Here is a 96,677-nt window from a genome sequence, read left to right on the forward strand (position 1 = left end):
ATCTCATAAATTTAAGATATCTGGGCAACGGAAACTCGACGATTTCTGAGTTCCCAAAAAACCGGGCGGGCGGCCCGAAGCATACCCCATCCTTTAGGGTGGGGTGGCCGCCCGCAATTTGATTTTTGGTATTTGAGGTATTTGTGGTATTTGTGGTATTACTCTGATTGCTTGTTTTCCACCCCGAATCCTCCCACATGCTCTGCATCGTAGAGGATCCTGCCTTCCATGTTCCTTATTAAGACCCTGATGGTGTACGTGCTTCCGGGTTTTACGTCATCTACCCGGATTTCTATCGGTTTTTCCGGGGAGATGTTTTCGAAAAGCTCTTCGGCTGCCTCCCGGGTCCTGTTATCTTCCCTGATCTCATAGCGCACACGGTAGGTCTGAGCCGTCGCATTTCCGGGGATTTCGCGGATGACCATACCTTCTTCGTCCATCTTCACCACTTCACTGGTGAATATTTCGCCTTCCGAAATGTCCTCGGTCTGGACCAGTTTAGCGATGAGAACGGGTTCCTGGCTGTTTTCACTTCCGCTTCCATTTCCACTACCGCTTTCGCTTTCACTTCCGTTTTTCAGCTCTCCGGTTACGATTACCCAGTCCCCGTTTTCTATGCCCTTAATGCCAGCGGCAGGTTCTGCCATTTCCACCTGAAGCACGTCTCCTTCCCAGTTCAGTTTAAAAGAGACAGCCGGTACTCTTTCCAGTTCTGAAACGGTCCCGTATACGAAGATTTCCTTGTCATAAATCGGTTTTTGGAGCAGGGAATCTGCACCTATCGAACCTGTGGGGATCCCAAGCTTGTACCTGCTGCCCTGGGCGTATGTTGTCTCCTCCACTTTCCCTTCAATCACGGTGACCGTGACGGTGGCAGTATCGATCACATCCGGGTCTTTTTCGGAAACCAGGTCGAATTCGTAAACGAACTGCCAGGAATACGGCTCGCTCAGGTTCAGGGTTTCGAGAAGGACCGGTTCGCTCAGGTTGTACGTCCTGTAAGAGTCCAGGTTTTTGACGTAAGCTTCGGCGGCCTGCCGGCTTTCTTCTTCGGAAGTTGCGTTTAATTCACCATTTTGGTTGTCACCGCTTTCTGAGCAGCCTGAAATTGCAGTAACAATGCAGACAATTACAATAATGATATAAAGTTGGGGGAGGACCGGACGGCTTTTCACTGGAGTTATCTCCTTGTTTTTTACTTGCTTTGCATGAAAAGTATAAAAGGAAAGCTATTTAAGAATTGTTTAAAGTTTGGGCCAGCCTGAAGTTTTTGCGAGGATCTGGTTTAATGGGCCAGCCGCCAGAGGCATTGTTTTTGGCTATAATCCGGACGACGCGACGGTTATCAACTGTTCAGTTATCCACAGTAACCTTTTTTGATCTCTTCTCAGTACCGGTGCTCTCACCGGCCAACGAATGAGACCGGCCCTTTCGATCCGAGTTTCGATTCGGGATTTGGATAATTAAAAAATGCGTCCCAATGGATGTAAAAGTGCACTAAAATAACCAAAAAGGTCATCCTGACGACTGTATAAATATAGTGGAATAACCAAAAAGTGCATTCTTATGACTGTTTAATGCACAGGGGTAACAATCGTCTCACATTGTTTTTGTCCCAGTTTTTGTCCCAGTTTTTGTCCCAGTTTTTGTCTTCGGGCTTGTTCTGGGACTTGTTCATTGGTGTAAGTCAGGCATTTTCAGTTCAAAAAGAAAACAAAAACGGAAATTTCATTTCTTTTGGGGAGGCGCCGCCAGGCAAGCTGGCGGGGGATTCCTATATCGCCTGGACTGAAAAACGGTTTCCGTGATTCGGGAACTATTCTGGAACTTTTTGCAGACTTTTTTTCAATTCGGGCTTAAATTTTCAGGATCATTGTTGCCGAAAAGATGTAAAACGCATTCAGGACGGCTTCCCCAATGAAAACTCCAAGCAAGCATTTGAACACATTAATTTTCAGGCCCGACCCGACATACACAATCAGGTCTGTGGGGACAAGTGGAAAAAAGCTCCAGCCTACGATTATGGGCAGTTCTTTGTCTTCAAGCCCTTTCCTTATTTTATGGGTGTATTTCCCGTATTTGGTTTCGAAATATATGTCAAAGCCCAGGTATTTTGAGAAATAGTATACTATGGCGGAGGAGCTCAGTATTCCTGCCATGTTCACGGCAAAGAGTTCCGTGGGGTCGAAGAGAAGGATTCCTGCCAGGAGGAGGGGAGTTGAGGGGACCATTGTCAGGCCCCTGGCTGAGAGGATCAGGAAGTAGATTGTAAGGGCGGCAAAATGGTGTTCTCCGGAGAGCTCTCCGAGAAAGGAGAGGTTTATTTTTTCCGGGAAAAGGAGGTATGTTGCAATTCCTCCCATAATCAGGAGCAGCCAGAAGGTAAAAACGAATCTCTTGCGCTTCATTTTTTCATTCTCTACTTTTAGTTCCCTGCTACACTGCTGCCTTTCCCGGTGCCGACAACTTTCACTGCACTTCTATTGTTAGAGGTTTCATCCACTCTATGAAATGCTCGATCCTTTTTTTCATCGACCAGGTGTACCTTTCTGGTGCTTTTGTAAACCAGGTCGGTATATTTGTTTATTCCGTAAAGCGTATAGGTGGACCTGTTCTCAGGGTCCGGGATATCATAAATGACCAGTAACAGCCCGTCCTTTTTGTTGGCTGTGCCGTAATGGCTCTCAAAAAGTGCTATAAAGTCGTCTTCCTCGCTTAACGAGATATTGAAGTATTCGAGTGCAAATTCTTCCTTTGTGTAGGTCTGAAACTTAAATTCATGCGGGTCGGTCCCGCTGTGCTTAACAAGTAAATTGACGTGCTTGGTCAGGAAAAAGGGATGTGAAACGACTAAAATACCTGATACGAAAATGAGTAGAGAAAGGGTCACTAGAGTATAAATGGTGATTTTCAGGTATTTTTTCATTTTTTGTCCCATCAGTCTGAATTGGTTTTGCCGCATTTATAAATATATTCCTTTTAAGGGCTCCTTTTTACTTCCTGTATTTAAAGAAGTCGTTTTGTTCATAATGCGTAATTTTATTATTTAATCCGGTCTAATGTATAAAAAATCTTAGAGGGATAAATATGCACAGCTATTCAGGTTTTCTCAGGAGGTTCATAGCCTCATAATCGATTCTGTCTTAATTATCATTCTCGTGGTGTTCATCCAGTTCATCTCAGGGGCGGTGGAAGGAGGAATTATAGGGGGTTCTTTCTTTTACATCCTGGTGCTGCTGGTGGGCTGGAACTATTTTGCCTTGCAGGAGAGTTCGGCCCGGCAGGCAACCGTGGGCAAGCAGGCGATGAATATCATCGTAGCCGACCTTAAAGGAAACAGGATCTCCTTTGAACAGGCCACCAGGCGCTTTGTTGGAAAAATCCTGGCTGCAATTCCTTTTTTTGCGAGTTTCCTGCCGATCCTCTTTACTGAAAAAAAGGCAGGGTCTCCATGATATTCTTGCAAGGACCCTGGTGCTTGTCCGGGAGGATTGAAGTCCTGCGTGAACTTGTTTCGAATCATGTCCGGCTTTTTTCTTTTCCGGGCTTTGTCAAAATCCTTTCATGCCCGGAATCTTTAAACTTCCGCTCATAAGGCTTATACTCATCAGGTTTAATATGTGGAATTTTTGCCTCAAAATGTAAAGCAATAACCCAATATACTTCTATAAACCATACCTGTCCGGGTATATATGGCAGGGTCTGGAAAGCTTCTTCCTGAGCTTTCTTGGCATGAAAGTGTGGCATGTACTTTCATTTCTTTGTGCCTGTTATTCAGGGAATTTCATGTGCGTTTTTTCTTCTCATGGATGCTCATCTGTCATTACTCAGATTTTTTACAATGAGTATATTTTTTTATTATGGTTGCCATGCATGAATAAAACTTCATTTGCTTTAAGTAAAGATCAGGAACAGTCATTATGTCCATTGCTTTCGATCAGCGCAATTCAATCAGGCATCAGAGCACTCTTCCCGGCTATGCCGCCCCTCTGTCCGTTTCCCGGCCGGCGGCAGAAATGAATCTCTTCCTGGATATGGACGGGGTCCTTACGGATTTTACGGGGGCCTGCGAACAGCTCGGAGAGCATATGATGTCCTGGTATGTTTCCGACAAGGACCGTTTCTGGAAGAGGGTTACGGAGGCCGGGGTCGGGTTCTGGTCGGATATGCCCTGGATGGGCGGGGGCAGGGAACTTCACGGTTTCCTTAAATGCTGCGGCTTTTCCCCGACAATCCTTTCTGCACTCCCTTACCCTGACCGGAAGGCGGCTCTTGCCAATGCCAGGAAAGGAAAGATCGCATGGCTCAGGAATGAACTCGGGCCTGCCTATGCGGATGAGGCAATCCTCTGCTTCCGGCCTGAAAAAGCCCTCCATTCCGCGCCCGCAAGGGTCCTGATTGATGACAATTCAAAAAATATCTGCGAATGGGAGGAAGCCGGAGGAATAGGGATCCTTCACAAAAATACGACACGGACAATCAGGTGTTTGAGCAAAGTAATTGAAATTGAACAGAAGTTGTGATTCCGAAGAAGTTACGATTTCCGAAGAAGTTACGATTTCCGAAGAAGTTATGATTTCCGAAGGCTTCCAGGGATTTGCTTCCGCCTGGTAGAAAAGCGGCCTGTTCTGGAAACATCTGTTACTGGAAACGTAGCAGGCGGAAGCAACATAACTGAAAACACAATCAATCGATTTAAACTCCCTTATTCGGGTAATAATCCTTAGCCCCTGGAAATATAAGTTCTAAAAATTCCTGTTTCCTTTCTTAGCCCGACTGTTTATAATCATTACCCAAAACGTCCGGGTTAAATAATCCATTTGCATTTTCTGCATTGTTTCTGCTCCCGTCTGCTCTGACACACTAATGATCAAAGAAGAATCTTTTTTCATCCGGACGGGAGCCAATTCCTTTTCACTTTCTTGGAACAAGCTTTTTTTGAAGCTTATTTGTTTTTTAAAAAAGATATGGGAAAGGTTTTTATTCCCTTCCCTTTTTTCCCTGTAATTGGACTTTTACTGGATTTTTACTGGACTTTTTACCCCTGCCTTCTCTGCCGTAATACCGCGACCCCAAGCAGCCCGCCAAGGGATAGAATAATCCCGAATCCAGGGGTGCTTTCTTCCTCAACACCTTCGTATGCAGTGTCCTGTGCAGGTTTCGGCTGGCTGGCAAGCGGAGCAGACATCACTTCCTCCTCAACAACCTCTTCTTCCATTGCAGGCATTTCCATGGCCATCTCTCCCTCAACCTCTTCATTTACTGCATCAGCCGGCTCTGGAGTTTCAGTTTTGGGCAGCTCAACGAAAAGGGAGGTGTAGGGGGTCACGAACCCGAATTCCAGGGCAAGGTCTGTGATTTCTGCAGTAAGGTTTTCGCTTTCCCCTTCAACCTCTATCCTGTCCATCAGGTTTTCGATGGTGGTATAGGCCCAGAGCCTGGGGATGAAGGCGTTCGAATCGGCAGGATCCGCGTTGAAGTCCTTTGAGAAATCCCGGGTTCCTGTTCTGGTGCCGGCCGTGACCTCCGCCCTGATGCTGCCGGTCCCGGGGCTGTATTTTCCGAGGACTATTGTGTCTGAGCCTGCAAAGAGGTTCCTTTCTCCGGTGTTAACGGTTTCCGAGACCCCTCCGGTGTAGGAGAAGTCCATATCAGTGATCAGGGGGGTTGAAATCGTTTCATAGAAGCTGCCTATTTGCTCGGCTGCGTTGTCGTCCGGGGAGAACCATTCTGCCGTCCCGTAGTTTTCCAGGCTCATTGCCCGCAGGAAGTGGTAGTTGCTCTCGTCATTGATCCCGAAAGCAATGGAAAAGATTGAGACCCTGGCAGTGTTGGCATCTTTTACGTTCTGGCGGATTGCGTAAGGGGAGACTACTCCCTCAGTTGGCTCTCCGTCGGTCAGGAAAACGATTATAGGCACCCGTTCACTTTCGGGGCTGAACATCCCGAGGGCGGTTAGCAGGGCTTCGTTGATGTTCGTGCCCCCGTTTGCTTCAAGGCTGTTTACGAATTCCAGGGCTCCGGCTTTTTCTTCCGGGCCTGCCTGCATGAGGGTTTCGGAATAGCTCTGCACGCTTGCGTCAAAGAAGATTATGTTGAAGGAGTCCCCGGGGGGCAGGTCTTCAATGATGTCCCCGAACACTTCTTTTACCTGCTCTATCTTGTACCCTTCCATGGAACCCGATTTGTCGAGCACGAAGATTATTTCCTTGCTCAGGGCCGTGGTGCCCAGGTCTTCTTCGCTGGGGGAAAAGATGTGCATGAGGTATCCCTGGTCCCCGCTTTCGTAAAACAGCATGTTCCCGTTCAGGGGCGGGTTGGCCGTTTCAAACACGACCCTGAGTTCCGAAGAAGGAATGGAGTCCGCTTCATACCACACCTGCCCGCTGTTTGCGGAGAGGTACTTGACTTCGGTTTCCGGGAAGTCAGGGACTTCCAGGCGGGCGAGCTGGTTTGCAGCGTTTATGTTTACGGTTATGGAAAAGTCATTTGCAGCGTGGCTGCTTTCCAGGAACTGCACCAGTTCGTACTCTCCCAGGGTTTTCTTGAGTGCCTGTTCGTAGGTCAGCTTAACGGTAATGCTCTGCCCGGGCTCAAAGTTCAGGGCATAGGCAAAAAGGTTTTCATCTTCTGTCTCAAGAAGCCCGGCCGTCCGGCCTTCCGAAGCCGCAGTTTCGAATTTTTCGGAAGCTTTCCCTCTGGGCAGGACGCTGGCCCTGTATTCCTTTCCGTCAATGGTCAGGGAAAAGCCAGAAATGAACGCTTCTTCAGGGATCCTGAACTCAAACCTGTCCTGCACGGCTAGATCCGCAGGGTTGGAAAGCTTTTCTTCCACAGTGGAAATGGCATATCCGTTGTTTACATCCGATGTGATCTTCAGGTACTCTGCAACGGGGCTGGCTGCCCCTGGCTGGGCGGCTGCCAGCAAAATCAAACAGATCAGAAAAATTTTCTTGATACGAAGTCCCCCTATATCTTTTCCTGGGTCTTTTTTATCTGTTTATCTGTTTTAAGTCTTTTTTTCACTATTCAGTCCTTTTTCAACACTTAGAAGAAAATAGTTCACTGTTTTATTTATGTTTGACTTTGACTGCGGATTCCTTCGAAGTTATGCCTGAATATCCGGGTAAGGGATTCAGGAAAGGAATTCAAATCCTGAAAAATGTAAAGATGCCCCGCTTCCGGGCATTTTTGGACTTATACCGTGGCTTTCCGGAACTGGTATGTTCCTATCAGCAGCATAACAAGGGCAGCTGCTGCAAGGCCCAGGATGCCCTGGACAGGGATCCCTCCTTCAAAAAGTGCCCTTGTACTGTCGATTGCATAGCTGACCGGGTTGAGCCTGGCAAGGGTTCGTAGCCAGTCGGGCATAACCTCGTAGGGCATGAGGGCACTGCTGGCAAAAAAGAGCGGCATGCTGATCATGCTGTTTACGGAGGCGTAGCTGTCGTGGTCGCTTAACTGGAGCCCTATCATGGCGGAGAGAGCTGAAAAGAAAACTGCAAAGAGAAAGAGGGTAAGGTAAATAAGGACAATATTTATGGGGCTCTGGATGCGGACTCCGAGCACGGCTGCCATCAGCAGGAGGACCGTTGCCTGGATCAGGCCTCTTGTGCTGATAAATAGGATTTTCCCGAGCAGGAGGCTTTCCCTGGGGGCCGGAAGGGCCAGGAACTTGTTCATAAATCCCAGCATCTTATCAAAGATTATGAGTGTCCCTCCCTGCAGGGACGAAAACAGGACGGTCATAACAAGGATACTGGGGGTTATGAAAGCAAGGTAGTTATCCGTAAACTTCGCAGGGAAGGTCATCCCGACAAGCACAAGCCAGGCTGCAGGGCGAACAAGGGATGCAAAAACGTTAACCCTGCCCCGGGTCCATTTCCGGAAGTCCCGCTCAAAATAGTAAAATACCGCTTTCATTCAACGCCTCCCCAGTATGTTTCTAAAACCGTCTGCATCAAATCTTGTTTCTTCTTCTCTGCTCCGTACGTTTTTAAGGAAGACGTCGTTGAGGGAAGCCTCCTCTCCCAGTTCCCCTTTCAACCCTGCAGGGGACCCTATTGCCTTAATCTCCCCTTTATCAATAATTGCCACCCTGTCGCAGTACGTTTCGGCTTCTTCAAGGTAGTGCGTGGTCATGAAAATCGTCATCCCTTTTTCCTGCAGGCTTTTTATGTGCCCCCAGATTTTTTTCCGGGCTGCAACATCCAGGCCGAGGGTGGGCTCATCCAGAAAGAGGACTTCAGGCTCGTGTACAAGGGCCTGTGCCAGTTCAAGCCGCCGGCGCATCCCTCCCGAATAGGTTTTTACAAGCTCATCGGCGCGCTCGGCGAGGTCCAGCAGTTCGAGCACCTCTTCGATCCTTTCCTCCCTGTTTGGGGTCCGGTAGATTTTAGCATAGAGCCGTACGTTTTCCCTGCCCGTGAGTTTGCGGTCCAGGGCCATGTCCTGAGGTACATAGCTGATGCTTTCCCTGACCTTTTTTGACTCTCTCACAACGTCGTACCCGCAGACCCGTGCAGATCCCCGGCTTGGCTTAAGGAGGGTGGTCAGCATCATGACAGTTGTGCTCTTCCCTGCACCGTTTGGGCCGAGCAGCCCGAAAATTTCGTTTTCCACGTCCAGGTCCATTTCCCTGACTGCCCAAAGGTTTCCGAAGTTTTTTGATAAATTTCTTACCTCTATCACTGGCATCTCCTGCAGTTACGTGCTGGTCCTGTGTGCCTGTCCACTTTGCGGACAATTGTATATTTCATTCCGATATGATGAATAGATTTTACTTCCGATACAAAGAGAAAGGAAGTCCCCTCGGTTATACTTCTCAGAACTGTCAACTTCTAGCAAAAAGCAAGTAAGTGTGGCAAATATTGGCAAATCATCCTGTTTTTAAAATAACGATCAATTTCTCTTCTAAGAATGGAACTAAAAAAGGCAAAAAGCCTTTTTCAGTTAAAGCTCCTCCTTCTTATAAGCAGCCCCGAAATTGCCAGGCCTGCTCCTGCAAGGAGCGCATCAAAGCCGGGTAAAGTGCCGGAATTCCTGTCAGTGCTTTCACTTCCTATAGACGAGTTCAGGGCTTCTTCCCCGTGTCTCTTAACGGGAGTAATATCCGAATTCCCTGCAGTTTTCCCAATTTTCTCTCCTGTTATGGCAAAGGGTGAAAAACCCGGAGTTTCGGCTTCGAAGTAGATGTATTCGTCATCCTCGTTCACTTTCTTTGTGGGAAGCAGGTTCCACTGTTCATCATTGAAGTGCTGCAGGGCAATTGAGCTTACATCAATATTGTTATCAGTGAGCCATTCCCTGCTGACCCTGAATCCCACAACGGGACTGCCAATGTTTTCAGAGGTCGCAAAACCTTCGTTTCCTGCCCAGATATTCAGGTACTGAAAAACTTCTCCTTCGGGTCCTTCGGGGGTCAGCACTGACCTCCCCTTAAGTTCCTCGACAATGATAGTTATCTTTCCGGCAGTTTTTTTGGCGTCGAATTCCACATAACCGACTGAAGTTGCTTCCTGTTTGAACTCGAACCTAATGTGTTTTCCGTTTGTAACGAACTGCTGTGAGAGTTCTTTTGTTTCTACGTTATTTGCAGGTTCCGGGGACCCTCCTCCCCCTCCACCGGAAGAACTGCCGCCAGAAGAGCTTCCTCCCAATCCAGAAGGACTTTCTCCTGAGGCGGAAACATCGATGTGGACAGGAATTCTGGCTCCGGCCCCAACGATTCCTCCTGAAACGGAACATAGAATTTTTATCTTGCAGTCCGCATCTCCCTCTGCAGATGGCGGGACCCTGAGGGCCACCTTTACCATTTTATTTTCTTTCGCTTTCAGGTCAAAAGAGGAAGGAGAAAGGGTGAACCAGCTGGCATAAGTAGTGTCATCCAGATAAAGTTCGTAGGTTGCAGTTTCACTTCCTGTGTTTATTACGTATAATGACTGCTCAGCTGAGGCCCCGGGAGCAAGTTTGAAACTCAAGCTCCCGGGATTTGCCCCAACCCCTATGTCAGAAGCTGAAACCGCCCGGGCTGAAATCATAAGCACAATAAGAAGTAATAAGATTTTTATTTTCATTAGTATACCTCAATGTCTTATGGCCCTCTTTTTTTCATATCCTTGATTTTTTGTGGATCGTCGTTTTGAAGGTTTCTGCTTATAGAATCGTTGCTTTCCATTTTATTTTCCGTCCTTCTTTGTCTCCTTCCCGCTTTCTCTCTCACTTTCTCTCTCTCACTTTCTCTCTCTCACTTTCTCTCTCTCTTTCTCTCTCTCTCTCTCTCTTTCTCTCTCTCTCTTTCTCTCTTTCTCTCTCTCACTTTCTCTCTCTTTCTCTCTCTCACTTTCTCTCTCTTTCTCTCTCTCACTTTCTTTCTCTCACTTTCTTTCTCTCACTTTCTTTCTCTCTCTCACTTTCTCTCTTCCTCTTTATCTCCTGTATCAAAAGGCTCGAATTCGGGGAATTTTATCCCTTTTTGAACCCGAGCTTTTCCCGGATCGTTTCCATTTTTTCTTTCCAGTCCGGGACTTCTTCGAGGGCCATGAGATCTACGGTGCCGCCCTGAAACTCTCCTTCCCCTGCTCTTTCTTCCATCATGGCTTCGATTTCAAGATAGGAATTCTTAAGTTTCTCAAGGAGTTCAGGGGCAGGGTTCCAGAGCTTCCTGGCTTCGGCTTCAAGGAGGCGGCGGGAGATCTCTTCCAGAGCGTAGGGGTTGTGCTCTTCAAAAAAAGCCCTCATCTCCACATCGAGGACGAAGGTGTCTGTAATCTCATCAAATATCCAGTCGTCCACGGCCTTCGTGGAGGCTTCCCAGCCGTAGACCCTCCCGATCCGACCTGAAATTTCTCCGGCTCCCTGGTAGCCGTGGGCTTTCATGCCTTCGATCCAGCGCGGGTTCAAAAGCTTGCTCCTGACCACCCGCCTCAGTTCGTCGGCAAGAGCCCGAATTTCCGGGTGCCCTCCTTCCCTGGAATCCCCGAAGTATGCTTTAACCTCTTTTCCGGAGGCCTGCCTGGCCGCCGCTGTCATGCCTCCGTGGGTCCCGAAGTAGCAGCAGCAGCCCAGAAGGTCGTGTTCGTCGCTTACAACCTTGTTGTAAGTCAGGTCCACACTTTCCAGGTTCCGGGCAAGCCGCGTATGTGCTTCTTCGCCGTTTGTGTTTTTTCCGTAGGCGTATCCGTTCCAGTAGAGGAAAACATCGGCCAGATCCTTTTCGTCTTTCCAGGCGCTTGCATAAACCGCAAGCTGTACGCCTGAAGAATAGGTCCCCGGTTTGCTGGAAAAAATCCTGTAGGTGGCATCCCGAACTTCCATCCCCTCCTCCAGCATTCCCAGGGTATGTTTTCGGACATAGTTGCACTCAGGGTCTTCTTCTAAGGAGGCTACGGCCTGGACGGCTTCGTCCATCAGTTCCATCGAACCCGGAAAGTTGTCCCGCAGGATCCCGGAAGCCCGGATGGTCACGTCTATCCTGGGCCTTCCCAGTTCTTCTAAGGGGATTACGGCGAAACCTTTCAGCTGCCCGCTGCCTGTCCAGACAGGTTCGACCCCGAGGAGCTGCATTATCTGGGCCATGCACTCCCCGTCTGCCCACATGATGTCACTTGCCATCCAGTAAAATGCAATGTTTTCCGGGAGCCTGCCTTCCTCTTCCCGATATTTATCCAGCAGCATTTCTGCCAGTTGTTTTCCGACCCTCCAGGCCGCTCTTGTAGGGATCTTTTTCGGGTCCAGGGAATAGAAATTCCTGCCCGTGGGAAGTACGTCGGCTCTCCCGCGCATGATCAGCCCCGAAGGCCCGGGTTCGATATAGCCGCCTTCAAAGCCGTGCAGCAGGGCTTCGATTTCTTCCGAAGCCTCTATCCTTGCGTCGAGGTCCATAACACGGCTTTTGATTTCTCCAAAACGCAGGGCGTCTCTGGAGGAGAACCCGCGGGGCTTCGGAAGTTTTGGGTTCCGTTCTTTGAACAGTTCGGGGTCATGGAGAAGTTCGGAAAACTCAATTCCAGGTTGCTCCAGGACACCCGCTATGCAGGCCGTGGAGAGCAGGTCAAGCTCTTCAAGGAGCTGCCCGTTTGAAAGCCCGCATCCTGAGACCTCGCCCTGGGCTTCCAGGAGCCCGTCAAAATCAAGATCCAGTTGTTCCGCAAGTGCCCTCCTTAAGGAGCCCTTTTTTTCCCCATCGTCATAGCGCAGTACAGAGTTTATGAATTCGGCTTTTTGCCTGCCTTCGGGTCGGTTCCCGAAGATATGCATGCCGCCCTGGACCTGGGTATTCCTGAGTTTCGAGAGGGCCTCGTGGGCTTTTCTTACGAGCTCTTCAAAAGGCGTTTCCGGCCCGACTGAAAGTTCCGGGCCCAGGTTTATTTCTTCGATTTTGTCCCTTACCAGGTGCTTTAAGGCATGGCTACGGCCGGGGTCATGCCTGGCCTGTTCGTATTCCCCAAGCAGCCCGTCCAGTTCCTCAAGCCCGGCATAGAGTCCCCCTCCCTGCATGACTGTCTGCATGTGGTCGACAAGGCAGGCCAGGCTACGGCGTTTGGCGGCGCTGCCTTCGGGAGGGTTGTCCGAGTTGTAGATATAAAAATGCGGGACCGTACTTATTGCAAGGTCCGGGAAGCAGTTTTTCGAAAGCCCGACCCCTTTGCCCGGCAGGAATTCCAGGTTCCCGTGCGTACCTACGTGCACAACCGCATCAGCCCCGAAGCCCTCTTCCAGGTAGCGGTAGGTGGCAAGGTAGTGGTGGGTCGGGGGTACGTCGGGGTCGTGCAGGATTTTGCAGACCTGTCCGTTGCAGGCCGGGCCTGCACATCCCCGCTTGGGCTGCACGCAGACCACGGCGTTTCCGAACTTTACCCCGGTTATAACAAGTTTTCCTTCATGCAGCATTGCAGCCGGTGCCTCTCCCACGGGTTCCCCTGGGGGCTGGCCCCATGCACGGGTCATGCGAGCCTGTACTTCCGGAGAGAGGGTATTGAAGAAGTTTTCGTATTCTTCCTTTCCCACAAAGGCCAGGGCCCCTCCGTTTCGTACTATTTCTTCGATCCCTGTCCAGCGGAATTCCGAGTAAGCCTTTTTCTTGAGGATCAGGTCAATCAGCTCTTTCCCGTCAGCAGGAGGCCTGACCGCGTATCCTGCTTTTTCCATCCTCTGCAAAATCCGGGCAACACTTTCCAGGGAGTCAAGGTTGGCAGCGCAGCCTATTGTCCCTTCAACACTTGCACAGGGTTTGTTATGCAGGATGAAGGCGACCTTTTTTTCCGCGGGAGGCCTGTTCCTAAGTTCAAGGAGTTTGCAGACCCTTGCTGCAAGCCGGGCACAGCGCTCTACTATGGGCACATGTTCCACGTAGTTCTCAAGCTTCTTCCCGCCTCCTATGATAAGGGGCTCGATGGCACCTTCAAACTCGGGCATGGCGACGTACCAGGCAATATCGCTGCCAAGTCCCGGGGAAGCTTCCCAATCTTCAACGGTCATGTAGCTTGAAATTATGGGCTGGACCAGGGGCACGTCAAGTTTTTTGAGCAGGTATAGTCCCTCTCCTGCCCTGGCAGGATCGTTTTCCCTGCCCTGCCTGCTTTTAATCAAAAAAGGGGTAAGTTTTATCAGGCAATCTATAATCGGGGTGCCTTCTGGCATGAAGTACTCTTCCACGACCTCTCCCATTGCCCTTGTGCCGAGCTCGTCATCCTGAAGGGAGTAGGCAAACACAGGGATCACCCGCAGGCCCAGGCGTTCCAGGTCCCGGATAAGGGTATTTTCTACTTTAAGGTCTCCGTTAACCCAGGCCGTTCTTGACACAAGCAGGCCTGCGGTTTTTCCGGGAGCCGGTTTGTACCACTTAAGATAGTCTTCCAGCTTTGAAAACCAGGTTTCTGTGTCCGGATGAAAGAGCCCATCCCATGCTATCTTTTTTGGGGGTTCGGCAAGGGGGCCTTCCCCGAAGACCTCATGCCGGAGGTAATTCAATAAGTTTGTGAGGTTTTCTTCTCCATTGTAGGTGAAGTAGAGATAAGCCGTAGCTGCAATTTGCGGATTTACCGAAGACCTGGTCCAGAAATAGGCATCGTGCCCGGTGCAGACTACAGGAACTTTCTCTTTTATGGTTTCGATTTTTAAGCTGAGTTCATCCCAGAAAGTGCCGCTGGTGTAGTACAGAAGGACAAGGTCGGCAGTTTCACAGGCCTTCAGTGCTGTCTCTAGTTTATCAGGTTCTTCTTCGAGGGCTCTTGAGGAGTAGGCTTCCATTTCGAAGCCCAGTTTTTTCCCTGCTTTCAGGAGGGGAGGGATGTAGGAGTTCCATGTGATCGAAACGATTTTCATATCTTAGATCCGCTCCGGATTTCTATTCCTTTAGCACCGGTTTTTTTATTTTTTGATAAGTTTTGATTTTTTTATTCTGTTTTTTCCAACTTTTCTTTACTTTTCAATTGAGGATTTTCCTTTAATGTTTACGAAATACTTTTAAATATCATACATTGATAGGGTCATATATTAAAAACATTTCATTTTTGTCTTCTTGATTATAATAAATAGCTTTAAATCGTCAAATTTATTGTGTTTTTTGTGTTAAGTATCTTGATTTTATTAATAACTAATTTCTGAAAACAGCTGCAGGGTCATTCTTTATTTTTGCTTATATAAGAATCAGGAGTAAAATCTTACCAGTTTTATATTTTTCTTCGTAATTGTATAAAAAATAAAACAAAAATGTTATCTAGTATTATCGTATCTTTTTTACTTATGTCTAAAAAGCTATTTTCCTGCAAAAATCTTTTCCTTTTAAAGGGGCCAGCAGACTCATTTTTTTTTGAGAATGGCATTTTTGATTTCTGCACTTTTGATTTCTGTATTTTTGTGTTCTGCAAGGCTGGCAGGGTCTTCCCAGGGCTTCGCCGGCGGTGTTTCAGGGAGGAGGCCAAATCATGAATGTTCCCGAAGCTTCTATCTACCCGTTTACTGCAATAGTCGGACAGGAGCAGATGAAAAAGTCCCTTGTGCTCAATGTCATCAATCCGAAAATCGGAGGTGTCCTGATCCGGGGAGAGAAGGGCACTGCCAAATCTACAGCAGTCAGGGCTCTTGTCAGTCTGCTTCCTGAAATTGAGGTTGTTGAAGGCTGCAGTTTCGGGTGCAGCCCGCATAACAAAAATGAAATGTGTGAGGCCTGTCTGGAAAAAACCGGGCGTGGAGAGCTGAAAGGAGTTCTCCGGAATATGAGGGTCGTAAACCTTCCTGTAAGTGCAACGGAGGACCGGGTGGTAGGGACCCTTGACCTTGAGCATGCCATCCAGACCGGAAAAAAACGCTTTGAACCGGGTGTGCTGGCTTTAGCCCACCGGGGGATCCTTTATGTGGATGAGATCAACCTGCTTGATGACCATCTTGTGGATACCCTGCTTGATGCGGCTGCCATGGGCGTGAACACTGTTGAGCGGGAAGGGATTTCTTTTTCCCACCCTGCAGCTTTTGTGCTCGTGGGCACCATGAACCCGGAAGAAGGGGACCTCCGGCCCCAGCTGCTTGACCGCTTCGGGCTCTGTGCGGATGTGAAAGGCATAGAAGACCCTGAAGCCCGGGTTGAACTGCTCAGGCGCAGGCTCAGTTACGAACAGGACCCTGAAGCCTTCGCAATGGAATGGGCTATCTCCGAAGCCGACCTCTGTTCCCGGATCCTGCGTGCGAAAGCCCTGCTGTCGGAAACCAGGATTTCAGATCCTATGCTTGAACTGATCGCCGGGATCTGTGTTGACACGGGAGTGGACGGGCACAGGGCAGACATCTGCATGGTGAAAACCTCTCTTACCCTTGCCGCTTTCGGGGGCAGGACCGAAGTTTCAGAGGCTGACGTCCTCGAAGCTGCCGAGCTCGTGCTCTCCCACCGCAAGCGGAGAAAGCCCTTTGATGACTCCTCCGGAGAAGATAAACTCGAGGAAAGCCTGCAAAAACACAGGAAAAAACAGGAAGAGAAAAAGGCCGGAAACGAGGAAAAAGAGTCTGAGAGGCAGAACCCGGAACGGGGCCAAAAAGAGGGCCAAAAAAATGAGCCTGAACAGGGCCAGGGCCGTGAGCCGGAGGAGAGCCGGGAAGAAGAGAAAAATGAAAACTCCCATGCGGGACATGAACAGGTTTTCGGGATGGGGGACTGCTTCCGGGCAACAAACCTGTCGCCTGAATTCCGGAAGAAAAGCCGGAAAGGGGCAGGGAAACGCAGTGATACCCGGACAGAAGCAGGAAGGGGCCGTTATGTAAAAAGTGCTGTTCCGGAAGGGAGGGTTACTGACCTTGCATTTGATGCAACCCTGAGAGCTGCTGCACCCTACCAGCCCGAAAGAAAGTTGCTTTCGGAAAACGGGAATGCAGTGCTTCTCCGGGTCCCCGACCTCCGGAAGAAAGTCCGTGAAAAAAAAATAGGAAACATGATTCTTTTTGTTGTGGATGCCAGCGGTTCAATGGGGGCCAGGCAGCGCATGGTGGCTGCCAAAGGTGCGGTGCTTTCGCTCTTGCTGGATGCATACCAGAAAAGGGACCGTGTAGGGCTGATCGCTTTCAGGGGAGACAGTGCGGAACTGCTGCTCCCTCCCACCCGGAGTGTTGAGCGTGCCCGGAAGTGCCTGCAGGAGATGCCTACCGGTGGAAAGACCCCACTGTCCCTCGGGCTTGCCAGGAGCTATGAGGTAATCCGGGCCGAAATCTGCCGGGACGCCGATGTCTGTCCTTTCATGATCCTGATCTCGGATGGGAAAGCCAACGTGAGTGCAGGCGGAAAATCCCCTTTTCTGGAAACGGAAATAATCGCATCCCGGTTCAGGGAAGAGGGAATCCCTTCGGCTGTGATTGATACCGAGAAAGGGGCCCTGCGTTTCGGGCTTGCAAAAAAAATCTCTTCGGCCCTGGGGGGCCTGTACATGGGGCTTGAAGAGCTGAGGGCAGATACGCTGCTCGGGGCTGTCCGGGTGGCAGGAGGCTTCTGAATAATTCCCTGAAATCCGGATTTCGCACAGGAAAGGGTTTTCAGTATTCAGAAATCGATTTCAGGGAATTTCCTGCAAGTATTATGATCATTTGCTTCAGGGTCTCGGTACTCTCAAACACAGCTTCATGATTTCCTGAAAAGAGTTCCTGCTTAACCTTTCTCCCAAGCTCATCATCGCTTCCTGGCTTCAGCTGCAGGACCAGCGAACCCGGATAATAAGCTACAGTGCTTGCAAGCTCATCACAGTCTCCATCCGTAATTCCAAGTACAGGGATTCCGAACCTGTAGAAAATATTGCCTGCAATCTCCGTGGTGTCGTCTCCGACGGTTACGGCAAGGCCTGTCCCTTCTGTCATTTCAAGAGAACGTTCCGCGCAGTGGTCCATAAGTACGGCCTTAACCCTGTTTCCCGGAGTTCTCCCCTGCAGGGGATATTTTTTCGGAGGAGCGGCTTTTTCTGACCTTCCTTTTTTTCCCTTTTCCTGGATTTTTCCCTCTTCCTGGATTTTGCCTTCAAGCAGGTTTTTCCGAGAAGTCCCGGTCTTTACCCAGGCCCTGGAAAGGTCTACCGGCACTTTTTCCTCATGCCCGTGAAGGATTTCGATTCCTTCCTTCTTTACCATTCCTCCTTCCATTGAGGTCAGGAACCCGTTTTCGGATATAAGGGCGACATCCGGAGACGTGGCTTTTCCAACTACAATACCGTTGACCATTATGTATGCCCCCGGAAGGGTAGAAATCCTTCTCAGAACACGCTGTCCTTCATTTGTAATCTCAATGGTATTGACCGGCTCAGGCGGCTGGGAGATTCTCATATCAAGAAGCCTGGAAAGTTTTTCAGCATGCATGTAAGCTTCCCGGTTCCAGGGAATGAGTTCCCCGTCGGGACTCCCGGGCCTTTCAATCTGTATAAGGGGTTTTTCTTCAGGGTTGTTAAGATGTGATACAACGATCCTTCCAAAAGCCCTGCCGGATCTCAACTCTTTTCCATGGTTAAGCAGGCATACGAGGTCATTTGCCCTGAAAAGGGCCTCAATACAGGCGCTGGGTTTCAGGTACTGGTTGATGTCAATCAGGTCTTCCAGGCCGGCATCTATCGCAGCAACTTTCCCCAGGGTCCCGCAGAGGCGGGCATCTATGCAGTTTTCCCCGGAAAGAGAGGCAAGAATCTCTTTGACAACCCGTGGAGAGTCCATGAGCTGGAGATTATGAATCACAATTCCTATTCGCATATAAACAAAACATATATAGTTAAACTAATTATAAACTTCGAAATGATTATATGTGAATAATTGTTTGTTTTTTCTGAATTATTTCTAATATTTCTGTCATTTGTTTGTTTAGTTTCCTGCAGATTTTTTCCTCTTCTTTAAAGCTATAGAGGTTTAAACATATGTTTTATCACAAATTGCAATAAATTATTTCAATGAGTTCCCTTTTTACCAGGCAATTTCTGGCAAATATCAAAAAAATTAAATATTCATAATTTCTGTTAATTAACTTGTATTATGTAACATAAAATATTGAAATTAACAATATTTTTTTGTAAATACTACACTTACTCCAGTCTCATACTAACAGTATTTGCGGTGTCAATATAATGAATTTAATCAAGTGAAATTCCTGCCGGTTATGCTTATTTCCTCCTCCGGAGCAGGATATTTCTGTGAAATAACCAGGCCTGAATTTTATTTTCCAGGGGTTTCCAGCCTGGTATCTGGAAGGAAGATATCTGTACTGAAGGGCCGGGAAATCGCTGCCCTGAGCAGGAACAAAAAGAAAATGGTGAACAGTTTGATTGAAGAATTTTCAATGGCAATGCGGCAGCTGCGCCTTAAAAAGCTCAGGACCCTGCTGATCCTCCTGGGAATAGCTGTCGGGGTTGCAACGGTAGTGGCCGTGGTCTCGCTCGGGGAAGGGCTTCGCATAAATGCGGTTGAGGAAATCCAGAAGTCCCGGGACCTTACCCTTATCGAGGTCTCTCCGGGTTTCAGGGATAACGGGCTTATCCTTATAAGCGGCTCAAAAGTAGAGGAGGTCCGGGAATTGGGAGAGCTTGTCTGTCCCTATGTAAAGGACTCCTATGTAAGCCCTTACAACACGTATTTCGAACTTCTCGGGGTTCCTGGGGAATACAGGGCCGCAAATGAGCTTGAACTTGCAGGCGGGAGCTGGTTTGAGCCCGGGCAGGACCAAATGGTGCTTGGCAGTGATGTCTGGGAAAAACTGGAAAAAACGGACGGCATTAAAATAGGTGTCCCCATAAAAGCCCGGCTCCGCCTTTACGGAGAAGATGGAAGGCCCCTGGATAAGGAAGTAAGTTTCATTCCCGCAGGCTATCTGAAGCCTACAGGGAGTGAAATCGATTCCTGTGCCTTCATGGAACTTGGACATGCAAAGGAACTCAGCGAAAAGGAGTATTATGACGGCATCCTGATTAAAGTTGACAGTTCCGCCCGGGTTCCGGGAGTGAGGGAGCAGGTCGAAAAAATCGGGCTTTCAGTTTCAAGTGCCCAGGACGATATCGATGCTATCAACCGGATCATGAACGGAGTGACCCTGGTCCTTGCCTTTTTTTCGAGCATTTCCCTGCTTGTCGGCGGGCTGATGGTGGTTAACACAATGGTGGTCACGGTCTATGAAAGGACCCGGGAGATCGGGATTTCAAAGGCAATCGGGGCTTCGGAAAAGGATATCCTGAGAATGTTCTTAGCAGAATGCCTGCTCATCGGGGCAGCAGGAGGGGTCCTCGGAGACCTTTTTGGTGTCCTTTTCTCAAGTCTCATAGACCGGGTCGGAAGGGCCCTGCTGGTTTCCAGGCTTGAAATCGGAGGTATCGAACACCTTACCGCTTTGAACTTCAAGATTCTTGCAGCCGGTTTTTTAATCTCCCTTCTCGTGTCCGTGCTTGCAGGGCTCTATCCTGCCTGGAGGGCTGCAAAAATGGAACCTGTCAGGGCTTTAAGGCAGCTTTAAAAGGAAAATTCTCAGTTTTTTCAGGAGATGAGGTACTTGGATTTTACTAAAAAAGTTTTGGTACTGGGGCTGCTTGGAGCAGGACTATTATTCCTGCTTTCCTCCTTTTCGGAGACCGGGGGCTGGCAGGGCGACGGTACTCCTCCATATACGATTGCAGAAGGAGTTGTCAGGGGCGAGGTATATGTAAACGGGGGGCACGGGTATACAGGGGAAAACCCTTACCTTGAATATTTCGAACTGCCTGCGGGGGATGTGAGGTATGCCAGGCTCTATGTGCCGGTCTGGAATTACGACAGCGGGGACAGCATCAGGGTGACGGTTAACGGGCACGAACTTGCATCGAGGCAGGAACCTGACTACGTTTCTGCCTGGGGGATCGGCCTCTACTGTATAGAAGCTAACAGCTCCCTTTCCCCCGGGATAAATGAGGTTTCGGTCATCTCCGAAAATCCGGGAGGAGGGCCCTACGGCGTAACCCTGGTTGCGGTCTCTGAGAACAGTTCCATGCCCCCTGTCAGTTTCTGGGTCAATGAAGGCAACTATGCCCTGGCTTATACGAACAAAAAAGACAGCGTAAAGAGCACATTCAAAGGTACGCTTCCCGGGAAAAATGCAAGTCTCCATGCTCTGCTTGTGGCAGGCACCGAAGGAGAAAGGGACGGACTCTATTTCGATTCTTTGCTCATAGGGAGCGATGTGGGCAGGTCTGCCGGGGGCAAATACTTTGACCTCTATTCGGTTTCCGTCTCTCCCGGAGGTCCGGAAAGCACTCTCCTTTTCGAACGGGGAGATGAAGGCTATCTCCACCCCTGTGTTGCGGTCCTGGTCCAGGAATCAGAGTCCGGCCGTGAGTTCCTTAAAACCTACGAACAAAAAGCCGAAAAGGGAGAACAGGTCCCTCTACCGGTAATCGCTGTCCTTCTCCTGGCCTGCCTGGCGCTTGCGCTGAGGTCCCGGAAGAGGTGATTGAAATACAAAAAAGAGGCAAAACATGAAATCTGGATGGATTCTTGCAGTAATACTCGCGCTTGTCCTGCTGGCTGCCTGTGCCCCCGGGGTTTTTGCATCCGGGGCAGTTCCCGTTTCCTCTAACTCCCCCCTCAGGTGCAGCCTGGAAATTCCCCTTGACAAAAACCAGGCTCCTGACGTCCTTGTGGCGGGGCATTCATGGGAACGGGCCCGGATAACCCTTGAGAATGCGGGAAACAAGGCCATGGACGGGGTAACCGTAAGCATCGAAGTGCCCGAGGGCCTGGAAACCGGCATCCCCACCCAGCCGTACCTCATGACAAAGGAAGGACAGCAGATTAAGGTTGAGATAGGGACCCTTTCACCAGGCCAGAGCGCAGAGCTTCTTCTAGACGTAAAACCCCCGGCTTCAATAGAGTTTAAAAAAGAGGTCTCCTTTACTATTTTCACAAACTACGCCGGAGGTGAACAGCAAAGCAAATTCCCTATTAGCATCATACCCCCTCCTTCCTGGCTGACTTACTTCACGATCCTTGCAAGCCTCCTGCTCTTTGTCGGCATCCTTACGGCAGTAAAGCGTCTCGGGGTACTTGACCTCTTTACAACCGTTGACCTGATCACAATCGCGCTTCTTGCTGCCGTTATTGCCGTTGTGTTCAGGTACCTGAGCAAACTTATAAACTTTGGCTGGTTTGACGGATTGGTCATTGCGATCCCCACCGTTGTCCTTATGGTGGTTGCCCTGCAGCTGGTCCGAAAGCCGGGGACTGCAACCCTGCTCTTTACCTGCGTCCTCCTCATCAGCATGGTTGTCTGGGGCTCGCATGTAATGTGGCTGGGCTTTTACCTGGCTGAGGGAGTGGTAGTCGACCTCCTGGTCTTCCTGTTCAAAATGGACTATGCGGACAGGCGCCTGACAGCTGTGGTCTACGGCATATCGAGAGGCGCGGTTTCGACTCTTGTGTTCTACATGCTCTATGCTCCGGTGGAATGGAAAATCTCCTATGCGCCCTGGTACATCGGCCTGCAGCTTGGAATTGCCTGTGCAGGCGGACTGGTCGGAGGGCTGCTTGGCTACGATACGGCCGTTAAAATGAGCGGAGCAAGGCTCTAAAGTAAGCGTATTTTCCTGATCGGGTGTTTCCCTCTCAGGTGTTTCCTTGACGTGGGTTTCCCCTTTCATTCTGCAGGGAGCTTTCACTCCTGCAGGGAGGGCAGGTCCGGGCACCGGGCCTGAAGGTAGCTTTTCAGTTCGGAGATGGTCAGCAGTGGGGGGACATCAATCCCCCGTTTTCTCAGGTCCAGGGCAAGCCTTGCGGGAAACGGGGGGGCGAGCCCGGCTGCGTCCAATTCCTCCGGGCTTGAAAAAACTTCTGCTGTCGGCCCGTCCAGCAGGATTTCCCCTTTTTTCAGCAAAACGACCCTTTCCGCATACTCTGCCGCAAGCTCCATATCATGGGTTATTAGAATCACGGTTTTTCCGAGCCTGTTAAGTTCCCGAATCCTGTCCAGGAACTTGTGGATGTGTCCCCTGTCCTGCCCCGTGGTCGGTTCGTCCAGGACCAGCAGGTCAGGTTCCAGGGCGAGAATAGACGCAACTGCCAGCCGCTGGCGCTGCCCCCTGGAGAGGGCGTGAGGGTGCCTTTCCCTGTATGGCGAAAGTTCCATCATTTCCAGAGCCGAGTTTGCCCTCCTCCCTACCTCCTCTTCGGGCAGGCCAAGGTTCTTGAGCCCGAACCTGATTTCTTCATACACGCTGTCCGTAAAGATCTGGGAGTCCGGGTTCTGGAAAAGGTACCCTACCTGCTGCGCCAGCCGGGCTGTGGAATATCCTTTTATATCTTTTCCGTTGAGGAGGACCCGCCCGCTTGAAGGCCTGCAAAATCCGATCAGGTGCCCCGCCAGGGTCGTCTTCCCGGCTCCATTGTGCCCAAGCAGGGCAAGAAATTCCCCGTGCCTGATTTCCAGGGAAAGGTTTTTCAGGGTTTCCGAGCCGTCCTCATGCCTGAAGCAAAGGTTTTCGACCCGGACGTGGGGCGATGTTTCCCGCGGCGGGGAGGACGCGACAGGAAGAGGACTTTCGTGCATTTTTTCTGTTTCCTGCAGGATTTCAGGCCGGCTTTCGGCTGCAGCAGAAGATTCTTCCAGGCTTTCGGCCAGGCGGCAAAGGAGGTTTTCGTAGGAAGGAGCCCTCGAAGCCCGGGAGTCCAGGCCCAGGAAGCGGGCAAGTTCGGTGAGCTGGGGGGGATGGATCCCGAGTTTTTTGAGTTTCTCTTCTTCCCTGCATAAGATTTCAAAAGGCTTCCCGTCAAGGATAATCCTGCCTTCGTCCATCACAAGCATGCGGTCTGCCATTTCAAAAACAGCATCGAGTTTGTGTTCGATCAGGATGATGGTTATCCGTTTTTCCGCATTCAACTGCCTGAGCAGTTCGAGCACTTCCAGGGTGCCTGCAGGGTCCAGGTCCGAAGTAGGCTCGTCGAGGATCAGGATGTCAGGCTCCATTGCCAGGTTTCCTCCAATTGCAGTCCGCTGTTTTTCCCCCCCCGAGAGTGTGAAGATGAACCTGCCCCGCAGCCCCTCCATCCGGACCGCTTTGAGGGCTTTTTCCACGCGGGACAGTACTTCAGGCCTGGGAAGGCCCAGGTTTTCGGGCCCGAAGGCAAGGTCTTCGCCCACTGTCAGGGAAAAAAGCTGGGTTTCGGGGTTCTGGAACACCATCCCCACTTCAAGGGCCAGCTTGTGGACTTTTTCGGTGTTAATGTCCTTTCCTCCTATCATCACGCTCCCGGAAAGGCTGCCTCCAGAAACCTCAGGCACCAGCCTGTTCAGGCAGCGGACAAGGGTACTTTTTCCGCAGCCGCTAGGGCCTGCCAGGAGCACAAACTCCCCTTTCTCAAGCTTGAGTTCCACGTCCGAAAGGGCCAGGGACTCCGAAAATGGATAGTTGTATCTGAGTTTTTCAAGCTTCACCTGTGGGTGTGGGTTTTTCATGGGGTCCATACTATCGTATCCTTTGCTTATCCTTAAATGCTTAAAAAACTTATGAAAAATAAGAAATAGTTTGATTATAATCTATGTTTGTGTGAATGCAAACCTCATGGAGGCTATGAATTGAAGTGGATTTTCCGCTATGAACAAAAAGACAGCCTGCTTCACAGGCTGGACCCCCGTATAAAACTGCTCTGGCTCTTCGGGGTCTCGGTCCTCAGTGTCGTGCTAGGGACTCCGGGCTTACTGGTGGCAGTATTCCTCTCAACCCTGCCTTTCTGGTTTATCCTGCGGCCTTCAGGAAGCAGGGTAAAGGCAATGCTGCTGGTCCTCGGGAGCATTTCCGTGAGCTTTATTCTCTCCCAGGCCCTTTTCTACTACTGGGCTAAAGACCCCCTGTTCACTCTTGTCCCTCCTTCCTTCCCGCTGCTAGGCCCCCTTACCGGAGGCGTCTATTTCTATACAGATGGGGCAGTCTACGGGCTGTACCAGTCCTTCCGCTTTATGACAGGGATTAGCGCTGCAATGCTTGTCCTTGCCACAAGCCACCCGAGCGAACTGATCACTGCCCTGGTCCGTTTTTTTGAAATAAGGGTTGGGGGAAAAAGTTACAGGATAGGCCTTCCCTACGAAATTGCGTTTATGCTCTCCTCAGCGATCAGTTTTGCCCCCACGATGCTTGAAGAATGCGGGGTCATCCTCAATGCGATGCAGGCAAGGGGACTTGAATTGAAAGGGGGGACCCGTACAAAAGTAAAGGCCATGAGATACATCCTCGTTCCCCTCGTGGTCAATATCCTCCGGGCCGGGCGAAAGCTTGCCGTAGCTGCCGATGCCCGGGGTTTCCGGGCAAACCGGAACAGGACCTATGTAAACGAACTCAAGCTGAAAAGGAACGATTATATCTTCCTGGCTTACACATTCTTTTTTACGGCAGGCGGGATCTATCTGAGCTATACGGGCTTTGGGGGAACGGTCCCCATCTGAAGCCCGAAAACTTTTTTGAAATTAGGAATTCCTGCCCTTCCCTGCAAGGGCCCAGCTGACAAGTAACAGGGAAAAAGCCCATTGGACCCCGAAACCGGGGGCTTCTTTTGCTTCGGTCTCGTGGTTTCCGGCTGTTTCGGAGCTTTCCAAAGTTTCTTCGGAAGGTTCGGGGCTCTTTACTGCCCCCGGGTTTATTTCAACTGCCAGGATGGCATTCGAAGGCAGCACAAAGTCCCCAACTGCCTGGAAGCGAATGGAATTTTCTCCATCCCTCAGGTAGTCAGTGATGTCCGTCGTATCAATTTCCAGGTCCGGGTAAGGCCTGCCTGCGCAGATTCCGGGGAAAGATGCGTTATTTATCCAGAGGGTATTGTCTTCCCAGTTCCCTGCACGTGTAACCGTCCAGAGGGTTGCGCTCCGGATAGGTAGACTGAGGGATGGTTTCATCATTTCGCAAATTGTCATGGAAGGGGCCGCACCGAATTCCGGATTGCCGTTTTTGTCAAGCTGGGAGTTGAGTAAGTCTGCTCCCTCGCTTATCCAGTATTCCAGGTCTTTTCCGTTCGGGTCGGTGTAGATTATAAGCAGCCCGACGCCGTCAATACAGAAATAGGACGTACCTGGGCCTTTGTTTTCTATACACGTGCTGTAGACTCTGGACCCGTCTATGTACTCGCTTACATCGTAAGCCCAGGTGCCTGAGGGATAGTCATAGCTTCCCCATCCTTTCCTGTCGCTGTACTCTGTCCCGGGCTCAATTTCCTCGTCCTCGAAACGCAGGCTGAGCTCAGGGTATCTCCCGGTCGTCCCCTCCGCACTCCAGCTCCAGTAGTTGTAAAGCCTTGCGGTTTTCACGCTTGCCCCTTCGGGCAGGTTTACCCTGTGGCTCACGGTATAGGTATCTCCAGGGTAGAGCTTTTCGCTGTAATAACTGCTGCCGGCCGTAAAGGCCAGGCCTCCCCTCACGGATTCATGGGTGTAAAGGGTAAGGGGCCTGTCCGCCGTGTATCCGTTTACTACCGTTTCCTCTGCCTGTGCCGGAAATGCCAGCAGGCAAAACAGCCCTGCGAGCAGGCAGAGGAATATAGGGATCATGCTTCTGATGGTTCCTTGTGTGTTTTTTGGTCCTTCCGTTCTCCAGCTCATTTTTTGTCTCATTCTTTCAGCCCTTCAGTCCTGTCTATCTCTTACATATACTGTCAGTTATACATGCTGTCAGTTATTTTTTGTTTACGAAACTTCTCTTATTGTTACTCTCAATTTCACTTCAGTTGAGTTCTTTTCCTCTCCCTGGTCAGGTTCGGGTGCAGGTTCTTCGGCTTTCTTATCTGCTTTGTAGTCCCTGTACGAAATTCTCCTGTACACTCTGATTATATCGTTTTCGTCGTCTTCAGAACCTGAACTTATTGCATAAGCTTGGCCGGAGAGCTGTACGTATGCATGGGCTTCCGGCACCCTGTAAGCTCCGGGCTGCTCGGAGCTGATGCAGTATGAAAATACCCTGCGTTCATCCGGAGCCAGCACAAACTCCCGGTTTAACGCCGACTCTTCATCCGTATCAGAATCTTCTATGAAGGTAAAAGTGCCGGGGAGCGCATCAAAGAACCGGACTTTCACAGTACGTTTCTGTATATTTTTTACGGAGACTGTGACATACAACGTTTTTCCCGTGAAGGTCTCAGAGTTTGCGAATTTGTAGACTTCAAGGGGTTCTTCAACCTTTATTTCAACAGTCTCGGACGTGAAATGTTCTCCCGAGCTGTCTGTCCAGCTTGCCCTCACGGTGACCAGGTAGCTTTTTTTAATTCTGTCCGGGAACCTGAATTTAAGGTCAGCGGTTTTTTTTGCTCCCGTGTCAAGTATGAATCGCTGAGGGACTGCTTCCCGGATGACGAGCCCGTCCGAATCCACCTCAAGCCGGATCTGGTCGACCTTTACCTCCCCGGTGTTTCGGAGTTCCATCTCAATGCTGACTTCCTCGTCCAGGAAGTATTCTTCCTCATCCGCCTCAAGGTCCAGCTCCAGAGCTGCGGTCTCTTCTTCCGGTTCCTTTGTTTCGAATATGAGCTCGGCTCTCGGGGAGTAAAGGCTGCCGAACATCGGGAGTTTTTCCTGGTCAGTGACGTTTCCGGCCTTTAACCTGAGCTTCTTGTTGTCCAGATAGCTCCAGCCGGATGAGTTATTCTCAAGGGCCACGTCCCCCAGGACTGTCCCGGATTCCGAGACCCTGAGCACGACCATACCGTAGCCGTCAAACTCCAGGGCTTCCACGGTGTACCCATCTTTGGAGAATGTTGGGTTTTCAAGCCCCAGGGTAATTTGCAGGCTCTCCCATTCATCTTCTTCTGCCCAGGCGAGGGAAACTCCGGCTCCCAGGAGGAGCAGGAGGAAAATGAAGCCAGATGCCGTATGAAGGAAGCTTTTTTTGTTCACTTTCCCCACCTCCTCCTGAGCTGTACGAAGGCGGCCAGCAGGATTCCTGCCCCTCCGGCAAAGGGCGGAAACGGAAGGCTTTCGGTCTCGCTTTTCTCAGGAATGGCCCTTGAAGTTCCCTGGACAATGGCGTTTCTTTCCCCGTTCTCCAGCAGGTCCCTCTTCGGGGAGATTTCTTTGCTTCCGGGGACATCCACAAACAAAAATTCTCCTGCCATGTTGCCAGCTCCGTCAACAGCACTGACAAATATCCTGTTGAAGCCGGCAGGCAGCTCCACTTCGGTCCGCCATTTCCCTTCCGAAAGCAGGGCTGGTTCCCCATTTACGGTTACACTGATGTCTTCGCTTGTATCTTCCACAGTCCCGCTTACAAGAATTAGCCCGCTGTTTACGGATTCTCCGTCTTCAGGCTGCTCGATCTCAATTTCGGGAGGGGTCAGGTCGATGATATTAACTTTCAGGGGAGTGTTATTGTTGTTTATCTCGCAAAGTTCTTTTCTTCTGTCCGTGGAGTCTGCAAATACTTTAAGGAAGTGCTCTCCGTCGCAGTCAGCTTCCCAGTTAAACTCCACGGTCTTTTTCCCCCCGTTTCTCAGAGAGGATATGAGAGCTGTGGAGACAATCCTGTCATCTACATAGAGCGCGACCTGAAAACTGGACGCAGGGTCGTCCCCTATGTTTTCAATGCTTGCTTTTATTATATTTTCCTCCCCTGCATAGAGGAGGGGGACTACCAGGTCCGAAACTTTCAGGTCCATGTCTCCTTCCTCTCCCGTGCTCAGGCTAAGCACCGCAAGCACCGGGTGCAGGTACTCTTCTTCTCCCCTTTCAACCCTCATCTCGTTTCCACTTTTCTCAAGGTAGTCCAGCACATCAAAGACCTTGAAGTCAAAATAATCTTTTGAGTTTGCGATGTCATTTTTGTTTGTCCCGTCCGAAAGCTGTTCGTCGTTGAAATATAGGTAGTCTTCTTCCCCGCTGGTACCTGTGAGGTATACGACGGACAGGCTTGCAAGCTCGTATTTATCCGGGTTCACCGTGCCAGAAAAACTTACGGTTAGTTCATCGTTCGTGTCCCCTTTCCCGTCCGAACTTTCCCCGTGCAGGTTTACGTTCCCTTCTTTGATCCAGTACTTTACATCGTCTCCATCTTCGTCTTCGTATACCGCGACCAGGACTACTCCATATACCTTCCCGTCAATACTTCCGCCGGTTTTTACCACGGCCTCCGCCGATCCCGGACTTGCAATCTCAGTAACATTGTATGTTACCCAGTATACGCCGTTTCCCGAACAGTAGACTTCCGGATTGTCATCCTCTTCCCCTTTTAGATCCAGGGTTTCGAATTCAAAGTCATTAAAAGTGACGTCCAGAGTTCCCGTATTCCGGGCGTTGCCCCCCCAGACTCCCACATAGAGCCTCGCAAATTTTGTAGAGTTTCCCGGTACATTGAAGGTCTGTGTATAAGGGGTTGCATCAAGCCCGTGTCCCCCATCCACATACACCCCGCCTTTCACGGTCCCGGAATCGACGCTTTTTAAGCTGTCAGGTTCCGGGCAACCGTCCTCCACGTAATCAGCCAGGCCAGGCTGGACCGACATAATAAGAAGCGCAAGAGCCGCAGCAAAGAGGCAGTATGCAGCCTTCTTCCCGTAAAACGCCGCAGCAAATTTTTCCAGTGTTCTTTTCGGCCTCATACTTTTTTTAATTTTCATTTCAGGCAGCTCCATCAAAATCATAAGATTAGCAAACTCCAATAAAAAGAATAAAATGGAAACCTTTTTCAGGCGGCAATTTCCGCCCAGAAAGTAAGGTTCCCTTCAAAATTCCCCGTGCCCGCATAATCCGAGGGTACCCTGAGGGCAACATTTGAGTTGCTCGATTTTTTTGAGGCTATCGTTTTGCTGAAGCTGGCCCAGGGGGCCGAATCAAGCAGGATCCCGTCCATAAAGAGGTTGTCGGCTGAATCCGTGACATCGGCTGTGACATCTAAGGCATACTTCCCGTTATTCTGGAGGGTAATTGTCTCTGCACGACTTGTTTCTCCCGGGGAAAGCGTGCCGAAATAGATTTCATTTGGGGTAACGGATAAGGAGATTGCCGGAAGGATTTCGACTCCTATCGAAATCGAGGACGAGTCATTGCCACCGGATGAGTCATTGCCGTACCTGACCAGGAGGATGGCCCCAGAAGGCACCAGGAAGTCCCCTCCTATCTCTGAGGGTGCGGCGCTGATCTCGATGGCATTATTTTCTTCCTTGAGGCAGTCTTCTACGGCTTCCAGCCGGTCGATGTCCAGGGATGAAGAGGGGCTCCCTTCATAAATGCCGGAGAATATGGCTTCATTGAAGAGCAGGAAATTACCTTCGTTCTTTCCTGAGGGGACTACTGTCCAGAGTTCGGCGCTGCCGACCTGGTCGAGGTCCACGGTCCCGCTAAAAAGGGCTTCGGTCGTCGCCTCTTCAGAAGTCATGCCTCCTGAGGATCCGGTTGTGGAGAGCATGTCTGCGCCTTCATTTATCCAGTACTCGGTTTCCTCTCCTTCGGGTTCTTCGTACACCACAAGGAGACACACCCCGTTAATGATAAAAGACCTCGAAGTATCCGGGTTGGTATTGGTGATGATTGTGCGGTACTCCCCGTTTCCTGGCACTAGACCCGTGACATTGCATGCCCAGGTCCCCGAGGGGTAGTCATAACTTCCCCAGTCTTTCCTGTCACTGTAGGTGGCTTCAGGCATAACGGTGTTTCCGGCAAAGTTCAGGCTCATTACCGGGGTATCTGCATTGCTCCAGGTCCAGTAAGTGTAAAGCCTGGCAAGCTTCACGTTTGCCCCTTCCGGAAGTGAAAGAGTGTGGTTTACTGTATATGTGGCTCCTGCGGCCATCGACCCGCTGTAATAGCTGTCTCCGTAGTCATAGCTGATGTTCCCTCTCACGATCCCGTGGGCAAAGGTTGCAAGCGGCATGTCTCCTACATAGCCATTGTGCAGCACTACCTGTTCAAGGCTCTTTTCGTTGTTTGTCCTGTCCGGGTCACTTATGACGTTGTATGGATCGGCAACGGCTTTCAGGCTGTATGTCTTTTCCTCTCCGGGTTTCCAGGTAAAGCTGACAACGGTGTCAACTCCGGAGGGAAGCGTCTCTATAGTTTCGTTGCCAACCTCAACCCCGTCTTCAAAAAGCACGACTGGAGTCCCGCTTACGGCTTCGGGGCCTTCGTTTCTTACCGTAACACTCACGGTATTGTTAAGGTCTTTCCAGGCTCCTGCGTAAGAATTATGGAATACCGCAAGTTCTGTAAGGTTCAGGTCCGCATCCTCATTCCCGGAAGTTTCTTCTTCGTATTCTGCCGTGAGGGTACCGAGGACTATTTTATAGTAGGAACTGCTCCTGTTGTAGGTCATGGTGTTTGTGCCGGCCGGGTTTAAGCTGTCCGTAACATCCCATGTATCGGAACCGCCTCCGTAGTATCCCTGGGGAGTACTTGAGACCAGCTCACCCTCGTTGAATGCATATGCTCCGTTTGCGCTTGCCATATACACCGCAGTCAGGTTCGCACCTTTGGGGAGGGAGCCTTCCGGCAGCTGAGCATCAAAATCCGTGCTGCCAATATAATCTACTCCTAAGGAATTCTCACTGTAGTAGCTGTCCACGTCATGCCCCAGGTTAACCTGGTACCAGGTCGTTCTATCGCTACTGTTATTGTACGCTACAACCAGGGACATCAGCTTAATACGCCCGTCAAAGGTGCTGTCTATGGGGGCCGTGTTTATGACTGCAGTGTTCTCCCCGGGCTGTACGAGGTCTGTGACATTATAGTTCATTACATAGTCGCTTGTTACCCTGTTTGTATGGCTGTTTACAAGGACAAATCCGTCCCCTCCGTTCATTTTGAACACAAAAGGAACATTCAGGGTCTCATTTCCGAGAACAGTTCCTCCAAAGCTGACGTTTGCCGTTCCCCGGTAATTGGCATCCTGGCTGCCGCAGTATACGCTGGTAAAGAGCATTGCCCAATCAATTTCCGCATCATCCGGGAGGGTAAATGTCTTGCTTATGGTTATGGGTTGTCCCTTCACCTGGTCTGCTATCCCGTAATAGCTGTCGAAGTATACTCCTCCGGTGACAACTCCTTCATGGACTTCGGTCAGAGGGATCCCGCCTAAGGCTTCGTCGGCGGAACAGGTCCCTGCACTCAAACACAAGCTCACAAACAAAGTTAAGAGTATAAGGAAAGGCTTTCGATTCATAAATTTCCCACCTGAATTATTATGATCTGGATTTTCGAAGGCTCAATTTATTTGTATTGTTTTACGGCACTGGCCGGGTTAAGATCCTGAGCGTATGCGTTTCATTTATCAATTTATATAAATTTTGTATAATGAAATATTACTTTTTTTATATGAAGTTAAATTAATAGTGATTATTTATTTATTATTTAACAATTTTGATTTTTAACTTCCTTATACATACATACAAATTCATAATTATTTTTACATTATTGTTAATCATTTTTCCCTATTTTTAGTTGAATTATAGCAGGACCCTTCAATAGAAATAACGTATGAAAGGATTCGAATGCAGTTCCTCAAGAAACTATAACCAGGGCTTATGATGCTTTTCTTTCCCGTTTTTAGGGAGGTTTCGCGGGTCCATGCATATTTAAAATGAAAAAAAGGTGTTTTTCCAAAGGCATTGTACTCCAAACTTAAGGTTCTTGCGCCCTTCTTAAAAAATGGTTATGTCTTTGCCTTTTGAATCCGTGAAATTCTGGCCTCCATTTTGAGATCTTAAAGGCGTATCATACGTTTTTTCATACAATAAGATCATATGGTAACATTTAATAATATGCTAAATCTCATTATTTCCATAATTGGAGGCGAAGATCCTGCATAATTATGAAGCATCATATCATAATTTTAGCTCCTGATGCCCTCTTAACAAGCAAAAAAAGCTTACATAATTACAAAACTTAGGTCGTTCCCTCCTACACAGCAGGAAAGTGGATTCCCATGAAAAAATGCCTGGTATTTGTTCTGTTAATTCTCCTGGTCCCGGTTTCCGAAGCCCGTTATTCCTATGAAGGCATGCCTTTTGAAATGGATGCTCAGGGCACCATCCAGGGAAATATGTACCTCAGCGGAGGACACGGACTCGGTTTTCCTCCATACTCCCAGAGTTTTGACGTCCCCGGGGGCTCGGTCCTCTGGGCCCGTTTGTATGTCGGGGTCTGGGGCGGAACGGAAAACTATGAGGGCTGGGTCCAGCCCGGTTTCAATGGGCTCCAGCTTGAAAGGCTGCCACTCTCCGGAGAATGCGATGAAAATGATAATGTCTACTGTTCGGGGCATGGGGTTTACTGGGTCTCATATGATGTAAGCTCCCTTGCAAAAGCCGGGGAAAATACGGTGGAAATCCTGACGAGCAGAGGCGAACCCGGAAACAGGCTGGATGGAAGGGTCTATGGGACCGTGCTTGCGGCGGCTCTGGAGGACCAGAAGGCTCCGGTGATTTCCTACCAGATCTATGCAGGCAACGTAAACCTGCATGGGATGAGCCTGAGCGGGAGCAGTGTGAATGTCAACGACTTTGCAGGTGTTAATTTCAGCCCCGTTCCTGACCCGGAGAGCATAAAGGATGCAGAACTTTCGGTTGTGTACCTGAGCGGCTCGAAGGGACTGCCCGATTACCTTGAATTTAATGGCGAAAGGCTCGGGACTCCGTCTCAGTACCTTTCGAATGAGAGGTATGGGGGGGTGGCAACGGATATCGCCAATGAGGTGAGCTATGATGCCCTGGGAGGCAGCGGAAGCCCTGGCAGCTACTTTGACATAGAGGCGTTTGATGTGCTTGAAAAATTGCAGGCTGAAAACAGGGTTACCTTTCTGAGAGGATCGGACCTGGACGGGAATGGAGAAATCGATAGCTGGGAAGGAGAAGACTATGTGCATCCTGTCCTGGCATCCCTTGTCCTGATCCGCGGGACAGCTGGAACTCCGCTCCCCGACTTATCCCCGGAGCTGGCAATCAGGGAAGAAGCCCTGGTGGACGGGGAGGATGCGGAAATCCCCTTTATAATACACAACCCCGGAGGGCTATATAATGAAAATTGTACGGTAAGCTTCCGGGTTGACGGGCAGGAGGTTTCCACCGCAGCTTTTCGGATGGATGCAAGAGGGGTATACAGTTCCTCTTTTACCTGGCCTGCGGAAAAAGGGGATCATGAGTTTGAGCTTGCAGCGGACCCTGAAAGTAAAGTGAAGGAATCGGATGAAGGAAACAACGTTTGTAAGTATGCAGCCCATGTCAAATCGGGACCCGAACTCTCGGTTTCCCTGGGGGAACCCGTAAAAGTCAAAAATGGTGAAGGGGTTTCGGCAGTTTCGGCTTTTTTCCTCTTCCCGTTTGCTCTTTTAGGGGTGCGGAGGAAAAAAACACGTGCCCTCCTCTTGCTTGCAGTCCTTGTATTCGGGCTTTTCGGGGGGTGCGTTGAACAGGAATCCGAAACCAAACAGCTCACATACCTGGTCCCGTTAAGCATAACTAATAGTGGAGAAGCGTCTGCCCGGGACTTTAGCGTGAATCTCTATCTTGATGGGGAAAGTGTGACCGTTATGGATATTCCGGAACTGGAAGGTAAGGCTTCAATTTCCGAGGAGCTGCATATTAAAACAGAGAAGGGAGAGCATACCCTGAATTTAAAGGTGGATGAAAGCAACCGTATAACCGAGTCGGATGAGGAAAACAATGAATGTGAGATCTTTTATAATTTTACTTAATGTCCTGCTGCTGCTCAGCTTGCCTGTTTCGGCTTCCTATGCAGGGGACAAGCCCCTGCAAACTGCCCTTCATGGTAAACACCCGGGAGCACTTGATTTTTCCCTGGGGGACGGCAGGTACAGCGGGGAACTGACGTACAATGACAGCTATACCGTTAATTTCAAGGTCGATCCCCCTGCCGGCAGTTCCATAAAATTTGCAAGGGCTTATGTTTACTGGGGCTGGAGCAAAAAAGGGCTTGAAGGCATCTATCCGGAGTTCAGTGCCTCCCTTATTCATGAAGGTACTTCCGTGCCCCTTCCTGAGGGACAGAGGTATGCCGACAGCAAGGGCTTTGCATCCAGGTATGACTTCTTTTCAGGCACGGATGCTTATGACCTGTCCGGGGTGATTTCAAAATCCGGCAGCTATTCGGTCTCGCTTGTGAATACCGCCGGGGACGGGAGCACTTTTTGCGTACAGGGTATCGGGCTTCTCCTGGTCTATGAAAGTCCTGAGCTGCCAGTTGTCGAATACTGGATCTCCGAAGGCTGTGACATGCTGTATGCCGAATATGGGATAGATCCCGAAATGGCCACAACGACTGCTTACTTTGAAGGGGAAATTGACCCCCGGGACGTTTCAGATGCACGCCTGATAACGGTCTCTCCTTCTGGAGGCTACAGTTCGGGCACCGGGGCCAGGAGCAAGCTTTTCTTTAATGAGAATACGAAGCAAGTTCCCGTCCTGGGCGAGATCATACAGCTCCTGTTCGGAAGTGGAAAAAGCTGGAAAAATGTGTATGTGACAAACGAAACTGCCCAGGTCGCCCTGGACGAAAGGCAGGTGGGAGATTATCTGGAATCGGCAGGGAATTTTGCCAGCATCCAGGACAATGGGGATTATCTCCTGGCAACAAATGCAATACTCTTGCTTGAATTTGAAGGGCCTGAAAAGGGAACCAAAGCAGGGGCCTGAGCCGCGGCCATGCCCCCTCGGAAAAGGAAGCTGATATTTTGCAGGAAGGGATGAAAATTGAATATTGTTGAAACCATGGACCTCTCTAAATTCTATAAATTTGATTCGGGGCTGCGCGTGGAAGCCCTTAACGGGATAGATGTGGATATCGAGGAGGAGGAATTTGTTTCCTTCATGGGGCCTTCAGGGTCCGGAAAGTCCACGCTGCTTAATATCATAGGCTGCCTGGACAGGCCAACTGCGGGCAGGGTTTTCATAGAGGGCGGTGAAGTTGACTACGGCAATTCCTCCGGTCTTGTCCGGCTGCACAGGCAGACAATAGGTTTTGTCTTCCAGGCTTTTAACCTGATCCCAACAATGAACGCCCTGGAGAATGTCTGCTACCCGATGTATTTTAACAGGGTCGGGCGTTCCCTGCAAAAACAGAGGGGAAACGAGCTTCTCGACCTGGTCGGGCTGGGGCACCGGGCGCATCACCTTCCCTCCGAGTTATCCGGGGGGGAACAGCAGAGGGTTGCCATAGCAAGGGCGCTTGCAAACAGCCCCAGGCTTATTCTGGCAGACGAGCCCACAGGAAACCTTGATTCAGGTACCGGTAAAAAGATCACGGCTCTTATGAGAAAAATTAACCGGGAGCAAGGGGTCAGTTTTGTCGTTACGACCCACGACCCTGAAATGGCCATGGCTGCGGACCGGGTAGTGAAGCTAAAGGACGGAAAACTCACTGAATGAGATTTTTCAAGCAGGATGCCGGAACTTTCCCTCTGAAGCAGGTCCGGGTTGCTGGTCATGGATAACAGTTCTGGAAACGCTTCAGAGACGAAAAAGCCTGTTTTTTCTGGGTATATTTTCTCGGGAGAGAACTTCAGAGGGCTGTCAGCTTTTGTATTGAAAAGTGTTTTTTCCCTCCCGTGAACATCCTGTCAGGATGCCATGTACCGGGGGTGCTTGCTTATGTGCTTCCTTCTTTTAAAATCCAACTTTCTAAATATATAAACTAAATAATCGTTGAATAACTATATACAGGTTTGTGTTTTTATTTAAACGGACAATTTTAAGTTGACCTAACTCTGGTGAATTGGTTGGATGTGAACAGATGAATAGAAATAAAGGATCGAAGTTTGTTAGTTTGTTTTTGATTGTCCTTTTTTTTGGAGTCATACTGGTTCCGGCGGCAGGGGCTGCTCCGGGGAAAGACCCAGGTAAGGAAGACGGTGGGGAAAAGAATGTTGATGATTCCTCCTGGGAGGAATGGAAACAGGCCCACACCGTGGAAGTAGAGGTGACAACGGTTTACAATTACAAAAAAGATGGGAATTTCGAAATTACCGAGACTTATTCCGGAGAGAAACTTAAACAGAAGTTCAAAGTCGATAAATTAACAAAATCAAAATCTTTTACAGTTCCCTCGGGGAAGCAGGTAACTGTGAATACGCAGGCAGGTCCTTTTGAGATGCAGCCGGGGGACCGTAAAGAGGTCCTGTCCGAGAAATCCGTTGTCCTGACAACCGCCGATGACCCTTATTCATGGTCGGAAGTTACTGGTTCAACATCTGTCTCTTATCCTCAGTGGACATGGTCAAAAGTCCTGTGGTTCTATGAACTCGAAGACCCGATAAACCTTATCTGGGAGCAGAGTAACCTGAAAACAGTTAAAAGTGTAATCCTGAAGCAAAGGTGGACTGACAACCCCTCGGAATACACTCACTACATCTCATATCCTGACGGGACCTGGGTACGCGGGGACGGTGTGGCCGACAGCAAGTACCGGGTGCTCGGAGGCTATCATGCACGGCTCTGGGAACTCCCGGGCGGTGCGGTGGTAGCAAATGCCCACCATGACGATGACATATTCATCCTTCCCGGGCACCAGGTGGACAGGTATGAAGCCGCTGAAGGTAAAGTTGCAAGCTTTTTCAATACCTGGTCTGTCCTTCAGGATTATATTTACCTTGCTAACCCTGTTGGAACTCCCGGTTATGAGCCATATAATGACGGAAAGGCAACCCTTATCACGTAAAAAGCAGTATGATGCGCGGGGCTTTCCTGTCCCGCTTTTTTTAAAACTATTTTTCAGTCAGTGTTTAATCAGTATATGCTTACTCCCTTCACGCTTGGCAGGTTCAGGATATCGTCCACAAGGTCTCCGGGGACTTTCTGGTCGGTGATGATGGTGAGCCTGGGGTTGTCCGTGAGGTAGGGGTCGTCCGAGACGGCCTGGCGGATACTAACGTTATGCTGCGAGATCAGGCCTGCAACTTCCGCAAGGATACCAACATGTGCGGCATCTTCGGGGATGATGATGATTACTCCGAGGCCGAGGGCCGGGGCCACGTCTCTTAAGAAGGGGATTGAGTGGACATTTCTAAAAATCGTGCTTAAAAGTTCGTCCGAGACTATGGTCTTTGTGGTTGCGTCAACAACCCTCCTATCAACTCCGGCTTCCTTTGCGAGCTGAGTGTGCGCTATCTCGATACTTCCGGAAGTTACCTTTCCTTCCTCGTTTACCTGGAATCCGCGTTCAAAAAGCAGTTTAAGTACTTTTGCCTGCGCCGGGTATTTTTCAAATTTTTTGAGTAATGTCTGCCACATATAAATGCAATCTTAAGTTGGGTCCAATGATATAAAGCTTACTGGTTAATTTCCGGTTCCTGTCTCAAAAAAAGCTTTTCGAGGCCATATTCCTGGGTTCGCGGCGTTAACCGTTCCGGCGTTAATTTGATGTACATGCAGGACACGAGTTTCATCATGGAAGTTTCCAGTTCGGGCAGTACGCACAACTCCGGGAAAACAAAGTACCAGCTTCTTCTGATAGCCGACCTCAGGAAAGAAATCGGAATGGCTCTCAGGCTTGACCCTGAGAAAATTGCAGCCGAAATCGAAAAAATCGGTTTTTCCTGCCAGCACTGCGGCAAGTGCTGCAGGCGGGCTTTTGGGGACAACAGGGTCGCAGTTATCCCTGAGGAAATCGAAAAGATCCGGGACCATACAGGCCTCTCAAAACTTGAGGTCGCAGGCCCTCTGGTGCCTGAAGTCTCTTCCCCTGCCGAAGGGGATGACGAAAATGAAAATGCCGGAGACGAAGGCTTTTCCGGAACCGGTGCCGGAGAAGACTCCAGTCTTTCCGACTTTCCGGGCTTTCTTGAGCTTCTGGAAGAAGACATCGATTCCGAGGGCAACATCCATGCTTTTGGCTGGATGGTCAGGCGGAAAAGGAACGGAGACTGCATCTTTCTGGAAAAAGGGACTAACCGGTGCAGGGTCTATCCAGTGCGCCCCATGCTCTGCAGGACCTATCCCTTTTACCTGGAAGGGCTGAAACTGTACACCTGCGAGTGTGAAGGGCTCGGGTGTCCGATTTCCAGGGAAGAAAGCCGAATACTCGCAGAAGCCCTCCTCTTCAGGTACGTTTCCGAGCTTGAGGACATGCTTGCCATGTACGAAAAGTTTGAAAATTTCGAAAAAGGGGATAAGGGGCCGGAAATTGCAAGGAAAAATGCTGAAAAGGGCACATGTACCTATATCGTCCACGACAGCAACGGGGCTGTAAAAATTATCGATTGACATTGCAGGCTTGAAATGTCAGTTAAATGTCAGTCAAATGTCAGTCAAATGTCAGTTTAATGTCAGTTAAATGTCAGGGATTCCTTTCAGGTCCCTGATTCCTTTATTTTTCTCCGTTTCCTCTGTTTTTTCCGGACCTGTTGAGTTCTCTGGCTTGCGCTTAATCCCCTGACTTCCTTTTTTTCTTAATTCTGGACATACATATTCGGTTTTGAACAGGTTTTTTCGTCTATGCTCCGGTAATGGCCATCATTAAATTTATTAATTAGAAAGCGCCAGTTATCCCCATGACCGGAATGTCTGGTAATGACAAGCGTCCGATGACCGTTTCGGAGAAGATTTTTTCGAAAGCCTCCGGAAGTCCCGTAAAAGCCGGAGATTTCGTGCTGGCAAACATAGACCTGGCAATGACTCATGACATTACAGGTCCGCTGGCAGTTCAGGGCTTTTACGAGATAATGAAAGACCAGGAAGAGAAAACAGTCTGGGACCCCAAAAAAATCGTGATCATATTCGACCACCAGGTCCCTGCGGATTCGATTAATGCCGCGCAAAACCATATCATGCTCAGGAAGTTTGCGGCAGAGCAGGGCATTTTAAACTACGACGTGTACGAAGGGGTCTGCCACCAGGTCCTGCCCGAAAAAGGGCATGTGCTGCCCGGGGACCTGATTGTGGGTTCGGACTCCCACACCTGTGCGTACGGGTCTTTAGGGGCATTTTCTACCGGTATAGGGTCAACTGACATGGCAGCTGTCTTTGCCACCGGGAAACTCTGGTTTAAGGTCCCTGAGACCTTCCGCTTTGAAATCGAAGGCAAACTGCCGAAGCGCGTTTATTCGAAAGACCTGATTCTCCACCTGATAGGGGACGTCGGGGTAGAAGGGGCCAGGTACAGGGCTGCCGAGTTTGCAGGCTCTACTGTCCGTTCCCTGTCCGTTCCCGAGCGCATGACCATGTCCAACATGGCAATTGAGATGGGAGGAAAGGCAGGTATCATAGAAGCCGACGAAGTGACTGAAGCTTACCTCAAAGAGCGTGTCCCGGGTTACGAGCTTGACCCTTACTGGAAGTCCGATGAGGATGCAGTGTACTACGATGTCCGGCACTACGATATCTCGGATCTGGAACCCCAGATAGCCTGCCCGCACAATGTAGACAACGTAAAGCCGGTAACTGAAGTCGAGGGCACGAAAATCGACCAGATCTTCATGGGGTCCTGCACTAATGGCAGGTTCGAAGACATCAAGATCATGGCCGACATCATGGGCGATGAGCCTGTGGCAAAGGGCCTGCGCCTCCTTGTCGTTCCCGCTTCAAGGACCGAGTACATGAAACTGCTGAAAGCCGGGTACATCGAAAAGCTCATGAACGCCGGCGCAATCGTGGAATCTCCCTGCTGTGGGCCTTGCATGGGCGGCTCTTTTGGCCTCCTCGGGGCAGGGGAAGTGGGCCTTGCTACTTCCAACCGCAACTTTAAGGGCAGGGAAGGCAGCGCCGAGTCCTTCGTATATCTCTGTTCCCCGGCAACCGCGGGCGCATCCGCCCTTACCGGAGAAATCACCGACCCGAGGAAGGTCTGAGAAACTTCACTTCCTCTTATTTTTATTTTTGAAAAAAAAGGTGTTAGAATGCCGGATGCCGACTTATCCATTTTAAACAGGGTGTATGACATCATTCTGGACCGGAAGCAGAACTATGACGAACGTTCTTATGTCTGCAAGCTTTTAAACCATCGCAAGGGCATGAACAAGATCCTTGAAAAAGTAGGTGAGGAGTCCATCGAAACGATTCTTGCGGTAAGGAACGAAGACCACGCAGAGATCGTCTCGGAAACCTCTGACCTGATTTTCCATGTCCTGGTAATGCTTGCGGCAAATGACATAACCCTGGACGAAATCGCAGCCGAGCTAAGTGCCCGTCATGTGAGTATGAAAAGGGAGTAAAAGGGTCTTGAAATAAGGAATTAAAATAAGGAATTAAAATAAAATACTGAAGTTTCGGGGCATTGGCCCCTATGTTTTTCAGTACACTGCGAGTTCATTCATCACGTCAGTTTTTGAGAGGGTGCCTTTTGGCACTCCATTTATCGTGACAATCAGCCTTCCAACGTTGTATTTATGGAAGAGTTTCACGACATCGTAAAGCTGCATGTCTCCGTCTACGGTGATCAGCTCTTTTGTCATTATATCCTTTACTTTCACGTTGAGCTTGCCCTGGGCAATGGCATGGGCTATGTCGGTATATGTAACGATCCCGACTATTTTTCCCTTGTCTTCTACTGGAGCTCCGTGTACGTTGTTCCGGATAAAAAGCCTTGTAGCTTCCTGGATGCTGGCGTTTACGTTTATGAGCATCGGGGGGTATTTCATGTAGTGCTTGACCTGCTTTTTCGGGAGGGATATCATCTCGTTGATGTTGAAGAGGATCGAGTTATTGGTGTCGTCTCTTCCGGTTACCTCTCCCCGGATAATCAGCCGGTTTACGGGCGTCGGGCCCACCTGGATTTTGTCATCCATTATGAAGTCCTTGATGTTCCCTATTACCCGGATTACGCCGTTGCACATGTCCGGGTTGCGGACGGTCGTAAAGCTGATTTCGGCGGCAGTGGCCCCATTTACGATCACGTTGTTCCTGTAGATCGGCACAACGGACTCGTTTTTTAACTGCTGGATCCGCAGGGAATCGTATGCGGCTCCTGTGGGCTTGTACCCTCCTTTGGGCCCGGGTACGCCTTCCACCAGTCCTAATGCCTTTAAAAGCTGCATCTGGTTGCGGATAGTCCCGGGGTTGCGCTGGATGACTTCTGCGATTTCTTCCCCTTTGATTGCCCGGTCCTTTTGCCGCTGAAGATTGATTAATGAAATAATAATGTCTTTTTGAATAGGAGTGAGTTCCATATAACCACCATCAATTTCATATACATGTATTCGGATGATGTATAACGCCTATACATCGATAATAATCAGTCATAATAGTATTTGCCATAATTAATGATTATAAATCCCTACTACAAATTATAATTACAAATATAAAAAGAGTCCGGTTCTGCTTTGTGTATACCAGTGGAGTTCATAACTTACATTTAAGCCTATTGTTGGGATTTGTAATTACAATTATAATAATAAACCAGTAATGTCATTATCTGTTCCCTGATACTTCGATCTGTACAGGGAAAAATGATATTTGGGACAAAAATGATATTTTCTGGAAATTTGTACCTGAAAATTTCTGATGATGCGGCATCCCCTTGCCTGAAGTTTAAAAAGATTTTTCCGGATAGTTTTCCGGCACTCCGAACTTCAAGCAGATAATTTCAAACTTCATGCGGAAAGAGGCATGATTAAAAAGTCTGATCGAAAGTTTGAGGCTAATCTGAAAAAATTAATAAAGGAGAATCGGAATTCCACCGGGAATCCCATAAATTTTTGCTTACCTGATTTCGCTTCGCTGAACGTTTAATTTAAAATAACTGTATATAGTTGAAAGGAGCCTGTAAAGGGTCTGAATAATATGATATTCGAGAAAATTCACACTGTTCCTACTTCCGATGAATTAACTAACAAAGCATTCAAAAGGGCATCGAGGGCGATGTCCGGGAAAACAATTGATGGGAGGGAAAGCCGGCTCAAGGCCAATGAGTCCATGATGCTGACTGCTGCAAACATCTTTTCCGATAACCTTGCAAACATTGTCAGGCGTTTCCCCAGTTTTGAACATTTGCCCCGCTTCTATTATGAACTTACCGACATCCTTGTGGGTGTGGAGAAGCTCAAGATGGCCCTGGCCTCCGTGGACTGGGCAAGCGGGAAGATCCATGAAGTTTCCAGGGTCTACGTCGGAAAAATCCGGGATGCTGAAAGCCCTGAAACTCCCCGAAAAGAGGCTTTCGGGAGGATGGCATCCATTATCAAGTCAATCAACAAGGACCTCCTCTTCTTAAATGAGGCCAGAAACATCTTGAGGAAACTCCCTGAAGTTCTGGAAGAGCCCACCGTCGTGGTTGCGGGCTATCCTAATGTTGGGAAGTCCAGTTTTGTCACAAGAATTACCGGGGCAACCCCGGAAATCGCGCCCTATCCCTTTACTACAAAAGGTGTGACAATCGGGCACTTTACCCGAAATATGGTCCGCTACCAGGTAATGGACACCCCCGGGCTTCTTGACCGTCCGATGTCCGAGAGGAATGATATCGAACTGCAGGCTATTACCGCGATCAGCTATCTGGACGCTGTTGTCATGTTCCTCATGGACCCCAGTGAAAGCTGCGGGTACGAAATCAAAGACCAGATGCGTCTCCTTAAGGAAATCCGGGAAAATTTCAACCTCCCCGTGCTGGTTGTTGCAAACAAGGCAGACAGGCCGGAATTCCAGAAACTTGATGAAGTCCAGTTCAACATCTCCACGATTACCGGGGAAGGAATTGAAGAGGTAATGGAAAGGCTGCTGGAGATGATCGAAGAAAAGCGCCTCATTTCCACGCCGGAGCCGGATGAAGAGGCAGAGGCCTGATTCCTGAAGGGAGCCCGGCCTGAAGTTCAAGCTGAAACTTCAGGCCCGACTTCTTCCAGCAATTAAAATAATTCAAGTAATTTAATAAGTCAAGTAATTCAGATAATTCAAGTAATTTAATAAGTCAAGTAAGTCAAATGGGCAAACTAAATTTAATAAGTTACTTAAGTCAAATGGGTCAAATAAGCCCGAGTTGAAGCAGCAGGGCCAGTAAGACCAGTATCAGTCCTGTTGCCAGCCTTATTTCCACGCGCCTTTTTTCCCTGAATTCCGTAACCGCCGTCGGGCTCAGCCCGAAGGAGAGGAGAAACCCCAGGATAATTACCGGGAGCAGCAGGCCCAGGTTGTAAAGCCCGAGGTATATTGCTCCTTCCGTGACATTGGTTTTTGTTGACAGAAAGCTCAGGACTGAGAGGTAAATTGCCCCCACGCAGGGGGCCTTGACCAGGGAAAACATCCCCCCTGCAAGGAAGGACAGCAGCAGGAGGTTTCTTTCCCCCATCCGGCTCATGAAGTCCTTGAGGGCTTTTGGGGTCCTGAACGTGGATTTTGCATGAGTCTTCAACCAGTATGCGTCGTAGAGGTGCCAGAGCCCGAGGACTCCGGTCAGAAGTACCGTCAGGGTGGTAAAGGTCCTCCGGATTCCGGGCAGGAAATCAATCGTCCCCAGGATGCTTAACCCGGCAAACATGTACATGGTGAAGATCCCTGCCGAAAAGCCGGCGGTAATCTTCAGCATCTCCTTTTTCCCTCCCTGCTGGGAGAGGGTAATCGAAGCCAGAAATGCCATTACAGCAAGCAGGCAGGGGTTGAAACCTGCAAGGATGCCTGCTGTCAGGATTATGAAGGGGTTCAACTTGCTGGCGGTTTCGTTTTGCCCGGCAGGTTTTTCCGGTCCCGAAACACCGCTTTCGGGAGTCATGGGTGCGGAGGGCGGGTTTTCTATGGCTTCTATCAGCAGGGCTTCGAACAGGGTTTCATTTCCCCCGTAGTCCTGGTATGCGATTACAAAACTCCGGTTGACCACGACTGCAGGGACAGAGCTAATCCCGTATTCCTGCATGAGGGAGTAGTCGGCCATTATCTCATGGCTGGAATAGTTGATGTCCGGATACCTTTCAACAACTTTTGTCACAACCGGAAGGGCCTGCTGGCATTTAAGGCAGCCTTCTTCGTAAAAATAATCCACATAGACAGCTTCTGCCTGGCCGGGGGAACCAAAAGCCGGGCTTAGCAGCAAGAAAGAGCAAAGGAGCAGCCCGAGTATTCCCTTAATGGCATGATGTAGCTGAACAGGTTGTTCTTTCATAGTTCTCTTCTGAAGCCATTTTCGTGGAAACATTCAAAACTTCTCCCGTATCCGCGGAAACGTAGCCCTCGATAACGTACAGGGTGTTTACACCTGCACAGGCACAGGTCCTTTCCAGGATCTCAACCTTCCAGACATCTTCTCCTTCCCGGACCGTGCTCCCGTTCAGGTCATACGCGGTATTGCGGATGAGTGTGGTTTTTACGACCCTCCACTCCGGCACCCTGAAGTGCTCCGAGATGTATGTCGAAGCGATGGAGTCGTTGGCCACGTTTTTTATGGCCCCGGATGCGCTGATGTTGAGTTCCAGGCCAGCTTCATCCCGTTCATTGCCTGGAAAATCGTGGACAGGTATGACATTCAAGGCAATGATGCCGATAAGAATAACTGCCGAAATGACTGCAAACAGCTCTCCGCTTTTCACATTATTCCATTAGAATGACCTGAATATAACTTTTACCAAAATCCATACGATTTCTCTTTTTTATATAATTTTCTTTTTGAATCCGGGACGTTGGAGAAAGAAAAGAGCAATCAAAATGGCTCTCTGAAAAGAGTCACTACGAAATTAGCTTCTTGAATTAGCTTTCTTGAATTAGCTTTCTTGAATTAGCTTTCTTTGATTCAGCTTCCTTGCTATTTAATAAAAGATGTAATCTCTTGCAAGGAAGTCTGGGAAAACAGTGGGAAAGTAAGGAAGTATTGGAAAGCAGGTGGAAACTTAAGAAATTACGGGGCAGCAGAGGGGAACGGAGGGATATCTGCCTCCGCCAAACCTGCTTCTTTAAGCCCCTTTTCCCTTTCAGAGGACTTTTTCCATAATGCCAAGTGCTTTTTCAATGTCTGCCATGGATGCTGCATAGGAAATTCTTATGTAGCCGTCGCCTCCGCTTCCGAAAGCTGTCCCGGGTACAACTACCACTCCGTTTGAGATCAGTTTGGAAGCTACTTCTGCGGAGTTGGAGACTTTCGGGAAGGCGTAGAAAGCCCCTTTGGGGAGCGGGCATTCCATTCCAAGCTCATTGAGGCCTTTTACCAGCACGTCCCTGCGCTTCCTGAACTCTTCGCGCATGGTTGTGACCGAGTCCTGCGGGCCTGTCACGGCAGCGTGGGCGGCTTTCTGGGCGATGGAGTTGGCGCAGGCCTGGATGTACTGGTGCACCTTAAGCATCTGGGCCGTATACTCCTGCTTTGCGGCTACGTATCCGAGCCTCCACCCGGTCATGGCATAGCTCTTGGAAGTTGCGTTTACCGTGATTACATTGTCCGAATAACTGGCAGGGCTTACGTGTTCCCCTTCGTAGATGAAGTATTCGTAGACTTCGTCCGAGATAATCGTTATTCCGTGGTCGTCGGCAATTTCGGCAAGGGCCTTGATGTCGGCCTTGCTTGCAACGGCGCCCGTGGGGTTGGAGGGGGAGTTAAGGATAATGGCCTTTGTCTTCGGGGTGATTTTCTCGAGCACGGTTTCCGGCTTCATGGTAAGGTCTTCTGCAAGGGGGACACTTACGGACTTTCCGTTCAGGATCTCGACAAGGGCGTTGTAGGATACGAAGCCGGGGTTTGAGATAAGGACCTCATCTCCCGGGTTCAGGAGGGCTGCCAGGGCGATTGCCAGGGCTTCAGATGCCCCTGAGGTGACGATTATTTCCTGGGGGGATACTGAAAACCCGTTCTCCTCCTGGAACTTGCGGCTCAGGGCTTCCCTCAGTTCCGGGATTCCCGGGCCCACGGTGTAGCCTGTAAAACCTTCGTTTATGGCTTTGATTGCTGCGGCCTTGATATGCTTCGGGGTGTCGAAGTCAGGCTGCCCCAATCCGAGGTTGATGGCGTTTGAGCCTGCAGCTTCGAAGATCTTCCGGATCCCTGATGTGTCTATCCTGAGTACGTTCTCTGAAAACTTCATGTCCTTCATGTCAGACCCTCCTGCTCTTATTCCTGCCGGTTTTTATGTTTCCTGCCAGTGGGTTCCCATGCCAGCGGCCCGCAGGCTCAGGATGTCCCGGCCTTTTTCGGGCTTTTGTTTCAGGGTTTTTATTCGATATTCGTGTGCCTTGACTTGAGTTCGGCTTCCGAGGCCCCTGTAAGCATAATCAGCTGGGCGATTACCGAGTCCAGGAACACAAGTGAGGTGATCTCAAAAGCAGTTCCCAGGGGAGGCAGGTTTTTGTAATCTCCCCGCATGTTCCTCTCAAGGTAGCCTCCTGCGTCGAGGTCGTTTTTGGCCTTGCTCGGGAGAACCATGGCTATGTCCGAAATCCTGCCGAGTGTAGACTCTTTTTTGGAAGTGACCGTTATCAGGGGTGATCCGATATCCTTTACGATTTTCCCAAGGTCAGCTATGGAACGGGTTTCCCCTGACCCTGAGATCGCAATCACGACATCTTCCTCGCGCACGGCCGGGGTGGTGGTCTCTCCGACAACATACACGGTAAACCCGAGGTGCATGAGGCGCATGGCAAAAGCCTTGGCAACAAGCCCTGACCTTCCGGCACCCATTACAAAGACCCTTTCGCCTTCAAGGATTTTTTTGAGCATGCCTTTTATGGCTTCCTGGTCAAGCTTGCCAATCACGTCATTTAGCTGATCCACAATCAATCTCATTGATAACAGTACATCTTCGCAGTCATTTACCTGAAATTCTTTCATACGAGTTCTCCGAAAAAAATATTGGGGCAACTCCCCAATTTCCTTATCGATAATAATCAATTGGTTAGCGCTTGATTTACCGATCTACATCAAATAACTAACGATGGTTCCTTAAATTATTTACTAATCTAATGAAAGTCCTTTAACTTATTAATGACAGTTCATTAAATTATTCGTGTATAATCTCCCCGAAAGCTTTCGAAAACCTTTCGGGAAGGGTATCCGGGCAAATTCCCGGAAAGCTTCATGCAATTGCTTCTGCTACTTCTGCTGCTTCCGCTGCAGGCCCGGGTTCTATGAGGGGGCGGGCGTGTATCCGGACAAATTCCCGGAAAACTTCCTTACAATGCCTCTGCGCATGTCGGTTGCCTCTGCGCATGTCGACCTTTTATCGGGAGCTTTGCGGTTCCGTCTTATAATTGATTGCCTTCAGTTCCCAGCTTTCAATATTGCTTCTGAATTCCTGGTAGAGCCGCTGTATGTCGCAATCGCTTCCGTTCCAGTAGAAGTCTTTACGCACGTCTCCTCTCCGGAGTTCTTCAACAATAAATTTGGATAAATGAAAAAGGGCTTTTTTGCTGGAAAATGGGATACTGTAGTTCACCCGATATCCGCCTGAGGTTTTCCCGTAGGAAACCAGTGTGTACCCCTTGCTTTCATATTCGGTGATGTCATCAAAATCGCAGATAATCTCAAACTCATGAACGGTGGAAGGGTCCACTTTTGAGATCCCTAAAAGTACCTGCGCTATGATGTAATCGGGAACCTTACGTCCGAACCATACGGCAATCTTTCCGTAGGTACAGATCACATTGACGTCGTTCCTGCCCATCTCAAAGGAACCGAGGGACTGGGGAGGGAATATTTTTACTTCCAGGTCTTGTGTCTTCTGGGCACACATTGTTTCCACTTCATTTATTCACTTGCAGAGACAAGTGCACTGATAAGGTTCCGGTCCTTTTTGAGGGTTTTGAGCTGGTTTGCAGGTCCTATCACAGTGAGCCTTTTATTACTCTGTTTTTTGAAGAATTTTCCCAGCAAGGAGGCGTCCGTATTTGCGGGGTAGCTCTGCATCTCAATTCCAGAAAACACATCCGGCTGGATGGCCGACATTGTCATTTCGATGAGCTTTGCTTCCTCCATAGGGTTTAAGCCCTTTTCAAGCACCAGGATTTTTCCTTTCCTTACCTCGTCGATGATATAGCGGACTTTTTCCATCGAAGCCATCTGGGATATCTTGGCTTCGGATACAAGATCCATTTGAATTCCCTGCATGTCGATCACCCGAACTGTTTTGCAAGTGCTTCATAAAACGAGTCCATTCCGACTCCTTCAAGCGCTGAGACCGGAACCATCGGGTGCTGTGGGAAGGCTTCCTTGATAACTCCGGGGTCGGCATCCGGAAGGTCAACCTTGTTTGCAACTATCAAGAGGGGCAGGTTTCTGGCTTCCATATTCCCGATTACCGTCACATTAACCTGTGTGTACGGGTTTTCAGTGGAGTCCATGACCAGGATGACCCCGTCAAGGTCTTCGAGCCACTTAACGGCTTCGATCACACCTTCCGTTGCTTCCTTGGACCTTTTCTTCGACTCGACATCGTTCATCCCCTGCTCCATGAAATCATGGAAATCGATTTTCGTGGCAAGTCCGGGGGTGTCCACGATATCAAGGGTGATTGTGTGCCCGTTTGCTTCGATGGTGAGGCCGTTCCGGCGTTTTGCATGCCTGGTTTCGTGGGCGATATGCGACACGGAGCCCATGGTTTCCTCATTCCCTACCCAATCGTGAAGGATCCGGTTGCTGAGGGTTGTCTTGCCGGCGTTAGGGGGTCCGTAGATTCCTATACAAGCTCCCTTTTTCTTAAACATCTTATTAAAGATCTTTGAAAAGCTTACCTTAAATCGTTTTATCATACTCATTGCTTCCCTCCGTTGGGAAAGGCATACACCTAAGGATTTTCGGATTGCTTTCCTTATGAGTGGATGGTGTTTTGCACAACTCTGCTATCTTAATCGACCCATGCATATAAATAATTTTCATTTGTTGAGTCCAGGAAACCGCAGAAATTGAAGACACTCGGCTTCCTCTCCGGTATAAGCCCTGGATATAATAAGGATATTTGCACCCTTTCTCATATGGAGGCGCAACTGCCTCCGTGAAAATAACACCAGGATATAAATAAATTTCTTGTCAAATGCCTGTTTTCCGGGAGTAAATTCCTTGAAAGGCTTTATTTTCATGAGGAACTTTCATGTCTTCCGCAAATACTTTTCCCGAGTGTAAAACTTTTTTTAGGTGCGTACAGATTCTCTGTATGTTCCTTTAAATAACTTCCTATAACTTCCTATTTCCATTCCGGATTCTAACAATAAAAATGACTGTTAACAACACAGGTCCGACCCTCAGTATGTCGTTTTCATCCGGGTTGCGTCTGTGTTTCTAAAATGCCTTTTTAGCCTTTTTCCCGTTATTCAGCCTTTTTCTCGAGATTACGGTACGAAAATTCCTGTCTTCCGGGTTTTGCGTTTTTTCCTTTTTCCTGGCACTTCAGGGCAAATTAAGGCGTTTTTTCTGCAGATGTGCTCAACAATCCATATATGCACCTCAGGAAGAGCGGTTTTTGCCGGATCTCGCCGCAGGTGCTTACCTGTGTTTCACGGTACGGTTATTTTGCTTAACTCTGAACTTAAGCGCTATTCCTATATTTATCTTTTTTACTTTTTATGGAAGGGGCTTCAGGGGAGCAGTATTTTTTTCTTTTTCGGCAGTATTTTCCTTTCCCTCGTGGCTTTGCTTTTCCCGGGCAGGGCCTTTTCATTTGTCCCTTATGGAGGAATTTATGGCTACTTCGGCTATGTTTGAGCCCAGGTCTCCTATCCTGGAGAGGCTGTCCACAACCATCCCGAGGGATATCATGGTTTCGTGGGATTCCAGGTTGAGGATGGATGCGTTCAGTTCCTTTACCCGGGGCCGCATGCTGTTGATGCCGTCGATTACCTTGTTGGCAAGGGGTGTATCCGCATTATAAAGGGAATCCATTGCCTGCTTCACAAGTTCCATGTAAGTGTTGCTTAGGTCCTCAATCTCTTCCATTACATCGGCACGAACAGCGGTTTCCAGCTTTGAGGCAACGTTTGCTATCCTCTGGGCGTGGTCTGCGATTCTTTCCAGGGGGCTTGCCGCCATCCTGAAATCGTGGTATTCCTCGATACTTGTTTCCGAGGAGTCGGGTATCCTGCCCCCGCAAAGGACGGACCTGAACTGCTTGGAGATCATGAGGTACAACCTGTCTACCTCGTCATCCCTCTGGCTCACGTCCAGGGCAAGGTCGTGGTCAACAGTCCGCAGAGCCCTTATGGCATCCTCTTGCATGGAACTTGTGATCAGGAACATCCGGTGTACGCCTTTTTTGATAGGGAGTTCACTGGGGTTCAGGAGGTCCTGGATGACCACGCAGTTTGCGCTTTCCTCGATGATTTCAGGGCCGATCAGTTTGTAACATACCTTCCGGATGATCTGTTTCTGTTCGGAAAGTATCCTCTTTGAGGTGAATTCTATCCTGTCGTAGCCATAAATGTATGCGGCAATAATATCCCTTTCAAGGGCGTTTCCTTCACAGTCGGTAATGTCGATCTTTTTCGTCTTGAGCGCTTGCCCTTCCAGGATCGGGTCAATCACCAGTTTCCCGTCGGGTTGGGTCAGGAGGGAAACCCGCATTCCGGTTTTGATTCCTACTTTTTCAGCCCACTGTTTGGGGAGGGAGATAATGAATGTGGATCCGCCGGTCTGTTGAACTTTTCTGGTCTCTATATTAATTCCCCTTTTTTACTTAATGAAGTTAAATATCAAGATTTGATACTATTTGCTACATATTTATAGTATATATCTATTGGTAGTGCTCTAAGGTCATATTATATATAGCAATTGAATCTACTATTTATATTTTTAAGATTTTTAGGTTTTCAGAAATAAACATATAAAATAAACTTATAATTATTGGTACAACTGTAAAACTTGAATTTATTCATGGTTTCTGCGGGCAGTAAAAATTATTAAAGAACAGCGCGTTCTGGGGCTGGATGACGTTTGAAGGGCATGCCTGCGCTTCCGGGGCAGGGACGATTATAAACGCCATAGCAACCTGGAAAGGCGCAGCATTCGGGATAGACTTAAAGACCTTTGCAAAAGTGGAACTTTTCGAAGGTGAAACCGGGATTTCCGGCTCAATCGAAGGGATGCCTGAGGGAGACACCCGGCTCATAGAGCGCTGTGTCGAGCTAACCCTGGGGCAGTTAGGGCTCGAACTCGGGGGCACGGTAAGGACCGGGAGTGAAATCCCCCTGGCTGGCGGGCTTAAGAGCAGCAGTGCGGCAGCAAATGCAACAGTCCTGGCAACACTGGAGGCAGTTGGTGAGGCCCTCCCTCCCCTTGAAATCGTTAAGCTGGGGGTCAGGGCTGCAAAAGAAGTAGGAGTTACGGTAACCGGGGCTTTTGATGATGCCTGTGCATCCTTTTTCGGGGGGGTCGTGATCACGGACAACCGGGAAATGGAGCTTGTCAAAAGAGAAGAGTTCGAGTCAAAGGTACTGATCTTTGCCCCTGCCAGGAGGGCTTTCAGTGCCGATACCGATGTAAAGCGCTCCCGGCTTATTGCCCCCTATGTGGAGCTGGCTTACGGGCTTGCCCTTGAAGGTGACTACGAACGCGCCATGACTTTAAACGGTTTCCTTTACTGCGGGGCGCTCGGTTTTGATACCGAGTACATGCTCAGGGCCCTGGAATGCGGGGTAAAAGGAGTCAGCCTGTCCGGGACCGGCCCTTCCTATGCCGCCCTTGTGGGCCAGGAGCAGGTAAAAGAGCTTAAACAGGCCTGGGAAAGCTGCGGGCTTGAAGGAAAGGTCATAGAGACCAGTATAAATAACAGGGATGCAATAACTTTAAGCAGGGAGGTATCCTTTTGAGTGAGCTTGAAGCTGTCCGCAAAGAGATTGAGGTAATTGACCGGGAAATCCTTGCCCTGATTAATAGAAGGGTCAACCTGGCTGAAAAGGTTCTGGAATCAAAAAGAATAAATGGGACCTCCATAAATGACCGTAAGCAAAATGAAGTCGTGCTTAACCGTGCCGTGAACGCCGCAACCGAACTAAACCTCGATTTGGGGTCCGTAAAGGCGATTTTCGAAATCCTTATCAGGATGAGCATCGAACGCCAAAAAGAGTTGAGCGGCAAGGGAAACCTTCCCTGAGCGGCCCCGATAGGAGTAAAAAATGGTCGATATTTCACTGATTATGGGTTCAGAATCCGACAGGTCAATAGCCAACCGGGCGATTGCTGTTCTGGAAAAAAGCAAGTACACGTTCGAAGTGAGGGTAATATCCGCTCACAGAAACCCGGATGAGCTTGACAGTTACGTCGCAGGTACCGATGCAAAGGTCTTCATTACGATAGCAGGCCTATCGGCAGCCCTTCCGGGAGTGGTGGCTTCCAGGACAAAAAAGCCGGTAATAGGTGTCCCGGTAAGCGCAAAACTCGGAGGACTTGACGCCCTCCTCTCCATAGCCCAGATGCCTCCGGGCGTGCCTGTTGCCAGCGTGGGAGTTGACAACGGCGCAAATGGCGCACACCTTGCCCTGAGGATTTTGGATTTAATCGATAACGAGTAACTTCCATTCTTTAAGAAGTGCCTCCTGCCTGAGGCTTTATTATTTCCTTTTTCTTTTCCGGGCCAGTTAATGTATGCCATTTCTGATTTTTTGCTGCTTGAAATAGCCAGTTCTGATATTCCTGTTCTGGTTTTTTGCTGCTTGAAATAGGAAGGTTTTTTGAAGCTGTGCTTTTTGAAAAAGGACTTCGGCTCTATGCAGCCAGCTCAGGATTAGTTTGGGGGTGGGCACCTGAGTGGGAGTAGTGGGTGGGGATGGGGGGTAAAAGAATCGGTTGAGGTTTACAACAAAAAACAGTTTTCTCAGATGCCCATTCATTCTAATATGTTACATTATATATAAAAAAGCAGTTATACTGCAGTTTTTATGGACTTTTTGGAAGTACTTATATTTTTGAAGTAAGATTTCCGTTTCAAGTCCTGAATCTTGCAGTGGAAAAAGTTCAGTTCCCGGTGGGGATGCATTCCTCCGGCTTTTTGCGGGAAGAGGGGCCGGAGTTGCCGGCAGCCAGGGTCGTAGCCCCAGATAGGGCTGTTCTGGGCTGCTTCGGGTTTCCGGGATATATGTGAGTATTGTCTCAGTTCTTGTCGACCAGTTTTGCCTCAAGGATTTTTAAGACACCCGTGTCGCCAACCCATTCGATTTCGGTTTTCAGGATTTCTATGCGTTTTTTGAAGAAGGGTGCGTCAAGGACGAGGGTCTCGTACTCTCCGCCTTCCCCTGCCATGTGTACCATACGCCTGCGGTTCAGGGCTTTTAAGTTTTCAATGGAGTTGACGTTAATGGGCCTGCCCAGCCAGGACTCATCCAGCCCGTCGGCTGCAACCCTGACAATCCGGATGTCGAGCACCTTTATCATCTCGTGGAGCAGTTCTTCAGGGTCCCTGTGCCAGAGAGGGGCGTAAACTTCAAGCCCAAGGGAGTCGCAGATCTTCTGCACCCTGCTTGCCTGGTACTGGGACTCGATGGCGCCTACCGTGACCCCGTCAACGTCCACTTTCTTTAAGGCGAGGGTCAGGTCGTCCAGTTCAAGTTCCTTGATCCCGCTGGACTGCTGCTGGATAAGGGGGATTTCACAGGCCTCGGAGATCAGTTTGACCATGTGGAGGTTGATGGAGTGGTACATATAGGAGTCATCCCTGGCAGGGATGATGTTTATGAGGTGTGTGACCTCGTGCCCTTCCTGGAGGGCCTTGTATATGGCGAAGATCGAGTCCTTGCCACCGGAAACCAGTGCTGCGAGTTTCATCTGCATCACATTTTTCATATCTTTATCTCTATTTTTCTAAATTGGGGGTTTACATTTCGGGCCTTATGTCTGCCGGGTCTGTATGCTTACTTAACTTTTATAGTGTTCTGTTTTTTTTTCGCCGGCTGCCTTTCCGGGAGGGGTCCGTAAGGGTTATGAGAGGTTTATGAGAGGTCTATGGAAGGGTTTGGAAGGGTTTGGAAGGGTTTGGAAGGGTTTGGAAGGGTTTGGAAATGTTATGGAAATGTTATGGAAAGTTTATTGAAGCCTGGCTTCCTGAAGACCCCTTTTCTTTACCTCGGTTCAAGTTTTCCGAAATGGGCTTCATAGCGGGCCTGCATTTTCTCCCAGGTAGGGAGGTCGGTCTGCGGGCCTCGGGTCTCCACGGCGAAGGATGCTACGGTTGCCCCGATTTTCCCGCAGGTGGGAAGGGGGTAACCCCTGGTGTAGGCGAGCAGGAACCCTGCCCTGTAGGCGTCTCCTGCCCCTGTGGGGTCCAGGGCTTTTACGGGGACGATAGGGATCAGGTACTCTTCATCGTCGGTATGGATCCGGCTGCCTTCTGAATCATAGGTTATCACAATTGTGGCGATAATTGCCTTGAGTTCGGAAAAGCTTTTTCCGGTCATTTCGGAAACCCGCTTTATCTCGTGCCGGTTTGCAAAGAGAATGTCGGTGTGGGCAAGGATGGTCTCCAGGTTTTCTTTCGAGTAGGTAACAAGGTCCTGTCCCGGGTCAAAGGATACAAAACCGGCAATCTGTGAGATTTTTGCGTTATAGACTGAGTCCGCTGTTGCAAGGTGGACAAAGTCCACTGGTCTTGGTTCCAGTTCCTTGAATTTCGAGGAGGCTCCCCAGTAAAAGTAAGTGGTCTGGTTGTCTTCCCTGTCATTGAAAATGAAGGCTTTGGACAGCTTCTGGTCATCGAGCCTGTAGAGTTGGGTGAGGTCTACACCGACTTCTTTGAGGTGATTTTCGTATCCCGAACTTTCAAAGTCCGCACCCACGGGAGAGATGAGCTGGCACTTCCCTCCAAGCCTGGCGATGGCAACCGCAATGTTTGCAGCCCCTCCGCCCGGGTGCTCTTCGTAGTCTATGACCGGAGAAGACTCGTTTTTTCCTGCAATCCTTTCAACGTCAACTATGCAGTCCAGGGCGGTATGCCCCACGACGGAAATTAATCTGTCCATGTAGCTGTCCTCATTTTCCTCGGGTTCAGGAAGCGACCCCGGGGAGTTTCGTTCAGGTATATCGCAAAAATCTCAAAAATAATTAAGCATGCAATCTAAAGCACGCAATCTAAAGCACGCAATCTAAAGCATACAACTATTCAAAAGATAAAAATTACTGCTTCTTCAGATGCTTCTTTAAATGCTTCTTTAAATGCTTCTTTAGATGTTTTTCCAGGTCGTCTGACCAGGTTTTTCAGGAAAAGGAAAAACCGGTTTGTTAAAAACCGGTTTGCTTATCCTCCTTATTTTTCTTTTTCCTTGCCTTTCTGGCGTTCTCCCTTTTCCACTGTCCTCTCGAATTCCGTCACTTCGACAACTTTGAGGGGGATGTCCCGGAGGGATTTTCCGATTACTGACTTGGCAATCCTTTCCGCGTGTTCCGCGGATTCTGCATCAAAGACCTTCATTTCAAAAATAAGTCCCACAAGGGCGGTGTTTGCCGCTATGAATACACTGCCAAAAGGCTCATTACATGCCGGGCAGTACGTGGTCCCCACGTCGACCTCTACAAAATCCAGTTTTGGGTTCAGGCGTTTTCCAGCCTCAGAAATCGCAACCCCTATTGCATCATCAGCCGTTTTTACATCTCTAACCAACCAAGCTGCTTCAAGTACCACATGAAAGTTCGTCATTATTTATCCACCGCATTTATTCATTCATACAAGTTTTTCAATGATTGTTTCCCCTGATAAGGGAACAGTTTTCTACAGAACCAAAGAATGGAATAAAGTATATAAATTATTTCTGTTTGCAATAAATTATTTATGTTCGTCATTTTTTTCTTTCTTATCTGCTTTTCTCTCTTTATTTTCTCTTGTTATATGGTAAATCATATGGTAAAAAGCGTTTCATCGTCCACTGAAAAGACTCCCAGTTTTGCTCCCGCATCGAGCCAGGCATGCCCGTAGCTGAAAGAGGCAAGGGCGTTTACGGGGTCCCCGTGTTCCAGGAAATAAATCCCGTCTTTGTAGTAAGCCTCGGCCATTGTGTAGTAGTCCACGGCTACGGCGTACATGTGGGATTCCGGGATTGGGGCGTATTTTGCTTTCTTGAGGGCTCTTTTGAGCATGTCTTCGTATCTTGTGACCTTTTCGTTCAAATCGGCAGGCATCTTCATCACCCTGGCACCTAATTTCTCCAATCCTTTAAGGAAGTTCTCCGGTCTTTCGGGAGTTTTTTCAGCTCTCCGGGAAGTCTTTGTCCTTTGATTTTTTTCTTTACTCCGCATTTTCCAGGAATTTTTCCGGCCCGCCCGCAAGTTTCACGAGGGCTTCGGCTTCAAGGAAGTGCAGCTTTCCCGGGATGACCAGGATCTGGAGGGGCTCTCCGAAATCGAAATCCTTCAGGTTTTTTGCATAGTCAGCTTTTACGACCGGCTTTTTTGAGCCTGCCCTGGCAATCCCCACGGCGACAGCCCGGTCAATGACCCCTTCTCCCCTTCTTTTTTCGACTTCCAGGAGGAGCTCAAGGGCCCTGTTTACGGTCATGTAGCCCTTCTCCTTATCGATGTCGAGGAAGACAAGGGTATGCAGCCCCAGTTCGGAGTTTTGCTTTATGATGTCGTATGGGGTTTCCGAAATGACCAGTGTGCCGCGCCCGCTGACGTAAGGGTGGGGTATGCTTGCGGATTTTCCGAATCGGTAGTTCTGGAGGCCCGTAAGCCCTGAAACGGCTGAGGCAATGGAGGCCCCGTGGACCAGGCGGGTTTCGATACCGAGCTTTTCGGCCCTCAGGCGCAGGTCCACATGGGTTGTGGAGACCATGGTGTCTCCGCCGGTGAGAAAGGCAACTTTCCTGTCCCTGGCTTCGTTCAGCCAGTCCGGCTGCTGCTCCACGTCTTCCCTGGCAAGCACATGGACTTTTTTCCCGTAGAGTTTTTCCATTTTTTCGAGGTCCGTACCCATAAGGCAGGAGGTGTAGAACTCCACATAGACCAGGTCGGCCTCCCTGACAGCTTCAAGCCCTTTTAAGGAAATGTCGTATTCGTCAAAAAGGCCAAGCCCTATGAATGTGAGCATAGCCCGCTTTAGGGGGCTTATTAACTTAAAGCTTTTTGGCGCTGGGCTGTATCCGGGTTACCTTCATGACTTTTCTTCCGGGTTTTCGTACACGCCCAATGTATATCTTCGTACACGCTCAACGTATATATATCTGGAAATTAATATTAGAAATGAGTTTACAACTGCAATTTTTTGGGGTGATTTTTAGAAATGGTTAAGGTTACGCTCATTCATGCCAGCTGGTGTACGGTCTGCCCTACTGCACGCAGGCTCTGGAATGACCTGAAATCGGAGTACGATTTCGAGTATGAGGAAGTTGACGTGGAAACCCCTGAAGGACAGGAACTAACTGAGAAATATGGTATAGTAGGGGTCCCCACAACCCTCATTGACGGGGAGGTCGTTTTTACGGGGCTTCCTAAAAAGGCACAGGCTATTGCCCGCATCAGCTGAAAGGCTTTCAGGGTTCTAATTTCTACGGGGGAAAGCATGTACGACCTGATTATTATCGGGGGAGGGCCCGCAGGGCTCACTGCCGGGATTTATGCGGTCCGCTTCGGGCTAGATACCCTGGTCCTTGAAAGAAGCGAGATTAGCGGCCAGATTACACTGACTGATATTGTGGAGAACTATCCCGGGTTTCCGGAGATTTCGGGGCTTGAGCTCATGGAGAAGTATAAGGCCCACGCCCTAAAAGCCGGGGTTGAGACCCGGATTACGGAAGTCCTGTCGGTCCGCAGTGAAGGGGCAAAAAAGGTCGTTTCCACGGACGGTGGGGGGCTGGAAGCAAAAGCCGTAATTCTTGCCACCGGGGCAAACCCAAAGCACCTGGGCGTGCCCGGGGAAGAGGCGCTTATCGGTAAGGGAGTTTCCTACTGCGCCACTTGCGACGGGCCTTTTTTCAGGAATAAGACCGTTGTGGTGGTGGGTGGGGGCGACTCGGCCCTTACGGATGCTCTTATCCTTTCCAGGATTGCAAAGCAGGTGTACCTTGTCCATAGGCGGGACCGGTTGAAGGCGGCAAAAGTCCTGCAGGAACGGGCTTTTTCGGCTCCGAACATCGAGTTCATTTACAATACCGCGGTCCGGGAAATTGTGGGAAGTACGGGAGAAATCCGTCGGGTTGAAAAGGTAATTCTTGAAAACCTCAAAAGCGGGGAAGTCAGGGAACTGCCCACAAACGGAATCTTCATTTACATAGGAATCCGCCCCAACACCGAAATCGTGGATGTGGATAAGGACGAAAGGGGCTTTATCAGGACCGGACGCTGGATGGAAAGCTCTGAGAAGGGGATTTATGCCATAGGGGACTGCCGGGATACGCCCATATGGCAGCTCGTAACAGCCGTAAGCGACGGGGCAGTTGCAGCCACAGCCGTAAACGAATATCTCGAGAGCCTCAAATATCCGGAAAAAAGTGGTTAACTCTTTTAAGTAAATGGTCAAGTCTTTTAAGTGAAAAGTGGTTAACTCTATTAAGTAAATATTCAAGGCTTTTAAGTGAATTGCCAAACTCATTAAGTAAATAATTAATTCCTTGAGAGAAAAGAGCTTTAAAATAAATGGCAGGCCCTGGCTTTTAACTCCTCAAAGCCCCAGCTATTCATGAAAACCTTATAAATAGTGGGACAGGAGGTTTTCTCTGTCCCGGGGTTTGTGTTTCTTGGGTTTTGCTTTTCAGAGATTATTCTACAAGTTCGTTGATCTTATTGTAGAAATCTATGATCAGCCTTGTTGCTTCGCTTTCCATGTTAAGCTGGAAAGTGCGGATCTGCTTTCCCAGGGGTTTTTCTATGACTATGCCTGTTTCAATCAACGGGGTAATGACCCTTGATACGCTGGAGTGGGACAGGCCGGTCTCTTCTGCGATCCCGGAAAGGTAGGTTGATTCGTTCTGGTGTTCTATCAGGTTTTTAAGCACAGTCATCTGTGCGGTTTTTCCAAATATTTTTTCAAGTGTATCCATTGTTTTCATCTCAGAGGTGGCTATTACAGTAAAATACGATTCGTATTCCCAATATTAACGTGTTCTTTTCAATTATAAACTTATCTCCTTTTGGGTGAGTCCGGCGATTCATAATAAATCTTATAACTATTTAGGTAATTCTCCCATGATCGCTTCAATCCCTCCGGTGCCTATCGGTTTAACAAATTTTGAGAAATGTTTAATACCTAAGAAAATCTATAATGTAAGGTGTTAGGAGGGAGTTGGGTCATGTACGAAAATAATCTTGACCGTGATATTTTAAGACTGATTGAAGAGCAGCCCGAACTCAGCGACAGGGCTATTGCGAATGCCTTATCGGTTTCGGAAGAACAGGTAAAGGCCCGGATTTCGTGTTTTCAGGATACCCGTGAAAAAATCCTGATCGTGAATGCCGAAATGGGTGCCATGACCGCCCTCAAGATGGAACTTGAGGCCGAAGATTATAATGTAGTCGGGGCATCGGATGGTTTTTCCGCAGTCAATTTGGTAAAAGCCGAAAAGCCTGACATTGTTCTGCTTGACCGGACGCTTCCCGGAATGGACGGTTTTGAGGTATGCAGGCAGCTAAAGGCTGATTCCCTCTACGGGCATGTACCTGTTGTTATGCTGAGCGCAGGAGGTGCGGTAGAGGACGTGGTCAAAGGCTTTGAGACAGGGGCTGATGACTATGTCATGAAGCCTTTTAACCTTCAGGAGCTAAAAGCCAGGATCAGGATGGTCCTGCGGAGGAGCCGGTTCTAGTTGAAACTTTAATCCCGGTTTTTCTGATATGGTCAGAAAAAATTTCCTTTGTTCGGTATCCCTGTTTCTCTTAAAAGGACAGGGCTTCCCCGGCATCTGGTCCGTATCTATTAAAGCCTGTATAAAATGCCTGTATATTCGCCAATCTTCCAGAGAGCCTGCTCTTACCCGGCAGACAGTCCGCAACCTTTCAGAGCTGTGCCTTTCTGGAATCACATAATGTTTTTTTCTTTTCATTTCAATGCTTTTCCTTTCGGTCCCTACTGCTTATTGTAGCGGCAGCTTCCTTATCGTAGCTGTAGCCTTCCACAGGTCGAGGGGTAAATGGGTAAAACCGATCAGAGGGGTAGAATCGAGCAGGAGATGGAGAGCCGGGAAGGAAAGGTGGGATAGAGCAGGACATTTAGAACTGGGAAGGAGAGGTTGGATAGAGTGGGAGAGCCGGAAGGATGTAGTTTTCGTTCCCGGACCGGGACGGGTTCGGAAAGTCAGAGTAAGTCCAGTAAATCAGAGTAAGTCTGAGTAAGTCAGGAGGGATACTTCGGGGGGTTTTAGCATTAAATTTTGCACCCCGCATTATCGCTGTTTTTCGGAGTAAGTGAGGCACACCGTCCCCATGCCTCCGGCAGGAAGGCATTTCAGGTATTGGATAAAACCCGGGAGACTGAAATATTTGGTTTTTCCTGTTAAAATGGCTTTTTTATGTCCTTTTAATTGATTATCGGGGTTATTTTTTATATAAAAACAAAATAATTCAAAATATAGGTAAATAAATTTTAATTAAGGGCTTAATTTCTAAAAAAGACTTTTAAATTCCTTTTTTACTCAACAGAAGCATTTGATAATTTTAAATCTCTATTTTTAAATATAGACAGTATATGAAAATTTCAAAACATTTAAAACAGAATAAAGCGTAAATTATTATGCGTAACTGTTAATCCTTCCTTATTTTTGATAAGGATCCGAAATACAAAACGGATTTAATGATCTGAATGCATAAATATTGTTGTTCGGGCAATGTGGCAAAATGGTGGAAAAACGTACTGAAAAGAAACATGGAAAAAGATTATGACTTCTAATGAATGGTACAGTAAAGGCGTTGCACTCTATGAACTTAAAAGGTTCGGAGAAGCTCTGAATGCGTACGAGAAGGCTCTGGAAATAAGTCCTGATAATGCAAGAATCCTGTTCAGCAAAGGAATGGTCTTGAAACATTTAATGAGGCACGAAGAAGCCCTCGATGTCTTGAACAAATCCCTGGAGATCAATCCGATGGATGCAAAAACCTTATGCTGCAAAGCTGAGGTCCTTTTTGACCTTATGCAGTATGAAGATGCCCTGGAAGCCTATAACAGGGCTGTCGAAATAGCTCCCGAAGATCCGGAAGTCTGGCACAGGCGGGGAATTGCCCTTAGGGAAATGAGAGCATACGAAGAAGCAATGGATGACTTTGAAAAAGCGATCCACATCTATGCAAGCAGCCTTGACCTGAGCGCGATGAGCGCCAGTGAATGGTGTAAGAAGGGCATGAGCCTCTGCAAGGTAAAGAGTTATGAGGAAGCCCTGGATGCTTTCGACAGGGCGCTTGAGCTAAATCCCATGAACGGAAAGGCCCTTTACAACAAGGGGGTCGCCCTCCGCTGGCTCGGGCAGCAGGAAGAAGCAAGGATGTATATTGAAAAAGCAGTTGAAGTATTCGACAGCAAGATAAAAGCAAACCCAGAAAATGCCAGGTTCTGGTACAACAAGGGAATTGCCCTCAGGGACATTGAAAAGTACAAAGAGGCCCTTGAAGCTTTTGAAAAAGCAATCGAAATCAACCCGAGCTTTACAAAAGCCTGGATCGGGAAAGGCATCGTATACGACAGGATAAAGAAGCACCAGAAGGCAATGGAAGCCTACGAAAGGGCAGTAGACGTAAATCCTGTTTACTCGGACCTTCTCTAAATGTATTGAAGAATAAATATATTGAAGAATATTCCAGACCCCTCTGAAATACGCAAATTAGAGCATATGCACAATAAGCCGTTAGCTGAAGAGACCTTAAGGGAATTTTCTTTAGGGAGCTTTTTCGGGCCTGACGGCATACAAATTTACTTTTTTATTTTCTCAATTTACCTGTACCACCCGGACGCGAAATTTCAACTTATTTTCATTTTTTGTATTTTAATTTTATATGTCTCAGGTGTATTTCATTGAACAAGCTTGTGTTTTTCAGCTTCTTTTTCGCCTGTGCTTTATTACCTGTGCTTTATTGCCTGTGCCCGTTCCCCTTTGTTTTTCCCTTTTGTTTTTCCCTTTTGTTTTTTCCTTGTTTTGTTTACCTTTGCCGGTTCAGGGTTCGGACACAGTCCACAAGGTCGGGGAAATTTTCGAGGCGGAAATCAAAGCACGTGCCTGTCTCTTCCTGAGCCCTCCAGTCCCCGTAGGCGGCGTATGCAGTGTTCAGTCCGAGTTGTCTGGCGGGGGTCATGTCCCTCCTGATGCTGTCTCCTACGACCAGGGTTTCTTCGGGCCTGACGCCCAGGGCCCTGAGGGCAAAAAGGAAGGGGGCAGGGTCAGGCTTTTTTGCGCCGGTCATGTCAAAGGCCACCAGGAGGTCAAAAGAGGAAAGGAGCCCTACTCTGGCAAGCCTGGCCCGGGCATGGGCTCTGTCAGCATCGGTTATTATGGCGAGTTTGAGGTCCAGTTTCTTCAGTTCTTCCAGAGTGTCCCTGACCCCGGGATAGAGTTCTATGTTTTCCAGCTTTTCCCTTTCGTAAATCTCACAGCACTGCCTGTAGCCCTGCACCGTGAAAAGCCGGCTGTCCTGCATGTAGTCCAGGATATTTTCGTAGTCTTCGAACCCGTGGACCCCTCGCAGGAAATAATTGAAAAGTTCGGCGGAGCTTCCTACTTTTTCCCCGCCTTCCGCCTCAAGGCAGGCAAGGACCTCTCTGCAGGCTACAAGTTTTGCTGCTATGAAGTCAAAAAGAGTGTTGTCCATGTCAAAGAGGACCGCTTTCAGAGGCAGGGCAAGTTTTTTGTACATGTTTCACCGGTTTCATTTGTTTTTCATTCAGCAGACAGGAGGGTCCGGGGGAAGGGCTGTAAAAGTCTTAAACCACGAGAGCCTATTAGTTTACAGGAGCTTATTAGATTAGATTAGATTAGATTAGATTAGATTAGATTGATTAGATTACAGGAGCTATTAAAGTACAGGAGCCTTTAAAAGTCAGAAGTACTCATTTATAGTCCATAAATAAGGAATAACTTTAAGAAGATTACGAGCCCGGGTAAACCTGAATATCGCACTCCCGGATTTATACTTAACACATTACAGGAAATTTTATTATGAATCTTGAAGACCCAAAGGAAACAAACTCCGAAAACGAAGATAAGGAAGAGCAGGCTGCATCGGAAGAAGCAGCTCAGGAAGAGGTCAGCGACGAGATCCTTGCAGCCGAACTGAACGAATGCGGGCTGGACCTGATAAGGCTTGGCAAGTACAATGAAGCAGTCGTTGCCTTTGACAAGGCCATTGAAAAGGACCCTGAAAATATCTACCTTTTAAACAATAAAGCTGCAGCCCTTGAAAGCCTCGGGCAGTACGATAAAGCCCTTGAACTCTATGAAAAGGCCCTGGAGATTTCCTCCGATGACCCCGATTTGTGGAACAATATGGCCTTTTCTTTCTCCCAGGTCGGAGAATACGAAAAAGCAGTCGTTGCCTATGATAAAGCCCTTGAAATCAGGCCCGACTATCCAAATGCCTGGTACGGGAAAGCCGTTAACCTGAGCCAGTCCGGAAATTACGAAAAGGCGGTTGATGCTTATGAAAAGGTCCTCGGGGAAGACCCGAACTACAAGGAAGCCTGGGTCGGGAAAGGCATAGCCCTCGGGCAGCTCGGAAAATATGACGAGGCTATCGTCGCCTACGACAGGGCAATAGTGCTCGATCCCGGCTTTGCCGAGGCCTGGTACTACAAAGGTGTCGACCTTGACAGCCTGGGGAGCTACAGGCAGGCCATGAAAGCCTATGAAATGGCTGTTGAGCTCGATCCAGAAAACGACGACGCCTGGAATAACCTGGGAATAGACCTGGAAAACCTTGAAAAATACCCCGAAGCAGTCGAGGCTTTTGACAAAGCTATAGCCATAAGCCCGGGAAATGCCGATGTCTGGTACAACAAAGGTTTTACCCTCTGCCAGATGCAGAATTTCGAGGAAGCTGCAAAAGCCTATTTGAGGGCCGTCGTCCTGGACTCCGAGTACATTGAGGCCTATTCCAGCCTTGGCTTCGTGCTTGCCCAGCTCAAGCATTACGAAGAAGCCTTAAAAACCTATGAAAAGGCCCTCCAGCTCGACCCGGAAGCTGCAGACGCCTGGTTCGGGAAAGCCGTCTGCCTGAGTTTCCTTGAGAGGGAAGCCGAAGCCGAAGAGGCGTACAGGAAAGCCGTGGAGCTCGATCCCAGGTATTCAGGGGTCGGTGAAAACCCGGAGTAAAGCTGGAGCAAAGCTAGAGTAAAACTGGAAAGGGTTTTACCTTTCCGGAACTTTTTTCTTTCCCTTTTCCCTTTCCCTTTCCCTTTTCCCTTTTCTTTCCTTTTTCCATTCTTTTTATCAGTAAGCTCCGGAACTCTGCATTGGCAGAATACTTCGGAAACATGAACCGGAAGCATAATTCTATATACCATCAATTGCTTTTGAGGTAGAAATTTTACTTTCTGGATATATTCTAAAAGCAGCTTCCATACAGCAGAGCGGATTCAGGTAGAGTGGATGAAGGTTGGGGAGATGAAGGCTGGGGAGATGAAGGCTGGAAAGATGAAAGGATGGATTCTTTATAAGAGCACGGCTGCCGAGTTAAGGCCTGACCTGTATGAAATGCACCGCTTCATCGATGTTGCGGCTGAAAAGGGGGTAGAGCTCAGGGTTGTAAAGCCCGACCAGTTCGACCTGATCGTGACCAGGGATGACAGGAAAAGCATCCTCCTGGACGGGGAAGTGGTCCCCCTTCCGGACTTCCTCCTTCCCAGGATGGGCGCAGGCACGACCTATTTCGCCCTTGCAGTCATCCGCCACCTGGAGCGCCTGGGGGTCCGGGTCTTTAATTCTTCCCAGAGCATCGACACCGTAAAGGACAAGCTATACTCCCAGCAGATCCTGGCAGAGTGCGGCATCCCCTCCCCGAAAACCATGTTTGCCAAAAACCCGGTAAACATTACCCTGGTCGAAAAATACCTGGGTTTCCCGCTGATCGTAAAAGCCCTTTCCGGCTCCATGGGAAAAGGCATCTTCCTCTCGGAAAACCACAGCAACTTCCGCGACCTCATGGAACTGATCCACGTCACAAATCCCAACGCCAACATCATCCTCCAGGAGTTCATAAAATACAGCCGCGGCCGGGACATCCGCGTCCTGGTAATCGGCGGGCGCGCAGTAGCCTGCATGGAACGTACCGCCCCCTCCGGCAGCTTCAAGTCCAACTTCTCAAGAGGCGGGGACGTACGTAAATTCGAAATGACCCCCGAAATAGAACAGCTAGCAACCGAAACCGCCCGCATCTTCAACCTTGACATTGCCGGCATCGACCTCCTCTTCGACGGCGACCACTTCAAGGTCTGTGAAGCGAATTCCTCTCCTGGCTTCGAAGGCATAGAAAAGTGCTGCGAGATCGATGTTGCGGGGCTGATTTACGATTTTGTGATGGAGAAAGTTGGGGAGAAATGATCATCAGGCTTTTTTGATTCGGGCTTAAAGACGTGGGAGCGCTTGTACAATCGGGTTGCCAGCTGGAACCCGTTGCAGTTTTCTTTTCACTTTGGGGAATTGAAACCGGGGCAGCGTTAATACCGTATTCCGTGTTTCTTTCCCGAGCATCAGCGAGGCCTGCCCGTTCCTGCATGACTTAAAAAGCAGTTGGAAGGAGCGAAAAGCCAACTCGAGCATGGTCAGTTTTGTATTATAGCACAACCGTCAATTTTCAAATCTTTGTTTTTATTTTTTTGCAGTTTCAGGGCGGCTGCGTGCACTTAGCCAGAGCAACCTTAAATCCTCCGCAAAAATGAATGAAAATACCCTGTAGATTCCCCTCGACTATTCGCTGACCGCAAAGCTTCCGCCATACTCACGCCGGATTTATTCGATCCACCCGGCGAACTTATTCTTCAAAAGCAGCTTCAATTCGTTGTTTACCGCCCTGTCAACCGGGTCATTGAACGTACGGTTCTTTTTCGACTGGTGGTATATCGGCAGGATCTCGATTCCCTCTATGATGTCGTTCCTTATCTCCATTTTCCGGACCAGGTCCGTAAATCCTTCCGCCTCTTCTTTCAGCTGCGGGAACAGGCGCGTTGCAGGCTCTCCCATCAAAACGATTGCTTTTAAGGAACCGATCCGGGTCAGGCTGTCTATCCACCGGCTCAGGCAGTTCTCAATTTGTTTGTTACCCGGCAACCTGTCCTGCCTGGTTATTTTACCCGATTTTATGTTTGTGGATTCCCTGTACCAGGGGTAACAGTTGCAGGTATGGGCCCAGAAGACATTCTTCCTGAAAAGATCCAGGTCTTTTCCCGAGAGGCCGAAAGCAGGCAGTACATCATTAACCAGAAAGTTGTTCTGCGCACTTACGAGTCCTCCATCCGGAGAATCGCTTGTTTTGCCGTTTAACCAGTCCTGGAGCGAAGGGGCCTGGCTGATGAGGAGGAACCTGGGGTTTTCGGGGCCGTAGACAAGAGGTTTTATGCTGTTGATTTCGTTTTTTTGCCAGGTCTCAAATTTAAGGTCGAGATGGTAACTAATAAATTTATTAGTAATAAATTTGTTAGCTTCTGCCCGGAAGCACTTAGTTGAAAGAACATTACTCAGTGACCTGAGTTTCCCGTATCCACCTTTCAAACACCGGGTCTTCAAGGGAATAAAATCCTTTTTCTTTTCTGCAAATGTGGCCTTTGTTTATCAGGTAGTTGAGGAATGTGTTGATGTTTGAGACTTTATCCCCAACGGAACCGGCAATTTCGCCAGGGCTATGCTTTCCCCGGGAAATTTCTATTATTATTGCTTTTTCCCTGGGGCTGAGGGAATTGAATTCCTCCCGGAAGAGGAGGTTTCCTTCTTCGCCCAGGAATTCCTGTTCGATAGCCCGGACAGATTCAGGGTCTCTTTTTCCTTTTCTTTCCAGCATCTTGCCTATGAAGTTGACGTAAAACGGAATTCCTGCCGAGAAGCTGTAGATTTCTTCCACGCTTTCGTCCGGGATTTTGAGGTTTTGCCTGAGCAGGACCCGGACGTGTTCGAGCCCGAGCGGATTAACTTCCTTTACCACGAGCTGCCTGTAAAAAGGAGAACTTGCCGAGAGGACGGTCAGTTCCATGGTACTCCTGACCGAGCCTGATATGCAGAGCGTGGTCTTTTCCCAGTCCTCGAAGATCGTCCTGATTTTTTTCAGGATCCCTTCCCCGATTTTCCGGTTTCCTACCTTAAGGTCGATGACGGAAGGAAACTCATCAATCAAAAGTACACATTTTGTCCCGGTGCTCTTTGCAAGTTTCTCCGCAAGCCCGAAACAGTGTTCAAGTAAAACGCCGGCTTCGGAAGTTTTTTTCCGGGAGATGAGGAATTCAAAGTCGCTGTAGATGATCCTCAGTTCAGTCTCCCCAAGGACTTTTCCCAGGAGGGAAAGGGGCATCTGCACAAGCTCCCGGGCCCGGTACCCGAGACCCAGTTCCGGCCTGTAAGCATCAATGATTTCCAGGCTCAGGTTCCTGCAAAACTCTTCCACGGAATTGTCAATCAGGTCCCAGACAGAAAAATAAACAGCAACACATCCCTTTTCGGGTTCGAGCCTTCTCTGGACCTCTTTCAATATCGAAGTCTTCCCGATCCTCCTCTTCCCGTAAAGCGCGTACCCTGCAGCAGAGTTCGGATCTTCCAGCTCGGACAGCATTTCCGTCAATAATTCGTCCCGGTTTACGAATTCTTCTCCCCTCGCCGGTTTCAAGGTGAATGCCATAGTGATCACTAATAAATTTGTTACTAATAAATTTGTTACTAATAAATTTGTTACTAACAAAGTTAGTATCTTCAGGTGTACTTAATAGTTTTTCCTGGTGAATCTATGTGAATTGATGCGACAATAGTGGCCGTAACTTTGTTACTCATAATGCCCAAAATCCCCTGAAAGGGCGGGAAATATCGTAAAGCTTGCAATAAGTTATAAACAGAAGTAAGCATAATTTCTTGAGCAATCAATTATAAGCGATTAAATCTACGCAATTATCTCTATGCTATTGGTGACATGCTTTCCACTACTCTGCAATCAGACCTCAAAGAGCTTGAACATAATGAACATAAGCTGAGTGAATTTTTCTCCGGCGTGGATAGTGTTACGGTTGCCTACCCCGAGTTTCGCTTCGGGATCACAGTAAATCGAAGATTTACTGGGAGTTGCACTGCAAGTGCAACAGCACGAGGTCCGTTTCGCTCGCTCTGCTCGCTCAAGCGGACTAAAACCGGAGATTTGTTATGCTTTCCGCTACACCACAATACGACCTCAAGGAGCTTGAAAATAAGCTGAGTGAATTTTTCTCCGGCGTGGATAGTGTTACGGTTGCCTACCTTTTCGGCTCAACCGTCCGGGGAGAGGCTAACGGATTAAGCGATATTGACATAGCTGTGCTTTTTGACGATTCCGTTTCAAAAAAGGAAGCTTTTGACCTTCAGCTGGAGCTCATCGGGGAACTGGGAATTCTTCTTAAAACTAACAATATAGACCTCGTGGTCCTCAACGAGTCCCCCCTGCTCCTCACCTACAACATTATCCGTGATGGAATTATTTTGAAATCCGATGAACGAAAAAGGGTTTTGTTCGAAACCAGGGTCATGTCGAAGTACCTGGACCATGATTATTACGTTAAAAGGCACATGAAAATGACGCTTGAAAGAATGGCAAAGGGCAGGTTCAGATGGGACAGGAAATAATTGACAAGCTTGAAATGCTTGAAGAGTACGTAAATAATTTGCGGGAACTCCAGCAGCACAGCCTTGAAGAACTGGCTAACGACTACGTCCTGAGAGGAGCGGTCGAAAGGTACATGCAGATTGCCCTTGAGTGCATGCTGGACATCGGTGAGATGATTATTTCAATGGAGAGAATAAAGCGTCCTGATTCTTACAAAGAAATATTCCGCACCCTGGGAGAAAACGGGGTCCTGCCCGAAACCTTTGCCAGAAAAATCGAACCTTCTGCGGGTTTCAGGAACGTGCTCGTCCACATGTATGCAAAGGTAGACCTCGACAGGCTTTATGACAACCTGCAAAACGGTGTTAATGATATGGAACTCTTCCTGGAATACATTGCCATATATCTGGCCAGGAAAGAGGGTTGAGTTGCTGTTGTAACATTGGCTTGCTTGAGGATGCTCTTTTTTCCGGAGATGGGGGGAAGTTTAGCCACCGGATACTTCCACCTTTGCAATCTCTCCAGGTACCTGAGCCTTTTCTCTCGTTACTCAAGCACCAGCTGGATGGATTCCTTTATATTTTCAAGTACTTCGTTCGCTCAAGCGGGCTGATATTTTCAAGTCTCATTTTTTATTTTTCGCCTGTGGCGGGGCGCCTCCATGCACTTCCCCGGAGCAACGTCAAATCCACCCTCAAAATAGAACCCCATACATCCTTCCCCTCCGAACCTCTTCAAAACCTACCTGACCGAAGCTGATTGCGTTCGATTTATCCCTCAGCAGGAAAAAAGAAGCAGAAAAGAGCTTGAATCTCCCCCCACAACTTCACCCTTACTGCGAAGCTTCCACCATACGCACATCGGACTTATTCGATCCAGCCGGCGAACTTATTTTTCAAAAGCAACTTCAACTCGTTGTTTACCGCCCTGTCAACCGGGTCATTGAATGTACGGTTCTTTTTCGACTGGTGATATATCGGCAGGATCTCGATTCCCTCTATGATGTCGTTCCTGACCTCCATTTTCCGGACCAGGTCCGTGAATTTCTCCGGGCCTTCTTTTAGCTGCGGGAATAAACGTGCTGCAGGCTCTCCCATCAAAACGATTGCGTTTAAGGAATCGATCCGGGTCAGGCTGTCTATCCACCGGCTCAGGCAGTTCTCAATTTGTTTGTTACCCGGCAACCTGTCCTGCCTGGTTATTTTACCCGATTTTATGTTTGTGGATTCCCTGTACCAGGGGTAACAGTTGCAGGTATGGGCCCAGAAGACATTCTTCCTGAAAAGATCCAGGTCTTTTCCCGAGAGGCCGAAAGCAGGCAGTAAATCATTAACCAGAAAGTTGTTCTCCGCACTTACGAGTCCCCCATCCGGAGAATCGCTTGTTTTGCCGTTTAACCAGGCCTGGAGCGAGGGTGCCTGGCTGATGAGAAGTACCCTGGGGTTTTCAGGGCCGTAAACCAGCGGCTTTATGCAGTCGATTTCAGTTTTCAGCCAGGTTTTATTGGCGTATACGGTGTCCTGATACAGGTTTACGAAGCATTTTCTGTTACAGTTTCGGATTTCTTCTGCAATCGGGTGCATTTTATGGCCTTCTTTTTGGCGGAGGGGTGAGTTGAGATGTATCACTATATTTTTTGAAATGTAAATTTTTTAGCTTTATCCCGAATAAGGTTGGTTTTTTGTGTTCTATTTTTATGTTTTATTTAAGAAAAAGCCGGTCACTACATGACCGGGGGTCTTCGTCTTGATTCTGGAACTTGGATCGGAACCAGGCTTTAGGATAGATCATTACGTCTCACTTTGAATGTAACCTATCAAATTCTCACAAATTACAAGGGGTTCCGGTTTAAGATCGAATTGTACAAGTCGTAATTCTCTAGTTCTAAATTTAGGAAATTTACTCATAGCTATTTACGGTAGCTATCAACTGATTTGAATAATTGTATATCTCGTTCAACTCACTTATTGGAGCCTTTTCAGCTTTTCTATCATCACCGAGGAACAATTCTAGGTATTTCTGCTTGGTGTTAAAGTGCAACCTGCAGATTGGTTTTCTGTTGTTGTTATCAAGCAATATCCCGCAATAATTCTTTTTGTCTCTCATGACTATTCTTTTCGGATCAATGCTTGCACGCAGGATTGATTTTATGATATGGTATCCCTCTACTTCCTCTTCAGTTGTTACGATACCTTCATTTGATTCTTCTGCAACCTCGGTAATTTCCTTTCCATCGTTTTTCTCTATGAGGGACTCGGAAGGCTCTTTAGACATAGCAAATTTCAATCTTTCGTTGATTTTTTCGTTTATAAACTGGCTGAGTGCATTCTTCGTGATTCCCGTAAACTTTTCACGGACGTTCTGAGTGAAAGGCACGTTATGAACTTGTTTTGCAAAATATTTCACGAAATCTTCAGAGGGCGAATTGATCTCTCTTGCAAGAATTAACTTTATCTCCCTTGTGTATTTCAATTCACAGGCCACAGGAGCCAGATCATCAATATCGAAAGATTCTTTCTTGAATCTTTTAAGTTCATTTATTAACGGCTCTTTAATGTCCAGCAAATTGATCTCAAGGAAGGACTTATCATCCATTTTGTTGGGGGAATCAAGGTCGGTAAAAAAGCGATAAACAATTCCGTTAGTCAGGATTCCTATTTTTGCTTCGGTTACACTGAAATATCTGAATAATTGGGAAGCATGCTCTCTATCCAGGTCAGCATCAATATTTTTACATTCGATCAATATGACAGGTTTTCCCTCCTTGAAAACAGCATAGTCGACTTTTTCCCCTTTTTTAGTCCCGAAGTCGGCGGTATATTCAGGAACTACTTCTGTCGGATCAAAAACGTTGTATCCCAGTATATTTATCAGGGGCATTACAAGGGCGTTTTTCGTAGCTTCTTCGGTTTTTATGTTTTCTCGTAGCTTCGGGATTCTTGCTGCCAATTCTTGAATTTGATCAATGAAATCCATCTTGACTCCTTCATAAGATCTGACTTGTTAAGAGTTTAAATTATTTTTTTCTCTACTTCTACACATTTTCATCTATTTATTTAAACTTTAGTACTTTGAAATTTTGTTTTATAATTCTTCTATCCAATGTCTTTTTTCCTTTTTAAAGAAAAAGACTCTTCTATATTTTCTATCCCTTCTCCCCCAACTTATAATACCCAAAAACCCCCTAATTACTAACAGGGGGGAATGCTGTGAAACTCAAATCCGTTAATCCTTATACTGAAGAACTCAACTGGACCTACGATGCTCTTTCTTTCAAAGACTGTGAGCAGCAAATAGAACTGTCGAGGGCTGCTTTTCCCGGCTGGAGTGCCCTGTCCGTTGAGGAAAGAGCCATGTACATTGCCCGGGCTGCCCACGTGCTCAGGCAGAACAAGCCGGTGTATGCCGAGGTCATAACGAAGGAGATGGGAAAGCCGATAAGGGGAGCCCTGGCTGAGGTCGAGAAGTGTGCAAAGGGCTGCGACTATTATGCGGAGCATGCAGCGGAGTTTTTGAAGGACGAGCCGGTGGAAACGGAGGCTGGGAAGAGCTACATCACCTTCGAGCCCCTGGGGGTCATTTTCGGGATTATGCCCTGGAACTTCCCGTTCTGGCAGGTCTTCCGCTTTGCGGTGCCGGCGCTGGCTGCGGGAAACGTTTGTTTGCTCAAACATGCTTCAAACGTGCCGGGGTCTGCACTGGAGATCCTGAAGGTCTTTCTGGAGGCGGGGCTGCCTGAGAATGTGTTCAAGGTGCTCCTGATCGACTCGAAGACCGCGATGAAAATCATTGACGAGGACCTGGTGGACGGGGTCTCGCTTACCGGGAGCGTTGCAGCCGGGTCTGCAGTCGGGGAGCTTGCCGGGAAGAAGATCAAGCCGCTTGTGCTGGAACTCGGGGGGTCGGACCCCTTCATCGTGCTTGAGGACGCGGATGTGGACGCGGCGGCACGGATGGCGGTAAAGGCGCGCTTTATCAATTCAGGGCAGAGCTGTATAGCTGCAAAGCGGTTTATCGTCATGGAAGATGTGGTCGTGGAATTTACCGAAAAATTCGATAAATACATGCAGCAGCTCAAGGTCGGGGACCCCATGGACCCGGAGACCGACATCGGACCCATGGCGAAAAAGGAATTTGTCGGGGAGCTTGAAAAGGTCCTGAAGGACGCGGAAAAGAAAGGGGCTGAACCGAAGGTGCACGCAGCCGAACATGAAAAGGGTTTCTTCTTTAAGCCTGCACTTGTCCCGGCTGCCAGCACCGACATGAAGGTCTGCAGCCTGGAAATCTTCGGGCCGATTGCTCCGGTGATTACGGTCAAGGACGAGGACGAAGCCGTGGAGGTTGCAAACTCCACCGAGTTCGGGCTGGGGGCTGCCGTCTGGTCAGGGGACCCCGAAAGGGCCGAGCGGCTTGCAAAGAGGATCAGGTCCGGGCTTGTGGCTATTAACGGGATGGCAAAGTCCGACCCGAGGCTGCCTTTCGGCGGGGTCAAGAAGTCCGGGGTCGGGAGGGAACTTTCCCACTACGGGTTAAAAGAGTTCGTAAATATCAAAACTGTCGTGGTTAATAAATAAAGAAAAAGTAAAGAAAAAAACTTTGGGTGTTTTTTATGAAAGCTTCGGATCTTTTTGTGGCCCAGCTTGAAGAAGAGGGTGTGGAGTATATTTTCGGGCTCCCGGGGGAGGAAAACCTGGATTTCCTGGAGTCCCTGAGGAAATCGAAGATCAGGGTGATTATCACCAGGCATGAACAGGCAGCGGCTTTCATGGCTGCGGCTTACGGGAGGCTGGCAGGAAAAGCCGGGGTCTGTTTTTCAACCCTCGGGCCGGGGGCTACCAACCTTGTCACCGGGGTTGCCCAGGCGCAGCTGATCGGGGCTCCCTTCATCTCGATTTCCGGGCAGAAGGCCCTTACCGACAACTGGCAGGCCAGGTTCCAGCTCGTGGACGTGGTCCGGATGATGGAGCCGCTCTGTAAAAAGGCTGTGTCAATAACGGATCCGGGGATGATCCCAACCGTGATCCGGAACGCTTTCAAGCATGCGGAGGCTGAAAGGCCTGGAGCGGTCCACATCGAGCTCCCTGAGGATGTGGCCGAAGATGAGACCGGGGCTAAGGTACAGAAAAGAAGCAGGATCAAAATCCCGCAGCCTGACCCCGGGGCTGTGGAACAGGCTGCAGCCATGATCTGTGAGGCAAAAAACCCCCTGATCATCGTCTCTTCCGGGGCAAACCGGAAAGCGGTCACTGAAGAGCTTGAATTTTTCGCCGCAAAGACCGGGATCTACCTTGTGCACACCCAGATGGGGAAGGGAGTCGTCCCGGACGACTGCGAGTGCAGCCTCTTTGCCACGGGGATCCACACCCACGACTACGTGAACTGCGGGATTGACGAGGCGGACCTGATCATTACCGTGGGCTACGACGTAGTGGAGTATCCCCCCTACCTCTGGAACAAAAACCTGGACAAGAAGATCATCAACATCGATTTCGTGGAGTCCGTGCCTGACAGGTACTTCAACCCGGACCGGGAAGTCATAGGGGACATCGCGTCCTCGATCCGGGAAATTGCCTCACAGATCCCGGGAAAACGGGAGTTTCCCATTTTTAAAGCAACAAGGGCATTCATCGAGGAAAAAATCAATGCCCCTGTCGGGATAAGCTATCCGCCCCTGCCCCATGCGGTTGTCCGGAGCGTCCGGGAGGTGCTCGGGAGAAAAGACATCATAACCCTGGACAACGGGATCTACAAGCTCTGGTTCTCCCGCCTCTACAAGACCTATGCCCCTAACACAGTGCTCTTGGACAACGCCCTTGCCACCATGGGAGCAGGCCTGCCTGCAGGGATAGCCGCAAAACTCCTCCATCCCGAACGCCGGGTGCTTGCAATCTGCGGGGACGGGGGCTTCATGATGAACTGCCAGGAACTTGAGACCGCAATCCGCTATAAGATCCCAATCGTCGTCCTGGTCCTGAACGACAACGCCTTTGGCTTCATCAAATGGAAGCAGAAGAAAATGCACTTTGAGGACTTTGCCCTTGACTGCGGGAACCCGGACTTTGCCCGCTTTGCCGAAAGTTTCGGGGCTGCAGGCTTCAGGGTCGAAGAAGGAGACGACCTTGCCGAAGTCCTGGAAAAAGCCTTTGCCCTCAACAAAGTGGCGGTCGTCGAGTGCCCGATTGACTATTCCGTAAACTACGAGACCTTTTCAATCGAGCTCGGAAACCTTGTCTGCCAGATCTGAGCTCCTGGCACTTTTTTACTTAGGCTGATTATCCCAAAACCAGATCCGAGAAATCCAATTCGAGAACTCAAATCCGATAAACCAAATCCAGGAATCAAATCCGATAAACCAAATCCAGGAATCAAATCCGATAAACCAAATCCAGGAATAAAATCCGAAATAAAATCCGAAATTAAGTCTGAGAAATCAAACTTCGGGGGAAAATAATTGGGGGGAGAAGAAACAGAACCAGGATACCCTATCCATACCCACGACGTCCTCATAATCGGGGCCGGGCTGACCGGGCTTCGGGCCGCCATCGAAACGGTTGACGCCGGGCTTGACACCGCCGTCATCTCCAAGGTGCACCCGCTCCGCTCGCACTCGGTTGCAGCCCAGGGAGGGATGAATGCAGCTCTCGGGAATGCACAGGCCGGGGACTCCTGGGAAGACCACGCCTTTGACACGGTCAAAGGTTCGGACTACCTTGCAGACCAGGATGCCGTGGAGCTGATGTGCAAAAACGCACCCGGAGCCGTAATCGAGCTCGAGCATTTCGGGACCGTTTTTTCGCGCTTCCCCGATGGAAAGATTGCCCAGCGGCCTTTCGGGGGCGTGATGTTCCCCCGGACCTGTTACGCGGCAGACCGGACCGGGCACAACATCCTGCACACGCTCTACGAACAGCTCGTGGGCAGGGAAAAAAGCGGCAGGATAACTTTTTACGAGGAATTTTTCGTAACATCCCTCGTGAAAGCCGGGGACCCTGCAGCTGAAAACGGCTCGGGGAGGAACGAAAGGTGCGTGGGCTGCACCTGCATAAACCTCGCAGACCGGACCCTGCACGGCTTTTCCTGCCGGGCTCTGCTCCTGGCAACCGGGGGTTTCGGGCGGCTCTTTACCCGCTCCACAAACGCCCTGATCAACACCGGGGACGGGGCTTCCCTGGCGCTCCGGGCCGGGGTGCCCTTAAAGGACATGGAATTCGTGCAGTTCCACCCGACCACCCTTTACGGGACGAACATCCTGATCACCGAAGGGGCAAGGGGGGAGGGCGGCTATCTCCTGAACAACAAAAATGAGCGCTTCATGGAAAAGTACGCCCCGAAGTCCATGGAACTGGCCCCAAGGGACATCGTAGCCCGCTCGATCCAGCAGGAAATAGACGAAGGCCGGGGTTTTGACGATAAGTATGTCCTCCTCGACCTCAGGCACCTGGGAAAAGATAAGATAATGGAACGCCTGCCCGGGATCCGCCTGATCTCCCTGGACTTTGCAGGCGTTGACCCGATCGAGGCCCCTATTCCCGTGCAGCCGGGCCAGCACTATTCCATGGGAGGAATCGCCGTCGGAAACAACCTTGCAACCGAACTTCCCGGGCTCTATGCTGCAGGAGAATGTTCCTGCGTAAGCGTGCACGGGGCAAACCGGCTGGGGGGCAATTCCCTCCTCGAAACCGTGGTCTTCGGGAAAATTGCGGGGCAGGAGATCTCGAGGGCCTTTTACTTTTCCTCTTCCGGGGCACGGGTCCGGGCCGGGGACAAAAAAGCTGAAGATAACAAAGTTGGGGACAAAATAGCAGTCCTGGATAAGCTCTCCGAAGATTCCGGGCGGATAAATCAGCTGCTTGCCAGGGATTAGGGCGTGAAAATGCACGGGCTCAGGGACGAGCTGAAGAAGCTGATGTTTGAGTATTTCGGGGTCTTCCGGGAAGGAAAGAAAATGGAAGAGGGGCTGGAAAAACTCCTGGAGCTCAAAGCCCGCTACCCCGAGGTTTACATCGACAACAAGTCCGCTGTTTTCAACCAGGCTCTCAGCTATGCCCTTGAACTTGGAGGGCTCTTCGATATAGCAGAAGCCGTAGCAAGGGGCGCAATTGCCCGAAAAGAGAGCCGGGGTTCCCATGCCCGGACCGATTACTCTGACCGGGACGACGAAAACTTCCTTGTCCATACGATTTACCGTCTGGAAGGTCCGGGGGCCGAAGGAAAGCCTGGAGGAAAACCTGTGCTCGAATACCTGCCTGTGAGGCTTGGGAAATTCCCGGTAAAGGAGCGTGCATACTGATGAAGTTTGAGTCGATGGGGGGGTATGCTGACGGAGGGTGTACTGATGGAGGGTGTGTACTGATGGGGCGTGTGTACTGATGAAGCTGAAAGTGTTTCGTTACGACAGGGAAAGCGGGGACTCTCGCTACGACACCTTCGAGCTCGACCCCTCGCCCGGGATGACCGTGCTTTCCGCCCTCTTCAAAATCCAGGAAGAAATGGACGATTCCCTGGCTTTTCGTTATTCCTGCAGGGGTGCGGTCTGCGGGAGCTGCGGGGTGCTGATAAACAAGGTGCCCAGGCTTGCCTGCAGGACCCGGGTCGAGTCCCTGCCCGGGGGTGAAGGGCAGGTAAAGCTCAGGCATTTTCCGGGGATGGAAGAGACGGTTTCGTGGGACCCGAAAGAAGAGGTGCTCGTGGAATCTCTCCCGAACCTGGTGAAGATAAAGGACCTGGTCGTGGACATGGATAAATTCTTTGAGTTCTACCGGGCAGTCGAGCCCACCTTCAAGCCGGCTTCCGAAGCTCCTGAAAAAGAAAGGCTGATGGATCCCAAAGCCGTTTCAGAGCTTGAACAGTACACTAACTGCGTGCTTTGCGCCTCCTGTGTGGGGTCCTGCCCGATTTCGGGAAAGGAGGAAGAATTCCTGGGGCCTGCAGCCCTTGCCAAGCTCTATCGTTTCCATATCGATCCCCGTGAGGCTGAAGACGACTCCAGGCTCCTGCTTGCCAACGACAAAAGCGGCTGGTGGGGCTGCGAGTTCAATGCCAACTGTAAAGCTGTCTGCCCGAAAGGCGTACCCCCCATTCTGGGGATCGGCAAAGCCAGGAAGGAAATCCAGAAGCTTGGAAAGGAGCCAAAGTGACCCTTTGACTTAAACAATGACGGAAGCAATGACGGAAGCAATGACGTAAAGAAAGATGGAATGAAAGATGGAATGAAAGATGGAATGAAAGATGGAATGAAAGATGGAATGAAAGATGGAATGAAAGACGGAAACAATGATAAACGATACGAAAATCGAAAATAAGAAAATAGGAACAAAAAAGAGTGACGAAAAATAAAGAGGTCAGATAAGGGACGTCAATAATTTTTTTCAGGGGGATGGCTATGTATCGAATCGAAAAGGACTCTATGGGCCAGTTTGAAGTCCCGGAAGAAGCCTACTACGGGGTTCAGACTTGCCGGGCATTGAGAAATTTTCCGGTGAGTGGGAGAAAGGAAAATCCGGGATTCATCCGGGCGTATTTGATCGTAAAAAAAGCCGCTGCTTTTACCAATATGGAACTCGGGGTGCTTGACCGGGAAAGGGGAGAGGCAATCGTGCAGGCAGCCGACGAGATTCTGGCCTGTCTTGAGGCAGAATATTCGAGCCAGTTTCCGGTAGATGTCTTTCAGGCAGGGGCAGGGACTTCTTTTAACATGAACACGAACGAGGTCCTGGCAAACAGGGCGCTTGAGATCCTGGGCAGGAAAAGAGGGGATTATGCTTACCTGAGCCCTAACGACCACGTTAATATGTCCCAGTCCACAAACGATACCTTCCCTACCGCTTCTCACATCGCAATCATATTCGCCGCAGACAAACTGGCCGGTGTGCTCTACGGGCTTGCAGGGGCTTTCCGCCTGAAGGGAGAGGAGTTTGCCGGAATCCCGAAATCCGGAAGGACGCACTTAATGGATGCAGTTCCTGTGACCCTCGGAGCCGAATTCAATGCCTATGCTTCTGCCCTCCAGAGGGCTGCAGGCCGCATAAAAGAACGCAGGGAAGACCTCCTGGAAATTGCCGTGGGGGGGACAGCTACGGGCACCGGGGCAAACACGCCTCCAGGGTACCGAAAAGCTGTGGTTGCAAAAATCTCCGAGCTCTGCTCCCTGCCCTTCCGGCCTGCATCTGACAGTTTCGAAGCCCTGCAGAGCCGGGCCCAGCTTGCAGCCTTTTCCGGAGCCCTCAGGGAACTTGGCATCGAACTCATCAGGATTGCAAACGACCTCAGGCTCCTGAATGCAGGTCCAACGACCGGGATTTCGGAAATCGAACTTCCTCAGGTACAGCCGGGCTCGTCAATCATGCCCGGGAAATACAACCCGGTTATGGCGGAGTGCCTGGACATGATAGGGTTCCAGATAATTGGCAATGACACAACCGTGGCTCTTGCATCGCAGGCCGGGCAGTTAGAGCTCAATGTCATGACCCCCGTGATAACCTTTAACATTCTTATGTCAGTTTCACTGCTCACAAACTACCTCCCTGTTTTTCAGAAAAGCTGCATCGAAGGGATCAGGGTGCATGAGGACCGGTGCAGGGCCTACCTTGAACTTAACCCGATACTTGTGACGTTCCTGACGCCGAAGATAGGGTATTTGAAGGCGGCAGAGCTTGCTAAGGAGGCCCTGGAAAAGAAGGTGCCTGTTGCGGAAGTTGCGGTTATGGAAGGGGTTTTGAGCAAGGAAGAAGCGGATGAACTGCTTAAAATTGAGAACTTATTAAAAAAAGATTGAGATCGAGGCTTTTTTCGTCCTTCTGGCCCGTAAAAGGGACTGAAAAATCGGTACGGATGCGAACAAAGCAGAACAAATACAGCCTGTAAAATATTCTTTTTTGTGTTTGTTTTTCATTTCTTTTTGGAAGGCGCCTCCAGGCAAACTGGCGGAGGAACTCTGTAACACTAATCGAAAAGCAGTTGCCTTATCGGGACCGAATATCTCATTATTTGCAGAGTTATTTTTTTCCCTTTTTTCCTGAACCTCTCTTAAAAACGGGCAGGAAGAATTTCACTTTTAAAAAATAAAAAATTAGCCGGGAAAAATTGTACTTCAAATGCACTTACATGTTTAAAAAAAATATATCTAAATTTATTTTTATTCTTCGGCTGCGTACTTTTTCTCCCTCTTGAAAATCGCAGTCGCTGTTCCATCCTCATCAAGGTCGTCCTTGATCAAAACAAGTTCCCAGCCTTCGTCTCCTATTCTTTCAAGGTCGCTCATCTGCTGCGGCATGTGCACGGCGTGGATTCTGCGAGAATCATACTCCCATAGTTTTAGCATTGAATACCCCCTGTTAGCTATAAAAACAACTTGTAATTTTAATATTGTAACGAAACTATAAAAAACCAGAACAACAGAAAAAAGGTGATCCGGTCTTTGTTTCTGCGAAAAGCCCCTGTATGCCTCCCGTTTTTCTTATGGTTGGTTCAGGCGTGCGAAAGTTCCGGGACTGCAGACCGGAAGAGGGTCCCGTTTTCATACCTGAGCCTGCGGATCCTTTCCCGGGCCATGAAATCCAGTATCAGTTCGATTTCTGCTTGGTAATGGGAGTCGGCGTAAACGGGTATCATGGGCTCGGAGTCCTGCCTTGAGACATAGAACATCTCGCCTCCGAAGTGGGCAATGTACTCGAGTTCGTATTTTTCAAAAGTCCTGCGGACGAAGTTTCTGGAGAGCGGGGGCGTTGCAAATTCGAAGTCCTCGTCTGTAATTTCAATCTCTGCCCCGTACATAATACAGGGATTGGCCGGATCAAATATAAATTTGAGGGCCAGGATGCCCTTTTTCCGGTGTTTCAGGCTGTCCTGATGTATCCTGATGTATCCTGATGTATCCAGATGTATCCTGATGTCTGGAGGTTTTCGGCTTCCCTGAGTTTTCCGGATTTCCGGTGGTTTTCGGGTGTAGGGGGTGAGGGACTTAGATTCCGGATTTCCCTGGATTTGCCTTCAACTTATTTCATTCCCTTCGAAGGCATCCTTGCCCCGGGGAGCAGGCCGAGAAGCCTGGCCACCTTCCTGTAGCGTTCAAGCAGGTCTTCTTCCTGCCGGATATCTTCAATTTTCTCGAAGATGTACATGTTTTCGGGCACATAGGGGATTTTGCCCCGGAGGACGTTGAGCAGGGACTCAAGCTGCCTGTCCAGCTCTTTCCTGTCTTTTTCAAGGTCTTCGAGTTTCCATTCTCCCACTTTCCGGCTGACCGTGCATGCCAGGCTTTCGCCCGGGGTCCCCTTTGATTTAAGGCAGGTGATCCTTGCTTTGTACCTGATTCCTGAAATGGTCTCTTTTAGCTTCTTTTCCAGGAGCACCTTTCCGAGTTTCGGGTACTCTTTCTTCACGATTTTCTTTGCTAGAATTGCCTCTTCTTCGGTGCTATCGAAAAGGCCCGAAGCCCGGTCAAAAGTCCGGACGCAGGTCTCAAGAAGGGCTTTTTTTGCAGGCAGGTCTTCCGGGCTGAGGTTTCCGGCTTCCCGGAGGAGGGGTGCGAGCTGGTCGATAGCTTCGAGCAGTTTCCGGTTTTCTTCCAGGTTCCTTACTTCGTTCGCTGCTTTTGAAAGGTAGCGTTCGGTCTCTATCCTGGCTTTCCTGGCAGGCATGTCGCTGGCTATTATGTAGAGGAAAGCCTCGTAAAAGGGGCGATAGAATTCGGGGATATCGGCTTCGATGGGGACTTCAGCTGCTTCTTTAAAATAGCCCGCAGCTTCCTTCAGCCCGAAAATATACGTAGCCTCGTTTTCCGCCTTAAGCGCGCGCCAGAGGGAGGCCCGGGCCAGGGCGCGGATAGCGTACTTCCTGACATAAATATAGGGGTCATTGATAAGCACCTGCAGGTCCCTCCAGGCCCCGGTCTTGTCCGGCACATGAAAAAAGGCAGGCGTAAGGGCCCTGGCAGAAGCCCGCTGCACAAAGCTGTCGCTGTGGCCTGAAAGCCGGACCAGGTCCTTCCAGGCTCCCCCCTTATCCGGGACCAGGGGGTATGCCTCTGCAAGGGCTGAAGCAGCCCCTCTCCGTACTTCCCTGTCTTCGGAGAAGGCAAGCCTCAAAAGCTCGGCCCAGGCCTTCTGTTTGTCCTCAACATGCGGAAATGTCTGCCCGAGCAGTTCTGCAGCCCTCTTCCGAAGCTGGGCGTCCTGCCCGGAAGCCAGGCGGACAAGGTCGAAAAAGACCCCGGACTTTTCCTCAACTCCCGGGAGCACATGGGACAGCAGTTCAGATGTCTCTTTTCTGACAGCACTGTCCCCGTGCTCTGTTATTTTTAGAAGTTCGCCCCAGATGTCCTGCATTTTGCCTGATTTCCGGGAATAAAGGGTGAGCAGGGACTCGACCGCGCCTCTCCTCACCAGGGGGTCGGAATCCGAACTCAGGCGGAGAAGTTCGGCTACGATTTCCTTTTTGCCCTGCAGGCCGGGGTATGCCCTTGCAAAGGATTCTGCCGCATCTTTCCTCACAGAGCCGTCCCTGTCAGCCGTAAGCCTGAGCAGGTCCAAAGCCGGTTTTTTCCTTTCTTTCTCAGGGGTCAGCCCTTCTTTTTCAAGGGTCAGCCCTTCTTTTTCAGGGGCCAGTCCTTCCTCAGTTTTTCCTTTCTCTCCTAGGAGGGCAGCCCCGAGGGAATGGGCTGCATCCCTTCGTACACAGGCTGCCTTCTCGGCTGCAAGTTCGTAAAGCCCCTTAATTCTGTCTTTTTCCTCTCTCTTTACTCCTCTTTTTTCCTCTCTCTTTTCTATTACTTCAGTTTCTCTTTCTTTCTCTGCCTCTGCTTCTTCCTCCCATTCAGCTTCTTCTTCCCTTTCAGCTTCTTCTTCCTCCCATTCAGCTTCTTCCTCCCATTCAGCTTCCTCCCCTTCTTCCCATTCTTTTTCCTCGCAGAGCTGGGGATAAACGGAAGCAAGAGTCTTCATGACTCTCCTGAGCACGTAACTTTCTTTCTTTTCGGTCAGGAGGACCAGGTCTTTGCAGGCTTTTCTCCTGTCGGATACATGCGGGAAAACCTTGATGAGTGTGTCAGCTGCTTTCCTCCGGACGTATTCGTCTTCATCTTCAGTAAGCTCGATGAGGTGTTCCCATACCCTGTCTTTGTCTCCGAGGCCCGGAAATACCTGGACAAGCGTATCAGCCGCCGTATCCCTTACATACCCGTCTCCTGCACCCGTAAGCCTGAGAAAGTCTGCCCAGACCTTTTCCCTTTCCTGCATCTGTGGAAATACGGAAACAAGAATATCTGCGGCCTGCTTCCTTACATTCCCGCTCTCATTCAGGGTAAGCCGGATGAGGTCGTTCCAGGCAATTTTCCTGTCCGGGGCAGAGGCAAAGGCCAAAGGCAGGGCAAGAAAGATTTCCTTTTGCACTTCGGGGCTCCCCGAGGCTGCCAACCCCATAAGGTCCTTCCATTTATCATCTTTCCAGTCCTCAGGCACGCAAAGGAAAACGGCTCCCAGAACCCTTGCAGCCTGCTCTCTAACGTTGCCGTCTCCCGAGCCGGCCAGTCCGAGCAGTTCTTTCCAGGCCGCATCCTTTTCATTTTCCCCAAGCTCAGGAAAAACCATGCCCAGGAAGGAAGCCGCCTTTTCCCGGACATACCCATCTTCGGAAGCTGCCATCTCAAGCAGGTCAGCCCAGGCCTGCTGCCTGTCCGGCACGTGGGGGATAATATAAGGGAGCGAGCGGACGACCCCCCAGCTCACGTCTTCTAAGGTGGACTTCGAACCTACAAGTTCGGCCAGGTCCTTCCATGCCCTGTTTTTGTCGGGCATAAGGGGAAAAACAGTTATCAGGGCCTTGACCGCAGCCCTCATTATACGTTCGGAAGGGTAAGCTGTAAGATTTACGAACCTTTCCCAGGCCAGCTCCCTGTCCGGCACATTCGGGAAAACGGTCATCAGGGAATTAATGGCTTCTTCCCTGACCGTGTTGTCTTTATCGGAACAGAGGCTTAGAAGGTCTTCAAAGGCCTGTTTCCTGTCAGGAAATGACTCAAAAAGGTCTCCCAGCTGTTTTGCGGCCTTCATCCGCTCATCAGAGGCCGTGCTAAATATTTTGTCGTGTATGCCGAGCTGATCTGTCAAGGATTCCCACCAACTGTTCTCTATTCCCTTCTGGTTCTTATATATCAGTTAGCAGGTTTCTTTTTAAATATATTGATTCTGGATTCCAGGGCAGCTTTTAAGTTAGCAGGCCAGCTTTTTAAGTTTGCCTGTCAGTTTTTCAGGTTAGCATGTCAGCTTTTGTTTTAATTATCCAGATCCCGGGGCAAGTTTTTTCGATTTTTTCAGGCCTCGGAGCTCTCCCCCGCCGACGAAGGAGCCGGCCTTTTCCAAAAATGAACGAAAATTGTTCTATTTATGGAGGACTTGAAGACCTGAGGATATAATTTAGTAATGGATATAAATAATGAGGAATGTTTGTTCAATAAATAATAACTCTCAATTAAAAGTGGGATAACTCTCAATTAAAAGCGGGAAAAATCTCATCTAAAAGTGGGGGTCGGGATGGAAGCTTCCTATCTGGATTTGATTTTCTTTTCGAAAAAAAGGAAAGATATTCTTCTGTTATTGAGGGATGGCCCAAAAAGCCTCGAAGAAATCAAAACTGTCCTTGATGCAACTGCAATTTCCATTCAGCCGCAGATCAAATTGCTCAAAGGGAGGCATCTCCTGCGCCGGGAGAATAATGCGTATGAGCTGACCCTCATAGGGGAAGCGATTGTTGATAAAATGCAGGGCCTGGTCGATACTTTAGAGGCTCTTGAAAGTAAATATGACTTCTGGGAGAGCCACAGGCTTGACGGCATCCCCCCCGATCTCTTAAAAAGAATCGGTGACCTGAAGTGCAGTACCTTTGCAAGACCCCTTGATGGGGGCAGCATGTTCTCGCCTCACACGGAATTCGTGGAAAACATCGCAAAATCGGATTACGTAAAAGGCATCTCCCCCTTCATTCATCCCTTATACCCTAAAATGTTCCTGGCCTTTGCAGAGAGGGGGACTGATGTATCCCTTATAGTCACAGCGTCTGTTTTCGAAAGGATGAGGACGGAATTCAGGTCCGAACTTGAGCCGTTTCTGGGCCTGAATAACACCAAACTCTATGTGTATGAAAAAGAAATGCTGCTTTCAAGTGCAGTTACGAACTGCTTCCTTTCCCTCGGCCTTTTCTACAACAACGGGACTTACGACCATGCCAATGACATTCTCTGCTTCGAACCCGAAGCCCTGCAGTGGGGAGAAGACCTCTTTACGTACTACCAGGGTATGTCCAGGGAAGTAACGGAAATCTGAAAGAATAGAAATCCGACCGGTTTTTTCGTATTGCTTTTCAAGTACAGGTGCTCTCCCCGGCCGATGAAGGAGGCCGGCTTTTTCTGAAATATGAAAAGAACGGAATTTGAAGTCTAAACCGGAGTAGTTTTTTCCAGCTTGTTATTTTGTTCCCTCAGGTTTTTTCTTATTCCTCCTCTTGTAAAGAACTGCCTCGTTTTTTCCTGGAAGCCTCCTTCTCCTTTCCTGAGCTGCCTGCAGCCTTCCACCTTGCATACGGAGCCTTTTCCGCTGCAAGCCTGTAAAGCTCTTCAGCCGGGTTTTCGGCTTCGGAAAGCTGGGGGTAGTCGTCTCCGAGAACTTTTACAGCCCGCCGGGCTATGTAGCCGCTTTGTTGCATGGTCAGGGCTTCAACGTCCCGCATGGCTTTTTTTTGGTCAGGGAGCTGGTGGAAGATCAGGGCCATGATGTCCCCGGCTCTGTCCCTCACATGGTTATCCCGGGTTCCTGCAAGGTCTCTCAGGCTTTCCCAGATCTTTTCCCTGTCTCCCAGGTAAGGGTATATCAAAATAAAGGCATCCGATGCCAGTTCCCGTACGTTCCCGTACAGGCTCCTGGCAAGGGCTGTGAAATCAGCCCAGACCTTTTCTTTGTCCGGCATGGACGGAAAAAGCAGGATTAGGGCTCCTACTGCATGCTCCCTGACATGCCTGTTCTCATCTTCAGCCAGCCGGAGAAGAGAGTACCATGCCTCCCTTTTGTCCGGCACGTAGCCGAATGCAAAAACGAGGGCCAGGGCAGCAGCCTTCCAGATTTCCGGGTCCTCAGTCCGGATAAGTTCAAGCAGGGCGTTCCAGCCCTCTTCTTTTTCCGAATCCGAAAGTTTCGGGAAAACCGTTTCAAGGGCATTTGTTGCCTTTACTCTGACCGTTTTGTCTTCATCGGAACAGAGCCTTAGAAGGTCTTCGAAAGCCTGTTTTCGGGCAGGAATATCCTCGAAAAAGGTTTCCAGCTGTTTTGCAGCCTCTAACCTCTCATCCGAATCCGGGCTGAAAATTTTGTCATGTATTGCGAGCTGATCTGCCAAGGATTCCCACCATCTTTTTCGGTCCAACTTTTCAGCTTATATGCGTAAGTTTAGCAGGTTTTTTCTCCTGGGGCAATTTTTCCTCAACCTCTACAGCTAACCGGTTTTTAATTCCGCAATATACGAGTCATAAGCATCCGTCTAACTTCCTGAACGGAGTTTAATGTAATAATCTGCAACAATAGAAGCTTGCTGCTCGCGGTTATAATCACGAAAATGAGGTTTTGCACCCGGGGTGTACCCATATCCTTCAGTTGCTTGCGCATGAATTGCTTCTACCAGGTATTGCGAACCTGCATGCTCCATTTGCAGGACGTGGGTTAACTCATGGATAAGCCACTTCATGTCCGGGTTGCCTGCTGCGGGGTAAATCTTCCGATTGAAGTTGATTGTGTGGAAGGTTGTGACACCCATGCCTGATTTGCCCTCTATCCTTGCCCCTATGCGGGCAATTAGAGAGGATTCGTCAATACGCACCTGCCGGTAGTTGATGCTGTCCCCAAATACGCTTCTTGCTTCCTGTTCCTCTATTGGGGTGAGCTTTCGGGTATTGAACTTAATGGCCTGCCATAACAGGTCCATGAACTCCGGAAAAGTGCAGAAGTCAAGGATTTTTGCAATCTTCCGGCCTGCCAGTGCAGCAAAGGAAAGCAAACATGCCCTTATCCGGTTGCAAAACTCCTCTGCCCCCTGCCACGACCTGATTGCAACAGCTTTCAATACCCTCCTCCCCATTCAAAATATTGCGGTTGTGTCGGTTTTTATTATTGATGTATCCCCAATTCTTCAGTTCAGATCACCTGAACCCGGGGTGATTTTTTCATGTGCATCGGACTGTTAAATCAAAAGTCCCCGCCGATAATATCCAGTATCCCCTTTTACTCCCTTATCCATATTTGAGAGGGCTTTTTATTAAAGGTATTGCTGCCGGAGTCTTTCGGATTGCTTTTCAGGTAGTGGCGTTCTCACCGGCCTCTGAGCTGAGCGAAGCGGACGGCTTTTCCCGGAACATGAAAAGAAAATAAAGGAGTTGAAATCCAGGGCCGTGGCAATTTTTCTTTTCCGCTTCTTTTTTCCGGTTTACTCGCCGCTCAACGCCAGCATACCGGCTTTGCCGGAAAGTATTATATCATTTCCTTATATATATGGAAGTGGGAGGTTTAGTTCGTATGAAATATACTCGCATATACTCTGATTCTAAAGGCACTTCTCACTTTGAGGACAGGGACATCGGATTTGCAGAAGTCAATTTTGCTCCTCCGGCACCTTCACTCTATCTTTCTGCCTTTCAGAAGGCGGAGCAGTTTGCATTCTGCCGGATTCCCGCAGGCTGGTTCGGGGACTGGCACCCGACGCCGCATCACCAGTTTTTCTTCTTCCTCTCCGGGGAACTGGAAGCAGAAGTCAGTGATGGAGAGCTGCGCAGATTCGGGCCAGGAAGCGTTGTGCATCTTGAGGATACGGGAGGAAAGGGGCACGTCACCAGAGTGATCGGGAATGAGGATGTGCTGGCTGCGGTTGTGCAGCTGCCGGACTGAATAAATTTAAGTGGCAGGGATTTTAAATTGATCAGGTTTTGAATTGATGGGGTTTTTCTGAATTCCTTTTTTGAGATTGCCCCCCGGCAACCTCATTTACAGAAGATACCCTTCCGAGAGCATCCTTCTGCCTGCGGGGTGAACTATGCACTTTTTAAGCTCGCTGATCGGAATCCCGTCCAGGGTTTCCCCGGTACAGGCTCCTCCTGACCACGTAACGAATATGTCACAGGTGCAGGTTTCTTCATTTACCGCAGTGACAATCCCCAGGCAGGTTTTTTGTACGCAGGGAGTTAAACGTTCGGACTGGAGGGGGAATACGGCCTTTACACCCGAATCCAGTAACGGAATTACATCGCATGCGTTATATTCCTTTGAAACCCCGTCCCCGGGACGGGTCAAAACGTATTTTTCCTGGCCTTCCGCGTTGAAGTAGTGGTCTGATACGATGCCTATAAAGTGGTCCCATTCTACTTCCTTCAAATAAGAATCACTTACACAGGCCCAGGTGCCATGCTCAAGCTCTCCTCCTGCAGTCACGGGGACTGCACACACTGCAAGCAATACGAGATAAACGAGAGAAATTCCTGACAGTTTTGCTATCCGATAATATACTTTTTTTAACATTTATTCAGATCTCCAGACTTCAATCACATCGCTTTTCAGCTGCTAAATCCTCTTCTTACGAAACCGGCATTAAGCAATGGCAAATGCAAATCAAACCAATAAGACCCGGAATTCCATGATTTAGTCCCCCTCAAATCCATAGAACGAAAATAAAATCATCCTCCGTTTTTCCGGGTAAATTGGCTTTGCCGGTAAGAGGTTCAAGCTGAAGGGATGATTTCTAATCGGAATGATTCCAACAGATTAGGGCATATTTCACTAAGTTATTATATATTTTTTGATTTTATTCCATCTTTGGGGTTGTTTGAACTTCAGATGCCTTGGTAGCGTAATGCAGCTCGAGGATGCACGATAAAAAGGGCAGTTTATATGGATGGTCTATGAGGATGTCCGTGAGGAGCTTGGAAGGCGGTTCCAACGAAGTATTTATCTGCTATTATATATTCCAATATATGTCACGCTTACTGATATCACTTTATTTCGGAACTAAACCAAAAAGAGAAGGACATAATATTTTGTTAAATAGAAGGATGAAACAATGCGGCAACAGGATGCAATAATGGGGCAGCTGGCACAGAAAGTAACAGATTTTATCGAACCTGTAATTCCATATCTGGTCATCGGGTCTGAAAGAGCGGTTGAAGAAGCCGGCAAAAAAGTAGGGCCTGATGTGTGGGAGATTCAGAAAAAACTGTGGGAAAAACTGTGTTCGAGAGAAAGGCCTGAGCTGAAGGAAGCCGCAGGAGATATGGTTATTGCCCCCTCCGACCCGGAGACAAAGCAGGTTCTGGTCCGCGATATCTTAATATTGTTTGAAAAGGACCCCGGTTTAGCTGAAGAAGTTTCGTCTTTTATGGAAGATGAGCTTATACAGAGGATGATGCAGAGGATGACGGCCGAACAGAAAATGGCAGCCAAAAAAAGGACGAAGGCTGAAGATCTTTCAGTCAAGCTTATAAAACAAAATTCAAGTGGCAAAACCAGAATGCTTGAAGAATTTAATAAGCTGCTTGAAGAATTCACAGCAAAAAACAATACTGTTAAAGATACTGTTGAAGGTACTGTTGGAAATACTGCTAAAGATACTGTTGAAGTTCTGGGGCGATTAGAATCCGGGCCTGGAAAAGAAGAGATTATGGAAAAAGTCCTTGACTTTGCCTCCCGGATCCAGTATGGGGATCTAAGGTCCCAGGCCCTATCTCTGATTGTTCCGCATCTGGAGGGACCGGGAAAGAAAGAACTCATTAATAAAGCCCTTTACTCTGCCTCCCAGATTCAGGATGACGACGAAAGAGCCGCTGTCCTTTCTTCGCTTGGCCCTCATCTGAATAGGCCGGGAAAAGAAGAACTTATTGAAAATATCCTTGACTTCGCCCCCTATATCCAGTATGGAGATGCAAAATCCCAGATCTTCTCCTCGCTTGTCCCGCATCTGGAAGGGTCCGGAAATGAAGGACTTTTGGAAAAAGCCCTTGAAATGGCAGCCGGGATTCAATCCCAATATCAAAGGGTACAGGCTCTTTCTTTGCTTGTCCCACACCTGAAAGGGCAAAGAAAAAAAGAAATCATGGAAGAAACCCTACAATTAGCTTCCAATCTTAAAGATAAGGACATGAGGCCCCAGGCCCTTTCCCTGATTGTTCCGCATCTGGATGAAGCAAGGAAAAAAGAAATTCTTGAAAAAGCCCTTGAGATGGCAGCCGGGATTAAATCCGAGTACAGGGAAGCTCAGGCTTTTTCCTCGCTTGTCCCGTATCTTGATGGGCCAGAAAAAGAGAAAATTCTGGAGAAAGTCCTTGACCTGGGAACGGCCTTAAAATGAATTTATGAAGGTTTATCAGCAGGGTCAAAAAGGCAGAACAATTGGATATAATATTGACCCTGCAGATTATTGGTATTTTTACCTCCGTATTCATCAGTCTAAATCCATTTGAATTTATCTTGAAAATATAAATAAATACATTTCAAAAAAAATTCATTGGACTCAGGCTATGATCTCCCTGGTAAGAATATAGGCAACCATTTCCGGGTTCAGTTTGCTTTCCCTTGAAACCTTCTCTTCTATCATCTCGGCGGGGGTTCCTTCCAGTTTTAATTCCCTGATACCTTCAATAACAGAATCCGGGACGTTGTAGTATTCGCTGAGATCTTTCCTATGACCCCATACATCCCCTTCCATGAACTTGATTCTCTGCATTTCAAGGAACATTTCAATTGACTTTGAAACCGTCCGCCTGTAAGATTTAGGAACCTGGATTACCTCAATTTTCGGACAGGTCTCAACCAGCGTAAAGATATCCTTGTTCGAAGGGCGAAACGCCAGGTGAACCACTCTTTCATTAGGATTGAGCGTAAAAATCTCTTCTCTTGAGCTAACCACACGTATCTTCATTTAATTTCCCCACTTGTAAATTCTTTCCCGTTTTTACATTTTATTAGTTCTTTTAATTTTTGTGACGTTTTTACCTTTAGTAAACATTTATTTGTCAAGGTCTGTATTTTTTTAGAAAGTACTCCACTACTTTCTAAAAAAAGCCTTTTTTTCAATATGTTCTAAATATCCATTTACCAAGTTTTGTTTTTTTTAGAATGTTTGCCAACATTCTTTACATTTCCCAGTTATTTTGCATGTTATAAATATTTATCTGTTAATCCTTATATTTTTTAGTAAGTTATCTGGCACTTATTTTCCTGGTGTGACGGAGAAACAGGTTGTAATACCCCGAAAACAGAGAATTCCGGATAAGCCGGAACTTACAGCCTGCACCCTCTTAAGTCCCCCCAGACCCCGTCCAGAAGAAGTTCTGTCAGAAAAACAGCTGCTGTGAGGCTAGTATTTTAAGTTCTGCTAAAGTTATACTTACATAGTTTATTTTTTTTAGGGAATCTCTACCTCACTTTGAGTATAGTTCTACAAAGAAAGTGATCTAATTCAAAAACAGCGATATGAGCAAGTTTCTCGTCTTTCCTTAGTCCTATCTACCCTAATTCCTTCTACCCTAATCCCTTCTACCCTAATCCCATCTATCCTTAATCCCGGGTCTGTGCCTGATCTTTCAGATCACTCGGGATCAGGAATGTGAAAATACTGCCTTCTCCAACTTTGCTTTCAACCCGGATTTCACCGCCGTGCATCTCAACAAACTTCTTGACAAGGGCAAGGCCCAATCCGGTCCCTTCGTACTCGCGAGTGAGGTATGGGTTCAGTTGTTTAAATGGCTGGAAGAGTTTATCGATATCATTTTTTGAAATCCCTATGCCTGTGTCTTTTACACTGACCTGGACAAAATTACCGGAACGCCGTGCTTCGATTGTCACATTACCTTTTTCCGGAGTGAACTTGATGGCATTACTTGTGAGGTTGTAGAGGATCTGTTTGAATTTGGTTTTATCTGCAAAAATCATCCCGGGCTGTGGCTCGATATCGACTTTGACATCCAGGCAAATGTTCTTCTTTATTGCAAGAGGAGATACTATAGTTTTGATTTCATTAATGGCATGATAAACGTTAAACTGCTCACAGGCAAGTTCTGTCTTCCCGGCTTCAACCTTTGAGATATCAAGGATATCATTAATGAGGTTTAACAGATGTTTTCCACTCTTTGAAATATGATTTATGTATCCTGTCTGTTTTTCATTCAGGCTGCCAAACATCCCCTGGAGCAGTACATCCGAAAAACCTATTATCGAATTTAGTGGGGTTCTCAGCTCATGGCTCACGGTGGCCAGGAATTCGCCTTTACTCTTGCTGGCAGCCTCAGCAGACAGTTTGGCATTCAGCAGTTCTTCTTCAGCCTGTTTACGCTCTGTAATGTCCCTGCACACGCAAAAGCTCAGTTTCCTCTCTCCAAATATGGCTGCGTTTGCATTGATTTCCACATCAAGGAAAGTACCGTCCTTGCGGCGCAGGCGTGTTTCGATAAGGGCTCCTTTACTGTCAGCAATCCGAAGCATTTCCAGTAATTGCTCACGGGTATATCGAATGTCACAGTCCCAGATGTGCAATGTCAGCATTTCCTCTTGAGAATAGCCAAGCATCTCGGCATATCGAGGGTTCGCCTCGAAAAACTTGCAATTCTGATCGACGACAAATATCCCGTCCCTAGACTGCTCCATCAGGATGCGCCGCCAGAGGGCCTCTTTCGCCAGTGCTTCTTCGGATTGTTTTTGTTCGGTAATGTCCTGGATCGTCCCGATTACTACATTTCTTTCAGCATCGTATTCAGCCACGGAGTGTATGTGAAGGATCCTGCCATCGTTTTGTCTTAATATCCTGAATTGCACATCATAAGGCAAATTTCTTTCCACAAGGTCACTCAGTGCCCTGTCCAGCCCCGGGCGGTATTCCGGCATCGGTACTTTTTGTATTGTTTCAATGGTAAGGTCTTCGCCTTCAAGTCCGTATATTCTTCTTGCTTCTTCTGAAGCATCCCCTTTCCTGGAATTAAAGTCAATTTCCCAGCTCCCCATGCGTCCGACTCTTTGCGCAGTACGGAGCTGCATTTCTTTTCTTTGCAGTTCATCTTCCGCCAACTTGCGCTCGGTAATGTCATGAACTCTGTAATAGAGCAAACTTTGCGAATTGAGGACAACCGGGCCGCCGTAAACTTCAACGTCACGTATCTCACCGTTTGCAAGCCGGTGCCGGGAGAATAGGAAATTCCTTTTTTCGTCCGCAGCCCTTAGTGTCTCAGCCTTTGTCTCTTCAGCTGCCAGGGCGCTTATATGGCACATTTTCTTGCCGGTCATCTCTTCGAGCGTCCAGCCATAGTACTTACATGCTGCCGTGTTTGCATCAACAATATCAGAGTTTTCAGGATTGACCAGAAGGAGGACTGCATTATTTTCCTTAAAAAAAGACCTGTATATGTCCTCATTTGCCGAAAAGACATCTTTTGTCCTGCTATGCTTGTTTGTCCTGCTGTGTTTGATGATCTCTTCAAGGTTATGAGAATGATCGATCAAAGGACCGCCGTCTCCGAAAGAGGAGGACCTATCTTCATTTTGATCAAACTGAAGTTTCTTTTTTTTCATGAGAGATCTCCGATCCAGGTTTTATGCAGGAAGTCCGAATAGCCCGTTTTGGTGTCTTAACATTTGATAGAGCAAACGTTTGATTTGAGCATCCTGAAGCGCTGCAGCACAGGCCACTTAAGCCATGAGACGGGAATATTACCAGAACATGCATATGTTTTTCTTTCAATTTTCAAATTGCACATTTTATATATGTTTCATATATAAATATGTCTTTCTTAACTTCAAGCAATGAGGTATGTCCGCTCTCCCAATCCAGATTCCATAAAAGAAGACAATAACTCTAATAGATTTAGTTCGAGCAGAAGTTAACAAACAAAAAATGGAACTGATATTGTATTCCTTTAAGGAAAAAGCTGCTCACTTTGGAAGAAACCAGGTACATTTTTAATTTCGATACTTGAGTACCGGGGCTCTCACCGGCCCAGAGCGAGGCGGACGGCTTTTCCAGGAAAGTAAAAATGAGAATGTATATTTCCAATCCCTGTTTTTAACCCTCCTGCATACATTTTTTACCTGCCTTGAATGTGTCTGTCTCAATTCCTCCAGAGTCTGATTTTGCAAGTGAGTTGCAGATCAATGTTGATCTGCATTAAAAATGCTAATGGGATGGGACTACCTTTAATATGTGATTAGTCTTATGGTCTCCTCATTCGGGATGTATATATACCCCCCTACCCGCAGCTGTTCCAATGCTTTTTCAAAGAAGAGACTGGGGACCAGGGTATTATGTCTCACAGTCTCAAGAGTTAGCGGGATACCTGCGTCATTCCAGAGAGTCAGTTCTTTTAATAGTGTTTCTGAATGTGAACCCAGCCTGTAGATTTGGTCTACATTCAGAGGCTCTATGTTCTGCCCGACCATTATTTCTGAAACCATAGAATACCATGCCTGGAAACTTTGAGCAAGTTCAGCAGGGGTCACTATGGACTTGAAGGTTATTCTCGCAAAAGCCGCTACAAGTTGAGGGATAGCTCCTCCTATGTCCTGAAAGAAGGGGACCTCTTTCCTGTCAGTGATTCGGTCCAGCATGTCATAGATCATAACTTCCACTCTTTTGTAATGCCTCGGGAGAAGTACAGGATTGAAGAGAAGGGTATCCAGCAGGTAGTTCCTGATTAATGCCTCATTGTGCTCCACATTCTCTTTAATCTCTCTGTATGGCTTAAACTCTGCATCAAAGGCTACGGGGATATGCACAGGGATATTATTGGCATTATAGTAAGCAACACTGACCTCCTGGCTCTCAGGGAGGTTAATACTTTCATTCTTTGTAGTAGTTTTGTAGAAGTTGGAAGAGTCTATTTGCCTGAACTCGTTAGGGATTACAGACATTATCCGGTTAAACTCTGCAAGCTTCTTGTTTTTTTGAGAAGTTGTGAAAACTACGGTATTGACACCCCCTTTTAAGATATCAGCCACTTGAGGAGAGGCAACTGTATGCACTCCTATACAGTCTGCTATCTCATGGATGTTGTACCTGTCCTTGATAGGGTAGGTTATCAAATGCAGGTATTCTTCCCTGTCTATCAATCCCCTGCTGGTCCTTAGTCTGTTTGGATCTACAGCTTCCCAGCCTGTGATATACCTTATCTCAAAAGTCTGTAGCACTCCATCTATAACGTCATACTCCGTGGAAGTCTCAGCAACAGTTACTCTTATGAGAGTCCTCTTTGGAGGGATCTCCCCTATCTTAACTGCATAAATCACATTGGAAGGATCTCTCAAAAACGGAGAAGGGTCTAAATAGAAGACTCCTGGCTTCTGGTTCCTGAACCGGACGTATCCCATATTCTCTTTTTCAAAAAGAAGTTTATATTCAGTACCGGAAAACTCATATCCATGTGTTCTTTCATGCAATGGCAAGGACATAACTCTCAGCCTTCCTTTACTCTCAACTCCCCATGTCTGATTTTAACTTCAGCCAAAGGGTGTCTTTGACATTTCCGATTCCTGTTTCAATCCCTCTAAGGTCTGATTTTAACTCTTACCTGCAAACCAGCTAAAGACGGTAAATACCGTTTCAATCCTTTTTCAGTGGATTTTGCTCGCGACATTATTACGCGCTTCCCGCACCATCATTTCTTGATTTTTCCTTCGCTGGTCCCGGGCCGGCTCATGGCTTCCCAGAGTTCTTCCGCTTCCCTGCGCTCCTCCTCGGTGATGGGGTCCGCTTCGTAAAATTTTAAGCCGTCTGAGCCTACCCAAAAGCGGTTTTTTTCGCTCAGGTCTTCATCTTCTTCTTTTCCGATGTAATATTTCCGGCCTTCTTTGTCGTAGTGGACCTCTTCCTGCATATCGTCTTCCGGCATGGTTCCTCGGGTGATTCGTTAGTATGGTAGTACGCCGACATCTTATATGTTTAAATCCCTGGTTTGGTGGATTTTGGTCGCGGATAAGGATAATATATAATATTTAGGGGTTTTACCGAGAGGGGTTTTTGAGATTTAGTTTTACTTTGGTAACTTCTTTACCGCCTCCAGCATTTTCTCTCCCTTTTCGATTCGTTCAAGGCATTTCAGGGCTTCCGGGTGTAGATTGTCCCCGAATGACAGGACAATATTAATCATGTTTCCGGTATTCGTTTTTATCATGCTGGATATTCTGGATTCAAAATCTGAGATTTCTGTTGTGGATGTCATCAAAAAATAGAAGGTGTTTGGACTATAAAAGCTTGTACAAAGCTGTATGAAAGTATTTTAGTCTTGTTTCAATCCTTGTTTTAGTTGATCTTGCTCACTGACTAGGAAAAAAGGCATACCTTAAAGTGTATAATTTTTTGTTTCAGCTCTTTTATGTTGGATTTTTTCCTCAGTTCCCGGCACATAGTGCCGTTTGAGGATACGGGATGAAAAGGACACGTCAGCAAGATGATCGGGAATGAGGATAGGCTGGCGGCGGCTTTTTGACTGGCGGACTGGAGAAATCCGTGCGTTTTCTGGTATCAGATTGAAAAGGATGTATAAGTTTAAACTTTATATCGGGAGCCATGGAGTCAGTTGCAGGAAATGTTAGGCTGAAGATTGAAGGTCTTTTTGGTAAATACAGTACTTCGCTAAAAATCTCTCCTCCATGTCTCCTCTCCATTCATTTACCTCAAACACTCCACCATTAACCTGACCTTTAACTTTCTTCTCAGCCATTCCTCAATGAGAAGTATAAACATACTA

Annotated in this window: 86 protein-coding genes; 36 read left to right on the top strand and 50 right to left on the bottom strand. The window is 48.6% G+C overall.

Translation table 11 applies throughout. The features are described 5' to 3' along the window. Window positions 1-158: 158 nt before the first annotated feature. The 3 genes from FTO70_RS09165 to FTO70_RS09175 all read right to left on the bottom strand — a co-directional run bounded on the left by FTO70_RS09165 (window position 159) and on the right by FTO70_RS09175 (window position 2,938). On the bottom strand, window positions 159-1,175 hold the full coding sequence (locus tag FTO70_RS09165) for a hypothetical protein (protein WP_255335453.1): 1,017 nt from the start codon (window positions 1,173-1,175) through the stop codon (window positions 159-161). A gap of 681 nt (window positions 1,176-1,856) precedes the next feature. Further along, a complete protein-coding gene (locus FTO70_RS09170; RefSeq protein ID WP_255335454.1) occupies window positions 1,857-2,408 on the bottom strand; it encodes a VTT domain-containing protein in 552 nt (183 codons plus the stop codon). Between the two features lie 17 nt (window positions 2,409-2,425). Further along, complete coding sequence (locus FTO70_RS09175; protein ID WP_255335455.1) at window positions 2,426-2,938, bottom strand: hypothetical protein; 513 nt, start codon at window positions 2,936-2,938, stop codon at window positions 2,426-2,428. A gap of 223 nt (window positions 2,939-3,161) precedes the next feature. On the opposite strand from FTO70_RS09175, the gene FTO70_RS09180 reads away from it, so the two are divergent. Beyond that, entirely contained in the window at window positions 3,162-3,455 is a 294-nt protein-coding gene (locus FTO70_RS09180; RefSeq protein ID WP_255335532.1) for an RDD family protein, read from the top strand. 64 nt (window positions 3,456-3,519) lie between these two features. Here the strand turns inward: FTO70_RS09180 and FTO70_RS09185 are convergent, their stop codons facing one another. Then, entirely contained in the window at window positions 3,520-3,747 is a 228-nt protein-coding gene (locus FTO70_RS09185) for a hypothetical protein (protein ID WP_255335456.1), read from the bottom strand. A 173-nt stretch (window positions 3,748-3,920) separates the two neighbouring features. Here FTO70_RS09185 and FTO70_RS09190 point away from each other — a divergent pair, with 173 nt between their 5' ends. Then, window positions 3,921-4,523 (top strand): hypothetical protein, encoded by a 603-nt coding sequence (locus FTO70_RS09190; RefSeq protein ID WP_255335457.1) that lies wholly within the window; start codon window positions 3,921-3,923, stop codon window positions 4,521-4,523. A 515-nt stretch (window positions 4,524-5,038) separates the two neighbouring features. Here FTO70_RS09190 and FTO70_RS09195 read toward each other — a convergent pair. The 5 genes from FTO70_RS09195 to cobN all read right to left on the bottom strand — a co-directional run bounded on the left by FTO70_RS09195 (window position 5,039) and on the right by cobN (window position 14,325). Continuing rightward, a complete protein-coding gene (locus tag FTO70_RS09195) occupies window positions 5,039-6,934 on the bottom strand; it encodes a VIT domain-containing protein (RefSeq protein ID WP_255335458.1) in 1,896 nt (631 codons plus the stop codon). A 263-nt stretch (window positions 6,935-7,197) separates the two neighbouring features. Beyond that, window positions 7,198-7,923: an ABC transporter permease gene (locus tag FTO70_RS09200; protein WP_255335459.1), complete on the bottom strand. Its 726-nt coding sequence runs from the start codon at window positions 7,921-7,923 to the stop codon at window positions 7,198-7,200. Further along, entirely contained in the window at window positions 7,924-8,697 is a 774-nt protein-coding gene (locus FTO70_RS09205; RefSeq protein WP_255335460.1) for an ABC transporter ATP-binding protein, read from the bottom strand. It lies immediately after the preceding gene. A gap of 251 nt (window positions 8,698-8,948) precedes the next feature. Beyond that, window positions 8,949-10,076: a PGF-pre-PGF domain-containing protein gene (locus FTO70_RS09210; protein ID WP_255335461.1), complete on the bottom strand. Its 1,128-nt coding sequence runs from the start codon at window positions 10,074-10,076 to the stop codon at window positions 8,949-8,951. Between the two features lie 388 nt (window positions 10,077-10,464). After that, on the bottom strand, window positions 10,465-14,325 hold the full coding sequence (gene cobN / locus FTO70_RS09215) for a cobaltochelatase subunit CobN (RefSeq protein WP_255335462.1): 3,861 nt from the start codon (window positions 14,323-14,325) through the stop codon (window positions 10,465-10,467). A gap of 602 nt (window positions 14,326-14,927) precedes the next feature. Between cobN and FTO70_RS09220 the strand changes: the two genes are divergently transcribed. Next, window positions 14,928-16,976: a putative cobaltochelatase gene (locus tag FTO70_RS09220; protein ID WP_255335463.1), complete on the top strand. Its 2,049-nt coding sequence runs from the start codon at window positions 14,928-14,930 to the stop codon at window positions 16,974-16,976. Window positions 16,977-17,016: 40 nt separating this feature from the next. On the opposite strand, the gene FTO70_RS09225 is transcribed toward FTO70_RS09220, so the two are convergent. After that, the gene (locus tag FTO70_RS09225) at window positions 17,017-18,210 is read right to left on the bottom strand and encodes a DUF2117 family protein (RefSeq protein ID WP_255335464.1); all 1,194 of its coding nucleotides are present in this window, start codon (window positions 18,208-18,210) and stop codon (window positions 17,017-17,019) included. Between the two features lie 553 nt (window positions 18,211-18,763). On the opposite strand from FTO70_RS09225, the gene FTO70_RS09230 reads away from it, so the two are divergent. The 3 genes from FTO70_RS09230 to FTO70_RS09240 are packed head-to-tail and all read left to right on the top strand — an operon-like array spanning window position 18,764 to window position 22,040. Then, complete coding sequence (locus tag FTO70_RS09230) at window positions 18,764-19,954, top strand: ABC transporter permease (RefSeq protein ID WP_255335533.1); 1,191 nt, start codon at window positions 18,764-18,766, stop codon at window positions 19,952-19,954. A gap of 27 nt (window positions 19,955-19,981) precedes the next feature. Further along, window positions 19,982-20,923, top strand: coding sequence for a DUF3344 domain-containing protein (locus tag FTO70_RS09235; protein ID WP_255335465.1), 942 nt, complete (start codon window positions 19,982-19,984; stop codon window positions 20,921-20,923). 25 nt (window positions 20,924-20,948) lie between these two features. Further along, window positions 20,949-22,040: an ECF transporter S component gene (locus FTO70_RS09240; RefSeq protein ID WP_255335466.1), complete on the top strand. Its 1,092-nt coding sequence runs from the start codon at window positions 20,949-20,951 to the stop codon at window positions 22,038-22,040. Between the two features lie 83 nt (window positions 22,041-22,123). Here the strand turns inward: FTO70_RS09240 and FTO70_RS09245 are convergent, their stop codons facing one another. Then, a complete protein-coding gene (locus FTO70_RS09245) occupies window positions 22,124-23,929 on the bottom strand; it encodes an ABC transporter ATP-binding protein (protein WP_255335467.1) in 1,806 nt (601 codons plus the stop codon). Between the two features lie 111 nt (window positions 23,930-24,040). Here FTO70_RS09245 and FTO70_RS09250 point away from each other — a divergent pair, with 111 nt between their 5' ends. Then, window positions 24,041-24,904, top strand: a complete 864-nt coding sequence (locus FTO70_RS09250; RefSeq protein WP_255335468.1) for an energy-coupling factor transporter transmembrane protein EcfT — start codon at window positions 24,041-24,043, stop codon at window positions 24,902-24,904. Between the two features lie 21 nt (window positions 24,905-24,925). Here the strand turns inward: FTO70_RS09250 and FTO70_RS09255 are convergent, their stop codons facing one another. From FTO70_RS09255 to FTO70_RS09270, 4 genes are all read right to left on the bottom strand, one after another. Continuing rightward, window positions 24,926-25,999 (bottom strand): DUF3344 domain-containing protein, encoded by a 1,074-nt coding sequence (locus FTO70_RS09255; RefSeq protein WP_255335469.1) that lies wholly within the window; start codon window positions 25,997-25,999, stop codon window positions 24,926-24,928. A 135-nt stretch (window positions 26,000-26,134) separates the two neighbouring features. After that, window positions 26,135-27,337, bottom strand: a complete 1,203-nt coding sequence (locus FTO70_RS09260) for a hypothetical protein (RefSeq protein WP_255335470.1) — start codon at window positions 27,335-27,337, stop codon at window positions 26,135-26,137. Next, window positions 27,334-29,034 (bottom strand): DUF3344 domain-containing protein, encoded by a 1,701-nt coding sequence (locus FTO70_RS09265; protein WP_255335471.1) that lies wholly within the window; start codon window positions 29,032-29,034, stop codon window positions 27,334-27,336. The genes FTO70_RS09260 and FTO70_RS09265 overlap by 4 nt, the downstream gene beginning before the upstream one ends. A gap of 86 nt (window positions 29,035-29,120) precedes the next feature. After that, entirely contained in the window at window positions 29,121-31,589 is a 2,469-nt protein-coding gene (locus FTO70_RS09270; RefSeq protein ID WP_255335472.1) for a DUF3344 domain-containing protein, read from the bottom strand. A gap of 762 nt (window positions 31,590-32,351) precedes the next feature. On the opposite strand from FTO70_RS09270, the gene FTO70_RS09275 reads away from it, so the two are divergent. The 4 genes from FTO70_RS09275 to FTO70_RS09290 all read left to right on the top strand — a co-directional run bounded on the left by FTO70_RS09275 (window position 32,352) and on the right by FTO70_RS09290 (window position 37,096). Beyond that, window positions 32,352-34,118 (top strand): CARDB domain-containing protein, encoded by a 1,767-nt coding sequence (locus tag FTO70_RS09275; RefSeq protein WP_255335473.1) that lies wholly within the window; start codon window positions 32,352-32,354, stop codon window positions 34,116-34,118. Further along, window positions 34,087-35,076 (top strand): DUF3344 domain-containing protein, encoded by a 990-nt coding sequence (locus FTO70_RS09280; protein WP_255335474.1) that lies wholly within the window; start codon window positions 34,087-34,089, stop codon window positions 35,074-35,076. The genes FTO70_RS09275 and FTO70_RS09280 overlap by 32 nt, the downstream gene beginning before the upstream one ends. 57 nt (window positions 35,077-35,133) lie before the next feature. Further along, window positions 35,134-35,808, top strand: coding sequence for an ABC transporter ATP-binding protein (locus tag FTO70_RS09285; protein ID WP_255335475.1), 675 nt, complete (start codon window positions 35,134-35,136; stop codon window positions 35,806-35,808). A gap of 364 nt (window positions 35,809-36,172) precedes the next feature. Continuing rightward, window positions 36,173-37,096 (top strand): hypothetical protein, encoded by a 924-nt coding sequence (locus FTO70_RS09290; protein WP_255335476.1) that lies wholly within the window; start codon window positions 36,173-36,175, stop codon window positions 37,094-37,096. A gap of 68 nt (window positions 37,097-37,164) precedes the next feature. On the opposite strand, the gene FTO70_RS09295 is transcribed toward FTO70_RS09290, so the two are convergent. After that, window positions 37,165-37,668 carry an amino acid-binding protein gene (locus tag FTO70_RS09295; RefSeq protein ID WP_255335477.1) on the bottom strand — a complete coding sequence of 168 codons (504 nt, stop codon included), beginning with the start codon at window positions 37,666-37,668 and terminating at the stop codon, window positions 37,165-37,167. A gap of 129 nt (window positions 37,669-37,797) precedes the next feature. Between FTO70_RS09295 and FTO70_RS09300 the strand changes: the two genes are divergently transcribed. From FTO70_RS09300 to hisE, 3 genes are all read left to right on the top strand, one after another. Then, window positions 37,798-38,640 (top strand): YkgJ family cysteine cluster protein, encoded by an 843-nt coding sequence (locus FTO70_RS09300; protein ID WP_255335478.1) that lies wholly within the window; start codon window positions 37,798-37,800, stop codon window positions 38,638-38,640. Window positions 38,641-38,936: 296 nt separating this feature from the next. Beyond that, window positions 38,937-40,223, top strand: a complete 1,287-nt coding sequence (locus FTO70_RS09305) for a 3-isopropylmalate dehydratase large subunit (protein WP_304364460.1) — start codon at window positions 38,937-38,939, stop codon at window positions 40,221-40,223. Window positions 40,224-40,271: 48 nt separating this feature from the next. After that, window positions 40,272-40,586, top strand: coding sequence for a phosphoribosyl-ATP diphosphatase (gene hisE, locus FTO70_RS09310; RefSeq protein ID WP_255335479.1), 315 nt, complete (start codon window positions 40,272-40,274; stop codon window positions 40,584-40,586). 78 nt (window positions 40,587-40,664) lie between these two features. Here hisE and FTO70_RS09315 read toward each other — a convergent pair whose 3' ends face one another. Continuing rightward, window positions 40,665-41,540 carry a CBS domain-containing protein gene (locus FTO70_RS09315; RefSeq protein ID WP_255335480.1) on the bottom strand — a complete coding sequence of 292 codons (876 nt, stop codon included), beginning with the start codon at window positions 41,538-41,540 and terminating at the stop codon, window positions 40,665-40,667. Between the two features lie 613 nt (window positions 41,541-42,153). Between FTO70_RS09315 and FTO70_RS09320 the strand changes: the two genes are divergently transcribed. Further along, window positions 42,154-43,152, top strand: a complete 999-nt coding sequence (locus tag FTO70_RS09320) for an NOG1 family protein (protein ID WP_255335481.1) — start codon at window positions 42,154-42,156, stop codon at window positions 43,150-43,152. Window positions 43,153-43,330: 178 nt separating this feature from the next. On the opposite strand, the gene FTO70_RS09325 is transcribed toward FTO70_RS09320, so the two are convergent. The 9 genes from FTO70_RS09325 to FTO70_RS09365 all read right to left on the bottom strand — a co-directional run bounded on the left by FTO70_RS09325 (window position 43,331) and on the right by FTO70_RS09365 (window position 50,923). Beyond that, window positions 43,331-44,461 carry a cytochrome c biogenesis protein gene (locus FTO70_RS09325; protein ID WP_255335482.1) on the bottom strand — a complete coding sequence of 377 codons (1,131 nt, stop codon included), beginning with the start codon at window positions 44,459-44,461 and terminating at the stop codon, window positions 43,331-43,333. After that, window positions 44,424-44,885, bottom strand: a complete 462-nt coding sequence (locus FTO70_RS09330; protein WP_255335483.1) for a hypothetical protein — start codon at window positions 44,883-44,885, stop codon at window positions 44,424-44,426. The genes FTO70_RS09325 and FTO70_RS09330 overlap by 38 nt, the downstream gene beginning before the upstream one ends. A gap of 378 nt (window positions 44,886-45,263) precedes the next feature. Beyond that, window positions 45,264-46,376, bottom strand: a complete 1,113-nt coding sequence (locus FTO70_RS09335) for a pyridoxal phosphate-dependent aminotransferase (protein WP_255335484.1) — start codon at window positions 46,374-46,376, stop codon at window positions 45,264-45,266. A 119-nt stretch (window positions 46,377-46,495) separates the two neighbouring features. Beyond that, entirely contained in the window at window positions 46,496-47,110 is a 615-nt protein-coding gene (gene hxlB / locus FTO70_RS09340) for a 6-phospho-3-hexuloisomerase (RefSeq protein WP_255335485.1), read from the bottom strand. A 244-nt stretch (window positions 47,111-47,354) separates the two neighbouring features. Further along, the gene (locus FTO70_RS09345) at window positions 47,355-47,489 is read right to left on the bottom strand and encodes a hypothetical protein (RefSeq protein WP_255335486.1); all 135 of its coding nucleotides are present in this window, start codon (window positions 47,487-47,489) and stop codon (window positions 47,355-47,357) included. 9 nt (window positions 47,490-47,498) lie between these two features. Next, window positions 47,499-48,011 (bottom strand): hypothetical protein, encoded by a 513-nt coding sequence (locus FTO70_RS09350; protein WP_255335487.1) that lies wholly within the window; start codon window positions 48,009-48,011, stop codon window positions 47,499-47,501. A 14-nt stretch (window positions 48,012-48,025) separates the two neighbouring features. Next, on the bottom strand, window positions 48,026-48,385 hold the full coding sequence (locus tag FTO70_RS09355; RefSeq protein ID WP_255335488.1) for a DUF2073 domain-containing protein: 360 nt from the start codon (window positions 48,383-48,385) through the stop codon (window positions 48,026-48,028). Window positions 48,386-48,390: 5 nt separating this feature from the next. Then, on the bottom strand, window positions 48,391-49,032 hold the full coding sequence (locus tag FTO70_RS09360) for an Era-like GTP-binding protein (protein WP_255335489.1): 642 nt from the start codon (window positions 49,030-49,032) through the stop codon (window positions 48,391-48,393). A gap of 895 nt (window positions 49,033-49,927) precedes the next feature. Further along, window positions 49,928-50,923, bottom strand: a complete 996-nt coding sequence (locus FTO70_RS09365) for a phosphate uptake regulator PhoU (protein ID WP_255335535.1) — start codon at window positions 50,921-50,923, stop codon at window positions 49,928-49,930. Between the two features lie 269 nt (window positions 50,924-51,192). Between FTO70_RS09365 and FTO70_RS09370 the strand changes: the two genes are divergently transcribed. The 4 genes from FTO70_RS09370 (at window position 51,193) to FTO70_RS09385 (ending at window position 53,345) form a co-directional block, all read left to right on the top strand. Next, the gene (locus FTO70_RS09370; protein ID WP_255335490.1) at window positions 51,193-52,074 is read left to right on the top strand and encodes a shikimate kinase; all 882 of its coding nucleotides are present in this window, start codon (window positions 51,193-51,195) and stop codon (window positions 52,072-52,074) included. After that, window positions 52,071-52,358, top strand: a complete 288-nt coding sequence (locus FTO70_RS09375; protein ID WP_255335491.1) for a chorismate mutase — start codon at window positions 52,071-52,073, stop codon at window positions 52,356-52,358. Before FTO70_RS09370 ends, FTO70_RS09375 begins: the two co-directional genes overlap by 4 nt. Window positions 52,359-52,380: 22 nt before the next feature. Next, window positions 52,381-52,776, top strand: coding sequence for an AIR carboxylase family protein (locus FTO70_RS09380; protein ID WP_255335492.1), 396 nt, complete (start codon window positions 52,381-52,383; stop codon window positions 52,774-52,776). 431 nt (window positions 52,777-53,207) lie between these two features. Next, on the top strand, window positions 53,208-53,345 hold the full coding sequence (locus FTO70_RS09385) for a hypothetical protein (protein WP_255335493.1): 138 nt from the start codon (window positions 53,208-53,210) through the stop codon (window positions 53,343-53,345). Between the two features lie 8 nt (window positions 53,346-53,353). Here the strand turns inward: FTO70_RS09385 and FTO70_RS09390 are convergent, their stop codons facing one another. The 5 genes from FTO70_RS09390 to dph5 form a co-directional block, all read right to left on the bottom strand. Continuing rightward, complete coding sequence (locus FTO70_RS09390) at window positions 53,354-54,025, bottom strand: diphthine--ammonia ligase (RefSeq protein ID WP_255335494.1); 672 nt, start codon at window positions 54,023-54,025, stop codon at window positions 53,354-53,356. Window positions 54,026-54,318: 293 nt separating this feature from the next. Beyond that, the gene (locus tag FTO70_RS09395; protein ID WP_255335495.1) at window positions 54,319-55,215 is read right to left on the bottom strand and encodes a carbohydrate kinase family protein; all 897 of its coding nucleotides are present in this window, start codon (window positions 55,213-55,215) and stop codon (window positions 54,319-54,321) included. A gap of 284 nt (window positions 55,216-55,499) precedes the next feature. Further along, the gene (locus FTO70_RS09400) at window positions 55,500-55,889 is read right to left on the bottom strand and encodes a DUF555 domain-containing protein (RefSeq protein ID WP_255335496.1); all 390 of its coding nucleotides are present in this window, start codon (window positions 55,887-55,889) and stop codon (window positions 55,500-55,502) included. Between the two features lie 197 nt (window positions 55,890-56,086). Beyond that, window positions 56,087-56,368: a DUF357 domain-containing protein gene (locus tag FTO70_RS09405; protein WP_255335497.1), complete on the bottom strand. Its 282-nt coding sequence runs from the start codon at window positions 56,366-56,368 to the stop codon at window positions 56,087-56,089. A gap of 106 nt (window positions 56,369-56,474) precedes the next feature. Continuing rightward, window positions 56,475-57,275 (bottom strand): diphthine synthase, encoded by an 801-nt coding sequence (gene dph5 / locus FTO70_RS09410; RefSeq protein WP_255335498.1) that lies wholly within the window; start codon window positions 57,273-57,275, stop codon window positions 56,475-56,477. Window positions 57,276-57,467: 192 nt separating this feature from the next. Here dph5 and FTO70_RS09415 point away from each other — a divergent pair, with 192 nt between their 5' ends. Together FTO70_RS09415 and trxB are read left to right on the top strand one after the other, a co-directional pair. Then, on the top strand, window positions 57,468-57,710 hold the full coding sequence (locus tag FTO70_RS09415; RefSeq protein ID WP_255335499.1) for a thioredoxin family protein: 243 nt from the start codon (window positions 57,468-57,470) through the stop codon (window positions 57,708-57,710). Window positions 57,711-57,746: 36 nt separating this feature from the next. Beyond that, entirely contained in the window at window positions 57,747-58,682 is a 936-nt protein-coding gene (gene trxB / locus FTO70_RS09420) for a thioredoxin-disulfide reductase (RefSeq protein ID WP_255335500.1), read from the top strand. Window positions 58,683-58,941: 259 nt separating this feature from the next. Here trxB and FTO70_RS09425 read toward each other — a convergent pair whose 3' ends face one another. Continuing rightward, window positions 58,942-59,223 (bottom strand): helix-turn-helix domain-containing protein, encoded by a 282-nt coding sequence (locus FTO70_RS09425; protein ID WP_255335536.1) that lies wholly within the window; start codon window positions 59,221-59,223, stop codon window positions 58,942-58,944. A 249-nt stretch (window positions 59,224-59,472) separates the two neighbouring features. Between FTO70_RS09425 and FTO70_RS09435 the strand changes: the two genes are divergently transcribed. After that, window positions 59,473-59,985, top strand: coding sequence for a response regulator (locus FTO70_RS09435; RefSeq protein ID WP_304364459.1), 513 nt, complete (start codon window positions 59,473-59,475; stop codon window positions 59,983-59,985). Window positions 59,986-61,053: 1,068 nt separating this feature from the next. Beyond that, a complete protein-coding gene (locus FTO70_RS09440) occupies window positions 61,054-61,932 on the top strand; it encodes a tetratricopeptide repeat protein (RefSeq protein WP_255335501.1) in 879 nt (292 codons plus the stop codon). Window positions 61,933-62,305: 373 nt separating this feature from the next. Here FTO70_RS09440 and FTO70_RS09445 read toward each other — a convergent pair whose 3' ends face one another. After that, entirely contained in the window at window positions 62,306-63,016 is a 711-nt protein-coding gene (locus FTO70_RS09445) for an HAD family hydrolase (protein ID WP_255335502.1), read from the bottom strand. A 302-nt stretch (window positions 63,017-63,318) separates the two neighbouring features. Between FTO70_RS09445 and FTO70_RS09450 the strand changes: the two genes are divergently transcribed. Next, complete coding sequence (locus FTO70_RS09450; RefSeq protein WP_255335503.1) at window positions 63,319-64,470, top strand: tetratricopeptide repeat protein; 1,152 nt, start codon at window positions 63,319-63,321, stop codon at window positions 64,468-64,470. 276 nt (window positions 64,471-64,746) lie between these two features. Further along, window positions 64,747-65,697 carry a RimK family alpha-L-glutamate ligase gene (locus FTO70_RS09455; RefSeq protein WP_255335504.1) on the top strand — a complete coding sequence of 317 codons (951 nt, stop codon included), beginning with the start codon at window positions 64,747-64,749 and terminating at the stop codon, window positions 65,695-65,697. A 408-nt stretch (window positions 65,698-66,105) separates the two neighbouring features. Here FTO70_RS09455 and FTO70_RS09460 read toward each other — a convergent pair whose 3' ends face one another. Continuing rightward, window positions 66,106-66,864: a uracil-DNA glycosylase family protein gene (locus FTO70_RS09460; protein ID WP_255335505.1), complete on the bottom strand. Its 759-nt coding sequence runs from the start codon at window positions 66,862-66,864 to the stop codon at window positions 66,106-66,108. Further along, window positions 66,827-67,978: an ATP-binding protein gene (locus FTO70_RS09465; protein ID WP_255335506.1), complete on the bottom strand. Its 1,152-nt coding sequence runs from the start codon at window positions 67,976-67,978 to the stop codon at window positions 66,827-66,829. The genes FTO70_RS09460 and FTO70_RS09465 overlap by 38 nt, the downstream gene beginning before the upstream one ends. Window positions 67,979-68,490: 512 nt before the next feature. On the opposite strand from FTO70_RS09465, the gene FTO70_RS09470 reads away from it, so the two are divergent. Together FTO70_RS09470 and FTO70_RS09475 are read left to right on the top strand one after the other, a co-directional pair. Beyond that, window positions 68,491-68,946 carry a nucleotidyltransferase domain-containing protein gene (locus FTO70_RS09470; protein ID WP_255335507.1) on the top strand — a complete coding sequence of 152 codons (456 nt, stop codon included), beginning with the start codon at window positions 68,491-68,493 and terminating at the stop codon, window positions 68,944-68,946. Further along, a complete protein-coding gene (locus FTO70_RS09475; protein ID WP_255335508.1) occupies window positions 68,931-69,353 on the top strand; it encodes a DUF86 domain-containing protein in 423 nt (140 codons plus the stop codon). The genes FTO70_RS09470 and FTO70_RS09475 overlap by 16 nt, the downstream gene beginning before the upstream one ends. A 439-nt stretch (window positions 69,354-69,792) precedes the next feature. Here the strand turns inward: FTO70_RS09475 and FTO70_RS09480 are convergent, their stop codons facing one another. Both FTO70_RS09480 and FTO70_RS09485 read right to left on the bottom strand, forming a co-directional pair. After that, entirely contained in the window at window positions 69,793-70,509 is a 717-nt protein-coding gene (locus FTO70_RS09480) for a uracil-DNA glycosylase family protein (RefSeq protein ID WP_255335509.1), read from the bottom strand. A gap of 316 nt (window positions 70,510-70,825) precedes the next feature. Further along, the gene (locus FTO70_RS09485) at window positions 70,826-71,902 is read right to left on the bottom strand and encodes a type I restriction endonuclease (RefSeq protein WP_255335510.1); all 1,077 of its coding nucleotides are present in this window, start codon (window positions 71,900-71,902) and stop codon (window positions 70,826-70,828) included. 233 nt (window positions 71,903-72,135) lie between these two features. Between FTO70_RS09485 and FTO70_RS09490 the strand changes: the two genes are divergently transcribed. The 6 genes from FTO70_RS09490 (at window position 72,136) to FTO70_RS09515 (ending at window position 79,700) form a co-directional block, all read left to right on the top strand. After that, on the top strand, window positions 72,136-73,500 hold the full coding sequence (locus FTO70_RS09490) for an NAD-dependent succinate-semialdehyde dehydrogenase (protein WP_255335511.1): 1,365 nt from the start codon (window positions 72,136-72,138) through the stop codon (window positions 73,498-73,500). Between the two features lie 35 nt (window positions 73,501-73,535). Next, window positions 73,536-75,170 (top strand): acetolactate synthase large subunit, encoded by a 1,635-nt coding sequence (locus FTO70_RS09495; protein ID WP_255335512.1) that lies wholly within the window; start codon window positions 73,536-73,538, stop codon window positions 75,168-75,170. Between the two features lie 207 nt (window positions 75,171-75,377). Further along, the gene (locus FTO70_RS09500; RefSeq protein WP_255335513.1) at window positions 75,378-76,790 is read left to right on the top strand and encodes an FAD-binding protein; all 1,413 of its coding nucleotides are present in this window, start codon (window positions 75,378-75,380) and stop codon (window positions 76,788-76,790) included. A gap of 9 nt (window positions 76,791-76,799) precedes the next feature. Next, on the top strand, window positions 76,800-77,216 hold the full coding sequence (locus FTO70_RS09505) for a hypothetical protein (RefSeq protein WP_255335537.1): 417 nt from the start codon (window positions 76,800-76,802) through the stop codon (window positions 77,214-77,216). 79 nt (window positions 77,217-77,295) lie between these two features. Continuing rightward, the gene (locus FTO70_RS09510; RefSeq protein WP_255335514.1) at window positions 77,296-78,063 is read left to right on the top strand and encodes a succinate dehydrogenase/fumarate reductase iron-sulfur subunit; all 768 of its coding nucleotides are present in this window, start codon (window positions 77,296-77,298) and stop codon (window positions 78,061-78,063) included. 245 nt (window positions 78,064-78,308) lie between these two features. Next, window positions 78,309-79,700, top strand: a complete 1,392-nt coding sequence (locus tag FTO70_RS09515) for an aspartate ammonia-lyase (protein WP_255335515.1) — start codon at window positions 78,309-78,311, stop codon at window positions 79,698-79,700. Between the two features lie 360 nt (window positions 79,701-80,060). Here the strand turns inward: FTO70_RS09515 and FTO70_RS09520 are convergent, their stop codons facing one another. The 3 genes from FTO70_RS09520 to FTO70_RS09530 all read right to left on the bottom strand — a co-directional run bounded on the left by FTO70_RS09520 (window position 80,061) and on the right by FTO70_RS09530 (window position 84,030). Continuing rightward, on the bottom strand, window positions 80,061-80,246 hold the full coding sequence (locus FTO70_RS09520; protein ID WP_255335516.1) for a hypothetical protein: 186 nt from the start codon (window positions 80,244-80,246) through the stop codon (window positions 80,061-80,063). Between the two features lie 146 nt (window positions 80,247-80,392). Continuing rightward, window positions 80,393-80,698: a hypothetical protein gene (locus tag FTO70_RS09525; protein WP_255335517.1), complete on the bottom strand. Its 306-nt coding sequence runs from the start codon at window positions 80,696-80,698 to the stop codon at window positions 80,393-80,395. A 221-nt stretch (window positions 80,699-80,919) separates the two neighbouring features. After that, the gene (locus FTO70_RS09530; RefSeq protein WP_255335518.1) at window positions 80,920-84,030 is read right to left on the bottom strand and encodes a HEAT repeat domain-containing protein; all 3,111 of its coding nucleotides are present in this window, start codon (window positions 84,028-84,030) and stop codon (window positions 80,920-80,922) included. Window positions 84,031-84,453: 423 nt separating this feature from the next. Between FTO70_RS09530 and FTO70_RS09535 the strand changes: the two genes are divergently transcribed. Next, complete coding sequence (locus FTO70_RS09535; RefSeq protein ID WP_255335519.1) at window positions 84,454-85,242, top strand: winged helix-turn-helix domain-containing protein; 789 nt, start codon at window positions 84,454-84,456, stop codon at window positions 85,240-85,242. 166 nt (window positions 85,243-85,408) lie between these two features. Here FTO70_RS09535 and FTO70_RS09540 read toward each other — a convergent pair whose 3' ends face one another. Further along, window positions 85,409-86,308 carry a HEAT repeat domain-containing protein gene (locus FTO70_RS09540; protein ID WP_255335520.1) on the bottom strand — a complete coding sequence of 300 codons (900 nt, stop codon included), beginning with the start codon at window positions 86,306-86,308 and terminating at the stop codon, window positions 85,409-85,411. A 141-nt stretch (window positions 86,309-86,449) separates the two neighbouring features. Then, entirely contained in the window at window positions 86,450-87,028 is a 579-nt protein-coding gene (locus FTO70_RS09545; protein ID WP_255335521.1) for a hypothetical protein, read from the bottom strand. Window positions 87,029-87,477: 449 nt separating this feature from the next. Here FTO70_RS09545 and FTO70_RS09550 point away from each other — a divergent pair, with 449 nt between their 5' ends. After that, window positions 87,478-87,846 carry a cupin domain-containing protein gene (locus FTO70_RS09550; protein ID WP_255335522.1) on the top strand — a complete coding sequence of 123 codons (369 nt, stop codon included), beginning with the start codon at window positions 87,478-87,480 and terminating at the stop codon, window positions 87,844-87,846. A gap of 96 nt (window positions 87,847-87,942) precedes the next feature. Here the strand turns inward: FTO70_RS09550 and FTO70_RS09555 are convergent, their stop codons facing one another. Further along, the gene (locus FTO70_RS09555) at window positions 87,943-88,473 is read right to left on the bottom strand and encodes a hypothetical protein (RefSeq protein ID WP_255335523.1); all 531 of its coding nucleotides are present in this window, start codon (window positions 88,471-88,473) and stop codon (window positions 87,943-87,945) included. 559 nt (window positions 88,474-89,032) lie between these two features. Between FTO70_RS09555 and FTO70_RS09560 the strand changes: the two genes are divergently transcribed. Then, window positions 89,033-90,295, top strand: a complete 1,263-nt coding sequence (locus FTO70_RS09560) for a hypothetical protein (protein WP_255335524.1) — start codon at window positions 89,033-89,035, stop codon at window positions 90,293-90,295. A gap of 162 nt (window positions 90,296-90,457) precedes the next feature. Here the strand turns inward: FTO70_RS09560 and FTO70_RS09565 are convergent, their stop codons facing one another. The 7 genes from FTO70_RS09565 to FTO70_RS09595 form a co-directional block, all read right to left on the bottom strand. After that, the gene (locus tag FTO70_RS09565; protein ID WP_255335525.1) at window positions 90,458-90,865 is read right to left on the bottom strand and encodes a DUF1699 family protein; all 408 of its coding nucleotides are present in this window, start codon (window positions 90,863-90,865) and stop codon (window positions 90,458-90,460) included. Beyond that, window positions 90,862-91,020, bottom strand: a complete 159-nt coding sequence (locus FTO70_RS09570; protein ID WP_255335526.1) for a hypothetical protein — start codon at window positions 91,018-91,020, stop codon at window positions 90,862-90,864. Before FTO70_RS09570 ends, FTO70_RS09565 begins: the two co-directional genes overlap by 4 nt. Before the next feature lie 483 nt (window positions 91,021-91,503). Then, entirely contained in the window at window positions 91,504-93,507 is a 2,004-nt protein-coding gene (locus FTO70_RS09575) for a PAS domain S-box protein (RefSeq protein WP_255335527.1), read from the bottom strand. 621 nt (window positions 93,508-94,128) lie between these two features. Further along, entirely contained in the window at window positions 94,129-95,379 is a 1,251-nt protein-coding gene (locus FTO70_RS09580) for a hypothetical protein (protein WP_255335528.1), read from the bottom strand. A gap of 206 nt (window positions 95,380-95,585) precedes the next feature. Then, window positions 95,586-95,819, bottom strand: a complete 234-nt coding sequence (locus FTO70_RS09585) for a hypothetical protein (protein ID WP_255335529.1) — start codon at window positions 95,817-95,819, stop codon at window positions 95,586-95,588. Window positions 95,820-95,960: 141 nt separating this feature from the next. Then, on the bottom strand, window positions 95,961-96,149 hold the full coding sequence (locus tag FTO70_RS09590) for a hypothetical protein (protein ID WP_255335530.1): 189 nt from the start codon (window positions 96,147-96,149) through the stop codon (window positions 95,961-95,963). Window positions 96,150-96,518: 369 nt separating this feature from the next. Beyond that, window positions 96,519-96,650 (bottom strand): hypothetical protein, encoded by a 132-nt coding sequence (locus tag FTO70_RS09595; RefSeq protein WP_255335531.1) that lies wholly within the window; start codon window positions 96,648-96,650, stop codon window positions 96,519-96,521. Between the last annotated feature and the right edge of the window lie 27 nt (window positions 96,651-96,677).

The organism is Methanosarcina sp. KYL-1 (assembly GCF_024372725.1).
Taxonomy (GTDB): Archaea; Halobacteriota; Methanosarcinia; order Methanosarcinales; family Methanosarcinaceae; genus Methanosarcina.

Excerpts from the sequence above, each read along its gene's own strand:
- FTO70_RS09170 (WP_255335454.1), bottom strand. The coding sequence starts at position 2,408 with ATGAAGCGCAAGAGATTCGTTTTTACCTTCTGGCTGCTCCTGATTATG.
- FTO70_RS09175 (WP_255335455.1), bottom strand. The coding sequence starts at position 2,938 with ATGGGACAAAAAATGAAAAAATACCTGAAAATCACCATTTATACTCTA.
- FTO70_RS09185 (WP_255335456.1), bottom strand. The coding sequence starts at position 3,747 with ATGCCACACTTTCATGCCAAGAAAGCTCAGGAAGAAGCTTTCCAGACC.
- FTO70_RS09190 (WP_255335457.1), top strand. The coding sequence starts at position 3,921 with ATGTCCATTGCTTTCGATCAGCGCAATTCAATCAGGCATCAGAGCACT.
- FTO70_RS09200 (WP_255335459.1), bottom strand. The coding sequence starts at position 7,923 with ATGAAAGCGGTATTTTACTATTTTGAGCGGGACTTCCGGAAATGGACC.
- FTO70_RS09205 (WP_255335460.1), bottom strand. The coding sequence starts at position 8,697 with ATGCCAGTGATAGAGGTAAGAAATTTATCAAAAAACTTCGGAAACCTT.
- FTO70_RS09210 (WP_255335461.1), bottom strand. The coding sequence starts at position 10,076 with ATGAAAATAAAAATCTTATTACTTCTTATTGTGCTTATGATTTCAGCC.
- cobN (WP_255335462.1), bottom strand. The coding sequence starts at position 14,325 with ATGAAAATCGTTTCGATCACATGGAACTCCTACATCCCTCCCCTCCTG.
- FTO70_RS09220 (WP_255335463.1), top strand. The coding sequence starts at position 14,928 with ATGAATGTTCCCGAAGCTTCTATCTACCCGTTTACTGCAATAGTCGGA.
- FTO70_RS09225 (WP_255335464.1), bottom strand. The coding sequence starts at position 18,210 with ATGCGAATAGGAATTGTGATTCATAATCTCCAGCTCATGGACTCTCCA.
- FTO70_RS09235 (WP_255335465.1), top strand. The coding sequence starts at position 19,982 with ATGAGGTACTTGGATTTTACTAAAAAAGTTTTGGTACTGGGGCTGCTT.
- FTO70_RS09240 (WP_255335466.1), top strand. The coding sequence starts at position 20,949 with ATGAAATCTGGATGGATTCTTGCAGTAATACTCGCGCTTGTCCTGCTG.
- FTO70_RS09245 (WP_255335467.1), bottom strand. The coding sequence starts at position 23,929 with ATGGACCCCATGAAAAACCCACACCCACAGGTGAAGCTTGAAAAACTC.
- FTO70_RS09255 (WP_255335469.1), bottom strand. The coding sequence starts at position 25,999 with ATGATCCCTATATTCCTCTGCCTGCTCGCAGGGCTGTTTTGCCTGCTG.
- FTO70_RS09265 (WP_255335471.1), bottom strand. The coding sequence starts at position 29,034 with ATGAGGCCGAAAAGAACACTGGAAAAATTTGCTGCGGCGTTTTACGGG.
- FTO70_RS09270 (WP_255335472.1), bottom strand. The coding sequence starts at position 31,589 with ATGAATCGAAAGCCTTTCCTTATACTCTTAACTTTGTTTGTGAGCTTG.
- FTO70_RS09275 (WP_255335473.1), top strand. The coding sequence starts at position 32,352 with ATGAAAAAATGCCTGGTATTTGTTCTGTTAATTCTCCTGGTCCCGGTT.
- FTO70_RS09280 (WP_255335474.1), top strand. The coding sequence starts at position 34,087 with ATGAATGTGAGATCTTTTATAATTTTACTTAATGTCCTGCTGCTGCTC.
- FTO70_RS09290 (WP_255335476.1), top strand. The coding sequence starts at position 36,173 with ATGAATAGAAATAAAGGATCGAAGTTTGTTAGTTTGTTTTTGATTGTC.
- FTO70_RS09295 (WP_255335477.1), bottom strand. The coding sequence starts at position 37,668 with ATGTGGCAGACATTACTCAAAAAATTTGAAAAATACCCGGCGCAGGCA.
- FTO70_RS09300 (WP_255335478.1), top strand. The coding sequence starts at position 37,798 with ATGTACATGCAGGACACGAGTTTCATCATGGAAGTTTCCAGTTCGGGC.
- FTO70_RS09305 (WP_304364460.1), top strand. The coding sequence starts at position 38,937 with ATGTCTGGTAATGACAAGCGTCCGATGACCGTTTCGGAGAAGATTTTT.
- hisE (WP_255335479.1), top strand. The coding sequence starts at position 40,272 with ATGCCGGATGCCGACTTATCCATTTTAAACAGGGTGTATGACATCATT.
- FTO70_RS09315 (WP_255335480.1), bottom strand. The coding sequence starts at position 41,540 with ATGGAACTCACTCCTATTCAAAAAGACATTATTATTTCATTAATCAAT.
- FTO70_RS09320 (WP_255335481.1), top strand. The coding sequence starts at position 42,154 with ATGATATTCGAGAAAATTCACACTGTTCCTACTTCCGATGAATTAACT.
- FTO70_RS09325 (WP_255335482.1), bottom strand. The coding sequence starts at position 44,461 with ATGAAAGAACAACCTGTTCAGCTACATCATGCCATTAAGGGAATACTC.
- FTO70_RS09335 (WP_255335484.1), bottom strand. The coding sequence starts at position 46,376 with ATGAAGGACATGAAGTTTTCAGAGAACGTACTCAGGATAGACACATCA.
- hxlB (WP_255335485.1), bottom strand. The coding sequence starts at position 47,110 with ATGAAAGAATTTCAGGTAAATGACTGCGAAGATGTACTGTTATCAATG.
- FTO70_RS09345 (WP_255335486.1), bottom strand. The coding sequence starts at position 47,489 with ATGCGCAGAGGCAACCGACATGCGCAGAGGCATTGTAAGGAAGTTTTC.
- FTO70_RS09350 (WP_255335487.1), bottom strand. The coding sequence starts at position 48,011 with ATGTGTGCCCAGAAGACACAAGACCTGGAAGTAAAAATATTCCCTCCC.
- FTO70_RS09355 (WP_255335488.1), bottom strand. The coding sequence starts at position 48,385 with ATGCAGGGAATTCAAATGGATCTTGTATCCGAAGCCAAGATATCCCAG.
- FTO70_RS09360 (WP_255335489.1), bottom strand. The coding sequence starts at position 49,032 with ATGAGTATGATAAAACGATTTAAGGTAAGCTTTTCAAAGATCTTTAAT.
- FTO70_RS09370 (WP_255335490.1), top strand. The coding sequence starts at position 51,193 with ATGACGTTTGAAGGGCATGCCTGCGCTTCCGGGGCAGGGACGATTATA.
- FTO70_RS09380 (WP_255335492.1), top strand. The coding sequence starts at position 52,381 with ATGGTCGATATTTCACTGATTATGGGTTCAGAATCCGACAGGTCAATA.
- FTO70_RS09390 (WP_255335494.1), bottom strand. The coding sequence starts at position 54,025 with ATGAAACTCGCAGCACTGGTTTCCGGTGGCAAGGACTCGATCTTCGCC.
- FTO70_RS09395 (WP_255335495.1), bottom strand. The coding sequence starts at position 55,215 with ATGGACAGATTAATTTCCGTCGTGGGGCATACCGCCCTGGACTGCATA.
- FTO70_RS09400 (WP_255335496.1), bottom strand. The coding sequence starts at position 55,889 with ATGACGAACTTTCATGTGGTACTTGAAGCAGCTTGGTTGGTTAGAGAT.
- FTO70_RS09405 (WP_255335497.1), bottom strand. The coding sequence starts at position 56,368 with ATGCCTGCCGATTTGAACGAAAAGGTCACAAGATACGAAGACATGCTC.
- dph5 (WP_255335498.1), bottom strand. The coding sequence starts at position 57,275 with ATGCTCACATTCATAGGGCTTGGCCTTTTTGACGAATACGACATTTCC.
- FTO70_RS09415 (WP_255335499.1), top strand. The coding sequence starts at position 57,468 with ATGGTTAAGGTTACGCTCATTCATGCCAGCTGGTGTACGGTCTGCCCT.
- trxB (WP_255335500.1), top strand. The coding sequence starts at position 57,747 with ATGTACGACCTGATTATTATCGGGGGAGGGCCCGCAGGGCTCACTGCC.
- FTO70_RS09425 (WP_255335536.1), bottom strand. The coding sequence starts at position 59,223 with ATGGATACACTTGAAAAAATATTTGGAAAAACCGCACAGATGACTGTG.
- FTO70_RS09435 (WP_304364459.1), top strand. The coding sequence starts at position 59,473 with ATGTACGAAAATAATCTTGACCGTGATATTTTAAGACTGATTGAAGAG.
- FTO70_RS09440 (WP_255335501.1), top strand. The coding sequence starts at position 61,054 with ATGACTTCTAATGAATGGTACAGTAAAGGCGTTGCACTCTATGAACTT.
- FTO70_RS09445 (WP_255335502.1), bottom strand. The coding sequence starts at position 63,016 with ATGTACAAAAAACTTGCCCTGCCTCTGAAAGCGGTCCTCTTTGACATG.
- FTO70_RS09450 (WP_255335503.1), top strand. The coding sequence starts at position 63,319 with ATGAATCTTGAAGACCCAAAGGAAACAAACTCCGAAAACGAAGATAAG.
- FTO70_RS09455 (WP_255335504.1), top strand. The coding sequence starts at position 64,747 with ATGAAGGTTGGGGAGATGAAGGCTGGGGAGATGAAGGCTGGAAAGATG.
- FTO70_RS09465 (WP_255335506.1), bottom strand. The coding sequence starts at position 67,978 with ATGGCATTCACCTTGAAACCGGCGAGGGGAGAAGAATTCGTAAACCGG.
- FTO70_RS09470 (WP_255335507.1), top strand. The coding sequence starts at position 68,491 with ATGCTTTCCGCTACACCACAATACGACCTCAAGGAGCTTGAAAATAAG.
- FTO70_RS09475 (WP_255335508.1), top strand. The coding sequence starts at position 68,931 with ATGGGACAGGAAATAATTGACAAGCTTGAAATGCTTGAAGAGTACGTA.
- FTO70_RS09480 (WP_255335509.1), bottom strand. The coding sequence starts at position 70,509 with ATGCACCCGATTGCAGAAGAAATCCGAAACTGTAACAGAAAATGCTTC.
- FTO70_RS09485 (WP_255335510.1), bottom strand. The coding sequence starts at position 71,902 with ATGGATTTCATTGATCAAATTCAAGAATTGGCAGCAAGAATCCCGAAG.
- FTO70_RS09495 (WP_255335512.1), top strand. The coding sequence starts at position 73,536 with ATGAAAGCTTCGGATCTTTTTGTGGCCCAGCTTGAAGAAGAGGGTGTG.
- FTO70_RS09505 (WP_255335537.1), top strand. The coding sequence starts at position 76,800 with ATGCACGGGCTCAGGGACGAGCTGAAGAAGCTGATGTTTGAGTATTTC.
- FTO70_RS09510 (WP_255335514.1), top strand. The coding sequence starts at position 77,296 with ATGAAGCTGAAAGTGTTTCGTTACGACAGGGAAAGCGGGGACTCTCGC.
- FTO70_RS09515 (WP_255335515.1), top strand. The coding sequence starts at position 78,309 with ATGTATCGAATCGAAAAGGACTCTATGGGCCAGTTTGAAGTCCCGGAA.
- FTO70_RS09520 (WP_255335516.1), bottom strand. The coding sequence starts at position 80,246 with ATGCTAAAACTATGGGAGTATGATTCTCGCAGAATCCACGCCGTGCAC.
- FTO70_RS09525 (WP_255335517.1), bottom strand. The coding sequence starts at position 80,698 with ATGTACGGGGCAGAGATTGAAATTACAGACGAGGACTTCGAATTTGCA.
- FTO70_RS09535 (WP_255335519.1), top strand. The coding sequence starts at position 84,454 with ATGGAAGCTTCCTATCTGGATTTGATTTTCTTTTCGAAAAAAAGGAAA.
- FTO70_RS09550 (WP_255335522.1), top strand. The coding sequence starts at position 87,478 with ATGAAATATACTCGCATATACTCTGATTCTAAAGGCACTTCTCACTTT.
- FTO70_RS09555 (WP_255335523.1), bottom strand. The coding sequence starts at position 88,473 with ATGTTAAAAAAAGTATATTATCGGATAGCAAAACTGTCAGGAATTTCT.
- FTO70_RS09560 (WP_255335524.1), top strand. The coding sequence starts at position 89,033 with ATGGGGCAGCTGGCACAGAAAGTAACAGATTTTATCGAACCTGTAATT.
- FTO70_RS09565 (WP_255335525.1), bottom strand. The coding sequence starts at position 90,865 with ATGAAGATACGTGTGGTTAGCTCAAGAGAAGAGATTTTTACGCTCAAT.
- FTO70_RS09575 (WP_255335527.1), bottom strand. The coding sequence starts at position 93,507 with ATGAAAAAAAAGAAACTTCAGTTTGATCAAAATGAAGATAGGTCCTCC.
- FTO70_RS09580 (WP_255335528.1), bottom strand. The coding sequence starts at position 95,379 with ATGTCCTTGCCATTGCATGAAAGAACACATGGATATGAGTTTTCCGGT.
- FTO70_RS09585 (WP_255335529.1), bottom strand. The coding sequence starts at position 95,819 with ATGCCGGAAGACGATATGCAGGAAGAGGTCCACTACGACAAAGAAGGC.
- FTO70_RS09590 (WP_255335530.1), bottom strand. The coding sequence starts at position 96,149 with ATGACATCCACAACAGAAATCTCAGATTTTGAATCCAGAATATCCAGC.
- FTO70_RS09595 (WP_255335531.1), bottom strand. The coding sequence starts at position 96,650 with ATGGCTGAGAAGAAAGTTAAAGGTCAGGTTAATGGTGGAGTGTTTGAG.